The following is a 93,753-nucleotide window of genomic DNA, read 5'->3' on the forward strand; positions in this document are numbered from 1 at the left end:
GAACCTCGGCCGGGTGCTGCTCATCGACGGAGCCGCGGCCGTCGCGGGCGGCGCCGCCTCCGCCTCCTCCGCGACCTCCTACATCGAGTCCGCGGCCGGCGTCGGCGAGGGCGCGCGCACCGGCTTCTCCAACCTCGTCACCGGCGCCCTGTTCGGCCTCGCCCTGTTCCTGACCCCGCTGCTCACCATCGTCCCGCTCCAGGCGGCCGCCCCCGCCCTGGTCGCCGTCGGCTTCCTGATGATGACCCAGGTCAAGCACATCGACTGGGACCGCTACGACATCGCGATCCCCGCCTTCCTCACCATCGCCGTGATGCCGTTCACCTACTCCATCACCAACGGCATCGGCGCCGGCTTCCTCGCCTACGTCGCCATCAGGACCGTCCTCGGCAGGGCCCGGGAGGTGCACTGGCTGCTGTGGGGGACCTCGGCGCTGTTCCTCGTGTACTTCGCCATCGACCCGGTCGAGCAGCTCCTGGGCGCGAAGTAGGGGCGGCGCGAAGCAAGGCGACGGGCCGCCCCCGGGGGGAAGGGGGCGGCCCGTCGCTGGTACAGACGGCTTTCACGCCGCCGAAGTTCATTCCTTCAGCGCCGCTTCCATCATCGCCTTCGCGACCGGTGCCGCGAGGCCGTTGCCGCTGACCTCCGAGCGGGCCGCGTCCGACTGCTCCACGACCACCGCCACCGCGACCTGCTTGCCGCCGGACTTCCCGTACGAGGTGAACCAGGCGTACGGCACCTGGCTGTTGTTCTCGCCGTGCTGTGCCGTGCCCGTCTTGCCGCCCACGGTCGCGCCCGGGATCCGGGCGTTGCTGCCCGTGCCCCGCTCCACCACCGTCCGCATCGCCGACCGCAGCTGTTCGGCGGTCGACGAGGAGAGGATCTCCTTCGTGCCCGCCTCGTCGTCGTAGTCGCGCAGCACATCACCGCCGCTGTCGGTGATCTGCGAAACCATATGCGGCGAGACCAGCTTGCCGCCGTTGGCTATGGCCGCCGACACCATCGCCATCTGCAGGGGCGTGGCGGTGACGTCGAACTGGCCGATGCCGGTCAGGGCCGTCTCCGACGGGTACATGCCGGAGGGGTACACGCTCGTGTAGGCCCGGACCGGCACGTCCTGCTCGTCGTCGTTGAAGCCGAACTTCTCGGCCATCGCCCTGACCTTGTCCTCGCCGAGCTTCACGGCCATCTTCGCGAAGACGTTGTTGCACGAGTACTCCAGCGCCGTGCGGATCGTGGCGTTGGTGCAGGGCGCGTTCGGGTTCTCGTTGGTCAGCTGCCGCGCGGTGCCCGGCAGCGTGTACGGGTCCGGGCTGTCGGTCCGCTCGTCCACCGACGAGTACAACCCCTCCTCCAGCGCCGCCGCGGCCACGACCAGCTTGAACGTCGAGCCGGGCGGCAGTGGCTGGCGCAGCGCGCGGTTGGTCAGCGGCTTGTCCGGGTCCGCGTTCAGCTTCTTCCAGGCGGCCCCCGCCGTGTTGGCGTCGGTGAGCGCCGAGGGGTCGTACGACGGCGTCGACACGACCGCCAGGATCTTCCCGGTCCCCGGGTCGACGGCGACGGCCCCGCCCTTCTTGTCGCCGAGCGCCTCGTAGGCCGCCTTCTGCACGTCCGGGTCGATCGTCGTCACCACGTTGCCCGGGTCGGCCCGCCGGTTGGTGAGCGTGTCCAGCACCGACTTCAGCCGGCTGTCCGTGCCGTTGAGCAGGTCGGTGTAGATGCCCTCCAGCTGGGTCGGCGCGTAGGCCTGCGAGGCGTATCCCGTCACCGCCGCGTACAACTCGCCGTCCGTGTACGTGCGCTTGTACTCGAGGTCGCCCGACTTCGTCGGCGCCGAGCCGGTGACCGCGCGGCCGCCCACGATGATGTTCCCGAGCGGCGCCGAGTACGTCTCGATCGCGTTCCGCCGGTTGTCCTTGTCGTCTGCCAGCGCCCGGCCCTCGTAGAACTGCACCCAGGTCGCCCTGACCAGCAGGGCCAACACCAGCAGCAGCGTGAAGACCGAGGCGCGCCTGATCGTCTTGTTCATACCGAACTGAAGGACGAGCCGCGCGGGGCGGATCGTTCCCGTCCGTCCGGATTCACCTCCGCCCGCCCCGTTTTCTCATCCGCCGCTCAGAAAGCCCGCCTCGTACGCCGCGATCACCGCCTGGGTACGGTCCCGGGTGCCCGTTTTGGCCAGGACCGCCGCGACGTGCGACTTCACCGTGGCCGGGCCGACCCCCATCCGGTGTGCGATCTCCGCGTTGGTCAGTCCCCGCGCCATGTGCCGCAGCACCTGCCCCTCGCGCGCCGTGAGCCTCGCCACCCACGCGGGCGGGACCGGGCGCGCCCGGGCGTGCTCGGTGGCGAGGGCGCGCACCGCCGCGGGGAAGAGCAGGCTGTCGCTGCGCGCCACCAGCCGGACCGCCTGCACGAGCGCGTCGGCGTCCACCCGCTTCAGCAGGAACCCGGCGGCCCCCGCGCGCAGCGCGTCGTACACGTAGGAGTCGTTCTCGAACGTCGTCACGACGACGATCCGGGGCGGCTCGGCCAGCGTCGCCAGGATCTGCTCGGTGGCGCGGATGCCGTCGATCCCCGGCATCCGGACGTCCATGAGGACGACGTCCGGGCGCAGCTCCCGGACGACCGAGACGGCCTCCGCGCCGGTGGCCGCCTCGCCCGCCACCTCCAGGTCGGGCTCGGCGGAGAGGATGGCGCGCAGCGCGGTGCGGACCATGCGCTCGTCGTCGGCCAGGACGACACGGATCGGGGCCGGGCGGCTCATGCGGGTCCCTTCAGGGGCAGCCGTACGCGCAGACGGAAGATCTCGCGGGCGGGGCCGGCGGGGCCGGGGGAGTTGGCGGGGTTGGCGGGGTCGGTTGGTTCGGCAGGATCGGGGGAGTTGGCGGGGTCGGTTGGTTCGGCGGGTTCGACGGGTTCGGTCGTTCGGGCCGTTCTGGCGGCCCCGGTCGTTGCGGTGGTCCCGCCGGTTTCGGTGTCCGCGGCGGTGCTCGTGGTTCCGGCGGTGTCGGCCGGTGTGGCGGCCCCGGCCGTTGCGGCGCTCTCGCTGCTTTCGGCCGGTCCGGCGGGACCGGCTGTTCCGGCGGTACCAGTGGCCCCGGCGATACCGGCGATACAGGCGGCTCCGGCGGTTTCCGTGGTTCCGGCCGTTGCGGCGGTCTCGGCCCTGTCGACCGGTCTGACGGCACCGGCCGTTCCGGCGGTCCCACCGGTTTCGGTCCCAGCTGTTCCGGCGTCCGCGGCGGTCCCCGTGGTTCCTGCGGTGTCGGCCGCTCTGGCGGTGCCGGTGGTCCCGGCCGTTGCGACGGTCCCGGCCGTCCCGGCCGTCATCGTGCCGCCCAGCAGTCTCGCCCGGTCCGCGATACCCCGCAGGCCGTGGCCGCCACCGGGGCGGGAGGGCGTGGGCCCGGTCACCGGATTCTCCACGGTGATCACCAGTTCCCCGTCCGCCACCTCCACCCGTACGTCCACGGCGGCTCCCTCACCGGCGTGTCTGAGAGCGTTGCTCAGCCCCTCCTGCACGATGCGGTAGGCCTCGCGGGACACGAGCGGGGGCAGCGCCCCGGGGTCGGCGGCCACCGTGGCGGTCACCCGCTGTCCGCCCGCCCGCGTCCGGGCCAGCAGGCCGTCCAGGTCGGCGGCGAGGGTGGGCGCCGGGGCCGTGCCGGGTCCGTCGCCCTCGCGCAGCACCCCCAGCACGGCGTCGAGCTCGCCCACCGTACGCCGTGTCGTGTCCTCGATCGCGGCGAGGGCCTCGCGCACGAACTCCGGGTCGGAGTCGAGGACCCGGCGGGCCGCGCCCGCCTGCAGGGTGACCGCGCTCAGGGCGTGCCCGACGGAGTCGTGCAGCTCCCGGGCCAGCCGGTTGCGCACGGCGAGGTCGGCGGCGCGCGCCTCGGCGGCGGCGAGCCGGTCCTCGGGCGTGGGGCCGAGCAGCCGCGGCGCCCAGTGGGCCAGCAGCGCACCGCAGCCGGCCGCGCAGCCCGCCAGGGCCGCGAGCGAGACCAGGCCCACGACCGGGGCGAGGGCCAGCGCCCAGCTGTGGTCGAGGACGTGAGGCAGCCCGAGCCGGGTGCCGCCCAGTCCCGCGAAGACCGGCAGCGCGATCAGCACGGCGGCGAACGGCGGCAGGGCCAGCGACATGCCCGCGATGATCCCGCCGACGCCGAGGTGCAGTGTGAACCAGGCGGCCGTGCGCCCCTTCTCACCGCGGGTGCGGGCCGGCCCGGAGGCGAGCCGGTCCGCGTCGACGCCGCACAGCCAGCGCACGGCGGCGGCCTCCAGCGGCCGGGTCAGCGGGAACAGGGACGTGACCGCGGCGATCGGCAGCCCCACGCCGAACGCGGCGAGCTGGAGCGGGAAGGACCCGAAGACGTTCCGCGACCCGGTGGCGGGGCCGATGATCACCTCGCCGAGCAGGACGTACGGCATGGCGAGCGCGCCGCCGAGGACCAGGTGCACCCAGCGCAGCCGCGCCCGCCGGCCGAACAGGAGCCGGGCGGCTGCCCTCACGCCGCCCGTCGCGCGGCCACGGCCGCACGCTCCGCGAGGAAGTGGGCGCCGAGGGCGGCGACGAGGAAGCCGGCGAGCATCTGCCCAGCGTAGGCGAGACCCATCAGCGGCGTCGGGCGGTCCGCGATGTCCTCCACACCGCCGAGGGAGGCGAGCGACAGCCAGGCTCCCCAGCAGGCCACGGCCCCGGATCCGACCCAGGCGAGACCCAGCGGCACCGGCACGGGCAGCGCCCGGCCCCACCGGAAGGCCAGCGACAGCGCACCGGCGACGGCCGCCAGCAGCAGACACCCGAAGACGGCCTCCAGGACGTGGAAGTCGGCGGTGCGTTCGGCGGCCCGGTCCGCGCCGAGTCCCGCGGTGCCGCCGCAGGCCCACAGCAGGTGCAGGGTCAGCGGCGGCAGGGCGGCGACGACGGCGGCGACGGCGAGGGCGCGATGAGCCGGTCGGAGCGCAACGGCGGGCGGCTCACCGAGGCGGCCGCGCCACAGGTGCCCCCAGCGGTCCCGCGCGTAGAGCGCGAACAGCCCGCCCAGGGCGAGGCCTTGGAGGACGAAACCCGTGTACACGACGGCGAACACCCACCCGTCCAGGAACGCCTCGCGACCCTCCGGCTCCGCGCCACCGCCGAAGGCCCGCACGACCAGTTGCGCGGGGAAGCCCGCCATGATCGGCGCGAGCAGCCCGGTGGCGACCCAGACCGGGAACGCCAGCAGCCACGCGGGCACCCTGAGCCCCCACGGCCGGGTCAGCACCAGCGCCAGCACGATCACCGCGCTGTCCAGCAGCACGGTCAGGGCGTTGATCACGGCCATCGCGATCCGGTCGTCCAGCAGCGCGCTGCCGTCGGGGATCCCGAGGTGACTCCCGGCGATCCAGGCGGCCTTGAGCCCCAGGTACGGCAGACAGGAGACGACGGCGACGGCGCGGAGGAACCGGCGGGGGCGGCTGAGACGGACGGTGCCGCGGGCAGCGGCGGGTGGAGCGATCGACTGCGTCATGCGCCCAGGCTCCCGCGGCGGAGCCCGCGGCCACCTCCTGCGCGACGACGATCCACCTCCGCCGGACGGGGGAGACCGTCCCGCCGGGCTCAACCCTCCAGGACCAGCACCGTCTCGTCGATCTCGGCGCCCCGCGCCTGCGCGAACCCGCTGGCCGAGGCCACCGTACGGAAGCCGCACTTCTCCAGCACCCGCAGCGACCCCGCGTTGTCCGAGGCCGCCCGGGCGTACAGGGGACGCTCGAGCACCTCCGCCAGCAGCGCCCGCAGGGCGGCCGTGGCGAATCCCCTGCCCCAGTACGCGCGGTCGATCCAGTACGTCACCTCGCGCTCGCCCGGTACCCCGTACACCGCCGCGCTGCCGACCACGTCGCCGTCGGCCAGCACCGTGCGCACCACGTCGGAGGAGGAGCGGATCCGGGCCCAGTGGGTGTCGAAGGCGGCCCGGTCGGACGGGTCCGCCGGGGTGAAGGCGGCCATGTGGAGCGCTTCGGGGTCGTTCATCTGCCGGAAGAAGACCGGCAGGTCGCTGTCGTGGACCTCGCGCAGCTCGACGTTCATGCCTCAGAGCCTACGGGTGGCCAGGGTCAGCCGGTCCCGGGCGTCGAACAGCGCGTCCTTCACCAGCTGCTCGTGCGCGGGCGTCAGCCGGGCCACCGGGACCGAGCAGCTGATCGCGTCCCGCGCCGGGGTGCGGTACGGGATCGCCACGCCGAAGCAGCGCAGACCCAGCGTGTTCTCCTCGCGGTCCACGGCGAAGCCCTGTTCGCGCACCTGGCGCAGCTCCTCGATGAGCTTCTCCCGGTCGGTGATCGTGTTCTCGGTCAGCGCGGGCAGCGTCTCCGGCAGCATCTTGCGGACCTGCTCGTCGGAGTACGTGCTCAGCAGGGCCTTGCCGAGGGACGTGGAGTGGGCGGGCAGCCGGCGGCCGACCCGGGTGAAGGGCCGCAGGTAGTGCTGCGACTGCCGGGTGGCGAGGTAGACGACGTTGGTGCCGTCGAGGCGGGCGAGGTGGATCGTCTCCGTGGTGTCGTCCGAGAGCCGGTCCAGCGTCGGCCGGGCCGCCGCCACGACCTCGTCGCCGTCGATGTACGACGTGCCGACCAGCAGGGCGCGCACGCCGATGCCGTAGCGCGTGCCCGTCGCGTCCGTCTCCACCCAGCCGAGCTCGACGAGCGTGCGCAGCAGCATGTAGAGGCTGGACTTGGGGTAGCCGACGGCCTCCTGGACCGCCGCGAGCGAGTGCATACCGGGACGTCCGGCGAAGTATTCGAGCAGTTCAACCGTGCGTACCGCGGACTTGACCTGCGCCCCGCCGCCCGTCTCGCCAGCCGACATCGCCCTTGACCCCTTCGTTCGACGGGAAATAGTCTCGCCAGCATATTCATCATGGGAGACGGTGTTCAGTATATCGAACGCCCCTGGTGGATGACCCAGTACTGCGGCATTACATGTGTGGAGGGACCCGCGGTGGCAGCAGCACCAGTCTGGAGTGTCGACCCCCGAACCGGGAAGCAGCGCGAGCAGGTTGCGGTGGAGGCCACAGCCCAGGAGGTCGACGCCGCCGTCCGTGCCGCGCACGAGGCCCGCGGCTCGCTCGCGGACCGCACCGTCCGCGCGGCCTTCCTGCGCGGCGCCGCCGAGGAGCTGGAGGCGGCCAAGGACGGACTCGTCGAGACCGCCGACGCCGAGACCGCGCTCGGCCCGGTCCGGCTGACCGGCGAACTCGCCCGCACCTGCTACCAGCTGCGGGCCTTCGCCGACATCGTCGACGAGGGCGCCTTCCTCGACGTCGTCATCAACCACCCCGACGACACCGCCACCCCGCCGATCCCGGACCTGCGCCGCTACAAGGTGCCCCTCGGCGTCGTCGCCGTCTACTCGGCCTCCAACTTCCCCTTCGCCTTCTCCGTCGCCGGCGGCGACACCGCGAGCGCCCTCGCGGCCGGCTGCCCCGTCGTCGTCAAGGCCCACCCGGACCACCCGGCCCTGTCCGAGTACGTCGCCAAGGTGCTGCGCCGCGCCGCCGCCCGGCACGACATCCCCGAGGGCGTCGTGGGCCTGGTCCACGGCTTCGAGGCCGGCGTCGAACTGATCAAGCACCCGCTGGTCGCGGCGGCCGGCTTCACCGGCTCGGTGCGCGGCGGCCGGGCGCTGTTCGACGCGGCGGCCGCCCGCCCGGTGCCGATCCCCTTCCACGGCGAGCTGGGCTCGCTGAACCCGGTCGTCGTCACCGAGGCCGCGGCCGCCGAGCGCGCCGAGGCGATCGGCTCGGGCCTCGCCGGTTCCATGACGCTGGGCGTCGGCCAGTTCTGCGTGAAGCCGGGCCTGGTCCTCGCGCCCTCCGGGGCCGCCGGTGACGCCCTGCTCAAGTCGCTGACCGACGCCGTCAGCGACACCGACGCCGGGGTCCTGCTCGACCACCGCATGCGGGACAACTTCGTCGCCGGCGTCGCCGAGCGGGCCGAGCTGCCCGACGTCGAGTCCCCGGTCACGCCCGGCGCGGGCGGCGAGCACACCGTCAGCGCGGGCTTCCTCACCGTGCCCGCGAGCAGGCTGGCCCAGGAGGGCGAGCACGACCTGCTCCTCGAGGAGTGCTTCGGCCCGGTCACCGTGGTGGCCCGCTACGAGGACGAGACCGAGGTCAAGGCCGTGCTGTCCCGGCTGCCGGGCAACCTGACGGCGACGGTGCAGCTGTCCGAGGAGGAGGCCGCGGGCCAGGGCCGTGGCGCGGAGCTGCTGCAGGAGCTGACACCGCTGGCCGGGCGCGTGCTGGTGAACGGATGGCCGACGGGTGTCGCCGTCGCCCCGGCGCAGCACCACGGCGGGCCGTACCCGGCGACGACGTCGACGTCCACGTCGGTGGGCGGGACGGCCATCGAGCGGTGGCTGCGGCCGGTCGTCTACCAGAACGCCCCGGAGGCGCTGCTGCCGGCGGAGCTGCGGGACGACAACCCGCTGGGGCTGCCGCGGCGGTTCAACGGGCGGCTGGAGCGCTGAGCGTCGCAGGGGCGCGGGGGGATCGCGGGGTGCCGGTGCGCCGTGGCTTGTCGCGCCGTTCCCCGCGCCCCTGAAGGGCGCGTCTGGAAGAGTGGGCCGAATGGATCTCGAACTTCCCGAACTGCCGTTCCCGCTGCGTTCCTACGGGCCCGAGGCCCACTGGACCTATGAGGACGGCGTGCTCACCGGGTGGGCCGGGGCGCGGCAGGACCGGTTCGTACCGCCCACCGGGGAAGGCCTGGACCCCGCCTCCGACGCGCCGCGGCTGCTGGGGGCGCCCGAAGGGGACTTCCAGCTGATCGCCAAGGTCACGGTCGGGTTCGGCGCGGCCTTCGACGCCGGGGTGCTCTACGTCCACGTGGGCGAGCGGGCCTGGGCCAAGCTCTGCCTGGAGTACTCCCCGGACGTCCCCACCGTCTGCACGGTGGTCACCCGCGGCCACTCGGACGACGCCAACTCCTTCACCGTGGAGGGCAGTTCGGTCTGGCTCCGGGTGAGTCGCACCGGCCGCGCGTTCGCCTTCCACGCCTCCCGCGACGGCGAGCGCTGGACCTTCGTCCGCCTCTTCACCCTCGGCGACGAGAAGGAGACGGCCGCGGCCCTGGCCGGCTTCATGACCCAGTCGCCGATGGGGGAGGGCTGCGTGGTGACGTACGACCACATCGCGTTCCGGCCGTACTGGCCGGACGACCTGCGCGACGGCAGCTGAGGGCGGAGCGGGAACCGCCTTCCCGGCCGGGCACGTCCTCCGTTCCATGATCAGGGACAGAGTGACCACCGGCCGCGTGATCCGTACGGTGCTGCCCGCCGAGGTGGAGCACGTCGTCGCGCTGCACGCCCGGGCCAGGGCGACGTACTACCCCGGCGGGGTGCCGCAGGACGGCACCGACTGGCTCGCCGCCTGGCGCGGCGTCCTCACCCGGCCGGACGGGCGGGTGCTGTGCGTCGTCGAGGCGGGGCGGATCATCGCCCTGGCCTCCTTCCGCACCCCCGAGGACGCTCCTCCGGACACGGTGCAGCTGTCCCAGTTCCACGTCGACCCCGATCACTGGCGGCGTGGCGTCGGCGGCGCCCTGCACGCCGCCTGCGTCGAGGAGTGGCAGGCCGACCGCAGGCGGACGGCCGTCCTCGACGTGCACGTGGACAACCGGCGGGCGCAGTCCTTCTACCGGCGGCAGGGCTGGGTGCCCGAACCGGCCGGGCCGGGCGATCACCACCTGCGGATGCGGCTCGCCCTGCCCCGGGAATGAACCTCTCTGCTTGAATGTTCACGTAACCGGCGGAGGGAGCCTCCGTACCCCGAGAGCTGGAGAGAGCCGAAGTCATGCGCGTCGAGATCTGGAGCGACATCGCCTGCCCCTGGTGCTACGTGGGCAAGGCCCGCTTCGAGAGGGCGCTGCGGGAGTTCCCGCACCGCGACGAGGTCGAGGTCGTGCACCGCTCCTTCGAGCTGGACCCGGGGCGCGCCAAGGACGACGTCCAGCCCGTGATCGAGATGCTCACCCGGAAGTACGGCATGAGCCCCGCACAGGCCGAGGCCGGCGAGGACAACCTGGGCGCCCAGGCCGCCGCGGAGGGGCTCGACTACCGCACCCGCGGCCGCGACCACGGCAGCACCTTCGACATGCACCGCCTGCTGCACTTCGCCAAGGAGCAGGGCCGCCAGGAGCGGCTGCTCGACCTGCTGTACCGGGCCAACTTCGCCGACGAGCGCTCCGTCTTCAACGACGACGAGCGCCTGGTGGAGCTCGCCGTCGCCGCCGGCCTGGAGGAACAGGGAGCGCGGGCGGTGCTCGCCGACCCCCGCGCCTACGCCGACGAGGTCCGCGCCGATGAGCGGGAGGCCGCGCAGCTCGGCGCCAACGGTGTGCCGTTCTTCGTGCTCGACCGCAAGTACGGCGTCTCCGGCGCCCAGCCCGCCGAGGTCTTCACCCGGGCCCTCACCCAGGCCTACGGCGAGCACCCGCCCCTGCGCACCGTCGACGGCACCGATGCCGACGGCGCCGAGGCCTGCGGCCCGGACGGGTGCGCGGTGCCCCAGCGCTGAACGCGCAGCTCGGAGCGCATCCATAAGGGCTGCTTGGCGTTCTCACGCAGAAAGAGGCAATGGACGGGGAGATTCGGGGGGCGCAGCATGGTCCCATGGAGACCTTCGAGAACCTCGTCCGAGCCGAGTTCGCGCCGCAGCACACCTATCTCAACACCGCGAGCAACGGCCTCCTGCCCGCCCGCACCGTCACCGCCGTGCAGCGGGCGGTGCGGATGCGGGCCGAGGGCGTGCCCCTGGGTCCCCTGTACGAGGACGTGGAGGCGGCCCGCGCCTGCTTCGCCCGGCTGGCCGGGGTGCCCGCCGAGCGCGTCGCGACCGGGGCCTCGGTCACCGAGTACGGCGCCCTGATCGCCGCCTCGCTGCCCGCCGGGGCCGAGGTCCTCACCGCCGAGGGCGACTTCGCCTCCCTGGTGAACCCGTTCCACGAGCGCGGCGACCTCAAGGTGCGGGCCGTGCCGCTGGAACGGCTCGCCGAGTCCGTCCGGCCCGGCACCGCGCTGGTCGCGGTCAGCAGCGCCCAGTCCGCCGACGGCCGGCTCGCGGACCTGCCGGCGGTGCGCGACGCGGCCCGGGCGCACGGGGCGCGCACCTACGTCGACGCCTCCCAGTCCGCGGGCTGGCTGCCGATGGACGGCGACGCCGACGACTTCCTGGTCACCGTCGGCTTCAAGTGGCTCCTGGGGCCGCACGGTGCCGTGTTCTTCGTCGCCCCGCCGGACTTCGGCGGACTCGCACCGCTGCTCGCCGGCTGGGTCGCCGGCGAGGTTCCCTGGGACAGCTGCTACGGCCCGGTCCACGAGCACGCCCACTCGGCGCGGCGGTTCGACGTCAGCCCGTCCCTGTTCAGCCACGCCGGGCTGCGCGCCTCCCTGGAACTCGTCGAGGAGATCGGCGTCGACGTCGTGCACGCCCACGACCTCGCGCTCGCGGACCGCTTCCGGGCCGGGCTCGCCGAACTGGGACACGAGCCGGTGCCCGCGCCGGGCTCGGCCATCGTGTCCGTGCCCGGGCTCGGCCACCGGCAGGGCGAGCTGAGCCGGGCGGGCATCCAGGTGTCCGACCGGGCGGGCAACCTGCGGGCCGCGTTCCACCTCTACAACACGGCGGCGGACGTGGACCGGCTCCTTCACGCCCTGAAGGCGTGAAGGCGTGAGGCATGCGGGCATGAAAAACCGGGTGGGGCCTCCCGTCCCACACGAGGAGGCCCCACCCGGCAGCTCGTTCACACGGTCGGTGCACGGCGACCCGCGCTCACCACACCGGCGTGAAGTCCCGCGCCCCGATGCTGTGTTACTCCGGGGGCAACCCCCGGACCCCCGGCCGGGGGCCGGTCACTTCACCGGCGTGAAGTCCCGCGCCCCGATGAACTCCGGGCGGCGCACCGGTGCCGCGAAGGGCTCCACCGCCGTGTTCTCCACGCTGTTGAACACGATGAACACGTTGCTGCGCGGGAACGGCGTGATGTTGTCGCCGGAGCCGTGCATGCAGTTGCAGTCGAACCACGTGGCCGAACCGGCCTTGCCCGTGAACAACTTGATGCCGTGCTCGCCGGCGAACCGGGTCAGCGCCTCGTCCGAGGGCGTGCCCGCGTCCTGCATCTGCAGCGACTTCTTGTAGTTGTCCTTCGGCGTGGCCCCCGCGCACCCGAGGAACGTCTTGTGCGACCCCGGCATGATCATGAGCCCGCCGTTGGTGTCGTAGTTCTCGGTCAGGGCGATCGAGACCGACACCGTGCGCATCCGCGGCAGACCGTCCTCGGCGTGCCACGTCTCGAAGTCCGAGTGCCAGTAGAAGCCACTGGCGCCGAACCCCGGCTTGACGTTGATCCGCGACTGGTGGACGTAGACGTCCGAGCCGAGGATCTGCCGCGCCCGGCCGACGACCCGCTCGTCGCTGACCAGCTTGGCGAACACCTCGCTGATCTTGTGCACCTCGAAGACCGAGCGGATCTCCTTGGACTTCGGCTCGACGATCGACCGCTCGTCGGCACGGATGTCCGGGTCGTTGACCAGCCGGTTCAGCTCGTCGCGGTAGACGGCGACCTCGTCGTCCGTGATGAGCTCGTCGATGGCGAGGAAACCGTCGCGCTCGAAGGACAGCAGGTCGGCGGGCACGATCGGCCCGGGCGCGTCGGGCGCGCCCCAGACGACCGGGTCCTGGCGCGGCGTGAGCACCTCGGAGGCTCCGCGCGTGGGGTAGAGGTCGGGGATACCGGTGGTGGTGGTCGTGTCGGTCGTGGCGGTCATGGAAACGTCACACCTCCTCGGTGAGCAGCGGGTAGACGCCGTTCTCGTCGTGGTCCTCCCGTCCGGTCACGGGCGGGTTGAACACGCAGAGGCAGCGGAAGTCCTGCTTGACCCGCAGCGTGTGCCTCTCGTGCCCGTCCAGGAGGTACATGGTGCCGGGCGTGATGGTGTGCTTCTGCCCGGTCTCGTGGTCGGTGAGCTCGGCCTCGCCCTCGACGCAGACGACGGCCTCGATGTGGTTCGCGTACCACATCGACGTCTCCGTACCCGCGTACAGGATCGTCTCGTGCAGGGAGAAGCCGACCTTCTCCTTGGCGAGGACGATGCGTTTGCTCTCCCACGTACCGGACGCCGCCTTCACGTGCCGGTCGGTACCTTCGATCTCCTTGAACGAACGGACAATCACGGTGCTGCGATGCCTCCTAGGTGGGTGGTGCTGTGCGGTCAGGCGGTCTCGCGGACGGCGCGGGCCAGCGTGCTGAGGCCCTCGTCCAGTTCCTCGGGCGTGATGGTGAGCGCGGGAAGCAGCTTCACGACCTCGCTCTCCGGGCCGGACGTCTCGATGAGCAGCCCGAGTTCGAAGGCGCGCTTGGCGACCTTGTTCGCGCGGGCCTTGTCGTGGAACTCCATGCCCCAGACCAGGCCGCGGCCCCGGTACTCCTTCACGTCGGCCAGGTTCTCCTCGGTGATGGAGATCAGCGCCTGCTCGACCTGCTCGCCGCGCGTGCGGGTCTGCTTCTCCATCGCGCTGCCGTCGGCCCAGTACGTCTCCAGGGCCGCGGTCGCCGTGACGAAGGCGGGGTTGTTGCCGCGGAAGGTGCCGTTGTGCTCGCCGGGCTCCCACACGTCGAGCTCGGGCTTGAACAGGCAGAGCGACATGGGCAGGCCGTAGCCGCTGATGGACTTGGAGACGGTGACGATGTCCGGCGTGATGCCCGCCTCCTCGAAGGAGAAGAACGCGCCGGTGCGGCCGCAGCCCATCTGGATGTCGTCGACGATCAGCAGCATGTCCTGCCGCTCGCACAGGTCGGCCAGGGCGCGCAGCCACTCGGGCCGGGCCACGTTGATGCCGCCCTCGCCCTGCACGGTCTCGACGATCACGGCGGCCGGCTTGTTCAGGCCGGAGCCCTGGTCCTCCAGGAGCCGCTCGAACCACAGGAAGTCCGGGACCTGGCCGTCGAAGTAGTTGTCGAACGGCATCGGCGTGCCGTGCACCAGCGGGATGCCCGCGCCGGCGCGCTTGAACGCGTTGCCGGTGACGGCCAGCGAGCCGAGCGACATGCCGTGGAAGGCGTTGGTGAACGACACGATCGCCTCGCGGCCCTTCACCTTCCGCGCCAGCTTCAGTGCCGACTCCACGGCGTTGGTGCCGGTCGGGCCCGGGAACATGACCTTGTACGGCAGGTCGCGCGGGCGCAGCAGCAGGTTCTGGAAGGTCTCCAGGAAGCGGCGCTTGGCGGTGGTCGACATGTCGAGCCCGTGCGTGACGCCGTCCCGCTCCAGGTAGTCGATCAGCGCGCGTTTGAGGACGGGGTTGTTGTGCCCGTAGTTCAGTGACCCCGCTCCGGCGAAGAAGTCGAGGTACTCGTGGCCGTCCTCGTCGTACATGCGGCTGCCCACCGCACGGTCGAAGACGGTGGGCCAGCCGCGGCAGTAGCTGCGCACCTCGGACTCCAGGGTCTCGAAGACGCTCAGGTCGGGCTGGGTGATGGTCACGACGAATCGCTCCTCGGTGCGTGGGGAAGTCTGCGAAGTCTGTGCAGTCAGCGAAGTCTGCGAAGTCTGCGGGAGTCGGCGGGAAGTCTCAGTGGGGCAGCGGTCCGATGCGGTACAGGACCTCCGGATCGTGCGGCCCGTCGGGGAACAGGCCCGTGTCGAACAGCACCTCGCGCTCCAGCGGCGCGCCGTGCCGCTCGGCGAAGGACGTGAACAGACGCTCCGAGGCGGCGTTGCCCGGAGTGATGGTCGTCTCCACCGTCGTCACCGCGCGCTCGGCGACGGTCCGCGCGACCAGGCCGTCGAGCAGCGCCGCGGCCAGGCCGCGCCCGCGGTGCGCCTCGTCCACGGCCACCTGCCACACCAGCAGGGTGCGCGGGCTGTCCGGTCGCACGTAACCGGTGATGAAGCCCATCGGTTCGCCGCGCTCGTCACGCGCGACGGCCGACGTGGCGGCGAAGTCGCGGCACCACAGCAGATAGCTGTAGGACGAGTTCACGTCGAGAACCTTCGAGTCCTTCGCCATCCGCCACAGTGCGGCTCCGTCGGCCACCGTGGGTCGGTCGATTTGCGGATCTGCTTGTACGGCGGTCATGCGAATCGAACTTACCCAGCGAAATTCAAAATTGCATCGCCGATCGGGGTTACATATGAGCCCGCTCTGTGTTATCACGCGAGCGCGAGGCTCCGCACGGATGGGTGGCGTTATGTCCGAAATTGACCGGGTAATACCGGGCAAAGTAGTCACGTTGTGTAACGCGTCACAACCATGTAACCCGCACGAGATCCGCCGGAATTACCTCGCGGAAGGTCCTCGAAATCTGCGCGTTTAGGACCTGGGAAACCGGGCAGAAGAATACGGGTAGCTGTTCTCGGAAGAATTCTTAATTGTGTGTCAGCTTACGTGTGGGGCAGTGCGAAAAGCACCCGGAATTCACGCGCCCGTCATTCGGCCGACGCGTTCGCGCCGGGCCACGCCTCCTCGGCGGCCCGCAGCGCGCCCGCCACGTCCACCGTCACGCCGCGCTCGGCCAGCGCCGTCCCGAGCGCCGTCAGGCTCGCCCGCACCGCCCCGGGCGTCGCGTCGGCGCCGTAGTGGTTGACCCGGATCATCTCCTTGGCCAGTGCGCCCCCGCCGGCGGCGACCGGCAGCGCAGGGTCGGCCGCCAGGGCGCGCCCCACCAGCTCCGCGGCCACCACCCCGGCCGGGACGCGCAGGGTCGTGGCCACCGGTGCCGCGTCCCGGGCCTCGTAGACGTACGGCTCCAGCCCGCCACCGAGGGCCACCGCCCCGGCGCGGGTGGCCGCCGCGGCGGACGCGTGCCGCGCCATCACCGCGTCCAGGCCCACCGCCTCGATCCGCTCCACGCACGCCTCCAGCGCGAGCATCTCCAGCTGGGCGGGCGCGTGCGGCAGCGCCCTGCGGCCGCCGTCGATCCACCGCTCCTTCCAGTCGAGGAGCGACAGGTACGACCGCCGCGGCGCGTTCGGGTTCGCCGCCATCCGGGCCCAGGCCCGCTCGCTCACCGACACCGCCGACACCCCGGCCGGACCGCCCATCGCCTTCTGCGCGCCGATCACGCACAGGTCGACGCCCCACGCGTCGGGCAGCACCGGCTCGGCACCGATTGACGCCACCGCGTCCAGGTAGAACAGCGCTCCGTGCGCCCGCACCACCTCGCCGATCCCGGCGACCGGGTTGGTGTTGCCGGTCGCCGCCTCCGCGTGCACCAGGGACACGAAGTCGATCTCCGGGTGCGCGGCGAAGGCCTCCCGGACCTGGGCGGCCGTCACCGCCGTGTGGAAGGGCACCGCCAGGTCGATCACCGTCGCGCCGCAGTCCCCGCAGCCAGTCGCCGAAGGTCTGCCCGTAGGGGCCCGTGATGACGTTCAGGGCCGTCGTGCCCGGACCGGCCGCCGCGCGGATCGCGCCCTCCAGCGGCAGCAGCGCCTCACCCTGCATGATCACGACGTCCTGCTCGGTGCTCAGCAGCCGCGCCACACGGTCCTCGATCGCGGCGAAACGGTCCGCGCCGAGCGGGGCCAGGTCCAGAAACGGGTGCGTCACAGCAATGCTCTCTTCACTCACAGGTCCGACGGCACGAGGGTAACCGGCGGGTACCGCGCCTCCCCTACCCGAGCCCCGCGGGGACCGGCCCCCTTCGAGGCGCCGCCGGCCGCTCACTAAGGTGCGGTGCATGAGCGATCACGCGGTGCTGCACGTGAAGGGACGGGTGCTCGTCGGGCCCGAGGACGTCCGGGACGACCTGTGGGTCGTCGACGGCCGCGTCTCCTACGACCGCCCCGCCGGAGCCCGTGACGTCCGCACGGTCGAGGGCTGGGCCCTGCCCGGCCTCGTCGACGCGCACTGCCACGTCGGGCTGGACCGGCACGGCGCGGTCCCGCGGGACGTCGCCGAGAAGCAGGCGCTGACCGACCGGGACGCGGGCACCCTGCTGATCCGCGACGCGGGCTCGCCCTCGGACACCCGCTGGGTCGACGACCGCGAGGACCTGCCCAAGATCATCCGCGCGGGGCGGCACATCGCCCGCACCCGCCGCTACATCCGCAACTACGCCTGGGAGATCGAGCCCGACGACCTGGTCGCCTACGTCGCCCAGGAGGCCCGCCGCGGCGACGGCTGGGTCAAGCTGGTCGGCGACTGGATCGACCGCGACCTCGGCGACCTGTCGGCCTGCTGGCCGCGCGGCGCGGTCGAAGCGGCGATCGCCGAGGCGCACCGGCTGGGCGCCCGCGTCACCGCGCACTGCTTCGCGGAGAGTTCCCTGCGCGACCTCGTCGAGGCGGGCATCGACTGCGTCGAACACGCGACGGGCCTGACCGAGGACCTCGTCCCGCTGTTCGCCGAGCGGGGCGTCGCCATCGTGCCGACCCTCGTCAACATCGCGACCTTCCCGCAGCTCGCCGACGGCGGCGAGGCCAAGTTCCCGCGCTGGTCGGCCCATATGCGCCGGCTCCACGCCCGCCGCTACGACACTGTGCGCAACGCCTACGACGCCGGCATCCCCGTCTTCGTCGGCACCGACGCCGGCGGCGCGCTCGCCCACGGTCTGGCGGCGGCCGAGGTCGCCGAACTGGTCACCGCGGGCATCCCGCCCGTCGAGGCCCTGGCGGCCGGCACCTGGAAGGCGCGCGCCTGGCTCGGCCGGCCCGGCCTGGACGAGGGCGCCCCGGCCGACCTGGTCGTCTACGACGAGGACCCGCGCGCGGACGTGCGCGTGCTGGCCGCGCCGCGCCGGGTGGTGCTCAACGGGCGTGTGGTGGGCGGGACGTGAGACGCCGCCGGGGAACGCCTGTGCCGGGGGATTCGAATGCACCGGCGATCTCACCCCGTTGGGGTGAAGCGGCGCCGGATCGCTGACGGCCGGCGCGCGGTGGGGCGATTCTTTCCGGGTCCCGAGCCTGTCTCTTCTGGGAGTCCCCACCGTGAACAGCACTTCCTTCCGCATGCCCGCACGCCGTCTGGCGGCCGTCGCCGCGGCGACGGCCCTCGCCGCGGGGCCCGTGGTCCTGGCCGGCGCGAGCCCGGCGCACGCCACCGGCGACCACGGGCGCGCGAGCGCCGCCGTCCTGCGCACCGGCCTCGGCGTCTCCCTGCTGAACAAGTCGGTCAACGTCCCGCTCGCCGTCTCCCTCAACGAGGTCGAGGCCCCGAGGAGCGCCGAGCGGACCACGCTCACGGCCCGGCTGGACGCGGTGGACGGCGGCCGGCCCTTCAGCGTGCTGCGCGCGGACGTGGCCCGGGCGACGGCCACCACCACCGCCACGAAGGCCGAGGGGAGCACGACCCTGGCCCACGCCCGCCTGCACGTCCCGGGCCTGCCGCTGCTGTCCCTGGTCGAGATCGAGCAGGTCACCTCCACGGCCACCTGCGAGGTGGGGAAGAAGCCGGTCGCCGCGACCGACCTGCCCGGCTCGGTCACCGTGCTCGGCAAGCGCGTGACCCTGACCGCCGGCGGCCCGACCGACGTCACGGTGCCGGGCGTCGGCGAAGTGCGCCTGGACCTGTCGAGCACCCGGACGACGGCTCGCTCCGCCGCCGCCACCGCCCTCGAACTCAAGGTCTCCGTCAACCCGCTGAAGCTGAACGTCGCCGAGGTCGACGGCACGATCACCCTGGCCGAGGCCACCTGCAAGACCCCCGCCCCCGCGGCCGGAGCCTCCGCCCCGCCCGCCGGCACCCGGCCCCAGGGCGCCCCCGCCGAGGCGAACCTGGCGGAGACGGGCGGCAGTTCGGCGACGCCGTACCTCGTGGCGGGTGCGGTGGCCCTGCTGGCCGGGGGCGGGGGAGCGGTGCTCCTGGCGCGGCGCCGCGGCTGACGCCCCGCGCGGGCGCGGCATCCCGCCGTGCCGGCGGGGACGTCACCGTGACCGGGGACGACCGTCCGCCGGTGCGCCCCGGCGCCCCGCGGGCCGGGGCGTCAGGCGCGCAGCGCCCGCTCCAGGGCCCGCAGGAAGCCGTCCGTGGTCGCGCGGTCCCGGACCGCAAGGCGCAGCCACTCCTCGTCCAGGCCGGGGAAGGTGTCCCCGCGGCGCACGGCGTAGCCGAGGTCGCGCAGGCGGTGGCGTACCGCCGCCGCGCGCGCCAGGCGGACCAGCAGGAACGGGCCCTGCGCGGGCTCGACCACCCGCAGCCCGGCCGGGGCGAAGCGGGCCAGACCCGCCAGCAGGTGCGCGCGGTCCGCCGCGACCCGGTGCGCCGCGTGCGCCGCCTCGGCCACCGCCCGGGGCGCCACGCACGCCTCGGCCGCCGCCAGCGCCGGCGTCGACACCGGCCACAGCGGCTGCGCCCGCGCCAGCTCCTCCACGGTCTCCGGCGCCGCCAGCACGTACCCGATCCGCAGCCCGGCCAGCCCCCAGGTCTTGGTCAGGCTGCGCAGCACCACGAGGCCGGGCACGTCGGTCCGTCCGGCCAGGGACGCCGGTTCACCCGGTACGGCGTCCATGAACGCCTCGTCCACCACGAGCACCCGCCCGGGGCGGGCGAGGCGGGCGACGGCGTCCGCCGGGTGCAGCACCGACGTCGGGTTGGTGGGGTTGCCGATCACCACGAGGTCCGCGTCCTCGGGGACGGCCGCCGGGTCGAGCCGGAAGCCGTCCTCCTCCCGCAGCAGCACCCGCCCGACCGTGTGCCCCGCGTCCCGCAGCGCCGCCTCCGGCTCGGTGAACTGCGGATGCACCACGACCGGCCGCCGCACCCCCAGCGCCCGGGCCAGCAGCACGAAGGCCTCCGCCGCGCCCGCCGTCAGCAGCACCCGCTCCACCGGCAGGCCGTGCCGCGCCGCCACCGCCGCCCGCGCCGCCCGCCCGTCCGGGTAGGCGGCCAGCCCGGTGAGCGACGCCGCGATGTGCTCCCGCAGCCACACCGGCGGCGTGTCCGCCCGGACGTTCACGGCCAGGTCGATCAGCGAGCCGCCGTCGTCCCGGACCTCCGCGTCCCCGTGGTGGCGCAGGTCGTGCCCGTTCTCAGTGCGCATGCGAGTGCGCGCCATGGTGATGCCCGTGCCCGTGGCCATGACCGTGGTGGTGGTCGTCGTCGTCCGGGTGGAAGTGCGGCTGCTGCGGCATCCCCACCTTGTCCTCGAAGCCCGGCAGCGCGATGCGGTACACGCACGAGTCGCAGTTCATCCGCAGGTCGCCCTTGACGGCCTCCTCGTACCGCTCCCACACCAGGTCGAGCAGTTCCGGCTCGGGACCGATGACGTCGGCCGAGCGCACCTCGACCTCCGGGTGCGCGGCCGCCCAGCCCTCCGTCTGCTGCCGCACCCGGTCCGGCAGGATGCCCGTGAACAGGAAGTAGGGCAGCACCACGATCCGGCGCGCGCCCAGCCGCGCGCACCGGTCGAGCCCGCTCGGCACGTCCGGCGCCGCCAGCGACACGAACGCCGTCTCGACGCCCGCGTAGCCGCGCCCCTCCCACAGCAGCCGCGCCGCCTTGTGCACCTCGGCGTTGGCGTCCGGGTCCGTCGAACCGCGCCCCACCAGCAGCACCGTCACGTCGGAGCGGTCACCGGGGGTGCGCCCGGACCCGGCGTCCAGTGCCTCCTCCAGCCGCCGCTCCAGCACGTTCAGCAGCGCCGGGTGCGGGCCGAGGGGACGCCCGTAGGTGTACGAGATGCCGGGGTGCCGTTCCTTCTCGCGGGCCAGCGCGGCCGGGATGTCGCCCTTGGCGTGCCCGGCCGACACCAGCATCAGCGGCACGGCGGCGAACCGCCGCACGCCCCGCTCCACCAGTGCGGTCACGGCTTCGCCCAGCGGCGGCGGGGACAGCTCGATGAAGCCGCCCGCGACGGGCAGTTCGGGGTGGCGGGCCCCCAGCTCCCGTACGAAGTCGCGGAACGCCTCGGCTCCGGCGTCGTCCCGGGTGCCGTGGCCGGCGATGAGCAGGGCGGGCGGGGTGGTCACAGTTTCTCCTCGGCGGAAGTGGGGTGGTACAGCAGGGCGTTGAGCGCGGCGGCGGCGACCGCCGAACCGCCCTTCTCGGACACGTTGCTCACGGCGGGCAGCCCGCTCTCGCGCAGCGCGGCCTTCGATTCGACGGCGCCGACGAACCCGACGGGCAGGCCGATGACGAGCGCCGGGTCGGCGTCCAGGGTCAGCAGTTCCTCCAGCGCGGTCGGGGCGTTGCCGATCACCCACAGGGCGCCCGGTCCGACCTGCTCGTAGGCGAGCCGGATCGCGTGCGCGGACCGGGTCAGCCCCGGGCCGGCCTCGGCGTCCCTCAGGCGGCAGACGGTCTCGCGGCGGGTGATGCCGGCCCCGACCATCTCCACGTCCACCACGACGGACGCCCCGGCGTGCAGCGCGGCGTGCGCCTTCTCCAGGTCGGTCTCATCCATGACGAGGTCGGTGGCGTAGTCGAGGTCGGCGGCGGAGTGGATGACCCGCTCCACGACCGCCCGGGTCAGCGGCGGGAAGTGCGAGGTGTCCAGCCGGGCGCGCAGCCGCCGGTAGGACTCCACCTCGATGGGATGCACCACGCGGTTCACTCGGCGCCCTCCCGCCCCGTCTGCCAGCGGTAGCCGCGCGGCGTCACCATGCGCCCCGCGACGTCCCGGGTGGCGGTGTTGCCCACGGTCACCACCGTCATCATGTCGACCGTCGCCGGGTCGAGCGCGCCCAGCGTGGTGAGCCGGCTGGACTCGTCCGGCCGCGAGGCGTTCCGCACGACACCGACCGGCGTCCCGGGCGCGCGGTGCTCGGCGAGGATCGCCAGGGCCTTGGGGAGCTGCCAGTCGCGGCCGCGCGAACGGGGGTTGTAGAAGGTGACCACGAGGTCCGCCTCGGCCGCCGCCCGCACCCGGCGCTCGATCACCTCCCAGGGCGTGTGCAGGTCGGACAGGCTGATCGAGACGTGGTCGTGGCCCAGCGGCGCGCCGAGGATCGCGGCCGCCGCCAGGGCCGCCGTCACCCCGGGCACGCCGATCACGTCGATGTCGTCGGTCGCCTCGGCGAGCGCGGGGGAGGCCATGGCGTACACGCCCGCGTCGCCGCTGCCGATCAGCGCGACGGCCTGCCCCTGGCGGGCCTCCGCGACGGCCGTGCGGGCCCGCTCCTCCTCGGCCCCGAGTGCCGACTCCAGCACCCGCGTGCCGGGCCGCAGCAGGTCCCGGATCTGGTCGACGTACTGGTCGAGCCCGACCAGCACGGCGGCGCGCCGCAGTTCGGCCTTCGCGCGCGGCGTCAGCAGGTCCCGGGCGCCCGGGCCGAGCCCGACCACCGCGAGCCGCCCGCGCCCCGGCCGCCGTACGACGGCACAGGTCGCCATCGCCGGGGTGCCGTCGGCGCGGCGCGACTTCCGCTTCGGCACGAGCAGTTCGCCGCCGCGCAGCAGCGCCGAGGCCTCCGCCACGGAGGGCGTGCCGACGGCGGCCAGGGGCGCGTCGGACGGGTTGGGCACCTCGACCCCGGACAGCTCCCCGGCCGGGTACGTCACCAGCGGCACCCCGAGGCGCCGCGCGGCCTCGACGATGCCGGGCTCCCCGGCCTTGGCGTCCACGGTGGTGAGTTCGGCCAGGCTGCGGACCGACAGCCCCGCCTCCCGCAGCGCCGACTCGACCAGCTCCAGCACCTCCTCGGCGGGAACGCCCGAGGAGGCGCCCACGCCGACGACGAGGGACGGGGGCCGCAGCAGCACCTCACGCTCGGCCGCCTCCACGAGCCGGTCGGTCACCCGGATCGCGTACGCCCCCTCGGCCGCGACCGGGAGCGGCGGCAGCGGCCAGGCCACCTCGGCGCGCAGCGCCACCGGCTCACCGTCGAGCAGCGCCCGCGAGACAGCGGCGACATCGCCCTCCACGGGCAGGCCGAGCGTGTCCAGACCGGGCAGGTCCACGGCGTCCGTCGCCGTCGTCACGACGGGCTCGGCGCCCAGCACCTCACCCACCGCGCGGGCGAGTTCGTTGGCGCCGCCGCCGTGCCCGCCGGTCAGCGACACGGCGAACCGCCCGCCCTCGTCGACGCACACCACACCCGGGTCGCTGGTCTTGTCCGCCAGCAGCGGGGCGACGAGCCGCACGACCGCGCCGGTCGCCAGGAAGCACACGAGCTGCTCGCACTCCGCGAACGCCCGCCGCACGGCGTCCCCGACGGGTCCGTCGTACACGCGGATGCGGTCCGGCCACGCCGCGGCCAGCCGGTCGCGCGCCGCCGCCCCCGCCACGGTGGCGGAAATGAGGCCGATCACTGGGCAACTCCCTCACGATCCAGGGGCTCACGGACGCCCCACAACAGGAAAACCGGATTGGTCGCCGCGAGCCGGGTCACGTCCCCCGGCAGCGGCGCGAGCCGGGACGACTGCAACAGCACCCCGTCGCAGGAGAACCCGGCGCCCGTCAGGGCCGCGCGCGCGGCGGGCACCCGGTCGAGCGCGGCCATCGCGACGACCACCGCGCGCCGGGCCCGCCGGGCGCACGCGGCGACGATCGCGGGCAGTTCCCGCCCGCCGCCCCCGACGAACACGGCGTCCGGATCGTCGGCCAGCCCGTCCAGCGCGTCCGGCGCCGCACCGTGCACCACGCGCACGTCCACGCCGTGCGCGGCGGCGTTGGCGCGGATCCGCTCCACCCCGTCGGGCGCCTTCTCCACGGCGACGGCCGCCGCCCCGAGCCGGGCGCACTCCACGGCCACCGAACCGGACCCCGCGCCCACGTCCCACACCAGGTCACCCGGCCGGGGACCCAGCCGGGCCAGGGCCAGCGCCCGCACCTCGAACTTGGTGATCATCGAGTCGCGGTGCGCGAACTCCGCCTCGTCCAACGCCCAGCCGGCCGGCCGCTCCCCGGGCCCCGCGACCGTCCGCACCGGCCCGAGCGCACGGCTGTCGTCCAGGCACAGCACCACGCTCACCGCCGTACCCCAGTCCCGGGCGGCTGCCTCGGCGGGCGTCACCCGCTCCACGCGCTCGGCGGCGGAGCCGAGCCCGGACGCGACGACCAGCACCCGGTCCTCGCCCGCCAGCGCGGCACCCAGCTCGGCCGGACCGGCGCCCGGCCCGGTCAGCACGGCCGTCTTCGCCCGCGCCCGGCACACGTTGACGGCCGTCCGCAGCTCCCGCCCGTGGGCGCTCACCACCGCGGCGTCGTCCCAGGGCAGGCCGATCCGCGCGAAGGCGGCGGCGACGGACGACACCCCGGGCCGCACGTCCAGCCGCTCCGGCCCGAAGCGCTCGGCCAGCACGCGCACGATCCCGAAGAACCCGGGGTCCCCGGAGGCCAGCACGACCACGGGCCGGTCCTTCGCCACGTACGCCCCGATGGTGTCGAGGGCGGGCGCGAGCGGCCCGAGCACGACCCGCTCGGCGCCGTCCGGCAGCCGTACGGCGTCCAGATGCCGCCGCCCGCCCACGACCAGCTCGGCACCGGCGAGGACGTCGTCGCAGGGCGCCGCCCCAGTCCCTGTGCCGACCACCCTGATCACGTACTCGCCCCCCGCTCGCGCAGCGCCCGGCGGGCCTCCGGGTCGGCCTTGCGGTAGCCGTGGAAGTGCCCCGGGTGGTAGAGGTGCGAGCGCGTGCCGTGGGCGTCGAGGGCCGGGCCGACCAGGAACAGGGTGTGCTTCCAGAGCTTGTGCTCCTTGACCGTCTCCTCCAGCGTGCCGATCGTGCACTTCACGACCAGCTCCTCCGGCCAGGTCGCCTGGTACGCCACCACGACCGGGGTCGTCGTCGGGTAGCCGCCCTCCAGCAGCTCCCGCACCAGCTGCCCGCTGCGGGCGGCGGACAGGAAGACGGCCATGGTGGTGCCGTGCTTGGCGAACTCGCGCACTTCCTCCCCCGGCGGCATGGGCGTCTTGCCCCCGCCCAGCCGGGTCAGCACCACGGACTGCGCGACCTCGGGAATGGTCAGCTCGCGCTGGGCCAGCGCCGCCACGGCCGAGAACGACGACACACCGGGCACGATCTCGGTCGCGATGCCGAGCTCGGCGCACCGGTCGAGCTGCTCCTGCGTGCCGCCCCACAGGGCCGGGTCGCCGGAGTGGATGCGGGCCACCTTCAGACCCTCGCCACGGGCCCGTTCGTACACGGCGACGACGTCCTCCAGGGACATGGTCGCCGAGTCGAGGACCTCCGCGTCCTCGCGCGCGTGGTCGAGGACCTCGGCCTGGACCAGGCTGGCCGCCCAGATCACGACGTCGGCCTCGGCGATGGCGCGCGCGGCGCGGAACGTCAGCAGGTCGGCGGCGCCGGGGCCGGCACCGACGAAGGTCACTTTGCCGGCGGGGGCGTCGGCCATGGGGTGGGTCCTCTCGTACAGGGGTTGGACGGTGATGGGTGAGGTGACGGGCGAAACGGGTGCGGTCAGAGCTTCCCGCCGCGGCCGCCGTCGCGCCGGGCGGGCGCGATGAGCGTCGACAGATAGGGCAGGGGAGCGCCGTCGAGCTCGGAGGCCGGGTGGATGGACTCCTCCGACAGCCCCAGCGCCGATCCCCACACCGCGTCCTCGATCCGCCCGGTCTCGCGCAGCGCCTCGGCGACCTCGTGCGCCTGCCGGCCGAACTTGTAGGCCACGACCGTGCCCGGCCCTGCGAGGGCCTCCTTCAGCACGGTCGCCCCCGCGGTGACGGGCACCAGCGTGAGCGGCTCGGTCCCCTCGGTCAGCACGGCACCCGACCGGGCGGCGAGGTCCTGCATGGCGGTGATGCCCGGCACGGTCTCCACGACGGTCCCCGGCACCAGCGCGGCGATGGTCTGCGCGAGATAGGTGAAGGTCGAGTACACGTTGGGGTCCCCGATGGTCGCGAACGCCACGGCGTCGTGCGCCCGCAGCAGTTCGGCGACGCGCGCGCCCGCCGCGTCCCAGGCGGCCTCGCGCCGGCCCCGGTCGCTGCGCTCGTTCAGCGCGAACACGACCCGGACGACCTTCTCCTCGGGCACGTAGTGCAACACGGTCGCCTCGGCCCGCCCGCGCTCGCCCGTGTCCATCACCGGCACGACGACCACGTCCGCCGCGCGCAGGGCGTTGACGCCCTTGACGGTCACCAGCTCCGGATCCCCGGGGCCGACCCCGACTCCGACCAGCCTGCTGCTCATGACGTCCGGCACCTCTCCACGAACCGACGGGCCACACCGGGCTCGGACGCCCAGTGCGTGTGCAGGTAACTCGCGTGCACACCACGCTGTACGAAACCCTCGACCCGCGGCCGAGGGGTGCGCACGCCCCAGGCGGGCTCCGTCCCCGACCCGGGCTCCACCACGGTCCGGTGGAACTCGTGCCCGCGCATCCGCGTCCCGGCCGGCGCGAGCACACTGTCGCCGACCGCGACGGCGTCCCGGTAGCCCAGCGTGAGCCGCTCGCTCATCCGCGCCCCGGCCTCCAGCACCCCGCACATCGGCAGCCCGTCCAGCTCCCGGCACAGGTACAGCAGCCCGGCGCACTCGGCGGCCACGGGAGCACCGCCGTCCGCCAGCTCGGCGACGGCCTTCCGCAGCGGCCCGTTGGCGGACAGCTCGGCGGCGTACACCTCGGGAAACCCGCCCCCGATCACCAACCCGCGGGTACCTTCGGGCAGTTCCTCGTCCCGCAGCGGGTCGAAGGACACGACCTCGGCCCCGGCGGCGGCGAGCAACTCGGCGTGCTCGGCGTAGGAGAAGGTGAAGGCGGGCCCACCGGCGACGGCGACCCTCGGCGTGGGCCGCTCGTCCGGCCGTGCCGGGTGGTGGGTGGCCGAGGCGACGGCCCCGGCCGCGTCCCACGCCGCACACGGCAACGCACCCGCACTCCGCGCCAGCGCCGCCAGCGCCTCCAGATCACACCCGTCGGCGACCTGCGCCCCCATCGCCGCAACGGCCTCCACCGCGGCGGCCTGCCGCTCGGCGACCGGCACAAGACCCAGGTGCCGCGACGGCGTCTCCACCTGCCCGGCCCGCCGCAGCACCCCCAGCACCGGCACCCCGGCCTGTTCCAGCGCCTCCCGCAGCAGCTCCTCGTGCCGGTCGGACCCGACCTTGTTCAGGATCACGCCCCCGACCCGCACCTCCGGGTCCCAGGACGCGAACCCGTGCACCAGCGCCGCCACCGACCGCGACTGCGACGACGCGTCGACGACCAGCACCACCGGCGCCCGCAGCAGCTTCGCGACATGAGCGGTGGAGGCCAGCTCCCCTTCCCCGGCCGCCCCGTCGTACAGCCCCATCACGCCCTCGACGACGGCGAGGTCGCATCCCCGCGCCCCGTGCAGGAACAACGGCCCGACCAGCTCGGGCCCGCACAGGTACGCGTCCAGGTTGCGCCCCACCCGCCCGGTCGCGAGCGCGTGGTAGCCGGGGTCGATGTAGTCCGGTCCGACCTTGTGCGGGGACACGGCGAGCCCCCGCGCGGCGAACGCGGCCATCAGCCCCGTGGCGACGGTGGTCTTGCCGCTGCCCGAGGAGGGCGCGGCGACGACCAGCCGGGGGACGGAGGAACTCACCACTCGATGCCCCTCTGCCCCTTCTGCCCGACGTCCATGGGGTGCTTGACCTTGGACATGTCGGTCACGAGGTCGGCGAAGTCCACGAGCTTCTCCGGCGCGTTCCGCCCGGTGATCACGACATGCTGGGTCCCGGGCCGGTCGCGCAGGACGTCGACGACCTCGTCGGTGTCGACCCACCCCCAGTGCATCGGGTACGCGAACTCGTCGAGCACGTACAGCTTGTACGTCTCGGCCGCCAGGTCCCGCTTGACCTGCTCCCAGCCCTCCCGGGCCTTCTCCTCGTTGTCCATCTGGTCGTCGCGCTGCACCCACGACCAGCCCTCGCCCATCTTGTGCCAGTCGACGGTGCCGCCCTCCCCGGACGCCCCCAGCACCCGCAGCGCGTTCTCCTCGCCGACCTTCCACTTCGCCGACTTGACGAACTGGAACACCCCGATCGGCCACCCCTGGTTCCAGGCCCGCAGCGCGAGCCCGAACGCGGCGGTGGACTTGCCCTTGCCGACGCCCGTGTGCACCACGACCAGCGGCCGGTTGCGCCGCTGACGGGTCGTCAGACCGTCGTCCGGCACCACACTCGGCTGTCCCTGCGGCATTACGCGGCCCTCCTCGTTACGTCCTTCACCAGCCCGGCGATCGAGTCCGCCCGCAACTCGTCCAGCGTCACGGCCGTACCGCCCAGCTCACCCGCGAGCTGCCCGGCGAGCCCCAGCCGCACGGGCCCCGACTCGCAGTCCACGACCACGGAGGCGACCCCGTCGGCCGCGAACAGCCGCGCGGCACGCGCGGCCAGCGCCACGGGCTCCGGACCTCCCGTGGCCCGCCCGTCGGTCACCACCACGACCAGCGGCCGCCGCGCCGGGTCCCGCAGCCGCTCCACGCGCAGCACGTCGTGCGCCCGCAGCAGCCCCGCCGCGAGCGGCGTGCGCCCGCCGGTGGGCAGCGACTCCAGCCGGGCCGCCGCCGCGTCCACCGACGACGTCGGCGGCAGCGCGACGTCCGCGCCCGTGCCCCGGAAGGTCACCAGACCGACCTTGTCGCGCCGCTGGTAGGCGTCCAGCAGCAGCGACAGCACGGCGCCCTTCACGGCGCTCATCCGCTGCCGGGCCGCCATCGACCCGGAGGCGTCCACGACGAACAGCACGAGATTGCCCTCGCGCCCCTCGCGGGTGGCCTGCCGCAGGTCGTCCCGGCGCACCACCAGGCCCGGCCCGGACCGCCCGCGCGCCCGCTGGTGCGGGGCGGCGGCCTGCACGGTCGCCGCCAGGTGCAGCTTGGTGAGCGCGCCCCGCGGCCGTCTGGCCCCGGTGGTCCGCCCGTGCTCGGTCCGCGCCCGCGAACGCCGCCCCGCGGCGCCCTCGCCGATGCCGGGCACGCTCAGCACCTTCGTGCGAAACGGTTCGGAGGGCCGTACGGCCGACTGCTCGCCGCCTCCCGACGGCTGCGGCTGCCCGCCCTCCCCGGCCTCGGGCGAGGCGCCGGTGTCACCGCCCTCGGGGCCCTCGCCGGGGTCCGGCTGGCCGCCGCCCCCGCCGGGCCCGTCCGGCCCGGGGTCCGGATCCGGGTCGTCGTCCTGCGAGCCGCCGAACTCCTCCAGCGTCTCGTCCAGCTTGTCCTCGTCCAGCCCGGGCGCGTCGAAGGGGTTGCGCCGCCGCCGGTGCGGCAGCGCGAGCAGCGCCGCCTGCCGGACGTCCTCCGCGAGCACCTCCGTCCGCCCGGCCCAGGCCGCCAGCGCGGTCGCGGTCCGGGCCATCACGATGTCGGCGCGCATGCCGTCCACCTCGAAGGCCGCGCAGGTCGCCGCGATCTGCCGCAGCGCCCCGTCGCCGAGGCGCACCGACGGCAGCAGCTCGCGCGCCGCCACGATCCTGGCCCGTACGGCGGCCTCCTCCTCGGCCCAGCGGGCCGCGAACGCGGCCGGGTCGTCGTCGTAGGCCAGCCGCCTGCGCACCACCTCCACCCGCTGGTCCGGCTCCCGGGAGGCCGCGACCTCGACGGTCAGCCCGAACCGGTCGAGCAGCTGCGGCCGCAGCTCGCCCTCCTCGGGGTTCATCGTGCCGACGAGCAGGAACCGCGCGGCGTGCCGGACCGAGACGCCCTCGCGCTCGACGTAGGAGGCGCCCATCGCGGCGGCGTCCAGCAGCAGGTCGACCAGGTGGTCGTGGAGCAGGTTGACCTCGTCGACGTAGAGGATGCCGCGGTGCGCGTCCGCGAGCAGGCCCGGCTCGAAGGCCTTCACGCCCTCCGCGAGGGCCCGCTCGATGTCCAGCGCGCCCACCAGCCGGTCCTCGGAGGCGCCGACGGGCAGCTCGACCATGCGGGCGGGCCGTTCGGCACCGCCGCCGGTCTCGTGGGGCCCGTCCGGGCACCCCGGGTCGGGGGAGGCGGGGTCGCAGGAGAAACGGCAGCCGGGGACGACGGAGACCGCCGGAAGCAGTGCCGACAGGGCCCGCACCGCCGTGGACTTGGCGGTGCCCTTCTCGCCGCGCACCAGCACACCGCCGACCGCCGGGGAGACGGCGTTCAGCAGCAGCGCGAGCCGCAGGTCGTCCTGGCCGACGACGGCCGTGAACGGGAACGGGGTGGTCACTTGTCGTCGCCCTCCAAGTCGCCTTCGAGCTCCAGGTAGGTGGCGCGCAGCCGTTCCAGCGTCTCGGCGTCCGGCTCGGCCCACAGCCCGCGCTCCGCGGCCTCCAGCAGCCGCTCGGTGATGCCGCGCAGCGCCCAGGGGTTGGACTTCTTCATGAAGTCCCGGTTCTCCGGGTCGAAGACGTACTCGGCGCTGAGCTTCTCGTACATCCAGTCGTCCACGACCCCGGCCGTGGCGTCGTACCCGAAGAGGTAGTCCACGGTCGCCGCCATCTCGAAGGCGCCCTTGTAGCCGTGCCGCCGCATGGCCGCCATCCAGCGCGGGTTGACCACCCGGGCCCGGAACACGCGGTGCGTCTCCTCGCCCAGCGTCCGGGTCTTCACCTGGTCCGGCGTGGCCGAGTCGCCGACGTACGCCTCCGGACTCGCCCCCGTCAGGTGGCGGACCATGGCGACCATGCCGCCGTGGTACTGGAAGTAGTCGTCGGCGTCGACCAGGTCGTGCTCGCGGGTGTCGACGTTCTTCGCGGCGACCGCGATCCGCTTGAACGCCGTCTCCATGTCCCCGCGCGCGGCCCGCCCGTCGAGCCCGCGGCCGTAGGCGTAACCGCCCCACACCGCGTACACCTCGGCGAGGTCCGCGTCCGAGCGCCAGTTGCGGGCGTCGATCAGCGGCAGCAGACCGGCCCCGTACGCCCCCGGCTTGGAGCCGAAGATGCGGGCGGTGGCGCGGCGCCGGTCGCCGTGCTCGGCGGTGTCCTCGTCGGCGTGCGCCCGGACGTAGTTGGACTCGGCTGGCTCGTCCAGCTCGGCCACCGCCCGCACGGCGTCGTCGATCAGCCCCACCACGTGCGGGAACGCGTCCCGGAAGAAGCCGGAGATGCGGACCGTGACGTCGATGCGCGGCCGGCCCAGCTCCGTCAGGGGGATCACCTCGAACCCGGTCACCCGGCGCGAGGCGTCGTCCCAGACGGGACGGCAGCCCAGCAGCGCCAGGATCTCGGCGATGTCGTCGCCCTGGGTGCGCATGGCGGAGGTGCCCCAGACCGTCAGGCCGACGGACTTGGGGTACTCCCCGGTGTCCTGGAGGTAGCGCTGCACCAGCGAGTCCGCGAGCGACTGCCCGACCTCCCAGCTGAGCCGGGACGGGATCGCCTTGGGGTCGACGGAGTAGAAGTTGCGGCCGGTCGGCAGGACGTTGACCAGGCCGCGGGTGGGAGAGCCGGAGGGACCGGCCGGGACGTACCCGCCGTCCAGGGCCCGCAGGATGTGCCCGATCTCGTCGGTGGTCTTCTCCAGCCGGGGCACGACCTCGGTACAGGCGAACTCCAGCACGGCGGCGGCGTCGGGCAGTTCGGCGCCGAGCACCTCGCGGACCAGCGCGGGAACCGCGGCCGCGTCCCAGCCGCGCTCCTCCATGCCCTCGGCGATCCGCCGGCACAGCTGCTCCAGCAGGTCGATCGCGTCGGCGGCGCTGCGGGACGGGCCGTCGACCAGGTCCGTCAGTTCGGCGGGCACCTTCACCGGGGCGCCCGGCTCGGCCAGCAGTTCCTTCTCCACCAGCCCGAAGTGCTCCGCCAGCGCGGCCCGCAGGCCCGGGAGCGCGTTGGCCTGGCCGCCCCACACCTGCGAGGCGCGCAGCACGGCCAGGACGAGGTTGACGCGCGGCTCGCCGACCGGGCCGCCGCCCAGGATGTGCAGGCCGTCGCGGATCTGCACGTCCTTGATCTCGCACAGGTAGCCGTCGATGTGCATGACGAACTCGTCGAACGCCTCGTCGTCCGGCTGTTCGTCGACGTGCAGGTCGTGGTGGAGCTCGGCCGCCTTCACCAGCGTCCAGATCTGCGCCCGCACGGCCGGGGCCTTGGCCGGGTCCAGGTCGGACACGAGCGCGTACTCGTCGAGGAGCTGCTCCAGCTTGGCCAGGTCGCCGTAGGTGTCGGCGCGGGCCATCGGCGGCACCAGGTGGTCGACGACGGTGGCGTGGCCGCGGCGCTTGGCCTGGGTGCCCTCGCCGGGGTCGTTGACGATGAAGGGGTAGACCAGCGGCAGGTCGCCGAGGACGGCGTCCGGGGCGCAGCCGCCGCTGAGCCCGAGGCCCTTGCCGGGCAGCCACTCCATCGTGCCGTGCTTGCCCATGTGCACGATCGCGTCGGCGCCGAAGCTGTTCTCCAGCCAGCGGTAGGCCGCCATGTAGTGGTGCGAGGGCGGCATGTCCGGGTCGTGGTAGATCGCGATCGGGTTCTCGCCGAAGCCGCGCGGCGGCTGGATCATCACCACGACGTTCCCGAACTGCAGGGACGCCAGCACGATGTCGTCCCCGTCGACGTACAACGAGCCCGGCGGCTCGCCCCACGCCTCGGTCATGGCGTCCCTCAGCTCCGGGTCGAGCTTGCCGAACCAGGCCCGGTAGTCCGCCAGCGGCACCCGCGCGGGCGCCGAGGCGAGCTGCTCCTCCGTCAGCCACTCCACGTCGTGCCCGCCGGCCTCGATCAGCCGGTGGATCAGCTCGTCGCCGTTGTCCGGGTATCCCTCGACGGCGTACCCGGCGTCCCGGAGCGCGTCCAGCACCCGCACGGCCGAGGCGGGCGTGTCCAGCCCGACCGCGTTGCCGACGCGCGAGTGCTTGGTCGGGTACGCGGTGAAGACCAGCGCGAGCCTCTTCTCCGCGTTCTCCTTGTGCTTGAGCCGGGCGTGCCGTACGGCGATGCCGGCGACCCGCGCGGCCCGCTCCGGGTCGGCCACGTACACGGGCACGTCGTCCGGCCCCTGCTCCTTGAAGGAGAACGGCACGGTGATCAGCCGCCCGTCGAACTCCGGGATCGCCACCTGCATCGCGGCGTCCATGGGGGACAGGGCGGCGTCCGACTCCTCCCAGGCCTGCCGCGAGGACGTCAGGCACAGCCCCTGCAGCACGGGGACGTTCATCTCGGCGAGCGCGCCGATGTCCCAGGCCTCCTCGTCGCCGCCGGCCGAGGCCTGCGAGGCGTGCGTGCCGCCGGCGGCCAGCACGGTGGCGACCAGGGCGTCCGCGCGGCCCAGGATCTCGTACAGCCCTTCGTCCGCGCCGCGCAGCGAACCGCAGTAGACGGGCAGGGCGTTGGCGCCGTGGGCCTCGATCGCGTCGCACAGGGTGTCCACGAAGGCGGTGTTGCCGCTCAGTTCGTGGGCCCGGTAGAAGAGCACGCCGACGGTCGGACGGCCCTCGCCGTACGCCCGCTCGCCGTGGACGCCGTACTCGGGCATCTTGCGCGGCGCGGCGAAGCCCTCGCCGGTCAGCAGCACGGTGTCGGACAGGAACCGGGCCAGCTCGGTGAGGTTCTCCGGCCCGCCCTCCACGAGGTACTTCAGCGCCTCGGCGACGACACCGGCCGGCACCGACGACTCGGCCATCAGCTCCGCGTCCGGCACGGCCTCGCCGCCCAGCAGCACGGTCGGGATCCCGGACGCCTTCAGCGCGGCCAGCCCGTCCTCCCAGGCCCGCTTGCCGCCGAGCAGCCGGACGACGGCGAGGTCGGCGCCGTCCAGCAGCGCGGGCAGCTCCTCGCGCACGTCCACGCGGGTCGGATTGCCGATCCGGTACGAGGCACCGGTGGCGGCCCGGGCCGCCAGCAGGTCCGTGTCGGCGGTCGACAACAACAACACAGTGCTCATGCGGGTGCTCCCGGTGGGATGAAGGGCAGTCCTTGCGGCGCGCCGGACTCGATGAGCCGCCACAGCGCGTCGGTGTCCGCGTGCTGTTCGATCAGGTCGCCGAGCCGGTCGAGCTGCTCCTCGCGCAGCGCGGCGAAGGAGGTGTCGGGCGCCGGCACGAAACGGCGGCCCGCGGCGGCCGCCACCTCGCGCAGGAACGCCCGGCGGAAGCCGTCCGACTCCAGCGAGCCGTGCCAGTGCGTGCCCCAGGTCTGGCCGACCCGGCAGCCGTCCAGGAAGGGGGTGCCGCCCCGGACGTCGGCGACCCCGTGGTGGATCTCGTAGCCCTCGACGCGTTCCCCGAGGGCCTCGCCCTCCGGCCGGGTGAGGGTCTTCTCGCGGGCGAACCGCACCCGCACGGGCAGGATGCCGAGCCCGTCGACATGGCCCCGGCGGCTCTCGACGTCGTCCTCGATGTGCTCGCCGAGGAGCTGGAAGCCGCCGCAGACGCCGAGCACGGGCCGCTGCTCGGCGGCCCTGCGGACCAGGGCGCCGGCGAGCCCCCGCTCGCGCAGCCAGTCCAGCGCGCGGACCGTGCCGCGGGTGCCGGGCACGACGACGAGGTCGGCGTCGGCCAGCTCCTCGGGCCGGTCCACGAACCGCACCACGACGCCCGGTTCGGCGGCCAGGGCGTCCACGTCGGTGAAGTTGGACATCAGCGGCACGGCGCACACGGCGACGCGCAGCACGTCCTCCCCGAGCGGCGGCGCGACGACGGACTCCCGCACGGCTCCCCGCAGGGACACCCGCAGCCCGTCCTCCTCGTCGATCCCCAGCCCGTGCCGGAACGGCAGCACGCCGTACGTCTTCCGCCCCGTCAGCCCGTGCAGCATGTCCAGGCCCGGCTCCAGCAGGGAGACGTCCCCGCGGAACTTGTTGACCAGGAACCCGGCGACGCACTCCTGGTCCTCGCGCGACAGCAGCGCCACCGTCCCGAAGAACGAGGCGAAGACACCGCCCCGGTCGATGTCGCCGACGACGAGCACGGGAAGCCCGGCGCCCCGGGCGATGCCCATGTTGACGATGTCGGTCCGCCGCAGGTTGATCTCGGCGGGAGAACCGGCCCCCTCACAGATCACCGCGTCATACGTGCCCCGCAACCGCTCCAGGCAGTCCAGCACCGTGCCGAGCAGCTTCCGCTGCCGCCCGCCGTGGTAGCCGCGCGCGCTCAGCTCACCGACCGGCTTGCCCAGCAGCACGACCTGACTGCTCTGCTCGCCCCCGGGCTTGAGCAGCACGGGGTTCATCAGCGCGGTCGGCTCGACGCGGCAGGCCTGCGCCTGCATGGCCTGTGCCCGCCCGATCTCGGCGCCCTCGCGCGTCACGAACGAGTTGAGGGACATGTTCTGCGCCTTGAACGGCGCGACCTTGACGCCCTGCCGCACCAGCCACCGGCAGATCCCGGCCGTCACGACGCTCTTGCCCGCGTCGGAGGTGGTCCCGGCGACCAGAAGTCCACCGCCCATGTTCACTTCCCCCTCTTCAGAAACCGCGCGCCGGCGCACACGCCGAGCGCCAGCCAGGTGACCCGGCGCGAGAGCCGCACGGCCCGTTCGACGTCACGCCGCACGACGGCACGCCCGTCCGGATTCAGCACGGGCCGGTGCTCCACCCGCCCGCCGTACGAGAGCGTCCCGCCCAGCCGCACCCCGAGCGCGCCGGCGAACGAGGCCTCCACGGGCCCGGCGTTGGGACTCGGATGCCGCGCCGCGCCGGCCCGCCAGGCGCGCACGGCCCCGCGCGGATCCGGCCCGGCCAGGGCGGCGAGCACGGCGGTCAGCCGCGCGCCCGGCCACCCCGCGAGGTCGTCGAGACGCGCGGAGGCCCACCCGTAGCGCCGGTAACGGGCCGACTTGTGCCCGACCATGGCGTCCAGGGTGTTGACGGCCCGGAAGCCCAGCAGCCCCGGCACCCCGCCGACGGCCCCCCACACCAGCGCCCCCACGACCGCGTCGGAGGTGTTCTCGGCGACGGACTCGACCACGGCCCGGGCGATGCCGTCGGCGTCGAGTGACTGCGGGTCCCGTCCGCACAGGTGCGGCAGCCGCGCCCGGGCCGCCTCGACGTCCCCCGCCTCCAGAGCCCGCCCGATGGTCCCGGCCTCCCGGGCGAGCGACGTGCCCCCGACGACGGCCCAGGTGGCGGCGGCGGTGAGTGCGGCGGAGGCGGCGGCGGAGGAGCGCACGGCCCGTTCGGCGACGGCCCCGAGGGCGACGGCGCCTCCCGCGCACACCCCGGCGTGCAGCGCGCCCCACCCGCGGTGGTCCCGCCACAGCACCCGTTCCACGGCGCCCGCGGCCCGCCCGAACGCGGCGACCGGATGCCCCCGGCGGGGGTCGCCGAGCAGCAGGTCACCGATCAGGCCGGCGGCGGCACCGTACGCGAAGACGCGACCGGCACCCATGGGGTCAGCCGCCCAACGGGGCAGGCGGGGGTGGGGTGCTGAACCTCGGTCGGCAGCCGCGCATGGCGATACGTGTCCTCACTCAGGGTGTCCGCGCCCTGGTTCGACGTGACCGGCGGTGAGAGTTCCTGGCTCCCGGGGGACGGCGCCCCCGGTGACAGTGGCGGGACCGCGCCGGACTCGCACCGGCTTCCTCTCCTGCCGCCGTACTGGCCCCGGAAGTCCACCACGGGCGCGAACCGCCGTCAACTTGCCCTTGACCTGCGCGGGGAGAGTGTGGAGAACCCCACACCGCCCCGGCGCGCACACGACGGCCGGGCGGCACGGAACCGAGGTCCCGTGCCGCCCGGCGGACACGATGTGCGGTCGGGCCGTCAGGCCACGATCAGGTAGATGCCGTAGCCGACGGCCGCCGCGCACGCCGCGAAGCACGCGTAGGCGCCCGTCACCGCGAGGCCCGCGGAGCCGCCCTGCGCCACCGCGCGCTCGCGGCGCGACAGGCCGGTGATGCCGAGGGTGAACAGGCCCACGAGGGCCACGGTGACCACGAGACTGACGCCGAAGACGGAACCGAGGGCCGCCCAGTCGATCTTCATCTCTGCTTCTTCCTTGTCGAGCCGGTGGGCGGGGTCAGACCGAGGTGGTGGTCGTGGAGGGCGCCCGCTCGGCGGTCGCCTGGGCCGGGATCGGCGGCACGCCGGCGGTGGTGGCGCCCGCGGGGGGCGGCGTCACCGCGGCCATCGCCGTGGTCACCACGCCGGCCGGCTCCGCCTCGTCCGTGTCGTTGACGTTGGTGTGGTCGACGACCTCGCGCCGGGAGATCTTCCAGATCGCCGCGGAGGAGGTGACGAGGAAGACGGCCACCACGGCGGTGCCCCAGGCGCCGAAGCCGGTGACGTACTCGGCGAGCGCGCCCACCAGGGCGGCCGCCGGCAGGGTCAGGCCCCAGGCGACGAACATCCGGGTCGCCGTCGACCAGCGGACGACGCCGCCCTTGCGGCCGAGGCCCGCGCCCATCACCGCGCCGGACACGGAGTGGGTCGTGGAGAGGGAGAAACCGAGGTGGGAGGAGGCCAGGATGACCGTGGCCGCGCTGGTCTGGGCGGCGAAGCCCTGCTGCGGCCGGAGGTCGGTCAGGCCCTTGCCCATGGTGCGGATGATGCGCCAGCCGCCCAGGTAGGTGCCGAGCGCGATCGCGACGCCCGCGGAGAGGATGACCCACATGGGCGGGTCGGAGTCGGGCGCCACGGCGCCGCCGGCGACCAGCGCCAGGGTGATGACACCCATGGTCTTCTGCGCGTCGTTGGTGCCGTGCGCCAGGGAGACCAGGCCCGCGGAGGCGATCTGCCCGGCCCGGTAGCCCTTCTCGGACGCCTTGCCGTCGGCCTTGCGGCCCAGGGAGTACGTGAGGCGCGTGGCCAGCATCGCCGCGACGCCCGCCACCAGCGGGGCGGCGACCGCCGGGATCAGGACCTTGGTCACCAGCACGTCGCCGTGGACCGCGCCGACGCCCGCCGAGGCGATCGTGGCGCCGATCAGACCGCCCATGAGGGCGTGCGAGGAGCTGGACGGCAGGCCGACCAGCCACGTCAGCAGGTTCCACAGGATCGCGCCGACCAGGGCGGCGAAGATGACTTCGGGACGGATGCCGGCCTCGTCGACGAGGCCTTTGGAGATCGTGTTGGCGACTTCGACGGACAGGAAGGCGCCGACCAGGTTCAGGACCGCGGACATCGCGACCGCGGCCTTCGGCCGCATGGCGCCCGTGGAAATGGTCGTGGCCATCGCGTTCGCGGTGTCGTGGAAACCGTTCGTGAAATCGAACGCGAGTGCGGTTACCACCACAATCGCGAGGATCAGCGAGAAGCTTTCCATTTACCCAGGCAATCGTTCGAGGTCATTGGCTGGACGAACGTAGGTAACCCGAGTGAACGGAAGATGAACTGGGAGGGGCGCCGGGGTGTCCACAACGGGGGTTTGACGTTCCGCCCTGCTGTCAGGCTCCCCGCACCGCCACGGCCTAGGCTCCCCGCGCGGGCCTCTTCAGCCGAACGAGTGACCCGCCGTCGTGTACGCAGTACGGCCCGCGGGCGTCGGCCCGGGCGGTCGGTTTCCGGCCGGAAGCGCCCCTGCGGGGCGGTGCGCGGGCCCGGGCTGGCAGGATCGCGCCCATGGCCGAGCAGCGAGACGACGAGCGGGACACGGGCGGGGCCCGGAACGGCGGACCGGGCGCGGGGGAGCCGGCGCGGCGCGGGAGTGTCCGGCCCGAGGAGGCCCGCGCCTGGGAGGACCTCGTCGCGACGGCCCGCCGCACCGTCGCCGAGGGGCTCGTCGTCGGCACGTCCGGCAACGTCTCGGTACGCGTCGGGGACACCGTCCTGGTCACCCCGTCCGGCGTCCCCTACGACCGTCTCACGCCCGGTGACGTGACCGGCGTCGACCTCGACGGCCGGCAGGTCCTCGGCACGCTCGTCCCCACCAGCGAGCTGCCCATGCACCTCGCCGTCCACCGCACCACCGACGCCCGCGCCGTCGTGCACACCCACGCCGTGCACGCCACGGCCGTGTCCACGCTCGTGACCGAGCTGCCGCTGATCCACTACATGGCCGCCGCCCTCGGCGGACCCGTCCGGGTCGCCCCCTACGCCACCTACGGCACCGACGAGCTCGCCGCGAACATGCTGCGCGCCCTCGCCGGCCGCTCCGGCTGCCTCCTGCAGAACCACGGCACCGTCACCCACGGCGCCACCCTCGACCAGGCCTACGACCGCACGGCGCAGCTGGAGTGGATGTGCCGCCTGTGGCTCACCGCCACGTCGGTGCCGGGACACACCCCGAGCCTGCTGACCGGGCAGCAGCTGGCGGAGGTGCGGGAGCGGCTGCGCGGCTACGGCCAGCGCCGCTGACCCCGGCGCGCGGCGTCACCCCGCGGCCGTCGCCCACTGGTCGCCCGGGGCCTCCGCCGGGACACTGGAGCGGTGCGCACTGTCAGAGCGACGGCCGCTGCCGTCACCGCCGTGCTGGGGGCCGGTGCCGCCGCCGTGGCCGCCGGCCGGCTCGCCAGCGACGCCGCGCTCAAGGCGCCCCCCGGCCGGCCGCTGCCGACCGAGCCCCGGCTCACCGTGCACGGCACCGCCGCCGGGCAGATCACCCTCACCCGGGACCTGGCCGCCCTGCGGCCCGGCCGCTACGGCCTGTCCGGCGACGGCTCCCACGCCGTCGTCGGCCCCGTCCTGGCCGGCGCCCCGCACACCGCCGACACCGTCGTACGGCGTCTGGAGGGTGTCACGCACGGCACCGTGAAACCCGGCGACAAGGCCTGGCTCACCCCGAACGTGCACGTCGGCGACCCGGGCTCCGCCCTCGGCATCGAACACGCCGACGTCGACGTCCCCGGCGAACTCGGCGCCCTGCCCGCCTGGTTCGTGCCCGGCGCCCGGGACACCTGGGTGATCGCCGTGCACGGTCTGGGCACCACGCGCGAACTCGCCCTGAACGTCATGGGGTTCCTGCACCGCAGCCACTTCCCGGTGCTCGCCCTCGCCTACCGCGGCGACCTCGGCGCACCCCGCCCGGCCGACGGCCTGCACCACTTCGGCGAGAGCGAGTGGCGCGACCTCGACGCCGCGATCCGCTACGCCGTGCGCCACGGAGCCCGGCAGGTCGTCCTGCACGGCTGGTCCACCGGCGCCACCATGGCCCTGCGTGCCGCCGAGCGCTCGGGGCTGCGCGAGCGCGTCTCCGGGCTCGTCCTGGACTCACCCGTGCTCAGCTGGGAGGCCACCCTGCGAGCCCTCGCCGCGGCCCGGCGCACGCCGGGCGCGCTGCTGCCCCTCGCCGTGCGCGCCGCCCAGGGCCGCACCGGCCTGGCCGGCGACCGCGGCACGGCACCCGCCCTCCCCGAGGGACTCCGTGTGCCGGCCCTGGTCTTCCACGGCCCGGGCGACACGGTCGCCCCCTGGGGGCTCTCCCGCCGGCTCGCCGGCGCCCGCCCCGACATGGTCTCCCTGCGCACCGTCGGCGACGCCCCCCACGGAGCCATGTGGAACGCCGACCCCCAGGCCTACGAGGAAGCCCTCCGGCGCTTCCTGACCCCTCTCATGTGACCCGCCCTCCCGCGCCCGCCCGCGGCCCGGCCGCACGCACCCCCCGTTCACGCCCCCTTCGCCCCCCTGCAACCACGTCCCGGGCCCTCCCCTCCCGACCGGTCGTGAAGATTCCGTTTAGCGGCGTACCACTGGCCTGTTCCCGGCCCCGGACCACTTCCGGGAACCGGTGCGTTGGCCATCCCCGTCGCCCGCCGTGACATTCCGTTTGGGTTTTCGGACCGTCAACCGGAAGACTGCCCCCGTGACGTCCCGTATCCCGCGCGACTCCAGGCTCCGACTCGTCCGCCCGCGACCCCTGGCCGCCGCCCCCAGAGCGATGAACCAGCGGCGCTCGCGCCGACCCGCCCCGCGCCCCCCGGAGGGCACCCCGGCACCGGCGGAGCTGGCCAGAATGGCACGCTCAGGCCTGGCCGGCGCGGCCCGCGTGGCCCGCTGGGCCGACGCCGCGCTCGGCCCCGGAGGGGACAGCGCCACCGCCGACGGCAAGGCCACCCTCTCCGAGGCGACCGCCGAACGGGCGGCCCGCGATCTCGGCCTGACCCCCGCCCAGGTCAGGGCCGACTGGGACACCGCCCGCCTCGCCGGTCTCGTCGAGGTGCACGGCGACAGCGCCCGCCCCGGCTGGCGGCTGCGCGCCTGGAACCGCGACGACAGCGCCGTCCTGCGCGGCTGGGTCGCCCTCTTCGACGCCTGGTCGCTCGCCTACCCGGAGCCCGAGGAGCACGAGCCCGCCGCCGTCGCCGAGGTCGTCTCGGCCATGCCGCAGGTGCTCTCCTTCCTCCAGCTGTCCGCCGGGCCCGTGCCGGTCGAGCAGCTCCTCGACCTCCTGGAGCAGCGCGTCACCGAACTGCGCACCGCGCGCTGCGAGATCCCCTACGGCCCCCAGCCCGAGCCGGCACCCGAACCGGAGCCCACCGACGCCCCGCTCGCGCCCCTGCTCGACTGGGCCCTGTGCGCCCTCGCCTCCGTCGGCGCCCTCACCTACGGCGACGGCCAGGCCACGCTCACCCCGCTCGGCAGCTGGGCCGTCTGGGTCAAGCTGGAACAGATCTGCGTGGCCGCGCAGAGCCCCGCCGGGAACATCGAGCAGGCCGCCGAGGACATGCTCCGCGGCTGCGCCCAGCTGCGCCCGAACGCGGCCCGCGCCGAATACCGCGCCTGGCTCGCCGCCCGCCCCGTCGGCAGCGCCGTCACCGAGCTCCTCGACGCCGCCCGCGGCGAGGACGCCCTGCTGCGCGGCCTGGCCTTCGAGGCCCTGCGCGTGGTGGGAGCTCCCGCCGAGCCGGACGTCCGCGCGGTGCTGGACGAGCCCACGCTCCGGCCCTACGCCCTGCTGTGGCTGGCCGAGCACGACGGCGCCGACCCGGAGGACGCCCACGAGGTCCTCACCCGCAAGGAGGCGACCTGGCTGTGGGTGGACACCGCCGCCGCCGTCGCCGACCACGGGGAGGCCCCGCTGCTCGTGCGGCACCTGGAGTCCGCCGTGCAGCCGACCGTGCCGATGCTGCTGGACGAGGTGCGGGCCGTGGGGCACCCGCGCACGGTGCAGGTCCTGGTCGCGCTCGCCGCCGCCCACCCCGATCCGGCGCTCGCCAAGGCCGTGCGCCGGGCCGCCTTCCAGGTGCACAAGGGCGGCAGCTAGGCCGGCACCCGCCCCCGAGGGGGAGGGCGGCGACCCGCCCCCGCGGGGGCCGTCAGCCCGCGGTGTCGGGCGCGTACGTGCCGAAGCTCCACACGTTGCCCTCGGCGTCCCGGGCCATGTACTCCCGCGAGCCGTAGTCCTGGTCCGTCGGGGGCATCAGGATCTCCGCGCCGTGCTCGACGGCGCGGCGGTGGTGCGCGTCCACGTCGTCCACCACCACGTACACCCCGGTGGTGCCGGCGCCCTTCATGGCCGCGTCGAACACACCGCCGCGGCCCTTGCTGCCGAGCATCACCGCGCCGTTGCCCTGCACCAGCTCGGCGTGCAGCACCGAGCCGTCCTCGCCCTCGTACACCGACAGCTCCGTGAAGCCGAAGGCCTCCGTGAGCTGCCGGATCGCCGCCTTGGCGTCCGCGTAGAGCAGCGTCGGGTAGATGCTGGGACGCCCGCCGGAGGTGCCTGCCATGCCGATCACTCCCTCGTGCCCGGTCAAGCGGATCCGGTGATCGGGTCCGCTTCCCAGTCTGGCACCCGCCACCGGCAACGCCCCCGCCGCGACCGACCGAACACGCGCACGCAGAAAAAGTGGTTGCACGGCCCCGTTAGACTGTCTCCCATGGCCATTCTCCTCGCGCATTAGACGGCGGGAACGTCCTCAGCCGCCCATCCCGCCCCCGTATCCGCCCTGGAGTCTGTCCGTGATCTCCGCCTCCGGTATCGAGCTGCGCGCCGGTGCCCGTGTCCTCATCGAGAACGCCACGTTCCGGGTCGCCAAGGGCGACCGCATCGGCCTGGTCGGCCGCAACGGCGCGGGGAAGACCACCCTCACCAAGTGCCTGGCCGGCGAGGCACAGCCCGCCGGCGGCACCATCACGCGCTCCGGCGAGGTCGGCTACCTCCCGCAGGACCCGCGCACCGGCGACCTCGACGTCCTCGCCCGCGACCGCATCCTCTCCGCCCGCGGCCTGGACGTCCTGATCCGCAAGATGCGCGAGAACGAACAGCGCATCGCCAACGGCCAGGGCGCCACCCGTGAGAAGGCCCTCAAGCAGTACGAGCGCCAGGAGACGGAGTTCCTCACCAAGGGCGGGTACGCCGCCGAGGCCGAGGCCGCCACCATCGCCGCCGCGCTCAACCTGCCCGACCGCGTGCTCGGCCAGCCCCTGCACACGCTCTCCGGCGGTCAGCGCCGCCGCATCGAGCTGGCCCGCATCCTGTTCTCCGACGCGGACACGCTGCTGCTCGACGAGCCGACCAACCACCTCGACGCCGACTCGATCGTCTGGCTGCGCGACTACCTCAAGACCTACCGCGGCGGCTTCATCGTGATCTCCCACGACGTCGATTTGGTCGAGACGGTCGTGAACAAGGTGTTCTACCTGGACGCCAACCGCGCCCAGATCGACGTCTACAACATGGGCTGGAAGCTGTACCAGCAGCAGCGCGAGGCCGACGAGAAGCGCCGCAAGCGCGAGCGCGCCAACGCCGAGAAGAAGGCCGCCGCCCTGCACTCGCAGGCCGACAAGATGCGCGCCAAGGCCACCAAGACGGTCGCCGCGCAGAACATGGCCCGCCGCGCCGACAAGCTGCTCTCCGGCCTGGAGGCGGTGCGCCAGTCCGACAAGGTCGCCAAGCTCCGCTTCCCCGAGCCCGCGCCCTGCGGCAAGACCCCGCTGATGGCCGAGGGCCTGTCGAAGTCCTACGGCTCGCTGGAGATCTTCACCGACGTCGACCTGGCCATCGACAAGGGCAGCCGCGTGGTCATCCTCGGCCTCAACGGCGCCGGCAAGACCACCCTGCTGCGACTGCTGGGCGGCGTCGAGCAGCCCGACACGGGCATGGTCGTCCCCGGGCACGGCCTGAAGCTCGGGTACTACGCCCAGGAGCACGAGACCCTCGACCCGGACCGCACGGTCCTGGAGAACATGCGCTCGGCCGCGCCCGACATGGACCTGGTCGAGGTCCGCAAGGTGCTCGGCTCGTTCCTGTTCTCCGGCGACGACGTCGACAAGCCGGCCGGGGTCCTCTCCGGCGGCGAGAAGACCCGCCTCGCCCTCGCCACCCTGGTGGTGTCCTCGGCGAACGTGCTGCTGCTCGACGAGCCGACCAACAACCTCGACCCGGCCAGCCGCGAGGAGATCCTCGGGGCGCTGCGCACCTACAAGGGCGCCGTCGTCCTGGTCACGCACGACGAGGGCGCGGTCGAGGCGCTCCAGCCGGAGCGCATCATCCTGCTGCCGGACGGCGTCGAGGACCTGTGGGGCGCCGACTACGCGGATCTCGTCGCCCTCGCCTGATCCCGGCGCGCGCTTGCACCACTGGGTGGTGTCAGTGCCGCTTGATCGAATGCGTGATCAACGGCGTATGGATCATTCGGCCCATCGGTGATCCATCATCTGTGTGAGATCTCCTCGTACCGAGGTGTGTCCTACATCGATTTCGCGGCCGAGCCCCTGATCCTTCCGGGCTCGGCCGCCGCGTCTTTCTGACCTGGCACTTCCCGGGGCGATTCGTTCGGCCGCCGGGACGGCACTCTTCGGAATTCCACATTCCGAATGTGGGGATGTGCTCCCGTCGTCACAACCTTGTCTCACGGACCTTGCCGAATGGGTGGCCATCAGGGCCCGGAGGGGTGATCATGAGGAGACCAGAGCGCACTTCCCATGAGGAGGCACGGGTGGCCGAGACTCTGAAGAAGGGCAGCCGGGTGACCGGCGCCGCGCGCGACAAGCTCGCGGCAGACCTGAAGAAGAAGTACGACGCCGGTGCGAGCATCCGGGCGTTGGCCGAGGAGACCGGCCGCTCGTATGGCTTTGTGCACCGCATGCTCAGTGAGTCGGGCGTCACGCTGCGAGGGCGTGGCGGGGCGACACGGGGCAAGAAGGCCACGGCCTGACCCCGGGTGGCCCCTCGGCTCCGATGGTGGCCACCCGGTCACTGGCCTGACCGACCGGGTGGTTACTGTGCAGTCACTTAGCTGTGCCGTGCTCCGGCCCACCAGCCGGCGTACGGCACGGAAGACGACCGCACGCATCGGAGGCGTCCCATGGCTTCGCCCGACCAGGACCTCGTTCCCGTACTCGACAAGGACGGCGTACGGCTCACCGTCGACGACGCGATCGCCACGGTGACGCTGACCAACCCGGCCAAGCGCAACGCGCAGAGCCCGGCTCTGTGGCGGGCGCTGACCGAGGCCGGACGGCTGCTGCCGGGCTCCGTCCGCGTCGTGGTCCTGCGGGGCGAGGGCAAGTCCTTCTCGGCCGGACTCGACCGGCAGGCGTTCACGCCCGAGGGCTTCGACGGGGAACCGTCGTTCATCGACCTCGCGCGTGGCGGCGACGCCGAGTTGGACGCGACCATCGCCGAATACCAGGAGGCGTTCACCTGGTGGCGGCGCAGCGACATCGTCTCCGTCGCCGCCGTCCAGGGACATGCCATCGGGGCGGGCTTCCAGCTCGCCCTCGCCTGCGACCTGCGCGTCGTCGCCGACGACGTGCAGTTCGCCATGCGCGAGACCAGCCTCGGACTCGTGCCCGACCTGACGGGCACGCACCCGCTGGTGGGGCTCGTCGGATACGCCCGCGCGCTGGAGATCTGCGTGACCGGGCGCTTCGTCACGGCCGAGGAGGCCGTGCACACCGGGCTCGCCAACGTGGCCGTGCCCGCCGAGCAGCTCGACGACACGGTCCGCGACCTCACCGCGGCCGTCCTCGCCGCGCCCCGCGACGCCGTCATCGAGACCAAGGCCCTGCTGCGCGGCGCCCAGGACCGCACGTACGAGGAGCAGCGCCGCGCGGAGCGCCAGTCCCAGGCCCGCAGGCTGCGGGACCTCGCGGGCGTCGGCGACTGAGGACGGCCGGCCCCGGGCGCGCTCAGCCGAGCGCGCTCACCACGACCGCCACCGTCGGGTGGTCCGGCAGCGCCTCCGACACCGCCGAGCGGACCGCGCGGGCCACGTCACCCGCCCGGTGGTCCGCGGCCACCGCCACCTCCAGCCGGACGTGGCGGTGCGTCAGCGCGGCCTCGGCCGGCAGCTCCTCGATGCGCACCGGGTGACCCAGCGTGCCGGTCACCCCGAGCACGCCCGGAACCCCCAGCGCGGCGGCGGCCACCCGGCCCTCGTCGCCGCCCTCCACCCGTTCGGCCCGCGGCGGTTCGGCGGACGGTGCCTCGGGCTCCGCGTCCTGGCCCTCCTCCAGCAGACCGGTCACCTTCAGGTCCACCTCCGTCACCGCCAGGCCGACCAGCCGCGTCGCCGCGTCCGCCAGCGCCGCCCGCAGCAGCGCGGCCGTCTCGGGCAGCGGCCGCGAGGCCGTGGCCGCGAACTCCGCCGTGACCCGCAACGGCCCCGGCGGCAGGGCGCTCGGCGGCGCCGGCACGGCCGGCTCCCGCGTGTCCCGGGGGTCCGCCAGCGCGATCCGGAGCGCGTCGAGGCGCACCCCCGGGGCGCCCCGCGCCGCGCGCCCCAGCACCGCCTCCGCCGCCCGTTCGGTGATCCAGGCGCCGTCCCGCGCCTCACCCAGCGGCAGAAGCCTGCCCAGACCCAGCTGATGTCTCACTGCTCGCGTCCATTGGTCGGCCGTCATTCCTCCAGCCTGCCGCATCAGGGGCGCGCTCCCGCGTAACCGTGCTTACCGTGGTCGCAGGACGACGACCGAAAAGGACGTACGGCGATGACTGACATGACCGAGAACCGGGGCGGGGAGAGCGAGTCGGCGGCGGCGCGCAGGAGTCCGCTCACCAAGCGCGGCGGGGGAGACCCGGGCTCGCGGGGCCGGACGACCATCGCGGACGGCGTCGTGGAGAAGATCGCCGGGCTGGCCGCACGCGACGTGGACGGTGTGCACGCCATGGGCAGCGGACTGTCCCGCACCTTCGGAGCCGTGCGCGACCGGGTGCCCGGCGGCCAGAAGGCGGGCGTGACCCGGGGTGTGAAGGCCGAGGTGGGCGAGGTGCAGGCCGCCCTCGACCTGGAGATCGTCGTCGACTACGGCGTGTCGATCGCCGACGTGGCCCGGGACGTGCGGGAGAACGTCATCACGGCCGTCGAGCGGATGACCGGCCTGGAGGTCGTCGAGGTCAACATCGCGGTGAGCGACGTGAAGCTGCCGGACGAGGAGGAAGAGGAACCGGAGCGCCGGATCCAGTGAGACACGGGCCAGGGCACGGCACAGCGGATGAGGAGCTGAGGAGCGCATGAGCATGGGCGTGGCCGGGATGATCGCCGGCATGGCGCTGGCCTTCGCCGGATACTTCGGCGGATTCGGGGCGTTTTTGCTGGTCGCGGCGCTGGGCGCCGTAGGCTTCGTCGTCGGCCGGTTCCTGGAGGGGGACATGGACTTCGGCGACTTCTTCCGCAGCCGTGACGAACGGCGGCGGTGACGCCCGTGAGCACGGGGGCCGGTGAGCTCGACCGAGCACGGACCGTCGTCCCGCCGGGTGAGCGCGGCGCGACCGGCATCGCCGACCGGGTGGTGGCGAAGATCGCCTCGCAGGCGGCCCGGGAGGCCGTCGGGACGCTGCCGCCCGGCGTCGCCGGGCCGTCGGCCGGTGTCACCGTCCACCACGACGTCGTCCACGTGCGGGTGCACGTGGAGCTCGACTACCCCTGCGACATCGGCGAGCGCTGCCGCCGCGTGCGCCGCCGGGTCGTCGAGCGGGTGGGCGCCCTGGTGGGCATGCACGTGCCGGAGGTCGTCGTGCACGTGGAGGGGCTGCACCTGGCCGGAGCACCGGGAGCCGGACAGCGGAGGACGCGATGAGCCCACCCCAGAGCACCGGGCCCGAGGGCGCCGAGCCCGACGGCACCGAGCCCGAGGCCACGACCCAGCATCTGCCCCTCCTGCGCAAGCCGCAGGCGGAAGACGGCACCACACCCGACCGGTCCGCCCCGAGGGCCGGGGACGAGGGCCGCCGCGCGGGCCGCTTCTGGTCGGCGCGCCGCGTTCCCGCGGGCGTCGCCGCGCTGCTCCTGCTGGGCCTCGCGGGGCTGTTCCTCTACGACGTCGTCTCGGTGCGCGCGGGCCGGCCCGGCATGGCCTGGCGCCGGGACCTGACCCGGCAGCTCGCCGAACGGCCGCTGGACGACACGTGGGTACTCGCCGGGGCCGGGGTCGCCGCCGCGCTCGGCCTCTGGCTGGTCGTCCTGGCCGCCACCCCGGGCCTGCGGCACGTGCTGCCGATGCGCCGCACCCACGCCGGGGTCCGCGCGGGGCTGGACCGGGACGCCGCCGCCGGCGCCCTGCGCGACCGGGCCATGGAGGTGGCCGGTGTGCAGTCGGCCCGGGTCAGGGTGCGCCGGCGCCGGGCGAACGTCCGCGCCCTGGCGCACTTCCGGGAACTGGACGAGGTACGGACCGACCTGGACGCCGTGCTCGGCGACGCCGTGCGCGGCCTGGGACTGTCCCGGCCGCCCTCGCTGTCGGTGCGGGTACGGCGCCCGGGCCGGAAGGGATGAGGACGATGATCAGGGGCGTGAACCGGGTGTTCCTCGGCCTGCTGGGCCTGGTGCTGCTGGTGCTGGGCGGCTCGGTGCTGGCCGTCGGCCTCGGCGCGCCGGCGCCCTCCTGGTGGATCCACGACGGCGAGCACGACGTGCTGCTCAGCGACGCCGAGCGCACCCGCTGGCGGGACTCCGGCTGGTGGTGGCCGGTCGTCATCGCCGCGCTCGCGGTGCTGCTGCTGCTCGCCCTGTGGTGGCTGGTCGCGGTGGTGCGCAGGCGCCGGCTCGCCGAGGTCCTGGTCGACACCGGCGACGGCGAGGGCGCCCTGCTGCGCGGCCGCGCCCTGGAGCACGTCCTCACCGAGGAGGCGGCCCGGATCGACGGCGTCGACCGGTCGCGGGCCCATCTGACGGGCCGCCGCACCGCCCCGGAGGCCCACGTCCGCCTCGCACTGGAGCCGCACGTGGACCCGGGAGCCGCCCTGACCGACTTCACGAGCGGCGCCCTCGCCCACGCCAGGGCGTCGGCGGGGCTCGCCTCCCTCCCGGCGGAGGTGCGGCTGCGGGGGGTCAGACACGGCGCCGAACGGGTCAGCTGAGCGGCGCCGTCCGCTCAGAACCCGTGCCGGGCACCGCCGTCCACCGGCACCATGACCCCGGTCAGATAGGACGCGGCCGGCGACAGCAGGAACGCGGCCACCCGCCCGAACTCCTGGGGCGTCCCGTACCGCCGCAGCGGGATCCGCGACTCCGAGGCCGCCCGGGTCGCCTCGGGATCGGCCGACAGCGAGTCCAGCTCGCGCACCCGGTCGGTGTCGATCCGGCCGGGCAGCACACCGACCACCCGGATGCCGCGCGGACCGAGCTCGTCGGAGAGCGACTTGGCGAACCCGGCCAGCCCCGGCCGCAGCCCGTTGGAGATGGTCAGGCCGGGAATCGGCTCGTACACCGAGCCGGACAGCACGAAACCGATGACGCCCCCGGCCTCCAGCTCGGCCGCCGCGGCGCGCGCCAGCCGCACGGCGCCGAGGAACACCGACTCGAACGCCGCCTGCCACTGCTCGTCGGTGTTGTCGGCGACGAACCCGGCCGGCGGCCCGCCCACACTGACCAGGACACCGTCGAAGCGCCCGAAGTGCTCCCGCGCGGCCCCGATCAGCCGGGACGCCGCCTCGGGGTCGGCGTTGTCGACGCCCACCCCCACCGCGTTCGGGCCCAGCGCGGCGGCCGCGTCGGCGGCGCTCTCGTCGTCCCGCCCCGAGACGACGACCTTCGCCCCGTCCGCGACGAGTTCACGCGCGGAGGCGTTGCCGAGGCCCCGCGTGGCCCCGGTCACGACGTACACCCGGTCCTTCAGTCCAAGATCCATGGCCCCTATCCTGCCCCGTTGGCCCCGAACAGGGCGAGGGCGGTGTTCACCAGGCCGATGTGGCTGAACGCCTGCGGGAAGTTGCCGAGCTGCCGGCCGGCCACCGGGTCGTACTCCTCGGACAGCAGACCCACGTCGTTGGCCAGAGCCACCAGCCGTTCGAACAGCTCGCGCGCCTCCTTGGTGCGGCCCGTCATGAACAGGGCGTCCGCGAGCCAGAACGAGCACACCAGGAAGGTGCCCTCGCTGCCGGGCAGCCCGTCGACGTCCGCCGGGACGTCCGAGTCGGTGGTGCTGTAACGCCGCAGCAGGCCGCCGTGGTCCAGCTCCTCGCGGACGGCTTCGATCGTGCCGAGCACCCGGGGGTCGTCCGGCGGCAGGAAGCCGACGCGCGGGATGAGCAGCAGCGCGGCGTCCAGCTCCCGCGAGCCGTAGGACTGCGTGAAGGTGTTGCGCTCGGCGTCGTAGCCCTTCTCGCACACCTCGCGGTGCACCTCGTCGCGCAGCGCGCGCCAGCCGTCCAGGTCGCCGTGCAGCTCCGGATGCCGCTCCAGGGTGCGCACGGCGCGGTCGGCGGCCACCCACACCATCACCTTGGAGTGCACGAACTGGCGCCGGCCGCCGCGTACCTCCCACAGTCCCTCGTCGGGCTGCTGCCAGTTCGTGCGCAGGAAGTCCATCAGGGCCGTCTGCAGCGCCCACACGTCCGGCTGGGGCGACAGGCCCGACTCGCGGGCCAGCGACAGGGAGTCCATCACCTCGCCGTAGACGTCCAGCTGGAGCTGGTTCACGGCGTCGTTGCCGATGCGGACGGGCGTGGACTCGTCGAAGCCGGACAGCCAGGGCAGCTCGAACTCGGGCAGCCGCCGCTCACCCGCCAGGCCGTACATGATCTGCAGGTCGGCCGGGTCGCCCGCGACCGCGCGCAGCAGCCAGTTCCGCCAGGCCTCGGCCTCCTCCTGGTAGCCCGCCGCGAGCAGCGCGCCCAGGGTGAGGGTGGAGTCGCGCAGCCAGCAGAACCGGTAGTCCCAGTTGCGCACACCGCCCGGCTCCTCGGGCAGCGAGGTGGTGGCTGCGGCGACGATGCCGCCGGTCGGGGCGTAGGTGAGGGCCTTCAGGGTGATCAGGGAGCGGACGACCTCGTCCCGGTACGGCCCGTCGTAGCGGCAGCGCGAGGCCCAGGCCTGCCAGTCCTCCACGCTGTGGCGCAGCGCCTCGAAGGGGTCGACGAGCGGGGGGCGCGGCTCGTGGGAGGGGTGCCAGGTCAGCACGAACGCGACCTTCTCCCCCTTCTTCACGGTGAACTCCGCGTGCGTGCCGAAGTCCTCGCCCCAGCTGGTCACTTCCGGCTCGCTGCGCAGCCAGGTGGAGTCCGGGCCGGCGACGGCGACCCGGTGGCCGTCCGAGCGGCGCATCCACGGGACGATCGAGCCGTAGTCGAAGCGCAGTTTGAGCACGCTGTGCAGCGTGACCTCGCCGTCCAGGCCCTCGACGATGCGCACGAGATCGGGTGCCTCGTCGCGCTGGGGCATCAGGTCGGTGACCCGGACCGCCCCTTGTTCGGTCTCCCATTCGGTGTCCAGGACGAGGGTGTCGCGGCGGTAGGCGCGCCGGGTGCACCGGTCCGCCCCCACGGGGGCGATGCGCCAGTGGCCGTTGTCCTCGTCACCGAGCAGTTTCGCGAAACAGGCGGCCGAGTCGAAGCGGGGCAGGCACAGCCAGTCCACCGATCCGTCCGTGCCGACCAGGGCCGCGGTCTGTTCGTCTCCGATGATCGCGTAGTCCTCGATGCGGGGGTGCACGCAGTGCGGGTTCCCGGCAAGTCGGCGCGGCAATCAGGGTGGGGCCGACGGGAGTGACATTCCGCCGGCGGCCGGGTCGGACGGCCCGGTCAGACCGCCGCCGGTTCCGCCTCGCTGGAGTCCCGCTTCCCGGCCGCCGCCTGCGCCCGCTCCCGGGCCTCACGGCGGGCCAGGATCACCCAGCCGACCGGGACCGCCGCCGCGAACAGCCACCACTGGACGGCGTACGCGTAGTTCAGCGCCGCGTCCTCCTTGCCCGGGTTCCCCAGCAGCTCCGGGGTGGCGCCCTTGGGCTCGGGCGCCGTCAGGGCGATGTAGCCGCCGAGCACCTCGGCGCCCAGGCGGCGCGCCTCCAGCTCGCTGTTGATCAGCATGATCTGCCGGTCCGGCAGGTCCTTGAGGTTCTTGATGCCGCTGGCCGCGGTCGTCTCGCTGGGCATCAGCCGCCCCTGGACGGTGACCTCGCCGGCGGGCGGTGCGGGGACCTCCGGGAACGCGGTCTGGGTCGGGCCGGAGGGGACCCAGCCCCGGTTGACCAGCAGCACCTTGCCGTCGTCCAGGACGAACGGGGTGAGGACGTGGTAGCCGACCTCGTCGTCGGAGCTGGTGCGGCGGCGGACGACGACCTCGTCCTCGGCTTCGAAGCGGCCCTTGGCGGTCACGGTCCGGTACCGCTCGGCGCTGGTCACGGTGTGCCCGGGCGCGGTCAGCTTCTCCACCGGCACCGGATCGGCGGCCAGCGCGTCGCTGACCAGCTGGTTCCGGGCGGTGCGCTCCTCGTAGCGGTGCATCTGCCAGATACCCAGCCTGATCATCGTGGGGATGAGGAGCAGGGCGATCAGCGTGAGGATCACCCACTGCCGGGACATCAGGAAGCGGTACACCCCACGACCGTACAACTCGGTCGTGGGGTGCATTCAGGTGGGTACGGGTTCAGACCTTGTCGACGATCCCCGCCTTTCCCTCCGCGCGGGCGCAGTGGGCGCCGCAGTACCAGTGGCCCTCGACCTCCACGCCCTGCCCGATGATCTGCACCCGGCAGTGCTCGCAGATGGGGGCCATGCGGTGGATCGCGCAGGCGAAGCAGTCGAAGACGTGCACCGCGCCCTGCGCGTGCACCTCGAAGGTCATTCCGTACTGATTGCCACAAACCTCACAGGTCGCCATGGGCCACAGGGTGGGCCGTGACCCCGGCCCGGGCGAGCGGCCGCCGGGCGAGTCGCCCGGCAATCACCCGTCCGTACGGTCGGCCCGCGCCCCGCCCCCGGTCACCCCTCGGTGGCCGGCTCCACGTCCGCGAGGAGCTGCCCGAAGGCCGCCTCGTCCACCACCGGCGTGCCGAACTGGCGGGCCTTGACCACCTTGGACGTGCCCGAGTCCGGGTCGTTGGTGACGAGCAGGCTCGTCAGCCGGGACAGGCTCGTGGCCACGTGCAGCCCGGCCTCGGTCGCGCGGTCCTCCAGCAGCTCCCGCTCGGTCGAGGTGTCACCCGAGAAGGCGACCCGCATGCCCTGCTTGAGCCGCCCGCCCGGCTCGTAGCGCCCCGGGTTGGGGTAGGGGCAGGCGGGGCGCTTGCGCGAGGGGCGCCAACTGGTCGGCCGGTAACCGCCGTAGCCCGCCTGCTGCCCGATGCGGGGCGTGGCGGGACGGTCCGACCACTCCGTCAGCGGCCGGCACTCGTGCAGCGGCAGCCGCAGGTTGTTCGCCGCCGCGGCCCGCAGGCTGGGGCGGAACGCCTCCGCCAGCACGCGCGCGTCGTCCAGCGCGTGGTGGGCCCGCCGCTGCACGACGCCGAAGTGCGCCGCGAGGGACTCCAGCTTGTGGTTGGGCAGCGGCAGGCCGAGCTCCTTGGCGAGCGCGATGGTGCACAGCCGCTGCCGCACCGGCGCCTCGCGCTGCGCGCGCGCGTACTCGCGGGCGATCATCTGCCAGTCGAAGACGGCGTTGTGCGCGACGAGGACCCGTCCCGTCAGCCGGGCGGCGAACTCCTCGGCGACGTCCTGGAACAGCGGCGCCCCCTCCAGCGCCTCGCTCGTCAGCCCGTGGATCCACACCGGGCCCGGGTCGCGCTCCGGGTTGACCGTCGTGTACCAGTGGTCCTCGACCTCGCCGCGCGCGTCCAGCCGGTAGACGGCCGCGGAGATGATGCGGTCGTCCCGGGCCAGGCCCGTGGTCTCCACGTCAACGACCGCGTATCCCTGGGGATAGGCGGCCGGCCACACCGTGGCGGAGAACGCTGCGGTCGTCAGGTCATCGAGCATGGTTCACGAGGATACGGGCCGGGACTGACACCGCCGTCCGCCAGGGGCGCGCCCGCGTCCTTCCCGACGCCCCCTCAGACGGCTTGTCCGGTCTGTCCGTTCGCGGGGCGTACGTCTGCTCGACGGGGGCCGGTTTGGTGGAGATCGCCAAGAAGCAAGCGCGTACCGTCGTTCATACTTGTCGGTAACAACGTCTGGTGGGGCCACGACGGCGGTCCTACGGTGCTTGCATGCCGAACCTGCCCGATGTCGTGCTGTGGTCGATCCCCGCCTTCGTGCTGCTCACCGTGGTCGAGATGGTGAGCTACCGTCTCCACCCCGACGAGGACGCCGCGGGGTACGAGGCGAAGGACGCCGCGACGAGCGTCGGCATGGGGCTCGGCAGCCTCGTCTTCGACTTCCTGTGGAAGATCCCGATCCTGGCGATCTACACGGCGCTGTACGAACTCACGCCCCTGCGCGTGCCCGTGCTGTGGTGGACGATCCCGCTGATGCTGCTCGGGCAGGACTTCTTCTACTACTGGTCCCACCGCGGTCACCACGTCATCCGCATCCTGTGGGCCTGTCACGTCGTCCACCACTCCAGCCGGAAGTTCAATCTCACCACCGCGCTGCGCCAGCCCTGGACGTCCCTGACCGTGTGGCCGTTCTACGTGCCGCTCATCCTCGCCGGCGTGCACCCGGCCGCCCTCGCGTTCTGCTCCTCGGCGAACCTCGTCTACCAGTTCTGGATCCACACCGAGCGGATCGGCAAGATGCCCCGCTGGTTCGAGTTCGTCTTCAACACGCCCTCGCACCACCGCGTGCACCACGCCTCCCAGGGCGGCTACCTGGACCGCAACTTCGGCGGCATCCTCATCGTCTGGGACCGGCTGTTCGGCTCGTTCGTCGCGGAGACCGAGCGGCCCCGGTACGGGCTGACCAAGAACATCGACACCTACAACCTGCTGAAGGTGGCGACCCACGAGTACGTCTCGATCGCCAAGGACCTGAAGGCGGCACGCAGTTGGAGCGAGCGCGCGGGTCGGGTGTTCCGCGGGCCGGGGTGGGGACCGGCACGGGCGGCGGCGCCGGCCGACGGCTCCGCGACGGCTTTCCCGGCGGCCGGGACCGCGCACGAACAGGGTCCCGCCGTCGGGACGGCGCCCGCCGGGAAGACCCCGACGGCGTGAACCCCCCGCGCCTCGTCCTGGCCGCCTTCGCGCTGACCGCCGCAGTCGACCTGGCCTTCCTGGCCGCCGGTCTCGGCACCGGGCACACCGTCACCAAGCCCCTGCTGATGCCGCTGCTGGCACTCTGGGCCGCCCTGCGCCGGGCGCCCCGGCCGCTCCTGGCCGCCCTGCTGTTCGGCTGGGGCGGGGACGTCCTGCTGCTCTTCGACGCCGAGCCGGCCTTCCTCGCCGGCATGGCCTCCTTCGCCGCGGGACACCTCTGCTGGCTCCTGCTCTTCCACCGGCACGGCAGCCGGTACGCCGTCCCCCGCGCGCGTGCGGGCCTGCTGGCCCTCGGATACGCCGTCGCCCTCCTCGCGACCGTCACGCTGCTGTGGCCGGACCTGCCGCCGCAACTGCGCGTGCCCGTCGCCGGGTACAGCCTCCTGCTCACGGCCATGGCGTACGGGGCCGGCACCCGGCTCGGCCTCTACACCGGCACGGGCGGGGCGCTCTTCCTGCTGTCCGACACGCTCATCGCCACCGGCGTCGCCGACTGGCCGCAGCCGCCCCGGCCCGACTTCTGGGTCATGCTCACCTACATCGCCGCGCAAGTCCTCCTGGCCGGCGGCGCGCTCGGGGCGCTCAACGCGCGCCGCGCACCGGCCGCGACGTACGGCGAGATGCGCGTGGTCTGAAGGGGGCCGGCGGGGTGCCGTGCTACCAGCGGATGGGGACCGGCAGTGCCGTCATCAGCCCGGAGACCGCGACCACCAGGCCCAGCGCGACGACCTCCGCCCGGGCCGGCGTGCAGGCGGTCAGCGGATCGGCCGCCCGGCGCAACCGCCGCCGGGCCCACAGGGCGAGCACGGCGACGGCGGCCACGAGCAGCACCTTGGCGAGCAGGGCGCGTCCGTACGCCGTCGCCGTCAGCTGCTCCAGGATCGTCTCGGGCGGCATCCGCCGCAGCGAACTGCACACGCCCGTCGCGGTGATGGCGGCCAGCAGTACGGCCGCCACGCGCGCGTAGAGGCCGAGCAGGGCCGCGCCCGCCGCGTCGCGCCGCAGCCGCAGCACGCGCAGGGCGTGCAGCAGACCGCCCACCCACAGGGCCGCGCAGGTCAGGTGCACGAGCGTCAGGCCGGAGCCGGTCAGCGGCGTGGGCTCGGTGGTGGGATGGGCGCGCAGCGCCTCGGCGACGATCACGGCCGCCAGCGGCAGCACCTGGGTGGCCGGGCGCCGGGACACCGCGCACAGGCCCGCCACGAGGAACGCGTTGACCTCCAGCAGGGCCAGCTTGCCGTCCCGGGTGGCGTACAGGCCGCCGACGTCGATGTCGGCCGGGCCGCCCGGCACCAGATTGCCCGTGGCGACGACCGAGGCGAGTGCGAGGGCGGCCAGGAACCCGGCGGCGGCCGCCCAGGGCGACCAGCTGCGGGGCGCCGGCGGGGGAGCGGTGCGCGCCCCCGGCACGGACCGCGCCAGCCGGTTCACGAACACCTCGCCGACGGGTATGCACAGCGCCGCGAACAGCACCGTGCGCAGCAGGGCTATGCCCCCGGCCCCGGGCGCCCCGGCCTCCCCGGTGCCGTGCAGCGCGGCGGACGGCCCGAGCAGCGGAACGAGCGCGGCCAGTGCCACGAGCACCAGGACGGCGACGGCCCGCCCGGCACCGACGCGCCCCCTCGTACCGGCCACCCCGGGTGCAGATCTTGTCAAGGTCACCCCAGGATCTTCACCAAACTCCACAGGGCCGGGCAAGTCGGAAGGGCGTCCGCCGGGCGGCCCCGGGGACGAAGCGGGCCGGGCGGGTGTCCCCGCCCGGCCCGGATCGCCCTCACATCCGCTCTACCTGGTCACCGCGTCCAGCGCGTCCGCGATGCCCCAGCCGTAGAAGCCGTTGCGGTTCTTCGGGCCCTCGCACACCGCGTCGACCTTGCCGTCGGCGTCGATGTCGTACGGGTCCGTGCACGCCTTGGCGTCGGCCTGCGCGTACAGCAGCGCCTTGACCAGGGCCGGGGAGGCGTACGGGTGCGTCGACTTGATGAGCGCGGCGACGCCCGCGACGTGCGGGGAGGCCATCGACGTACCGGCCATGTAACCCCACTTGCCGCCCGGCAGCGTGCCCAGGATCAGCCCGCTCGTGGCCGGCGGCTCCGGCTTCTGGTAGGCCGTGGAGTCGCCGCCCGGCGCGGCGATGTCGGCCACGCCCAGGCCGTAGTTGGAGAAGGACGACTTGATGCCCTTCGCACCCGTCGCCGCGACCGTGACGACACCCGGCAGCTGGGTCGGTATGTCGAGGCACTCCGAGGGGTCGACGACCCGCTCGCCCGGCGTGGTGTCGTTCGGGGAGGACGGGTCGGTGATCTCGTCGGAGGCCAGGTCGTAGTTCTCGTTGCCGGCCGCCGCGACGTTGACCGCGCCCTTGCGCTCGGCGTACTGCGCAGCCCGCTTGACGGCCTCCACGAGCGCCTTCTGGTCCGGGTCGTTCTTGCAGTTGAAGTACCAGGGGTCCGTGTAATAGCTGTTGTTCGTCACGTCGACCCCGTGCTCGGCCGCCCACACGAAGCCGCAGACCACGGCCTCCGTGTAGAAGAAGCCGGCCGTGGTGGACACCTTGATGCCGGAGACCTTCACGCCGGGCGCGACACCCGTCATGCCGACGCCGTTCTTGGCGGCCGCGATCTCACCGGCGACGTGCGTCCCGTGCGGGCTCTCCTCGGCGCTCGGCCGCCAGGCCCCCTCGGACGTGTCCGGCTTGCCCGTCACGCAGTTGACCGACGCCTTGCGGTCGAAGTTGGGCGCGATGTCGGGGTGGGTGTCGTCCACGCCGGTGTCGATCACCGCGACGGTGACCTTGTCGCTGCCCAGCGACTTCTCGTGCGCCTTGTCCGCCTTGATGGCGGGCAGGTCCCACTGCAGGGACTCCAGCGGGTCCTGCCCGGCGGCCGCCTCGGCCCGCGCGACCTCGGCCGCGCTCAGCACCTTCGGCGCGCCCAGGTCGCCCGTCGACGCCGAGGGCAGCGGCGCGGTGCGGGTGGCGCCGGCCGACTGCACGCCGCGCACCGTGCGGATGGTCCTGGCGAAGTCGGGGTTCGAGGAGTGGACGACGATGACGCCGATCTGGTCGTACGACGTCACGATCGTGCCGCCGGCCTTGCCGATGGCCTTCTTCACGTAGGCCGAGGTGCCGTGCCCGGGCTTGACGTTGACGACGTAGCTGAGCGGGGTCGCGTCGGCCGAGACCGCCGCGGGGGTGTCCTCGGCGGCCGTGGCCGAGGCGTTCGGCAGGAACGCGAGGGCCGTGGCCACGGCCATTCCGGCCGGGATGGCGACGGCGCGGCGGTAGCGCGCGTGCGGCGCAGTCATGGTGTCTCCAGTTCGTTCGCGGTACGAGGAGGCCGTGCGGGAGGCCCGTGGGGCGCGGGTCACCTGACCGCGCGCAGCGCGTTGACGATGCCGTGGCCGTAGAAGCCGTTGACGCGCTTGCCGCCCTCGCACACCGCGTCCTGCGTGCCGTCGCCGTCCTGGTCGTAGGACGTGGGGCAGGCCGTCTCGTCGGCCTGCGCCTTCAGCAGCGCCTGGAGCTGGGCCGGCGAGGCCCAGGGGTGCTTGGACTTCAGCAGCGCGGCGACCCCGGCGGCGTGCGGGGAGGCCATCGAGGTGCCCTGCAGGAAGGCCCACGCGCCGTTCGGCATGGTGGACAGGATGCGGCCGTCCTTGGAGGGCGTGTCCGGGATCTGGTAGCGGCGGTCGCCGCCCGGCGCGGCGACGTCGACGACGCCCTTGCCGTACGTCGAGTAGTACGACTTGACGTTCTGGACGCCGGTCGCGCTCACCGTGACGACGCCCGGCAGCTGGGTCGGGATGTCGAAGCACTCGTGCGGGTCGATGGTGCGCTCGACGGGCGTGGTGTCGTTCGGGCTGGAGTCGTCGACGATCGCGTCCGCGTCCAGGTCGTGGTTGGAGTTGCCCGCCGCGGCGACGTGCAGCGTGCCCTTCTTCTGGGCGTACAGCTGCGCCCGGTTGACCGCGGTGACGACGGCGCGCTGGTCCGGGTCGTCCATGCAGTTGTACAGCCACGGGTCGACGTAGTAGCTGTTGTTCGTGATCTCGACGCCGTGGTCGGCGGCGAACACGAACGCGCAGACGACGCTCTCCGGGTAGAAGAGGCCGTTCGCCCGGTCGGTCACGTTGATGCTGGACACCTTCACACCGGGAGCGACGCCGGCGACGCCGGTCCCGTTGCGGGCGGCGGCTATGGAACCGGCGACGTGCGTGCCGTGGTAGTCCTCGGGCGTGTACGGCCGCCAGGCGCCCTCGCTGGTGTCGGCCTTGCCGCCGGCGCAGTTGGCGGACTGGGAGGCGGAGAAGTTCGGGGCGATGTCGGGGTGGGTGTCGTCCACGCCGGTGTCGATCACCGCGACCGTCACCTTGCGGCTGCCCGGGTTGATCTTCGCGGCCTTGTCGGCGCCGATCGCGCGCAGGTCCCACTGGTCCGCTTCGAGGGGCTCGCTCTCGGGCGTCCGCGCGGAGGCGGCCCCGACCCGCTCGGCCTGGGCGGCCGTCAGGTACCGGGCGGCGCCCTCCTCCTTCGTCCCCGCGGCGGCCAGCGGCGCCGTGCGCGTCGCACCGGCGGAGTGGACTCCGCGCACCGCGCGGACGGTCTTGGCGAAGTCGGGGTTCGAGGAGTGGACGACGATGACGCCGATCCGCTCGTACGTCGCCACGACGGAGCCGCCGGCCTTCCCGATCGCCTTCTTCACCGACGCGATCGTGTGCCGGTCCACCTTGGTGTTGACGACGTACGCCAGCTGCGGCGCGTCCGCCGTCCGGGTGGCCCGCTCCGCCTGCGGGGCCGCCGAGGCGGCGGCGGGCAGGAAGCCGAGCGAGGCCGTCAGCGACAGTACGACGGGCACGGCGAGGGCGAGCCGGCGTCTGGAAAGCAAGTGAGACATGGGGTCTCCACATCCTCCGGAAACGAAACCGGCCCGAGGCACAGGTGGTGCTCGGGCAGGTACATGACGAGGTGGTGCAGGGTGAAGCTATCCCGGCCACTCGCTGGCCAGCAACGTTTTGTCGGAACGACTTCGGAAAGAACGCGACGCGGTTGAACCGCTCCTCGCGTGCCGCCGTGACGTTGAACAAGGAGCGCGAGGACACTCGCCTCCGTCCCCGTACCCACCGCTTCCGTCATTGCGAGGAGACTCCGTGGCCACCGACGCACCGCCCCCCTCGAAAGAGCAACACAAACTCCCCTCACCCGAGGAGTTCACCGAGGTGCAGGAGAGCGCGGAGTTCGGTGAACTGCGCCGCTCCTACCGCTCCTTCGCCTTCCCGCTGACCGTCGCCTTCATCGCCTGGTACCTGCTGTACGTGCTGCTGTCGAACTACGCCGGCGGCTTCATGGGCACCAAGCTGTTCGGCAACATCAACGTCGCCTTCGTCTTCGGCGTCGCCCAGTTCGTCACCACGTTCCTCATCGCCTGGTGGTACTCGAAGCACGCCGCCGCGAAGCTCGACCCCAAGGCCGAGGCCATCAAGTCCCGGATGGAGGGCGGCGCATGAGCACCGCACAGCAGACCCTGCTCGCCGCGAACGAGGCCAGCGAGCACCGCCCGCTGATCATCACCCTGTTCGCGCTGTTCGTCCTGGCCACCCTCGGCATCACCATCTGGGCCGGGCGCCAGACCAAGGACGCCGCCGACTTCTACGCCGGCGGCCGCCAGTTCAGCGCCTTCCAGAACGGCCTCGCCGTCTCCGGCGACTACATGTCCGCGGCGTCCTTCCTGGGCATCGCCGGCGCCATCGCCATCTTCGGCTACGACGGCTTCCTGTACTCCATCGGCTTCCTGGTCGCCTGGCTGGTCGCCCTGCTCCTGGTGGCCGAGCCGCTGCGGAACTCCGGCCGCTACACCATGGGCGACGTCCTCGCCTACCGCATGCGCCAGCGCCCGGTCCGCACCGCCGCCGGCACCTCCACGATCGTCGTGTCGATCTTCTACCTGCTGGCCCAGATGGCCGGCGCGGGCGTCCTCGTCTCGCTGCTGCTCGGCATCACCTCCGACGCGGGCAAGATCCTCATCGTCGCCCTGGTCGGCATCCTGATGATCGTCTACGTCTCCATCGGCGGCATGAAGGGCACCACCTGGGTCCAGATGATCAAAGCCGTGCTGCTCATCGGCGGCACCCTCCTGATCACCTTCCTGGTGCTGCTGAAGTTCGACTTCAACATCTCCGACCTGCTCGGCACCGCCGCCGAGAACAGCGGCAAGGGCGCCGCCTTCCTGGAGCCCGGCCTGCAGTACGGCGCGACCGGCACCTCCAAGCTGGACTTCATCTCCCTGGGCATCGCCCTGGTGCTCGGCACCGCAGGCCTGCCGCACATCCTCATCCGCTTCTACACCGTGCCCAACGCCAAGGCCGCCCGGAAGTCCGTGAACTGGGCCATCGGCATCATCGGCGCCTTCTACCTGATGACCATCGCCCTCGGCTTCGGCGCCGCCGCGCTGATCTCCCAGGACGAGATCATCGCCTCCAACCCGTCCGGCAACACGGCCGCACCACTGCTCGCCCTGCACCTCGGCGGCGTCGACTCGGCCTGGGGCGCGATCCTGCTCGCCACGATCTCGGCGGTCGCCTTCGCGACGATCCTCGCCGTGGTCGCCGGCCTCACCCTCGCCTCGTCGTCGTCCTTCGCGCACGACATCTACGCCAACGTCATCCGCAAGGGGCAGGCCTCCGGCGCCGAGGAGGTCCGCGCGGCCCGCTGGGCGACCGTCGCCATCGGCGTCGTCTCCATCGGCCTGGGCGCCCTGGCCCGCGACCTGAACGTGGCCGGGCTGGTCGCCCTCGCCTTCGCGGTCGCGGCCTCCGCCAACCTGCCCACGATCCTCTACAGCCTGTTCTGGAAGCGGTTCACCACCCAGGGCGCCCTGTGGTCGATCTACGGCGGTCTGATCGTCGCCGTCGGCCTGGTGCTGTTCTCGCCGGTCGTCTCCGGCGACCCCAAGGCGATGTTCCCGGACGTGGACTTCGCCTGGTTCCCGCTGAAGAACCCGGGCATCATCTCCATCCCGTTCGGCTTCCTCATGGGCTGGCTCGGCACGGTCCTGTCGAAGGAGGAGCCCGACGCCAAGAAGTACGCGGAGCTGGAGGTCAGGTCCCTGACCGGCACCGGCGCCCACTGAGCACGACTCCTCACCCGCGGCCGCGTCGTAGGAACCTCCAGGTCCCTGCGGCGCGGCCGCGTTCCACGTCGTGGGATCGGGCCTTGTGGCGTTGTCGGTGGGGTCACGTAGGCTCACAGGTGTCGGAGGACCAGTGCTCCGGGCACGATCCGCGTCGAGGGAGGGGGCCCACGTGCTCATCGACACCTACGGCCGAGTGGCCACCGACCTACGGGTCTCGCTGACCGACCGCTGCAACCTGCGCTGCACGTACTGCATGCCCGAGGAGGGCCTGCAGTGGCTGGCGAAGCCGGACCTGCTCACCGACGACGAGATCGTCCGCCTGATCGGCATCGCGGTCACCTCCCTCGGCATCGAGGAGGTCCGCTTCACCGGCGGCGAGCCCCTGCTGCGCCCCGGCCTGGTCGGCATCGTCGAGCGCGTGGCCGCCCTGGAGCCCCGCCCGCAGATGTCGCTGACCACCAACGGCATCGGCCTCAAGCGCACCGCGGCGGCCCTGAAGGCGGCGGGCCTGGACCGGGTCAACGTCTCCCTGGACACGCTCCGGCCGGACGTCTTCAAGACCCTCACCCGCCGCGACCGCCACAAGGACGTCATCGAGGGCCTGCACGCCGCCCGCGACGCCGGCCTGACCCCGGTCAAGGTCAACTCGGTCCTCATGCCGGGGCTCAACGAGGACGAGGCCCCCGACCTCCTCGCCTGGGCCGTGGAGCACGGTTACGAGCTGCGGTTCATCGAGCAGATGCCCCTGGACGCCCAGCACGGCTGGAAGCGCGACGGCATGATCACGGCGGGCGACATCCTGGCCTCGCTGCGCACGCGCTTCGCGCTGACACCCGAGGGCGAGGAGAAGCGCGGCTCGGCCCCGGCGGAGCGCTGGCTGGTCGACGGCGGCCCCCATGTGGTCGGCGTGATCGCCTCCGTCACGCGCCCCTTCTGCGCGGCCTGCGACCGCACCCGCCTCACGGCCGACGGGCAGATACGCACGTGCCTGTTCGCCCGGGAGGAGACGGACCTGCGCGCCGCGCTGCGCTCGGGCGCCCCGGACGAGGAGATCGCCCGCATCTGGCGCCTGGCGATGTGGGGCAAGAAGGCGGGCGCCGGCCTCGACGACCCGGCGTTCGTGCAGCCGGACCGCCCCATGTCGGCGATCGGCGGCTGAGGACCTAGGCGGTCTCTTCCCACTCCTGGAGGAGGACCACGTCCTTCAGGAATCCCCGCACCCCGAGGAACTGCGACAGGTACTCGCGGTGCTCCTCACAGGCCAGCCACGTCTTGCGGCGCTCCGGCGTGTGGATCTTCGGGTTGTTCCACGCCAGCACCCACACCGCGTCGGCGCGGCAGCCCTTCGCGGAACAGACGGGCGTCTCGTCACTCACAGGTTCATCTCACCACTGCACAGAAAAGGCGACGCCGAGCAGCCACGGGGGGAGCTGCCCGGCGTCGGTCCGTCGCTCCGACGGGGGATGCGGAGCGCGTACGAAGTATGTCACGGGTAACCCCGGACCCGGCACCGGAACAACATGATTGATCTGAGCTTTTCCTGAGCTTGGCGGGAAGGTGACTTCCGTTTGTGAGCACGTCCCGCCCGCCCCGCGGCGCCCCTACCGCTCCGACGACTCGCTCCGCGCCCCCGGCACCGTCCCCGACACGGCGTCTTCCGCGGCGGATTCCGCCCGGCCGTCCCCCGGCCCCGGTGGCGCGATCATCGGCCGCACGGGCGGCGCCACGAACGTCGACGGCAGGGACGGCGCGTTCTCGCGCCCGGCGTTCGCGATCACCACCGCGATGTACGGCAGCACCAGCCCCAGCACCAACGCCACGACGGCCACGTGCCGTTCGACGTTCCACAGGACCGCCGCGAGGATCACCGAGACCGTACGGACGGACATCGAGATCACGTACCTGCGCTGCCGCCCGCGCACGTCCTCCTGCAGCCCCGCCCGGGCGCCGGTGATCCGGAAAACCTGGACGTCGCCACCGCCATGCCGCTTCCGCATCGCATTCCACCATCCGCCCGTATCGGACCGTCCCCGCCCCAGAGCCGCCCCGGGCCGGTGGGGGGAACCGACCAGGACAGATCCCACGTTACGCCGCGTCCGCGTCCGCTACGAGACCGGGGGGCTCCGGCCGGTGCGAGCGGTCCGCACCGTACGTCGTACGGCGTCGTCGGCATGCGGCGCGGGGCGGCTGGCCCGACACTGGCGGTAGTGCTCACGTCGAGCCGTACGAGGAGGCAGGGATGGGCTGGTTGTGGGCGATCATCGTGGGACTGGTACTCGGCCTGATCGCGAAGGCGATCATTCCGGGCAAGCAGCACGTGCCGTTGTGGCTGACCGTCATCCTGGGCATGATCGGCGCCATCGCCGGCAACGCCATCGCCCGGGCGGCCGGTGTCGACGCCACGGCCGGCATCGACTGGTGGCGGCACGTCTTCCAGCTGGTGATGGCGGTCATCCTCGTCGGTCTGGGCGACCGCGCCTGGACGGCGGCCAGGGGGAGCAGACGCAGCGCCTGACGCCGCCCACGGCAAGGGGGGCGGCCCCGGTACCCTCCGGCACCGCGGACCGCCCCCTTGCCGCGCGCGTCAGCCGCCGGTGACCTCGACCGCGGCCAGGTTCTTCTTGCCCCGGCGCAGCACCAGCCAGCGGCCGTGCAGCAGGTCCTCCCTGGCGGGGACGGCGTCCTCGCCGGCGACCTTGACGTTGTTGACGTACGCGCCGCCCTCCTTGACCGTGCGGCGCGCGGCCGACTTGCTGGCGACCAGCCCGACCTCGGCGAACAGGTCCACGGCCGGGGCGAGTTCGGCCACCTGGATGTGCGGCACCTCGGACAGGGCCGCGGCCAGCGTCCGCTCGTCCAGCTCCGCCAGCTCGCCCTGCCCGAACAGGGCCTTGGACGCGGCGATGACGGCGGCCGTCTGGTCGGCGCCGTGCACCAGCGTCGTCAGCTCCTCGGCCAGCGCCCGCTGTGCCGCCCGGGCCTGCGGACGCTCCTCCGTCTGCTTCTCCAGCTCCTCCAGCTCCGCACGGGAGCGGAAGGACAGGATGCGCATGTACCGGGTGATGTCCCGGTCGTCCACGTTCAGCCAGAACTGGTAGAACGCGTACGGCGTCGTCATCTCCGGGTCGAGCCAGACGGCGCCGCCCTCGGTCTTGCCGAACTTGGTGCCGTCCGCCTTGGTCATCAGCGGCGTCGCCAGCGCGTGCACGGTCGCGTCCGGCTCCAGGCGGTGGATCAAGTCCAGGCCCGCCGTGAGGTTGCCCCACTGGTCGCTGCCGCCCTGCTGGAGCGTGCAGCCGTAGCGGCGGTAGAGCTGGAGGAAGTCCATGCCCTGCAGGAGCTGGTAGCTGAACTCCGTGTAGCTGATGCCCTCGGAGGACTCCAGGCGGCGGGCCACGGAGTCCTTCGTCAGCATCTTGTTGACGCGGAAGTGCTTGCCGATGTCCCGGAGGAACTCGATCGCGGAGAGGTTCTGCGTCCAGTCGAGGTTGTTGACCATGACGGCCGCGTTCTCACCCTCGAAGTCGAGGAACGGCTCGATCTGGGCGCGCAGCCGGTCGACCCAGCCGCCGACGGTCTCCGGGTCGTTCAGCGTGCGCTCGGCGGTCGGGCGGGGGTCGCCGATCAGGCCCGTGGCACCGCCGACCAGCGCCAGCGGCCGGTGACCGGCCTGCTGCAGCCGGCGCACGGTGAGCACCTGCACCAGGTGCCCCACGTGCAGCGACGGCGCCGTCGGGTCGAAGCCGCAATAGAACGTGACGGGACCGTCCGCGAGCGCCTTGCGCAAAGCGTCCTCGTCGGTGGACAGAGCGAACAGCCCGCGCCACTTCAGCTCGTCGACGATGTCCGTCACGGTTCTCGTATCTCCTTGATTGGCCTCGTGGTGGGTACGAGGTTATACGCCCTGGCTGACCGAGCTCATATTGAAGTCCGGCACCCGCAGCGCCGGCATCGCGGCCCTGGTGAACCAGTCGCTCCACTCCCGCGGCAGCGTCTTCTCGGTCCGCCCGGCCTCCGTGGCCCGCCCCAGCAGGTCCACCGGCGACTCGTTGAACCGGAAGTTGTTCACCTCGCCCGTCACCTCGCCGTTCTCGACCAGGTAGACGCCGTCCCGGGTCAGGCCCGTCAGCAGCAGCGTCGCCGGATCGACCTCGCGGATGTACCACAGGCAGGTCAGCAGCAGCCCCCGCTCGGTGTTCGCGACCATCTCGTCCAGGGAGCGGTCCTCGCCCCCGTCCAGGATCAGGTTCTCGATGCCCGGCGCCACGGGGAGCCCGGTCAGGCCCGCGCTGTGGCGGCTGGTCGTCAGGTGCCGCAGCTCGCCCTCGCGCATCCACTCGGTGGCCGCGAGCGGCAGTCCGTTGTCGAACACCGACTGGTCGCCCCCGGAGGAGTGCACGATCACGAACGGAGCCGTCTCCAGGCCGGGCTCGTGCGGGTCGCTGCGCAGGGTCAGCGGCAGATCGGTGAGCTTCTCGCCGACCCGCGTGCCCCCGCCGGGCTTGGAGAAGACCGTGCGCCCCTCGACCGCGTCCCGGCCCGAGGCCGACCACATCTGGTAGATCAGCAGATCCGCCACGGCCGTCGGCGGCAGCAGCGTCTCGTAGCGTCCCGCGGGCAGCTCCACGCGCCGCTCGGCCCAGCCGAGGCGCACGGCCAGCTCGGCGTCCATGGCGGCCGGATCGACGTCCTTGAAGTCGCGCGTGGAGCGCCCGGCCCACGCGGACCGGGTCCGGTCGGGCGACTTGGCGTTCAGCTCCAGCGTCCCGTTCGGCTGGTCGTGCCGCAGCCGCAGCCCCGTGGAGGTGCCCACGTACGACGACACCAGCTCGTGGTGGGCGAAGCCGTACAGCTCGCGCCCGCCCGCCCGCGCGCGAGCGAAGGCCTCGCCGAGCGCCGGCGCGAAACCGGCGAACACGGCCGAGGAGGTCTCGGCGGGCGCCTCCGTGAACTCCGGCGACCGCTCCACGCCCGTGACCAGCGGCTGCGCGTCCTCGGCCGGGCCGGCGCCGCGCGCGGCGGCCTCCGCGGCCCGCACCAGGGGCTCCAGCTCGTCGGCGGTCACGGCGGACCGGGACACGACCCCCGAGGCCGTGCCCTCCTTGCCGTCGACGGTGGCGACGACGGTCAGGGTGCGCCCGCGCGTGACGCCGTTGGTGGTCAGGGCGTTGCCCGCCCAGCGCAGGTTGGCGGAGGAGTGCTCGTCCGCGATGACGACACAGCCGTCCGCCCGGGACAGTTCGAGGGCGCGCTCGACGACCTCGTGGGGTTTGCTGGTGCGCGCGCTCATCGACCGGCCTCCTGCGTGGTGTTGAGGATGTTGACGCCCTTGAACAGGGCCGAGGGACAGCCGTGCGACACGGCGGCGACCTGGCCCGGCTGGGCCTTGCCGCAGTTGAAGGCGCCGCCCAGCACATAGGTCTGGGGGCCGCCCACCGCGGCCATCGAGCCCCAGAAGTCGGTGGTGGTCGCCTGGTAGGCCACGTCGCGCAGCTGCCCGGCCAGGCGCCCGTTCTCGATGCGGTAGAAGCGCTGCCCGGTGAACTGGAAGTTGTAGCGCTGCATGTCGATCGACCAGGACCGGTCCCCGACGACGTAGATGCCGCGCTCCACGCCCCCGATCAGGTCCTCGGTCGACATCCCCGCCGGGTCCGGCCGCAGCGACACGTTGGCCATGCGCTGGACCGGCACGTGGCCGGGGGAGTCGGCGAAGGCGCAGCCGTTGGACCGCTCGAACCCGGTGAGCCTCGCGATGCGCCGGTCCAGCTGGTAGCCGACGAGCGTGCCGTTCTTGACCAGGTCCCAGGACTGGCCCTCGACGCCCTCGTCGTCGTAGCCGATGGTGGCCAGGCCGTGCTCGGCGGTGCGGTCGCCGGTGACGTTCATCAGCTCCGAGCCGTAGCGCAGCTTGCCCAGCTGGTCGAAGGTGGCGAAGGAGGTGCCGGCGTACGCGGCCTCGTAGCCGAGCGCCCGGTCGAGCTCGGTGGCGTGGCCGATGGACTCGTGGATGGTCAGCCACAGGTTGGACGGGTCGACCACCAGGTCGTACAGACCCGGCTCGACGCTCGGCGCGCGCATCTTCTCGGCGAGCAGCTCCGGGATCCGCTCCAGCTCGCCCTCCCAGTCCCAGCCGGTGCCGCGCAGGTACTCCCAGCCGCGTCCGACGGGCGGCGCGAGGGTGCGCATCGAGTCGAACTCACCGCTGGACTCGTCCACCGCGACGGCGTTGAACACCGGGTGCAGCCGTACCCGCTGCTGGGTGGTGACGGTCCCGGCCGTGTCGGCGTAGAACTTGTTCTCGTGGACGGTGAGCAGCGAGGCGTCGACGTGGTCGACCCCGCGCGCCGCGAGCAGCCGCGCGCTCCAGTCCGCGATCAGCCCGGCCTTCTCCTCGTCGGGCACGGTGAACGGATCGACCTCGTACGAGGAGATCCACGTCTTGTCGGCGTGCACCGGCTCGTCGGCCAGCTCCACCCGCTCGTCGGAACCCGCCGCCCTGATCACCTGCGCGGACAGCTTCGCCATGGCCACCGCCTGCCCGGCGACCCTGGCGGCGGCGTCCATGCTCAGGTCGACACCGGACGCGAAGCCCCAGGTGCCGCCGTGCACCACCCGCACCGCGTAGCCGAGGTCGGTGGTGTCCGACGACCCGGCGGGCTTGGCGTCCCGGAACCGCCAGGAGGCGCTGCGCACCCGCTCGAACCGGAAGTCCGCGTGCTCGGCGCCCAGCGCACGCGCGCGTGCGAGGGCCGCGTCGGCGAGGGCGCGTAGGGGGAGGGCCGTGAAGGCCTCGTCGATGGTATGAGGCACCGCCGTCTCTTTCTGTCGAGGTGACCGTGGTTGCCGTTCTCGGTGTCTTCGTGACTGCTCCGATCATGTCGCCCATCCCGCGCGCGGGCCACGGCTTTCCGCGCCGATGACCACGGTCTTCTGTAGGGACCCGACAGTGCGGCCCCTGTGCCACTGTCGGTGCCCGATTGTCCGCGGGTGTTCCGGGACCGATAGGTTTTCGGGGAAGCCGCCTGTCATCGCCGCCTGCCCGCCAGGCGCCCGGGCGGGGTACCAGACCGCTACCGAAAGGGTGATCCGTTGAGCCGCTCGGTTCTCGTCACCGGAGGCAACCGGGGCATCGGCCTCGCCATCGCCCGCGCTTTCGCCGATGCCGGCGACAAGGTCGCCATCACGTACCGCTCGGGTGAGCCGCCGGCCGCCCTGACGGAGTTGGGCTGCCTCGCCGTCAAGTGCGACATCACCGACGCCGAGCAGGTGGAGCAGGCCTACAAGGAGGTCGAGGAGGCCCACGGCCCCGTCGAGATCCTCGTCGCCAACGCCGGCATCACCAAGGACCAGCTCCTGATGCGGATGTCCGAGGAGGACTTCACCTCGGTCGTCGACACGAACCTCACCGGCACCTTCCGTGTCGTCAAGCGCGCCAACCGCGGCATGCTGCGCGCCAAGAAGGGCCGCGTCGTGCTGATCTCGTCGGTCGTCGGGCTGCTCGGCTCCGCGGGCCAGGCCAACTACGCCGCCTCCAAGGCCGCCCTGGTCGGCTTCGCGCGGTCCCTCGCCCGGGAGCTGGGCTCGCGCAACATCACCTTCAACGTCGTCGCACCCGGCTTCGTCGACACCGACATGACCAAGGTGCTCACCGACGAGCAGCGCGCCGGCATCGTGGCGCAGGTGCCGCTCGGCCGGTACGCCCAGCCGGAGGAGATCGCCGCGGCCGTGCGGTTCCTCGCCTCGGACGACGCCTCGTACATCACTGGAGCCGTCATCCCGGTTGACGGCGGACTGGGAATGGGTCACTGATCACCATGAGCGGAATTCTCGAGGGCAAGCGCGTCCTGATCACCGGTGTGCTGACGGAGGCCTCCATCGCCTTCCACACCGCCCGGCTGGCCCAGGAGCAGGGCGCCGAGGTCATCCTCACGGCGTTCCCGCGGCCCACGCTGACCGAGCGCGTCGCCAGGAAGCTGCCCAAGCCCGTCAAGGTCATCGAGCTCGACGTGACCAACGACGAGCACCTCGGGCGCCTGGCCGACGTCGTCGGCGAGGAGCTCGGCGGCCTCGACGGTGTCGTGCACTCCATCGGCTTCGCCCCGCAGGACGCCCTCGGCGGCAACTTCCTGAACACGCCGTTCGAGTCGGTCGCCACCGCCATGCACGTCTCGGCGTACTCCCTGAAGTCGCTGACCATGGCCTGCCTGCCGCTGATGCAGAACGGCGGCTCGGTCGTCGGCCTGACCTTCGACGCGCAGTTCGCCTGGCCGCAGTACGACTGGATGGGCCCGGCCAAGGCGGCCCTGGAGGCCACCAGCCGCTACATGGCCCGTGACCTGGGCAAGCAGAACATCCGCTGCAACCTGGTCTCGGCCGGTCCGCTCGGTTCCATGGCCGCCAAGTCCATCCCGGGCTTCAGCGAGCTGGCGTCCGTGTGGGACTCCCGCTCCCCGCTGGAGTGGGACCTGAAGGACCCGGAGCCGGCCGGCCGCGGCGTCGTCGCCCTGCTGAGCGACTGGTTCCCGAAGACCACCGGCGAGATCATCCACGTGGACGGCGGTCTGCACGCCATCGGCGCCTGACCCCCCGCACGCCCCCGACGCCCCGTTCCCCCGCCCGCGCGGGGAGCGGGGCGTCACCCGTTCGGCTCAGCAGCCCGGGCGGGCCGGTTCGCAACTGGGCAGTCTGGAGTACGCGTTCACCACGTGAGCCCCTCCCCAGCACGGCCGAGGAGGTCCCCTTGTGCGCTTGTCCCGCCGAACGGTCTCACTGTCCCTCGCCGTCGCTCTGGTGATGACCCTGGCGTCCGAGGCGGTGCCCGATGCGCGGGTGCCCGCGGCCGAGCGCGAGTCCGCGGAACCGTTCGGTGCCGCCTGCCGCATCCGGGTCACCGGCTCCACGGTGACCGCCCACTGCCACAACCCCTATCCGGAGACCGACCGCGTGAGCCTGCACGTCGAGTGCGCCCGCTGGTGGGACCTCGACACCGACAGCGCGCCGGTGGCGACCGCGCCCGCACAGACCGTGCGGCTGACCGGACGCTGCTGGAAGGAGGTCGACGAGGTGTGGATCAGTCACCGGAAGGGGAGCTGACCCCGCCCAGGCGGCACAGGAACGGATAGCGGGCCGCCTGGGCCGCCGCCTGCTCCGCGTCGCCCGCGCGGATCGCGTCGAGCAGCCGTCCGTGCTCCATGTACGTCTCCGGCGTCAGCTCCTCGCCGACGTCCTCGCGCAGCCAGTCCCGCAGCACCTCGCCCAGGTCCGCGTACATGGCCGTCATCACGTCGTTGTGCGAGGCGGACACCACGGCCAGGTGGAACGTCGCGTCCGCGGTCACGAACGCCTCCGCGTCCCCGGACTCCCAGGCCTCCTCCCGCCGCAGCAGCAGCGTGTCGAGCTGCTTGAGGTCCTTCTCGGTACGCCGCTCGGCGGCCAGCCGAGCGGCCGCCGACTCCAGCGTGGAGCGCAGCTCGGCGACGTGCCGGGGGTCGGCGTCGGCGAACCGCCGCTGCATCACACCCGCCAGCTCGCTCGTCGCCACGACGTACGTGCCGGAGCCCTGGCGGATGTCCAGCAGGCCGTTGTGCGAGAGGGCGCGGACGGCCTCCCGGACGGTGTTGCGGGCGACACCCAGCTGCTCGACCAGCTCCGGCTCGGTCGGGATGCGGGAGCCGACCGGCCACTCGCCCGAGGTGATCTGGGCCCGCAGCGCGGCGATGACCTGCTCGGACAGGGCCGAACGTCGGGGATGGCTCAGAGGCATGGCTCACCTTCGCACGAGCGGCGGCCCGGAGGGCGTCCGGGGGCCGGACCGGAGTGGACAGTCAATCATCCCATGATTCTATGATGGGCCTCATGGCTCGTGAGGAAACCCGGACGAAGACGCGGACGACAACCCGGACGACCACACCCCCGGCCGTGCGCGGCTCCGCCGCGCCGGGCCCCGGGGAACCGGGCGGCGCGTCCCCGCGCGCGTGGACGATGCGGCTGCTGGTCGCGGGCATCGTGCTGTCCGCGCTCAACCTCCGCCCGGCCATCACCAGCCTCGGCGCCCTCCTGGAGGAGGTGCGCGACGGGCTCGGCATGAGCGGCAGCGTGGCGGGGCTGCTCACCTCCGTGCCGCCGCTGTGCTTCGCCGTCTTCGGCGTCATGGCCCCGCGGCTCGCCCGCCGCTTCGGCGCGGGAGCGGTGGTGTGCGCCGGAATGGCCGCCATCGCCACCGGCCTGCTGCTGCGGCCGTACACCGGGAGCACGGCCGGTTTCCTGGCCGCCAGCGCGCTCGCCCTCATGGGCATCGCGGTCAGCAACGTCCTGATGCCGGTCATCGTCAAGCACTGGTTTCCCGACCGCGTCGGCTCCATGACCGGCCTGTACTCGATGGCCCTCGCCCTGGGCACGGCCCTCGCGGCGGCGGTCACCGTGCCCCTGACCGACGCGCTCGGCGGGAGCTGGCAGTCGGGCCTGGCCCTGTGGGCGGCGCTGGCCGTGGCGGCGGTCGTGCCGTGGCTGCCGTTCGCCCGCGGCCGGCACGGCACCGGGCCCGTGCCGGACGGTGACGGGTCCCGGCCCGGCGCTCCCGGGTCCGTGCCGCGGGGCCCCGGGGAAGCGCCGGAGACCGACGCCACCGCGGCGCACGGCCCCACCGCGCCGGAAGCCGCCCGTGACGCGGCTCCGTCGCTGCGGATCACCCGCAGCCGCACCGCCTGGGCGCTGGCCGTCTTCTTCGGGCTCCAGGCCACCGCCGCCTACATCACCATGGGCTGGATGGCGCAGATCTTCCGGGACGCCGGTGTCCCCGCCGGCACCGCGGGGCTGCTGCTGGCGGTCACCATGGTCATGGGCGTGCCCCTGGCCTTCGTCATACCCCGCCTGGCCACGAGGCTGCCGCACCAGGGCCCGATCGTCCTCGCCCTGGGCGTCTGCGGCCTCGCCGGCTACGCCGGGCTGTACCTCGCGCCCGCCGCCGGCGCCTGGGCCTGGGCCCTGCTGCTGGGCATCGCCAACTGCGCCTTCCCGCTCGCCCTGACCCTGGTCGGCATGCGGGCGAGGACGGGCCCGGGCGTGGCCCAGCTGTCGGCGTTCGCCCAGAGCACCGGCTACCTGATCTCCATTCCCGGACCGCTCCTGGTCGGCGTCCTCTACCAGCACAGCGGAGGCTGGGGCCTGCCGATCGCGCTGATGAGCGCCCTGATGGTCCCGCAGATGGTGGTGGGCTTCCTGGCGGGCCGGGACCGCACGGTCGAGGACGAGGCGGGCCGCTGAGCCACGGGGGCCCGGCCCACCCCCGGGGCGCGCGGCGCGCGCGGCGGGTGCGACACTTGCCCCATGCCAGTGCTCGACCCCAATCCCCAGCACGGTCAGAAGAAGATGCTGCTCGTGTTCGGCGCCTTCTTCGCGATCTTCATCGTCATCGCGATCATCGCGACCATCGCCTCGCCCTGATCCCGGACGCCCGCACGGCCCGTGGTGGGGCTAGCCCCCCTGCCCCCTAGGGGGTGAGGCTCAGGGTCAAGTGGGTGGATCACCGGATGGGCCGGTGCCCGCGCATTCCGTAGCTTCGAGATGTGACCACGCCAGGCGGTCACGGACCACTCGGAGAGCGGAGGCAGACATGTCGGCTCCTGTGCACACCCGGCCCCATCCGGCGACCCGGGCCGGTGCCGACAGCCGACTGCCCTGGTGGGCCCTCGCCCTGCCCGCGCTCGCCTTCACCGCCCTGCTCCTGCTGATCCTGCACCCGTCCGACGCCCACGCGGCCACGGGCGACCCCGCGATCACCCACCTCGTCGAGCGGATCCAGCAGCTGACAGCCCACTGAGCACAGCCGGAGCCGGTGGTCAACTCCCTGCGCCCTGTGGCGTGTTTCATGCGAAGCTGGATCTCATGAGCGTCGCAGAACCCCGCAGGATTGTCCTCTTCCGCCATGCGAAAGCCGACTGGCCGCAGGTGACCGATCACGAGCGTCCGCTCGCCGACCGGGGCCGTATGGAGGCGGCGGAGGCCGGGCGCCGGCTCGCCGACACCGGCATCCCCTTCGATCTGGCCCTGTGCTCCACCGCGGTCCGCACCCGGGAGACCTGGAAGCTCGCCGTCCAGGAGTTTCCGCAGCGGCCGAAAACCGTCTACGAGGAGCGGATCTACGAGGCCTCGCCGGGTGAGCTGATCGCCCTGCTCAACGAGGCCCAGGACGACGTGCAGAACCTCCTCGTGATCGGCCACAACCCGGGGATCCAGGGGCTCGCCGAGGTCCTGGCGGGCTCGGCCGAGGACGACGCGCGCGAGCGGATGGCCCGCCGCGGCTTCCCGGCCGCCGCCTTCGCCGTGCTGTCGTTCACGGGCTCGTGGAAGAGCCTGGAGCCGGGCGTGGCCACCCTGCGGGACTACTGGGCGCCGGCCGAGTGACCCGCTCCGCGTGACGGGCCCGGCGCCACACGCGCCCGCCGGGGTCTCCCGGCGGGCGCGGGGGCGGTTCAGACCGTGTCGACGGTGTCCGCCGCCTCGACCTCTTCGCGGGTGATGCCCAGCAGGTACAGCACCGTGTCCAGGAAGGGGAAGTTCACCGCGGCGTGCGCGGCCTCGCGCACCACCGGCTTGGCGTTGAAGGCCACGCCGAGACCGGCCGCGTTCAGCATGTCCAGGTCGTTCGCGCCGTCACCGATCGCCACCGTCTGCGACAGCGGCACGCCCGCCTCGGCGGCGAACCGGCGCAGCAGTCGCGCCTTGCCCGCGCGGTCGACGATCTCGCCGGTGACCTTGCCCGTCAGTCTGCCGTCGACGATCTCCAGCGTGTTGGCCTGGGCGAAGTCCAGCCCGAGCCGCTCCTTCAGATCGTCCGTGACCTGGGTGAAACCGCCCGAGACGACGCCCACTTGGTAGCCCAGCCGCTTCAGTGTGCGGATCAGGGTGCGCGCGCCGGGCGTCAGCCGCACCTCGCTGCGCACCTTGTCCACGACGGAGGCGTCCAGCCCTTCCAGCAGCGCCACGCGCGCGTGCAGGGACTGCTCGAAGTCCAGCTCCCCGCGCATCGCGGCCGCCGTCACCTCGGCGACCTTGTCCTCGCAGCCGGCGTGCGCGGCGAACAGCTCGATGACCTCGTCCTGGATGAGCGTCGAGTCGACGTCCATGACGACCAGGCGCTGCGCGCGCCGGTAGAGGCCGGCGGCGACCACCGCCACGTCGACGCCGAGCTTCGCCGCGTCGGTGACCAGGGCGGTGCGCAGCGGCTCGGTCTCCACGCCGGAGACGGCGAACTCGACCGCGGTCACGGGGTACTTGGCGAGCCGGAAGATACGGTCGATGTTGCCGCCGGTCCTCGTGATCCGCGCGGCGATCGCCGCGGTGGCCTCCGCGGTGAGCGGGTGCCCGAGCACGGTGACCAGGGAGCGGCCCAGGCCGCGCGGCCGGTTGTCGCCGAGGCCGGAGATGATCTCCGCCTGCATCTTCATCGACTCGGCCCAGCTGTGGACGGTCGCCCGCAGCCCGCCCTCCAGGCCGGCGGGCGGCTCGGTCACGAGCGCGCACAGCACCATGCGGCCACGGGTGACGACCTGCTCGATGTCGACGACGTCGACGGAGTAGGCGGCGAGGGTGTCGAAGAGGCCGGCCGTGATGCCGGGCCTGTCCTTGCCGAAGATCTTGACCAGCAGGGTGGGGACGTCGGCAGGGACGTCGGCAGGGACGTCGGCAGGGACATCGGAGGACGAGGTCTGCGAAGCGCTCATGGTGGTTCCACCGTATCCGGCGGGCGGCCCGCACCGCCCCCGAGGTCCGCCTGGCGGACAGGGAACAGTGGGTGTCGGGAGGGTGGCGTGAACCTTGCGCACGGGGCCGAGGGACGGCTGGCGGGGCCGCGGGCGCAGGCCGGCCGGGCCCAGGGGCTCACCGACCTCCGCGCGGTTTCCGCGGCGGTGGGGGAGGCGGCGGCGGGGGAGGCGGCCCGTCGTCCGGCCGGGCGGGCGGACCGTTCCCGTTCCTGGGCCCGGGGGACTGGCGGGGTCCGCGCGGAGGAGGCGCGACGGGCCGCACGACCGTGGGCGCGCCGTAGATGTCCCCGTCCCCCGGGCCGCCGGAGTCGTCGTCACCCGGCCTGGCGTCCTCCGGCTCCCGCAGGTCGTCCGGGACCCGCAGGTACGGGTTGGTGGCCGGGTTCGGCGGACGGTACGGCACACCCGGCGCGTAAGGCCCGGCTTCCCGGCCGTACGACGCCCGCCCCCTCCCGGCAGAGCCAGGACCGCCGGACTCTCCGGGCCCGGCCCCCGGAGACGTCCCCGCCCCGGGCGGCGGTGTGTCCGTGGCGGACCCGGGGGGCGTGGCGCCGGCCGGATCCGACCGCCCCGCCGTTTCGCGACGGACTCCCGGCCCGGGCGGCGGGGCGTCCGTGCCGTACGTGGAGGGTGTGGTGGCCGCGCCCTGCTCCCTCCCTCCCGCTCCCGGCCCGGGGGGTCGGTCCTCCGTGCCGTACCGGGGCGGTGCGGTGGCCGCGCCCGGATCTCTCCGCCCCCCTCCCTCGGGTACGGCTCCCGGCCCGGGCGGTGGGACCTCGGCGCGGTACCCGAGGGGCGTGGTGGCCGCCCCCGCGTCCCGCCGTCCCGTTCCCTCGCGTGCGGGTCCCGGCCCGGGCGGCCGGGCCTCCGCGCCGTACCCGGGCGGTGCGGTGGCCGCCCCCGCCCCCGCCGTCCGGCCCGCCCCCGTCTCGCGCCACCCGGCGTTGTCGTCGTGCCCCTGCCGCCACCCCGTGCTGGTGCCGCCCAGCCCCGGGTGCCCGGCACTCCCGGCGCCCCCGTCGTACGCCCCCACGGAACCGCCCGCCCCGGCGCCCGCCGCGTACGAGCCCCCCGGCCCGCCCAGCGCAAGGACCGCGGCCGAGCGGCCCGCCACCCCGCAGCCCCACGCCAGCACCGCCCCCGCACCCCCGGCCCCCGCGCCCCACACCGCGCCCAGCAGCAGGGCCGGGCCGAGGTGGCCGTGCAGGTCGATGCCCGCGCCGAAGGCGTCGAAGCCGAGGACGGACAGGGACGCGGTCACGGACACCTCCGTCAGCCAGGCCAGCAGCGGCAGGGCGAGCGCCGTCACCACGCCGAGCCGCAGCGCGCACCGGCCCGCGAACGCGAGAGCACCCGGGCTTCCCGGGGCGTTCCGCGCCACCGGCGTCCGGACCGCCGTCAGTACCCCGGCCAGCAGCATCATCAGCGCCGCCGCCACGGCCAGCAGCCACACCCGCCCGTCCAGCTCGGCCAGCCGCCCCAGCGTCACCGGCCGGTCCGTGCCGGAGGCGAGCAGGTCGTCCAGGGGGTCCGGCAGGTAGCGGGTCAGCTCGCCCGTGGCCCGGCCGTCCCACGGCACGAACAGGCCGAGCGGGACACCCAGCCACACCCCGTTCGGCGCCCCGAGCAGCGCCGCCCCGGCGATACGGCGCGGGTGGCCGTCGCCGGTCGCCGCGTACGCCGCTGCCGCGAGCCCCGCCGCCACCGCCACCAGCACCACGGTCACCAGCGCGGACACCGCCGGCCGCACGACCCGGTGCACGGCCTCCCAGCCCGGCGGCAGCGGTGTGCGGCGGGACGCCAGCAGGGCGATGAGGAGGATCCCGGCCGACCACCCGAGGCCGCCGAGCAGCGTCGGCGCCGTGTCCACCGTGAAGCCGACCGCCGCCCGCGCGCCGACCAGCTCACCGAGCCGGTCCGGCAGCAGCCCTCCGAGGTCCCCGAGGCCCGGGACCTCGACGCTCCCGCCCCCGCCGGGCACGTCGTCAAGCCCCAGCGACCCCCCGTCGATCGTGATGACATCGTGTCCCGCCCACGCCAGCCCGCCCAGCATCGCCACGAACAGCGCGACCACCGTGCCCGCGCGCGCGAGGAGTTCGGCCGGTGGGACCACAACTCCCGCCGCCCGCAGGGACCGCAGGAAGAACCACGACAGCAGCACCGCCCCGACCAGGCTCACCCCCAGTGGCGTGATCTCGATGGCCGTGTCCGCCTCCGCGCCCGTCAGGCCGAACGCCGACACGTCACCGGACGGCGTGACCGACCCACCCGCCGCGAGGGCCACCACCGCCGCGGTCATCGGCCCCAGCGAACCCGCCGCGTCCGCGTCCAGCAGCCGCAGGCCCAGCGCCGCGACGCCCGCCATCCCGATCAGCGCCCAGCTCACGGCGGCGACGGCGGACATCAGCACGTCCCCCCACGGCACGCGCGCACCGCTGCTCGCCGGCTCCACACCCGTCGCAGCACCCATGGCAGACCCCCCGATCCGCTCCGCGGCGGGAACACCGCGCATGTCCCCCTCGCGTCGAAATACCACTCTCCGGCCCGTTTTCAACCCCGTCAACGGAATCGGCGGAAGCGCGTGCGTGCCCGCTTCGCAAGGCCCGACTTTCGGTCAGGGGGCCGCTCCTGAAATAGTTCCCCCCGATGTTCGACATCCCTAGACTCCCCATGTCGGGGGATAACTCGGGGGACAACTCAGTGGGGCATGGAGTGCCGGAACTCGTACTGGAATCAAACGGACGTACCTGGACGCTCGATCCGTCCAGGGCATACACCCTCGGACGTGATCCGCAGGGGGACGTCGTCTTCGACGACGCCAGGGTCTCCTGGCGTCACGCCACGGTCAGCTTCAACGGCCGCAGTTGGGTCATCGAGGACCACGGCAGCACCAACGGCACGTTCGTGCAGGGGCAGCGCATTCACCAGATGGAGCTCGGCCCCGGCTCGGCGGTCAACCTGGGCAACGCGACCGACGGCCCGCGCCTGAACCTGTCCGGCGCCGCGGCCTCCGTCGCCACGCCGCAGGCCCAGCCCCAGCAGCAGCCGTACGCGGCGCAGGGCGCCGGCGCCGGCTGGGGGCAGCAGGCTCCCGCCCAGCAGCCGCCGCAGCAGCAGGGCCCGCAGGCCGGCTGGCAGCAGCCGCAGCAGCCGGCGGCGCACATCCCGCAGCAGCAGGGCCCCGGCGGTGTCGCGGGGGCACCGCCGGTCTACGGCGACCGCAGCCCGACCACGTTCCACCAGTTCTCCCTCGGCCGCGTGATGCGCATCGGCCGTGCCCTGGAGAACGAGCTGGTCGTCTCCGACCTGCAGGTCTCGCGGCACCACGCCGAGTTCCACGCCACGCCCGACGGGCGCATGGAGATCCGCGACCTCGGCTCGCACAACGGCACGTACGTCAACGGCCAGCCGATCCCCAAGGGCGGCTCGCAGCTGCTCGGCCCGACCGACGTGGTCGGTGTCGGCCACTCGACGTTCCGGATCGTCGGCGACCGGCTGGAGGAGTTCGTCGACACCGGCGAGGTGTCCTTCTCCGCCCGCCACCTGACCGTCACGGTCGACGGCGGCAAGCAGATCCTGAAGGACGTCTCCTTCGGCGTCCCGGAGAAGTCGCTGATCGCGGTCATCGGCCCGTCCGGCTCCGGCAAGTCCACCCTGCTCAAGGCGCTCACCGGCTACCGGCCCGCCAACCAGGGCGAGGTCCTCTACGACAACCGGAACCTCTACAAGCAGTTCGCCGAGCTGCGCCAGCGCATCGGTCTGGTCCCGCAGGACGACATCCTGCACAAGGAGCTGACCGTCAAGAAGGCCCTCAAGTACGCGGCCAAGCTGCGCTTCCCCGCCGACACCACGGCGGCCGAGCGCGAGGCCCGGATCGACGAGGTGCTGCGCGAGCTCAAGCTCGACATCCACAAGGACAAGAAGGTCACCTCCCTCTCCGGCGGCCAGCGCAAGCGCGTCTCGGTCGCCCTGGAGCTGCTGACCAAGCCGTCGCTGATCTTCCTGGACGAGCCGACCTCGGGCCTCGACCCGGGCATGGACCGCGACGTCATGCAGTTGCTGCGCGGTCTCGCCGACGACGGCCGCACGGTCCTCGTCGTCACCCACTCCGTGGCGGAGCTGGCCCTGTGCGACAAGCTCCTGGTGATGGCGCCCGGCGGTTCGGTGGCCTACTTCGGCCCGCCGGAGGAGGCGCTGAACTTCTTCGGCTACGACACCTGGGCCGACGTCTTCTCCGCCTTCGAGAACTACCGCGACTACGACTGGGCGGGCCGCTGGAAGGGCTCGCAGCACTACCAGATGTACGCCGCGGACCTGGACGCGGTGGCGCCGCAGTCCGTACAGGTTCCGCAGATGCAGGCGATGAAGCCGCCGAAGCCGCAGGGCTGGATGTCCCAGTTCGTCACGCTCGTCCGGCGTTATGTCTCGGTGATCGCGTCCGACAAGGGCTTCCTGGCGCTGATGGTGATCCTGCCGGCCGTGCTCGGCGCGGTGAGCCTGCTCATCGACGCGGACAGGGGCCTGCTGCCGAACCCGGCCAACCCGCAGACCGGCCGGATCATCCCGAACGGCACGGCCACCACGGTCCTGCTGATCCTCGCGGTCGGCGCCTGCTTCGCCGGCGCCGCCAACTCGGTCCGCGAGCTGATCAAGGAACGGGTCATCTACGAGCGGGAGCGCGCCACCGGCCTGTCCCGCTCGGCGTACCTGATGTCGAAGGTGTTCGTGCTCGGCATGATCACCGTGCTGCAGGGCCTGCTGGTCGGCGTCATCGGTTTCTCCAGCCGGGAGATCCCGGAGGAGGGGCTGATCCTCGGCGGCGCCACCCTCGTCGAGCTCTCCATCCCGATCATGGCGCTGGGCTTCACGTCGATGATGTTCGGCCTGATCATCTCGTCGCTGGTGAAGACCGCCGAGAAGACCATGCCGCTGCTGGTGATGTTCGCGATCATCCAGGTCGTCTTCACCGGCTGCCTGTTCACGCTGCACGGCTCGATCGGCGTCAACCAGTTCTCGTTCCTGATGCCGTCGCGCTGGGCGGTCGCGGCCGCCGGCGCCACGCTGGACTTCAACAAGATCAGCCCGCCGGAGACGGCCGGGGACACCGACCCGCTGTGGGAGCACACGGTCGGGGCCTGGGTCATGGACATGAGCGCGCTGCTGGCGCTCGGCGTGATCTGCGGCTTCTTCGTGGCCCGCTTCCTGCGCCGCCACGAGCCCGAGGTCATGCGCAAGTAGTCGCCTGCGCACCGCGTCCGAAGGGCGGCACCCCGTCAGGAGGGTGCCGCCCTTCGGCGTTCGTTCAGCGAAGCAGAGAGGTCCGCGCCAGCCTCAGTACGCGCTGTTGACGTTGTCCATCGAGCCGTACTTGTCGGCCGCGTAGTTGCAGGCGGCGGTGATGTTGGCTACCGGGTCGTAGATGTCCCAGGAGGTGCCGGGGACGTGCCAGTGCTTGAAGGTCGGGGGGATGACCTGGAGCAGGCCCTTCGACGGGATGCCGTTGATGGCGTTGATGTCCCAGTTGTTGATCGCCCGCGGGTTGCCCGAGGACTCCCGGATGATGTTCCGCTTGATGCCCTCGTAGGAGCCGGGGATGCCGTGCTTCTTCATGACGTCGAGCGACTCGCGGATCCAGCCGTCCAGGTTGTTCGGGTAGCTCTTCTTGGCGGCCTTCTTCGCCTCGGCGCGCTTGGCGGCGCGGCTCGCGGCCTCCTTGGCCTGGCGCTCGGCCTCGGCCTTCTTCTTCGCCGCCTCGGCGGCGGCCTTCTTCTTGGCGGCGGCAGCGGCCTCGGCCTTCTTCTTGGCCGCTATCTGCTCCGCCTTCACGCTGGCACCGGCCATCTGGTCGGTGACGCTCGCCTTGACGTCCTTGATCTGCTCGTTGCTGAACGCCACCGCAGCCGGCTGAGCGGCCTCGGTCGTGGTCGTCGTCGACGCCCCGCTCGGCACCGCGGAGAACCCGATGGCGGCGGCACCGAGGGTGGCGACACCGGCCATGGCGATCTTGTGGTGACGGGTCAGGCTACGACTCTGAACACGGCTGAAGATGTTCTTGGGCATGCTGAGTGGACCTCTTCGAATAGCGCGGGAGTCGCTCGGCGTCCGGCGTTGGACTCGGTGTGTTTCCGACACGAACGCCGCGGGGCAGAGCCCACGGCGCTGAGCGACGACAGCCATTCTTAGCGGCCGCAAAATGACGTGGCAAAGGTGTGACGTACGAAAGAAGATAGTGGATCAGGGAGGGGCAAAAGCGGGCAGATTGGACTATCCGCGCCGCTCAATAGGGGCGACTTTGTCTCCTATGCACTTTCGTACGTGACGTGCGCCCTATGCGCGGGCTCACATGGGGCGCCACGCCTTCTCACCGCCCGTTGCACGAGCGATGCTCTGGGTGAGGCCCTCTCAGGGCAGCACGAGGTGCACGTCGCCGAACTCGTGCCACAGGTAGCGGCCTTGCAGCGCCGCCTCGTACCCCCGCTGGACCGCCTCCCGCCCCGCGACCGCCTCCAGCATCAGCAGATGCGAGGCCTCCGGCTCGTGCAGCCCGGTCAGCAGCCCGTCCACCACCCGCACCCCCCGCTCCGGCGTGACGACCAGATCCGTCCACCCCGCACGCGCGCGTACCGCCCCGTCGGCACCGACCGCCGACTCCACGGCCCGCACCGCCGTCGTCCCGACCGCCACCACCCGGCCCCCGCCGGCCCTCGCCGCGTTGATCAGCCGCGCCGACGCCTCCGGCACCGCGTACCGCTCCGGACAGGGCGGCTCGTGCGCCTCCGCCGACGCCACCCCCGCGTGCAGCACGACCGGCGCGAACTGCACCCCCCGGCTCACCAGCTCCGCGACCAGCCGGGCCGTGAAGGGCCGGGCCGCGCTCGGCATCTCCGCACTGCCCGCGCCGTCCGGGGAAGGCAGCGCGAACACCGTCTGGTAGACGGACAGCGGCTGGTCCCGTTCCGTGTAGGCGTAGCGGATGGGCCGCCCGTGCTCGCGCAGCAGCCCCGGTATCCCCGGCCCGGAGACCCGCGCCCACCACAGCCGCTCACTCCGCCCGTCCAGGGGCTCCTCCAGCACCAGCCGCGCACCCCCGGGCAGGAACACCTCCGTCCCCGCGGGGCTCCCCGCCCGTCGCCCGCCCCCACCCTCGCGCGGAGCGTCGCGCGCCACCTCTTCCCCCCGCGCGCGCGTGGTGCCCCGCCCGTCGGGCTCCCGCAGCTCCACCGCCCAGCGGCCGTCGTCCCCACGGGTGGAGAAGTGCACCACCACGCGCGCGTGCCCAGCCCACCCGTCGACGGCCGCCGCCAGCGTGGCCGAGGTGTTGACCACGAGCAGGTCCCCGGCCCGCAGCAGCCGCGGCAGCTCCGCGAACGTGTGATGGGCCACCTCGGCACCCCGCGACACCAGCAGCCGCACGGCGTCCCGGTCCAGACCGGGCCCTCGCTGCTCGGCCGGCAGCCGGGCTGACAGCTCCTCGGGCACCCGCAGCGCGAGCGTCATACGACGCCGTCCACCAGGGCCGCGGCCGCGTACCGCCCGCTCGCCGGCCGCTCGTCCAGCAGCCGCAGGAACCCCGGCACGACCGTCTCCGGCGCGGGCCGCGGCTCCCGGTCCTCCGGCACGGCCGCCGCGTAGAGGTCCGTGGCCATGTCCCCGGGGTCCACGGCCCAGACCCGCAGCCCCGGCTCCTCCACGGCGAGCACCGCCGCCAGCTGGTCCAGGGCCGCCTTGGACGCCCCGTAGCCGCCCCAGGTCTCGTACGCCTCCGCCGCGGCGTCCGAACTGACCGTGACGACCGTGCCCGCCTCGGAGGCCCGCAACAGCGCCAGCCCCTCCTGGACCAGGCCGAGCGCGGCCACCACATTCACCTCCAGCGCCCGCCGCAGCCCCGGAAGGGGCAGCTCCTCCAGCCGCACCAGCGGCTCGATGCCCAGCGCGCTCGCGTTGTGCACCAGCAGATCGAGGCCACCCAGCCGCCACGCCGCCTCGACCAGGGCCGCCCGGTGGGCGGCGTCCGTGACGTCCCCCGGCACGGCGGTCACCCGCGTACCGTGCCCGGAGACGGACTCCGCCGTCTCCGCCAGGGCCCCGGCACCCCTCGCGTCGAGCACCAGATCCCAGCCCCGCCCGGCCAGGGCCTCGGCGAGCGCCCGGCCCAGACCCTTCGACGCCCCGGTGATGATGGCAACCGGCATGATCAACTCCCTCGTCGTGACCGAAGTGCCCTCACGGTAGGAACGGGCCCGCCCGGACCGCCTCCGCCCCGGGCCGCAAGCCCCCGGGTCCCTTCGCCCTACACCACCGGCCCACCGTCCCCGGACCTAGGTCAACCGCCGGAAACGTCCGGGCCGCCCCCGGTCCTACGCCACCCCGCCCGGCGCCTCCGCCCCGCGACCTAGGTCCACGGACCGGGCACCCGCGGCCACCGGTCCGATCCGCGCTGTCACAGCCCGCCGGTACCGTGAGGACATGAGCCACGGCCCCCGGTCCGGCCTCGCCGCGGTGAGTTCCGCGTTGCTGGCCATGAGCAGGCACCTCGAGGTGCGCGACGTCCTCAAGACGATCGTCGCCTCGGCCCGCGAGCTGCTCGACGCGCAGTACGCCGCGCTCGGCGTGCCGGACGACCACGGCGGCTTCGCCCAGTTCGTCGTCGACGGCGTCAGCGAGGAGCAGTGGAAGGCCATCGGCCCCCTCCCGCGCCAGCACGGCATCCTCGCCGCGATGCTGCACGAGGCCAGGTCCGAGCGCCTCGCCGACGTCCGCAAGGACCCCCGCTTCGGGGGCTGGCCCAAGGCCCACCCCGACCTGGTCGACTTCCTGGGCCTGCCCATCCGGGACGGCGACGAGGTGATCGGGGCCCTGTTCCTCGCGAACAAGAACTGCACCAAGCCCGAGGGCAGCTGCGGCTTCACCCGGGACGACGAGGAACTGCTCGGCATCCTCGCCCAGCACGCCGCGATCGCCCTCACCAACGCCCGCCTCTACGAGCGCAGCCGCGAACTGACCATCGCCGAGGAACGCTCCCGCCTGGCCCACGAACTGCACGACGCGGTCAGCCAGAAGCTGTTCTCGCTGCGTCTGACGGCCCAGGCGGCCGCCCGGCTGGTGGACCGCGATCCCTCCCGCGCCAAGGGCGAACTGCAGCAGGTGGCCGCCCTGGCCGCCGAGGCGGCCGACGAACTGCGCGCGGCCGTGGTCGAGCTGCGCCCGGCCGCCCTCGACGAGGACGGCCTGGTCGCCACGCTGCGCACGCAGATCCAGGTCCTCGACCGCGCCCACAGCGCCCGCGTGACCTTCACCGGCCACGGCGTCAGGGCCCTGCCCGCCTCCCAGGAGGAGGCCGTCCTGCGCGTCGCCCAGGAAGCCCTGCACAACGCCCTGCGCCACTCCGGCGCCAACCACGTCGACGTGACCCTGGAACGCCGCGGCGGCGGCGCCGTCCTGCGGGTCACGGACGACGGCAGCGGCTTCGACCCGCAGGCCGTCCGCCGCGCGGGGCGCCACCTCGGCCTGGTCTCGATGCGGGACCGGGCGAGCGGCGCCGGCGGCTCGCTGACAGTGGAATCGGCGCCCGGCAAGGGCACCACGATCGAGATGGAGGTCCCCGGTGGCTGACGCGATCAAGGTCCTGCTCGTCGACGACCACCAGGTCGTCCGCCGGGGCCTGCGCACGTTCCTGGAGGTGCAGGACGACATCGAGGTCGTCGGCGAGGCGGCCGACGGCGCCGAAGGGGTCGACCGCGCCGAGGAGTTGCGGCCCGACGTCATCCTCATGGACGTCAAGATGCCGGGCATGGACGGCGTCGACGCCCTGCGCAGACTCCGCGAGCTGGACAACCCCGCGCGCGTGCTGGTCGTCACGAGCTTCACCGAGCAGCGCACGGTGGTCCCGGCCCTGCGCGCGGGCGCCGCCGGGTACGTGTACAAGGACGTCGATCCCGACGCCCTCGCCGGTGCCATCCGCTCGGTGCACGCCGGGCACATCCTGCTCCAGCCGGAGGTCGCCGGCGCCCTGCTCTCCCAGGAGGAGGCCAACTCCGGACCCGGCCGCGGCAGTTCACTCACCGAGCGGGAGCGCGAGGTGCTCGGCCTGATAGCGGACGGCCGCTCCAACCGGGAGATCGCCCGCGCGCTCGTCCTCTCCGAGAAGACCGTCAAGACCCACGTCTCGAACATCCTCATGAAACTCGACCTGGCCGACCGGACCCAGGCCGCCCTGTGGGCCGTTCGCCATGGCGTGACCGGCTGACACGCTCACCCCACGGCAACACGGAAGGTTGCGTTCCGGACAGAGATTCATACTGTCGTGGGAACGTCCCCCATTCGGCGCATCCTCGATGATCCTCCGCCGTTCTCCAGTGCGTGCTGCGGCGCCTGCCGCGGCAATCGCAAGGAGGGCTCAGAAGTGAAGAACCTGAAGAAGGCAGCGGCCGTGACGATGGTGACCGGTGGCCTGCTGGCCGCGGGCGCGGGCGTCGCCTCCGCCACCAGCGCGCACGCCGACGGCCAGGCCGCGGGCTCCCCGGGCGTCGGCTCGGGCAACGTGATCCAGGCCCCGGTGCACGTCCCGGTCAACGTCTCCGGCAACAGCGTGAACGTCGTGGGCGTCCTGAACCCGGCCTTCGGCAACCTGGCCGTCAACCACTGACGCCCCGCCTCCGTCTCCGAGCCGGAGGTGACACCGGCCTCCCGGACCCACCCGGGAGGCCGGCCTGCTCGACTACGAACATGCGCACCGCCCAGCCGCGGGCTCCTGTCCCCTTCAGCCGCGCCCATCCGTTCCGGCCGGCCGCGGGCTCCTGTCTCGCTCAGCCGCGCCAGCCGTTCCTGGTCAGCCGCCGGCCCCGTCCCGTTCAGCCGGCCTAGCCGCTCCGGCCAGCGGCGGGCACCCGCTCAGCTGACCCAGCCTCCGGCCAGCGGCGGGCACCCGTCCCGCTCAGCTGCGGGCATGCGTGCCGCTCGGGGCGGCACGGGTGGGCGCAGCGGCACCCCGCTCCGCCGGGCTGCGCGACGCCCCGCCCCCGGCTTCGATGCCCAGCACCTGCACCGCCCCGGGCCCGGCATACCGCACCCCGCTCCGCCGGGCTGCGCGACGCCCCGCCCTCAGCTTCGATGCCGAGCACCTGCACCGCCCCGGGGCCGGGATACCGCACCCCGCTCCGCCGGGCTGCGCGACGCCCCGCCCCTGGCTTCGATGCCGAGCACCCGCACAACCCGGGGCCGGGTCACCGCACCCCCCGCTCCCGCTCCTCCACAACGGAGTTGTACGCCGCGACCTGCGCCCGCCGAGCCGTCCGCTCCACCGGCCGCAGCGCCTCCCGCCGCGCGGAGATCTCGGCCGCGCTCACCGCACCCCCGTACCCGCTCTCCGTGGCCACCCCGATCAACGCCCCCACCCGCTGCGCCAGCTCCAGCACCCGCACCGCCCGCGGCGGATACCCGGGCGCCAGCACCTCCCGCCCCCGCTCGGCACGGGCCCGGTACGCGTCGACCGCCGCCTCCGCCACCGGCCCCGACCCGGCCACGTCCAGCCGGGTCAGCACCTCGGTGGCGTCCCGCAGGGCCTCCGCGAGCTCCCGCTCCGCCTCGCCCAGCGACGGCACGTCCGCCGGCGGCGCCTCCCGCACGGGCAGCACATGCCACACCACCTCGACCTGCACACCCTCGGGCCCGGCCTCGTAGACGTCCGGCACCAGCCCGAGTGCGGTCCCGTGACAGACCACCGCCTCCTCGGCCTCCAGCGCCCGCGCGTTGAACTCCGGCGGCCCGCTCAGCCCCAGCGGATGCCCCGGCGCCGGCAGCGCCACCCGCAGCCCGGTCGCGCCCAGGGTCCGCAACCGCCCCAGCGCGAGTGTCAGGCCGACCTGGCCCGGCTCACCGGGCAGTCCCTCCACCCGGTGCACCGTGTCCTCGCCGACGATGGCGAGCACGGCGTCATCCGGCGAGACAAGTCCGGCCAAAAGGGCATTTCCCCAAGCTGCGAGACGTCCAGCGCGCGGTTCCGTGAGCATGCTCCCACCCTAGGACCCCCCAAGGACCGGACCGAGGGAATGCCCCGGTCGGCCGGTGGCGTAGATTTCATGGAGGGCTGCGCCCACCGGCGCGGCGGACCGAGCCACAGGCGTACGCGACAGCCGAGACCGGCCACACTGCAAGGGGAGACAACGCGCTCATGAGCGATGTTCTGGAGCTTCAGGACGTATCCGTGGTCCGCGAGGGCCGGGCTCTGGTGGACCAGGTCTCCTGGTCGGTCAAGGAGGGCGAGCGCTGGGTCATCCTCGGCCCGAACGGCGCCGGCAAGACCACCCTCCTGAACCTCGCTTCCACCTACCTCTACCCCAGCTCGGGAACCACCACCATCCTCGGCGAGACCCTCGGCCGGCCCGGCACCGACGTCTTCGAACTGCGCCCCCGCATCGGCATGGCCGGCATCGCCATGACCGAGAAGCTCCCCAAGCGCCAGACGGTCCTGCAGACGGTCCTCACCGCCGCTTACGGCATGACCGCCACCTGGCACGAGGACTACGAGGAGATCGACGAGCAGCGTGCCCGCGCCTTCCTCGACCGCCTCGGCATGAGCGAGTACCTCGACCGCAAGTTCGGCACGCTCTCCGAGGGCGAGCGCAAGCGCACCCTCATCGCCCGCGCCCTGATGACCGACCCCGAGCTGCTCCTGCTCGACGAGCCCGCCGCCGGCCTCGACCTCGGCGGCCGCGAGGACCTCGTCCGCCGCCTCGGCCGCCTCGCCCGCGACCCCATCGCCCCCTCGATGCTCATGGTCACCCACCACGTCGAGGAGATCCCGCCCGGCTTCACCCACGTGCTCATGATCCGGCAGGGCAAGGTCCTCGCCGCCGGCCCGCTGGAACTCGAACTCACCTCCCGCAACCTCTCCCTGTGCTTCGGCCTCCCGCTCGTCGTCGAACAGGTGGGCGAGCGCTGGACCGCCCAGGGCCTCCCGCTGTCCTGACCCGGCCCCCCACACCGCAAGTCCCCGAGCGAGAACGGCATTTCACACACCGGGCGCCCTGTCGGCGACCCGGTCGCCGGTCCTACCATGACCACGTGGACATCGACGCATGGCTGTGGTGGCTGATCGGCGCGACGGCGCTCGGTATCGCGCTCGTGATCACCGCGATGCCGGAACTGGGCATGCTCGCGGTGGGAGCCATCGCCGCGGCGGTGGTCACCGGCGTCTTCGGCGGCGGAGCCGTCGCCCAGGTCGCCGCCTTCGCCGTGATCTCGACCGCGGGCATCGCCGCCGTACGGCCCATCGCGAACCGGCACCGCTCCCAGCGCCCCCAACTCGTTACCGGCGTGGACGCGTTGAAAGGCAGACAAGCCGTCGTCCTGGAACGCGTCGACGCCTCCGGCGGCCGGATCAAGCTGGCCGGCGAGGTCTGGTCCGCCCGCGCCCTCGACACCGGCCGTACGTACGAGGTGGGCCAGGAAGTGGACGTCGTGGACATCGAGGGAGCCACCGCGATCGTCATGTGACCTCGCACGACGTAACTGGAGTGAACTCCTCGCCAGCTACGCGACGGTCTGTCAGACTCGACCAGCAAGATCTTCGACAACCATAAGATCTGCCGAAGACGCCGCAGCGGAGAAGGGACACGGGGAACGACGATGGAACCGGTCATCATCGTCCTGATCATTCTGGTGGTGTTGGTCTTCATCGCCCTGATCAAGACGATCCAAGTCATCCCACAGGCCAGCGCGGCCATCGTCGAGCGCTTCGGCCGCTACACGCGGACGCTCAACGCGGGCCTCAACATCGTCGTCCCGTTCATCGACACCATCCGCAACCGCATCGACCTGCGCGAACAGGTCGTCCCGTTCCCGCCCCAGCCGGTGATCACCCAGGACAACCTGGTCGTCAACATCGACACCGTCATCTACTACCAGGTGACCGACGCCCGCGCCGCCACCTACGAAGTCGCCAGCTACATCCAGGCGATCGAGCAGCTCACCGTCACCACGCTGCGCAACATCATCGGCGGCATGGACCTGGAGCGGACCCTGACCTCCCGCGAGGAGATCAACGCCGCCCTGCGCGGCGTCCTCGACGAGGCCACCGGCAAGTGGGGCATCCGCGTCAACCGCGTCGAGCTCAAGGCCATCGAACCGCCCACCTCCATCCAGGACTCGATGGAGAAGCAGATGCGCGCCGACCGCGACAAGCGCGCCGCGATCCTCCAGGCCGAAGGTGTCCGGCAGTCCGAGATCCTGCGCGCCGAGGGCGAGAAGCAGTCCCAGATCCTGCGCGCCGAAGGTGAGGCCAAGGCGGCAGCCCTGCGCGCCGAGGGCGAGGCCCAGGCCGTCCGCACGGTCTTCGAGGCCATCCACGCCGGCGACCCGGACCAGAAGCTCCTCTCCTACCAGTACCTCCAGATGCTCCCGAAGATCGCCGAGGGCGACGCCAACAAGCTCTGGATCGTCCCCAGCGAGATCGGCGACGCCCTCAAGGGCCTCTCCGGCGCCATGGGCAACTTCGGCGGCATCGGCGGCGGTTCCGGCGGCAACGGCGGCGCCGCGGCGGGCCAGGTCCCCGCCCAGGAACGCCGGGAGAAGCCGTCCATCGACTGACCGGCACACACATGCGCGGGGCCCGCTTCCCAGGAAGCGGGCCCCGCGCATGTGACCGCTAGGCGGCCGGCTGGGCCAGCCACTCCGGCAGCGCGTCGAAGTCGTCCCGCCCCAGCGCCAGCAGCATCGCGTCGGCCGGAGTCGGCTCGAACGGCTGCCGCAGCAGCGGCATCCCCGCCTCGTCCGGAGTCCGGTTCGCCTTACGGTGGTTGTCCTCCGCGCACGAGGCCACCGTGTTCAGCCACGTGTCCTGCCCACCCTGCGACCGCGGCACCACGTGGTCCACGGTCGTCGCCCGCCTCCCGCAGTACGCGCACCTGTGCCGGTCCCGGACCAGCACACCCCGCCTCGACCACGGCGCTCGTCTTCGGAACGGCACCCGTACGTACTGGCACAGCCTGATCACCCGGGGCGCGGGTATGTCCACCGCAGCTCCCCGCATGCGCAGTTCGGGGTGGGCCTGCTCGACGACGGCCTTGTCCTGAAGCACCAGAACGACGGCTCGGTTCAGCGTCACCGTCGACAACGGCTCGAAGCTCGCGTTGAGTACCAGCGTGTCCCGCATACCAGCCCACCTCCCGTGTGCACCGGCCCACCCCCTGGCGGGCTGGGATCAACTCTGGCCGGGCACGCCGGGATGGACAACGCAATATCTGCTGCTCCCACGGGGGGTGCCCCCCGCGACCCCCGGCAACAAAAATGCCCGCTCCTGATCAATTCCAAGACCAGGAGCGGGCAAACGTTCCATGAACTCCGGGATCGCCCGGACGACCGGCTCAGCCCTCGGCGGGCACCTCGTACTCGCCGATCAGCTGGGCCCGGCCGATCGTGTGGAACCGCAGGTTGAAGCCCACGACGGCCGGCGACGCGTCCGCGTCCGGGCCGAGCTTCTCCTGGTCCACGGCGTACACGGTGAACACGTACCGGTGCGGCCCGTCCCCGGGCGGCGGCGCGGCCCCGCCGAAGTCCCGGCTGCCGTAGTCGTTACGGGCGTGAACAGCGCCCTCCGGCAGCCCCTCGAACTTGCCGCTGCCCGCACCCGCCGGCAGCTCCGTCACCGAAGCCGGGATGTCGAACAGCACCCAGTGCCAGAACCCGCTGCCCGTCGGGGCGTCGGGGTCGTAGCAGGTCACGGCGAAGCTCTTGGTCTCCGGCGGGAAACCCTCCCACCGCAGCTGCGGCGAGGTGTTGCCGGCCGCGTGGACCTGAGCGTCCTTGAGCGTCGCCCCCTCCTGGACGTCCTCACTCGTCACCGTGAACGAGGGAACGGGCGGATGGAAGTCGTGGGGGAGCGGCCGCCGCTTGAGCTCGGTCACCTCGGTACCTCCTGATCGGTTCGTGCAGTCGACCCCGAGCCTAGGCCCTCACCTAGAACCAGTTGCGCTTGCTGCCCACTTCGGAGAGCCACTGGTTGAGGTACGCCGTCCAGTCCGTGCCCTGGTAGTCGTTGAGCCCCACCTGGAACGACCGGAACGTGTCGCTGCCCTCGCTGAACAGCCCCGGCTTCTTGTCCATCTCCAGCACCACGTCCATGGCGTGCTCGTCGGCCACGAAGCTCAGCTCCACCTGGTGCAGCCCCCGGTACTGCTGGGGCGGGAAGAACTCGATCTCCTGGTAGAACGGCAGCTTCTGCCGCGTCCCCCGGATGACGCCCCGCTCCATGTCCGCGTTCTTGAACCGGAAGCCCAGCTGGATGAACGCGTCGAGGATCGCCTTCTGCGCCGGCAGCGGATGCACGTTGACCGCGTCCAGGTCACTGGAGTCCACCGCCCGCGCGATCTCCAGCTCCGTCGACACCCCGATGTTCATGCCGCGCAGCGCCTGACCGTCGATCATCGTGATCGGGGTCTCCCACGGGATCTCCAGCCCGAACTGCACCGCGTGCACCGCGTTCGCCTGCAGCTCGAACGCACCGCCCAGCCGCGACTTCGTGAACTCGATGTCCTGCTTGTACTCCTGGTCGCCGCTCTCCACCTCGACCTTGGCCTGCAGCCCGACCGAGAGCCCCTCGATCTGCTGGTTCACGGACCCGCCCTGGATCCGCACCTCACCCTGGACGACACCGCCCGGCACGACGTTGACCTCGTGCAGCACCGTCTCGACCGAAGCCCCGCCGGCCCCCAGGCTCGCGAGCAGCTTCTTGAACGCCATGTCTCTCCCTCTCGCCCACTACGGGTGGATCCCTGATCCCTGTAAACGCGATCCGGCCGTGGCCGGTTCCACTCCCTCACCCTGGCAAGACCGGTGAGCCGCGGCCACCCCGCCGCACCCCGCGTCTCCAGTACCCTCGGACGGCATGATCGCGACCCCCGACCGTACGCCCCTGCCCAGGGAGTTCTTCGACCGGCCCGTCCTCGAGGTCGCCCCCGATCTCCTCGGCCGCATTCTGGTCCGCTCCACCCCGGACGGTCCGATCGCCCTCCGCCTCACCGAGGTCGAGGCCTACGACGGCGCGGACGATCCCGGCTCCCACGCCTATCGCGGCCGCACGCCCCGCAACGAGGTGATGTTCGGTCCGCCCGGACACGTGTACGTCTACTTCACCTACGGCATGTGGTTCTGCATGAACCTCGTGTGCGGTCCCGAGGGAAAGGCGAGCGCGGTCCTGCTGCGCGCGGGCGAGATCATCGAGGGCGCCGAGCTGGCCCGCACCCGTCGACTCTCAGCCCGGAACGACAAGGAACTGGCCAAAGGCCCGGCCCGCCTGGCCTCGGCCCTGGACGTGGACCGCTCCCTCGACGGCACGGACGCGTGCGCCTCCGGGACCACCCCCCTCCGGATACTGACCGGCACGCCCGTGCCCTCCGACCAGGTACTCAACGGTCCCCGCACCGGTGTCGGCGGTGAAGGGGCCGTGCATCCCTGGCGCTTCTGGGTCGCCAACGACCCCACCGTCAGCCCTTATCGGGCCCATGTCCCGAGGCGCCGCCGAAGTTGACTCGTCCAGCCGAGATGCGTAATGTAGCCCGAGCCGCTTGAACCGGGTACGGCGTTCGCCAGCAGCCGGAAGCGGCCAAACCACTACCTAGCGACTCCCCTCAGCAGGGGCGAATTCGGCGTGCCCGCATGCCCGAATTCGACGCCGACGGACTCGATTATGAGTTGGACGGCGAATCGGCTAACGTAGTGAATGTCGAAAGGCCGACGGACGAAAGTCCTGGCCGGAAGGCAAATCCCGCCGACAGGGAATCGGATCGGAAAAGGATCTGATAGAGTCGGAAACGCAAGACCGAAGGGAAGCGCCCGGAGGAAAGCCCGAGAGGGTGAGTACAAAGGAAGCGGCCGTTCCTTG

At 73.1% G+C, this 93,753-nt stretch carries 88 protein-coding genes, 3 pseudogenes and 1 riboswitch (1 of these 92 only partly in view); of the genes and pseudogenes, 40 read left to right on the forward strand and 51 right to left on the reverse strand.

From position 1 onward, the window contains the following. Positions 1-490: the final stretch of an NCS2 family permease gene (locus AC07DA_RS20565; RefSeq protein ID WP_479129603.1), read on the forward strand. It extends 968 nt beyond the left edge of the window; only the last 490 of its 1,458 coding nucleotides appear in the window; the start codon falls outside the window, past its left edge; its stop codon occupies positions 488-490. A gap of 87 nt (positions 491-577) precedes the next feature. On the opposite strand, the gene AC07DA_RS20570 is transcribed toward AC07DA_RS20565, so the two are convergent. The 6 genes and pseudogenes from AC07DA_RS20570 to AC07DA_RS20595 form a co-directional block, all read right to left on the reverse strand. Continuing rightward, positions 578-2,029: a peptidoglycan D,D-transpeptidase FtsI family protein gene (locus AC07DA_RS20570; protein WP_479129604.1), complete on the reverse strand. Its 1,452-nt coding sequence runs from the start codon at positions 2,027-2,029 to the stop codon at positions 578-580. Between the two features lie 75 nt (positions 2,030-2,104). Then, positions 2,105-2,767, reverse strand: a complete 663-nt coding sequence (locus AC07DA_RS20575; RefSeq protein ID WP_479129605.1) for a response regulator — start codon at positions 2,765-2,767, stop codon at positions 2,105-2,107. Between the two features lie 554 nt (positions 2,768-3,321). Next, positions 3,322-4,515: pseudogene (locus AC07DA_RS20580) on the reverse strand (sensor histidine kinase); the annotation flags it as partial. Then, positions 4,512-5,516, reverse strand: coding sequence for a hypothetical protein (locus AC07DA_RS20585; protein ID WP_479129606.1), 1,005 nt, complete (start codon positions 5,514-5,516; stop codon positions 4,512-4,514). The pseudogene AC07DA_RS20580 and the gene AC07DA_RS20585, both read right to left, overlap by 4 nt. 89 nt (positions 5,517-5,605) lie before the next feature. Continuing rightward, positions 5,606-6,076, reverse strand: coding sequence for a GNAT family N-acetyltransferase (locus AC07DA_RS20590; RefSeq protein WP_479129607.1), 471 nt, complete (start codon positions 6,074-6,076; stop codon positions 5,606-5,608). A 3-nt stretch (positions 6,077-6,079) separates the two neighbouring features. Continuing rightward, entirely contained in the window at positions 6,080-6,853 is a 774-nt protein-coding gene (locus AC07DA_RS20595; RefSeq protein WP_479129608.1) for an IclR family transcriptional regulator, read from the reverse strand. 132 nt (positions 6,854-6,985) lie between these two features. Here AC07DA_RS20595 and AC07DA_RS20600 point away from each other — a divergent pair, with 132 nt between their 5' ends. From AC07DA_RS20600 to AC07DA_RS20620, 5 genes are all read left to right on the forward strand, one after another. Then, positions 6,986-8,515, forward strand: coding sequence for an aldehyde dehydrogenase (NADP(+)) (locus AC07DA_RS20600; RefSeq protein WP_479129609.1), 1,530 nt, complete (start codon positions 6,986-6,988; stop codon positions 8,513-8,515). A gap of 100 nt (positions 8,516-8,615) precedes the next feature. Then, the gene (locus AC07DA_RS20605) at positions 8,616-9,224 is read left to right on the forward strand and encodes a DUF1349 domain-containing protein (protein WP_479129610.1); all 609 of its coding nucleotides are present in this window, start codon (positions 8,616-8,618) and stop codon (positions 9,222-9,224) included. A gap of 46 nt (positions 9,225-9,270) precedes the next feature. Beyond that, complete coding sequence (locus tag AC07DA_RS20610; RefSeq protein WP_479129611.1) at positions 9,271-9,765, forward strand: N-acetyltransferase family protein; 495 nt, start codon at positions 9,271-9,273, stop codon at positions 9,763-9,765. Positions 9,766-9,839: 74 nt separating this feature from the next. Further along, a complete protein-coding gene (locus tag AC07DA_RS20615) occupies positions 9,840-10,562 on the forward strand; it encodes a DsbA family oxidoreductase (RefSeq protein ID WP_479129612.1) in 723 nt (240 codons plus the stop codon). Between the two features lie 95 nt (positions 10,563-10,657). Beyond that, positions 10,658-11,710 carry an aminotransferase class V-fold PLP-dependent enzyme gene (locus AC07DA_RS20620; protein ID WP_479129613.1) on the forward strand — a complete coding sequence of 351 codons (1,053 nt, stop codon included), beginning with the start codon at positions 10,658-10,660 and terminating at the stop codon, positions 11,708-11,710. A 186-nt stretch (positions 11,711-11,896) separates the two neighbouring features. Here AC07DA_RS20620 and thpD read toward each other — a convergent pair whose 3' ends face one another. The 5 genes and pseudogenes from thpD to AC07DA_RS20645 all read right to left on the reverse strand — a co-directional run bounded on the left by thpD (position 11,897) and on the right by AC07DA_RS20645 (position 16,595). Next, positions 11,897-12,811: an ectoine hydroxylase gene (gene thpD, locus AC07DA_RS20625; protein WP_479129614.1), complete on the reverse strand. Its 915-nt coding sequence runs from the start codon at positions 12,809-12,811 to the stop codon at positions 11,897-11,899. Positions 12,812-12,818: 7 nt separating this feature from the next. Then, on the reverse strand, positions 12,819-13,217 hold the full coding sequence (locus AC07DA_RS20630) for an ectoine synthase (RefSeq protein WP_033310882.1): 399 nt from the start codon (positions 13,215-13,217) through the stop codon (positions 12,819-12,821). Positions 13,218-13,255: 38 nt separating this feature from the next. Next, the gene (gene ectB / locus AC07DA_RS20635; protein WP_479129615.1) at positions 13,256-14,527 is read right to left on the reverse strand and encodes a diaminobutyrate--2-oxoglutarate transaminase; all 1,272 of its coding nucleotides are present in this window, start codon (positions 14,525-14,527) and stop codon (positions 13,256-13,258) included. 88 nt (positions 14,528-14,615) lie between these two features. Then, positions 14,616-15,122: a diaminobutyrate acetyltransferase gene (ectA, locus tag AC07DA_RS20640; protein ID WP_479129616.1), complete on the reverse strand. Its 507-nt coding sequence runs from the start codon at positions 15,120-15,122 to the stop codon at positions 14,616-14,618. Positions 15,123-15,472: 350 nt separating this feature from the next. Beyond that, a pseudogene (locus tag AC07DA_RS20645) lies at positions 15,473-16,595 on the reverse strand (pyridoxal-phosphate-dependent aminotransferase family protein). A gap of 130 nt (positions 16,596-16,725) precedes the next feature. Here AC07DA_RS20645 and AC07DA_RS20650 point away from each other — a divergent pair. Beyond that, positions 16,726-17,823, forward strand: a complete 1,098-nt coding sequence (locus AC07DA_RS20650) for an amidohydrolase family protein (RefSeq protein WP_479129617.1) — start codon at positions 16,726-16,728, stop codon at positions 17,821-17,823. 151 nt (positions 17,824-17,974) lie between these two features. Beyond that, complete coding sequence (locus AC07DA_RS20655; protein ID WP_479129618.1) at positions 17,975-18,868, forward strand: SCO1860 family LAETG-anchored protein; 894 nt, start codon at positions 17,975-17,977, stop codon at positions 18,866-18,868. A gap of 101 nt (positions 18,869-18,969) precedes the next feature. Here the strand turns inward: AC07DA_RS20655 and cobC are convergent, their stop codons facing one another. The 15 genes from cobC to AC07DA_RS20730 all read right to left on the reverse strand — a co-directional run bounded on the left by cobC (position 18,970) and on the right by AC07DA_RS20730 (position 38,018). Next, entirely contained in the window at positions 18,970-20,025 is a 1,056-nt protein-coding gene (gene cobC / locus AC07DA_RS20660) for an Rv2231c family pyridoxal phosphate-dependent protein CobC (RefSeq protein ID WP_479129619.1), read from the reverse strand. Next, positions 20,015-20,953 carry a sirohydrochlorin chelatase gene (locus tag AC07DA_RS20665; protein ID WP_479129620.1) on the reverse strand — a complete coding sequence of 313 codons (939 nt, stop codon included), beginning with the start codon at positions 20,951-20,953 and terminating at the stop codon, positions 20,015-20,017. Before AC07DA_RS20665 ends, cobC begins: the two co-directional genes overlap by 11 nt. Next, entirely contained in the window at positions 20,950-21,537 is a 588-nt protein-coding gene (locus AC07DA_RS20670) for a precorrin-8X methylmutase (RefSeq protein WP_479129621.1), read from the reverse strand. The genes AC07DA_RS20665 and AC07DA_RS20670 overlap by 4 nt, the downstream gene beginning before the upstream one ends. Continuing rightward, the gene (cobJ, locus tag AC07DA_RS20675) at positions 21,534-23,234 is read right to left on the reverse strand and encodes a precorrin-3B C(17)-methyltransferase (protein ID WP_479129622.1); all 1,701 of its coding nucleotides are present in this window, start codon (positions 23,232-23,234) and stop codon (positions 21,534-21,536) included. Before cobJ ends, AC07DA_RS20670 begins: the two co-directional genes overlap by 4 nt. Next, a complete protein-coding gene (cbiE, locus tag AC07DA_RS20680; RefSeq protein ID WP_479129623.1) occupies positions 23,231-24,466 on the reverse strand; it encodes a precorrin-6y C5,15-methyltransferase (decarboxylating) subunit CbiE in 1,236 nt (411 codons plus the stop codon). The genes cobJ and cbiE overlap by 4 nt, the downstream gene beginning before the upstream one ends. Next, positions 24,463-25,281 carry a precorrin-4 C(11)-methyltransferase gene (gene cobM / locus AC07DA_RS20685; protein ID WP_479129624.1) on the reverse strand — a complete coding sequence of 273 codons (819 nt, stop codon included), beginning with the start codon at positions 25,279-25,281 and terminating at the stop codon, positions 24,463-24,465. Before cobM ends, cbiE begins: the two co-directional genes overlap by 4 nt. A gap of 65 nt (positions 25,282-25,346) precedes the next feature. Next, on the reverse strand, positions 25,347-26,078 hold the full coding sequence (gene cobI / locus AC07DA_RS20690) for a precorrin-2 C(20)-methyltransferase (RefSeq protein WP_479129625.1): 732 nt from the start codon (positions 26,076-26,078) through the stop codon (positions 25,347-25,349). Beyond that, complete coding sequence (locus AC07DA_RS20695; protein WP_479129626.1) at positions 26,075-27,457, reverse strand: cobyrinate a,c-diamide synthase; 1,383 nt, start codon at positions 27,455-27,457, stop codon at positions 26,075-26,077. Before AC07DA_RS20695 ends, cobI begins: the two co-directional genes overlap by 4 nt. Further along, the gene (cobO, locus tag AC07DA_RS20700) at positions 27,454-28,053 is read right to left on the reverse strand and encodes a cob(I)yrinic acid a,c-diamide adenosyltransferase (protein WP_479129627.1); all 600 of its coding nucleotides are present in this window, start codon (positions 28,051-28,053) and stop codon (positions 27,454-27,456) included. The genes AC07DA_RS20695 and cobO overlap by 4 nt, the downstream gene beginning before the upstream one ends. Beyond that, complete coding sequence (locus AC07DA_RS20705; RefSeq protein ID WP_479129628.1) at positions 28,053-30,047, reverse strand: putative cobaltochelatase; 1,995 nt, start codon at positions 30,045-30,047, stop codon at positions 28,053-28,055. The genes cobO and AC07DA_RS20705 overlap by 1 nt, the downstream gene beginning before the upstream one ends. Beyond that, on the reverse strand, positions 30,044-33,700 hold the full coding sequence (cobN, locus tag AC07DA_RS20710) for a cobaltochelatase subunit CobN (RefSeq protein ID WP_479129629.1): 3,657 nt from the start codon (positions 33,698-33,700) through the stop codon (positions 30,044-30,046). Before cobN ends, AC07DA_RS20705 begins: the two co-directional genes overlap by 4 nt. Beyond that, positions 33,697-35,205 carry a cobyric acid synthase gene (locus AC07DA_RS20715; RefSeq protein WP_479129630.1) on the reverse strand — a complete coding sequence of 503 codons (1,509 nt, stop codon included), beginning with the start codon at positions 35,203-35,205 and terminating at the stop codon, positions 33,697-33,699. Before AC07DA_RS20715 ends, cobN begins: the two co-directional genes overlap by 4 nt. A 2-nt stretch (positions 35,206-35,207) precedes the next feature. After that, positions 35,208-36,143: a cobalamin biosynthesis protein gene (locus AC07DA_RS20720; RefSeq protein WP_479129631.1), complete on the reverse strand. Its 936-nt coding sequence runs from the start codon at positions 36,141-36,143 to the stop codon at positions 35,208-35,210. A 122-nt stretch (positions 36,144-36,265) separates the two neighbouring features. Then, a riboswitch (cobalamin riboswitch) is annotated at positions 36,266-36,339 on the reverse strand. Positions 36,340-36,517: 178 nt separating this feature from the next. Further along, positions 36,518-36,739: a hypothetical protein gene (locus tag AC07DA_RS20725; RefSeq protein WP_059422310.1), complete on the reverse strand. Its 222-nt coding sequence runs from the start codon at positions 36,737-36,739 to the stop codon at positions 36,518-36,520. Positions 36,740-36,773: 34 nt separating this feature from the next. Then, on the reverse strand, positions 36,774-38,018 hold the full coding sequence (locus tag AC07DA_RS20730; protein WP_479129632.1) for an inorganic phosphate transporter: 1,245 nt from the start codon (positions 38,016-38,018) through the stop codon (positions 36,774-36,776). Positions 38,019-38,314: 296 nt separating this feature from the next. Between AC07DA_RS20730 and AC07DA_RS20735 the strand changes: the two genes are divergently transcribed. The 3 genes from AC07DA_RS20735 (at position 38,315) to AC07DA_RS20745 (ending at position 41,894) form a co-directional block, all read left to right on the forward strand. Then, complete coding sequence (locus tag AC07DA_RS20735; protein WP_479129633.1) at positions 38,315-39,049, forward strand: class II aldolase/adducin family protein; 735 nt, start codon at positions 38,315-38,317, stop codon at positions 39,047-39,049. A 72-nt stretch (positions 39,050-39,121) separates the two neighbouring features. Continuing rightward, positions 39,122-40,249 carry an alpha/beta hydrolase gene (locus AC07DA_RS20740; RefSeq protein WP_479129634.1) on the forward strand — a complete coding sequence of 376 codons (1,128 nt, stop codon included), beginning with the start codon at positions 39,122-39,124 and terminating at the stop codon, positions 40,247-40,249. A 244-nt stretch (positions 40,250-40,493) separates the two neighbouring features. Continuing rightward, positions 40,494-41,894, forward strand: coding sequence for a hypothetical protein (locus AC07DA_RS20745; RefSeq protein WP_479129635.1), 1,401 nt, complete (start codon positions 40,494-40,496; stop codon positions 41,892-41,894). 52 nt (positions 41,895-41,946) lie between these two features. Here AC07DA_RS20745 and AC07DA_RS20750 read toward each other — a convergent pair whose 3' ends face one another. Then, positions 41,947-42,360 carry a VOC family protein gene (locus tag AC07DA_RS20750; RefSeq protein ID WP_479129636.1) on the reverse strand — a complete coding sequence of 138 codons (414 nt, stop codon included), beginning with the start codon at positions 42,358-42,360 and terminating at the stop codon, positions 41,947-41,949. Between the two features lie 232 nt (positions 42,361-42,592). On the opposite strand from AC07DA_RS20750, the gene AC07DA_RS20755 reads away from it, so the two are divergent. From AC07DA_RS20755 to AC07DA_RS20765, 3 genes are all read left to right on the forward strand, one after another. Then, complete coding sequence (locus AC07DA_RS20755; protein ID WP_479129637.1) at positions 42,593-44,191, forward strand: ABC-F family ATP-binding cassette domain-containing protein; 1,599 nt, start codon at positions 42,593-42,595, stop codon at positions 44,189-44,191. 380 nt (positions 44,192-44,571) lie between these two features. After that, complete coding sequence (locus tag AC07DA_RS20760; RefSeq protein WP_010037790.1) at positions 44,572-44,790, forward strand: helix-turn-helix domain-containing protein; 219 nt, start codon at positions 44,572-44,574, stop codon at positions 44,788-44,790. A gap of 150 nt (positions 44,791-44,940) precedes the next feature. Continuing rightward, a complete protein-coding gene (locus tag AC07DA_RS20765; RefSeq protein WP_479129638.1) occupies positions 44,941-45,744 on the forward strand; it encodes an enoyl-CoA hydratase/isomerase family protein in 804 nt (267 codons plus the stop codon). Between the two features lie 22 nt (positions 45,745-45,766). Here AC07DA_RS20765 and AC07DA_RS20770 read toward each other — a convergent pair whose 3' ends face one another. Beyond that, complete coding sequence (locus AC07DA_RS20770; protein WP_479129639.1) at positions 45,767-46,480, reverse strand: nucleopolyhedrovirus P10 family protein; 714 nt, start codon at positions 46,478-46,480, stop codon at positions 45,767-45,769. 87 nt (positions 46,481-46,567) lie between these two features. Here AC07DA_RS20770 and AC07DA_RS20775 point away from each other — a divergent pair, with 87 nt between their 5' ends. From AC07DA_RS20775 to amaP, 5 genes are read left to right on the forward strand one after another with little or no spacing between them, the layout of a single operon-like run. After that, on the forward strand, positions 46,568-47,044 hold the full coding sequence (locus tag AC07DA_RS20775; protein ID WP_479129640.1) for an Asp23/Gls24 family envelope stress response protein: 477 nt from the start codon (positions 46,568-46,570) through the stop codon (positions 47,042-47,044). A gap of 46 nt (positions 47,045-47,090) precedes the next feature. Further along, positions 47,091-47,276, forward strand: a complete 186-nt coding sequence (locus AC07DA_RS20780) for a hypothetical protein (protein WP_311683857.1) — start codon at positions 47,091-47,093, stop codon at positions 47,274-47,276. Further along, positions 47,273-47,656: an Asp23/Gls24 family envelope stress response protein gene (locus AC07DA_RS20785; RefSeq protein ID WP_479129641.1), complete on the forward strand. Its 384-nt coding sequence runs from the start codon at positions 47,273-47,275 to the stop codon at positions 47,654-47,656. Before AC07DA_RS20780 ends, AC07DA_RS20785 begins: the two co-directional genes overlap by 4 nt. Next, positions 47,653-48,351 (forward strand): DUF6286 domain-containing protein, encoded by a 699-nt coding sequence (locus tag AC07DA_RS20790; protein WP_479129642.1) that lies wholly within the window; start codon positions 47,653-47,655, stop codon positions 48,349-48,351. The genes AC07DA_RS20785 and AC07DA_RS20790 overlap by 4 nt, the downstream gene beginning before the upstream one ends. 5 nt (positions 48,352-48,356) lie before the next feature. Beyond that, positions 48,357-48,935 carry an alkaline shock response membrane anchor protein AmaP gene (gene amaP, locus AC07DA_RS20795; RefSeq protein WP_479129643.1) on the forward strand — a complete coding sequence of 193 codons (579 nt, stop codon included), beginning with the start codon at positions 48,357-48,359 and terminating at the stop codon, positions 48,933-48,935. A gap of 14 nt (positions 48,936-48,949) precedes the next feature. On the opposite strand, the gene AC07DA_RS20800 is transcribed toward amaP, so the two are convergent. From AC07DA_RS20800 to AC07DA_RS20820, 5 genes are all read right to left on the reverse strand, one after another. Next, positions 48,950-49,705 (reverse strand): SDR family oxidoreductase, encoded by a 756-nt coding sequence (locus AC07DA_RS20800; RefSeq protein WP_479129644.1) that lies wholly within the window; start codon positions 49,703-49,705, stop codon positions 48,950-48,952. A 5-nt stretch (positions 49,706-49,710) separates the two neighbouring features. Beyond that, positions 49,711-51,507 carry a glycoside hydrolase family 15 protein gene (locus tag AC07DA_RS20805; protein WP_479129645.1) on the reverse strand — a complete coding sequence of 599 codons (1,797 nt, stop codon included), beginning with the start codon at positions 51,505-51,507 and terminating at the stop codon, positions 49,711-49,713. An 89-nt stretch (positions 51,508-51,596) separates the two neighbouring features. Continuing rightward, positions 51,597-52,391 (reverse strand): SURF1 family cytochrome oxidase biogenesis protein, encoded by a 795-nt coding sequence (locus tag AC07DA_RS20810; RefSeq protein ID WP_479129646.1) that lies wholly within the window; start codon positions 52,389-52,391, stop codon positions 51,597-51,599. Between the two features lie 49 nt (positions 52,392-52,440). Next, complete coding sequence (locus AC07DA_RS20815; protein ID WP_094056481.1) at positions 52,441-52,674, reverse strand: hypothetical protein; 234 nt, start codon at positions 52,672-52,674, stop codon at positions 52,441-52,443. A gap of 101 nt (positions 52,675-52,775) precedes the next feature. Next, a complete protein-coding gene (locus tag AC07DA_RS20820; protein ID WP_479129647.1) occupies positions 52,776-53,768 on the reverse strand; it encodes a DEDDh family exonuclease in 993 nt (330 codons plus the stop codon). A 230-nt stretch (positions 53,769-53,998) separates the two neighbouring features. On the opposite strand from AC07DA_RS20820, the gene AC07DA_RS20825 reads away from it, so the two are divergent. Both AC07DA_RS20825 and AC07DA_RS20830 read left to right on the forward strand, forming a co-directional pair. Further along, positions 53,999-54,940: a sterol desaturase family protein gene (locus AC07DA_RS20825; protein WP_479129648.1), complete on the forward strand. Its 942-nt coding sequence runs from the start codon at positions 53,999-54,001 to the stop codon at positions 54,938-54,940. Then, positions 54,937-55,617, forward strand: a complete 681-nt coding sequence (locus AC07DA_RS20830; RefSeq protein WP_479129649.1) for a lysoplasmalogenase — start codon at positions 54,937-54,939, stop codon at positions 55,615-55,617. Before AC07DA_RS20825 ends, AC07DA_RS20830 begins: the two co-directional genes overlap by 4 nt. Before the next feature lie 22 nt (positions 55,618-55,639). Here AC07DA_RS20830 and AC07DA_RS20835 read toward each other — a convergent pair whose 3' ends face one another. From AC07DA_RS20835 to AC07DA_RS20845, 3 genes are all read right to left on the reverse strand, one after another. After that, complete coding sequence (locus AC07DA_RS20835) at positions 55,640-56,644, reverse strand: CopD family protein (protein ID WP_479129650.1); 1,005 nt, start codon at positions 56,642-56,644, stop codon at positions 55,640-55,642. 123 nt (positions 56,645-56,767) lie between these two features. After that, the gene (locus AC07DA_RS20840; protein WP_479129651.1) at positions 56,768-58,288 is read right to left on the reverse strand and encodes a S8 family peptidase; all 1,521 of its coding nucleotides are present in this window, start codon (positions 58,286-58,288) and stop codon (positions 56,768-56,770) included. A 59-nt stretch (positions 58,289-58,347) separates the two neighbouring features. Beyond that, on the reverse strand, positions 58,348-59,877 hold the full coding sequence (locus AC07DA_RS20845; protein WP_479129652.1) for a S8 family serine peptidase: 1,530 nt from the start codon (positions 59,875-59,877) through the stop codon (positions 58,348-58,350). 253 nt (positions 59,878-60,130) lie between these two features. On the opposite strand from AC07DA_RS20845, the gene AC07DA_RS20850 reads away from it, so the two are divergent. From AC07DA_RS20850 to moaA, 3 genes are all read left to right on the forward strand, one after another. Continuing rightward, a complete protein-coding gene (locus tag AC07DA_RS20850; protein ID WP_479129653.1) occupies positions 60,131-60,487 on the forward strand; it encodes a DUF485 domain-containing protein in 357 nt (118 codons plus the stop codon). Beyond that, the gene (locus tag AC07DA_RS20855) at positions 60,484-62,109 is read left to right on the forward strand and encodes a solute symporter family protein (protein ID WP_479129654.1); all 1,626 of its coding nucleotides are present in this window, start codon (positions 60,484-60,486) and stop codon (positions 62,107-62,109) included. Before AC07DA_RS20850 ends, AC07DA_RS20855 begins: the two co-directional genes overlap by 4 nt. 172 nt (positions 62,110-62,281) lie before the next feature. Further along, a complete protein-coding gene (gene moaA / locus AC07DA_RS20860) occupies positions 62,282-63,271 on the forward strand; it encodes a GTP 3',8-cyclase MoaA (RefSeq protein WP_479129655.1) in 990 nt (329 codons plus the stop codon). 4 nt (positions 63,272-63,275) lie between these two features. Here the strand turns inward: moaA and AC07DA_RS20865 are convergent, their stop codons facing one another. Further along, complete coding sequence (locus AC07DA_RS20865) at positions 63,276-63,488, reverse strand: hypothetical protein (protein WP_479129656.1); 213 nt, start codon at positions 63,486-63,488, stop codon at positions 63,276-63,278. A 225-nt stretch (positions 63,489-63,713) separates the two neighbouring features. Next, a complete protein-coding gene (locus AC07DA_RS20870) occupies positions 63,714-64,109 on the reverse strand; it encodes a DUF3099 domain-containing protein (RefSeq protein WP_479129657.1) in 396 nt (131 codons plus the stop codon). Positions 64,110-64,351: 242 nt separating this feature from the next. On the opposite strand from AC07DA_RS20870, the gene AC07DA_RS20875 reads away from it, so the two are divergent. After that, positions 64,352-64,627: a GlsB/YeaQ/YmgE family stress response membrane protein gene (locus AC07DA_RS20875; RefSeq protein WP_479129658.1), complete on the forward strand. Its 276-nt coding sequence runs from the start codon at positions 64,352-64,354 to the stop codon at positions 64,625-64,627. Positions 64,628-64,696: 69 nt separating this feature from the next. On the opposite strand, the gene tyrS is transcribed toward AC07DA_RS20875, so the two are convergent. Genes tyrS through AC07DA_RS20890 form a run of 3 tightly spaced genes read right to left on the reverse strand, consistent with a single transcriptional unit; the run spans position 64,697 to position 68,922 of the window. After that, positions 64,697-65,965, reverse strand: coding sequence for a tyrosine--tRNA ligase (gene tyrS / locus AC07DA_RS20880; protein ID WP_479129659.1), 1,269 nt, complete (start codon positions 65,963-65,965; stop codon positions 64,697-64,699). 42 nt (positions 65,966-66,007) lie between these two features. Then, complete coding sequence (locus tag AC07DA_RS20885; RefSeq protein ID WP_479129660.1) at positions 66,008-67,402, reverse strand: metallopeptidase TldD-related protein; 1,395 nt, start codon at positions 67,400-67,402, stop codon at positions 66,008-66,010. Further along, entirely contained in the window at positions 67,399-68,922 is a 1,524-nt protein-coding gene (locus AC07DA_RS20890) for a TldD/PmbA family protein (RefSeq protein WP_479129661.1), read from the reverse strand. Before AC07DA_RS20890 ends, AC07DA_RS20885 begins: the two co-directional genes overlap by 4 nt. 279 nt (positions 68,923-69,201) lie before the next feature. On the opposite strand from AC07DA_RS20890, the gene fabG reads away from it, so the two are divergent. The 3 genes from fabG (at position 69,202) to AC07DA_RS20905 (ending at position 71,205) form a co-directional block, all read left to right on the forward strand. Further along, positions 69,202-69,921: a 3-oxoacyl-[acyl-carrier-protein] reductase gene (gene fabG / locus AC07DA_RS20895; RefSeq protein WP_479129662.1), complete on the forward strand. Its 720-nt coding sequence runs from the start codon at positions 69,202-69,204 to the stop codon at positions 69,919-69,921. A 5-nt stretch (positions 69,922-69,926) separates the two neighbouring features. Beyond that, positions 69,927-70,694, forward strand: coding sequence for an enoyl-ACP reductase FabI (fabI, locus tag AC07DA_RS20900; protein WP_479129663.1), 768 nt, complete (start codon positions 69,927-69,929; stop codon positions 70,692-70,694). A gap of 160 nt (positions 70,695-70,854) precedes the next feature. After that, a complete protein-coding gene (locus AC07DA_RS20905; protein WP_479129664.1) occupies positions 70,855-71,205 on the forward strand; it encodes a hypothetical protein in 351 nt (116 codons plus the stop codon). On the opposite strand, the gene AC07DA_RS20910 is transcribed toward AC07DA_RS20905, so the two are convergent. After that, positions 71,183-71,875, reverse strand: coding sequence for a FadR/GntR family transcriptional regulator (locus tag AC07DA_RS20910; RefSeq protein WP_479129665.1), 693 nt, complete (start codon positions 71,873-71,875; stop codon positions 71,183-71,185). The two genes, AC07DA_RS20905 and AC07DA_RS20910, sit on opposite strands and share 23 nt — an antisense overlap. 92 nt (positions 71,876-71,967) lie before the next feature. Here AC07DA_RS20910 and AC07DA_RS20915 point away from each other — a divergent pair, with 92 nt between their 5' ends. The 4 genes from AC07DA_RS20915 to AC07DA_RS20930 all read left to right on the forward strand — a co-directional run bounded on the left by AC07DA_RS20915 (position 71,968) and on the right by AC07DA_RS20930 (position 74,514). Then, the gene (locus AC07DA_RS20915) at positions 71,968-73,374 is read left to right on the forward strand and encodes a CynX/NimT family MFS transporter (protein ID WP_479129666.1); all 1,407 of its coding nucleotides are present in this window, start codon (positions 71,968-71,970) and stop codon (positions 73,372-73,374) included. A 63-nt stretch (positions 73,375-73,437) separates the two neighbouring features. Beyond that, positions 73,438-73,554 (forward strand): SGM_5486 family transporter-associated protein, encoded by a 117-nt coding sequence (locus AC07DA_RS20920; RefSeq protein ID WP_479129667.1) that lies wholly within the window; start codon positions 73,438-73,440, stop codon positions 73,552-73,554. A gap of 169 nt (positions 73,555-73,723) precedes the next feature. Further along, on the forward strand, positions 73,724-73,930 hold the full coding sequence (locus tag AC07DA_RS20925; protein WP_479129668.1) for a hypothetical protein: 207 nt from the start codon (positions 73,724-73,726) through the stop codon (positions 73,928-73,930). A gap of 65 nt (positions 73,931-73,995) precedes the next feature. Beyond that, positions 73,996-74,514 carry a SixA phosphatase family protein gene (locus AC07DA_RS20930; RefSeq protein WP_479129669.1) on the forward strand — a complete coding sequence of 173 codons (519 nt, stop codon included), beginning with the start codon at positions 73,996-73,998 and terminating at the stop codon, positions 74,512-74,514. A gap of 68 nt (positions 74,515-74,582) precedes the next feature. Here the strand turns inward: AC07DA_RS20930 and serB are convergent, their stop codons facing one another. Both serB and AC07DA_RS20940 read right to left on the reverse strand, forming a co-directional pair. Next, positions 74,583-75,833, reverse strand: a complete 1,251-nt coding sequence (serB, locus tag AC07DA_RS20935; RefSeq protein WP_479129670.1) for a phosphoserine phosphatase SerB — start codon at positions 75,831-75,833, stop codon at positions 74,583-74,585. Positions 75,834-75,990: 157 nt separating this feature from the next. Continuing rightward, positions 75,991-78,345, reverse strand: coding sequence for a streptophobe family protein (locus AC07DA_RS20940; protein WP_479129671.1), 2,355 nt, complete (start codon positions 78,343-78,345; stop codon positions 75,991-75,993). Positions 78,346-78,587: 242 nt separating this feature from the next. Here AC07DA_RS20940 and AC07DA_RS20945 point away from each other — a divergent pair, with 242 nt between their 5' ends. After that, a complete protein-coding gene (locus AC07DA_RS20945; protein WP_479129672.1) occupies positions 78,588-81,113 on the forward strand; it encodes an ABC transporter ATP-binding protein/permease in 2,526 nt (841 codons plus the stop codon). A 93-nt stretch (positions 81,114-81,206) separates the two neighbouring features. Here the strand turns inward: AC07DA_RS20945 and AC07DA_RS20950 are convergent, their stop codons facing one another. From AC07DA_RS20950 to AC07DA_RS20960, 3 genes are all read right to left on the reverse strand, one after another. Next, positions 81,207-81,935 carry a transglycosylase SLT domain-containing protein gene (locus tag AC07DA_RS20950; protein ID WP_479129673.1) on the reverse strand — a complete coding sequence of 243 codons (729 nt, stop codon included), beginning with the start codon at positions 81,933-81,935 and terminating at the stop codon, positions 81,207-81,209. Positions 81,936-82,277: 342 nt separating this feature from the next. Then, entirely contained in the window at positions 82,278-83,372 is a 1,095-nt protein-coding gene (locus AC07DA_RS20955) for an S-adenosylmethionine:tRNA ribosyltransferase-isomerase (protein ID WP_479129674.1), read from the reverse strand. Then, positions 83,369-84,067, reverse strand: a complete 699-nt coding sequence (locus AC07DA_RS20960) for an SDR family NAD(P)-dependent oxidoreductase (RefSeq protein WP_479129675.1) — start codon at positions 84,065-84,067, stop codon at positions 83,369-83,371. The genes AC07DA_RS20955 and AC07DA_RS20960 overlap by 4 nt, the downstream gene beginning before the upstream one ends. 274 nt (positions 84,068-84,341) lie before the next feature. On the opposite strand from AC07DA_RS20960, the gene AC07DA_RS20965 reads away from it, so the two are divergent. The 3 genes from AC07DA_RS20965 to AC07DA_RS20975 all read left to right on the forward strand — a co-directional run bounded on the left by AC07DA_RS20965 (position 84,342) and on the right by AC07DA_RS20975 (position 86,520). Then, positions 84,342-85,487 carry a GAF domain-containing sensor histidine kinase gene (locus AC07DA_RS20965; RefSeq protein ID WP_479129676.1) on the forward strand — a complete coding sequence of 382 codons (1,146 nt, stop codon included), beginning with the start codon at positions 84,342-84,344 and terminating at the stop codon, positions 85,485-85,487. Continuing rightward, on the forward strand, positions 85,480-86,121 hold the full coding sequence (locus AC07DA_RS20970) for a response regulator (protein WP_479129677.1): 642 nt from the start codon (positions 85,480-85,482) through the stop codon (positions 86,119-86,121). The genes AC07DA_RS20965 and AC07DA_RS20970 overlap by 8 nt, the downstream gene beginning before the upstream one ends. 156 nt (positions 86,122-86,277) lie before the next feature. Further along, positions 86,278-86,520: a chaplin gene (locus AC07DA_RS20975; protein ID WP_383332129.1), complete on the forward strand. Its 243-nt coding sequence runs from the start codon at positions 86,278-86,280 to the stop codon at positions 86,518-86,520. 577 nt (positions 86,521-87,097) lie between these two features. Here AC07DA_RS20975 and AC07DA_RS20980 read toward each other — a convergent pair. After that, positions 87,098-87,883, reverse strand: a complete 786-nt coding sequence (locus tag AC07DA_RS20980; protein WP_479129678.1) for a hypothetical protein — start codon at positions 87,881-87,883, stop codon at positions 87,098-87,100. 161 nt (positions 87,884-88,044) lie between these two features. Between AC07DA_RS20980 and AC07DA_RS20985 the strand changes: the two are divergent. The 3 genes and pseudogenes from AC07DA_RS20985 to AC07DA_RS20995 all read left to right on the forward strand — a co-directional run. Beyond that, a pseudogene (locus AC07DA_RS20985) lies at positions 88,045-88,575 on the forward strand (ABC transporter ATP-binding protein); the annotation flags it as partial. A 362-nt stretch (positions 88,576-88,937) separates the two neighbouring features. Next, positions 88,938-89,369 (forward strand): NfeD family protein, encoded by a 432-nt coding sequence (locus tag AC07DA_RS20990; protein ID WP_479129679.1) that lies wholly within the window; start codon positions 88,938-88,940, stop codon positions 89,367-89,369. Between the two features lie 132 nt (positions 89,370-89,501). Beyond that, a complete protein-coding gene (locus AC07DA_RS20995) occupies positions 89,502-90,461 on the forward strand; it encodes an SPFH domain-containing protein (RefSeq protein ID WP_479129680.1) in 960 nt (319 codons plus the stop codon). 58 nt (positions 90,462-90,519) lie between these two features. Here the strand turns inward: AC07DA_RS20995 and AC07DA_RS21000 are convergent, their stop codons facing one another. The 3 genes from AC07DA_RS21000 to AC07DA_RS21010 all read right to left on the reverse strand — a co-directional run bounded on the left by AC07DA_RS21000 (position 90,520) and on the right by AC07DA_RS21010 (position 92,612). Continuing rightward, positions 90,520-91,026 carry an HNH endonuclease gene (locus tag AC07DA_RS21000; protein WP_479129681.1) on the reverse strand — a complete coding sequence of 169 codons (507 nt, stop codon included), beginning with the start codon at positions 91,024-91,026 and terminating at the stop codon, positions 90,520-90,522. Between the two features lie 211 nt (positions 91,027-91,237). Continuing rightward, positions 91,238-91,777 (reverse strand): YbhB/YbcL family Raf kinase inhibitor-like protein, encoded by a 540-nt coding sequence (locus AC07DA_RS21005; RefSeq protein ID WP_479129682.1) that lies wholly within the window; start codon positions 91,775-91,777, stop codon positions 91,238-91,240. 52 nt (positions 91,778-91,829) lie between these two features. Then, positions 91,830-92,612 (reverse strand): sporulation protein, encoded by a 783-nt coding sequence (locus tag AC07DA_RS21010; protein WP_479129683.1) that lies wholly within the window; start codon positions 92,610-92,612, stop codon positions 91,830-91,832. Between the two features lie 145 nt (positions 92,613-92,757). Here AC07DA_RS21010 and AC07DA_RS21015 point away from each other — a divergent pair, with 145 nt between their 5' ends. Further along, positions 92,758-93,399 carry a DNA-3-methyladenine glycosylase gene (locus AC07DA_RS21015; protein ID WP_479129684.1) on the forward strand — a complete coding sequence of 214 codons (642 nt, stop codon included), beginning with the start codon at positions 92,758-92,760 and terminating at the stop codon, positions 93,397-93,399. The last annotated feature ends 354 nt before the right edge of the window (positions 93,400-93,753 follow it).

The organism is Streptomyces sp. NPDC044921 (assembly GCF_056432865.1).

Bases quoted from the DNA above. Each gene is read 5' to 3' on its own strand.
- AC07DA_RS20765 (WP_479129638.1), top strand. From the start codon at position 44,941: ATGGCTTCGCCCGACCAGGACCTCGTTCCCGTACTCGACAAGGACGGC.
- AC07DA_RS20925 (WP_479129668.1), top strand. From the start codon at position 73,724: ATGTCGGCTCCTGTGCACACCCGGCCCCATCCGGCGACCCGGGCCGGT.
- AC07DA_RS20950 (WP_479129673.1), bottom strand. From the start codon at position 81,935: ATGCCCAAGAACATCTTCAGCCGTGTTCAGAGTCGTAGCCTGACCCGT.
- AC07DA_RS20885 (WP_479129660.1), bottom strand. From the start codon at position 67,402: ATGAGCGCGCGCACCAGCAAACCCCACGAGGTCGTCGAGCGCGCCCTC.
- cobN (WP_479129629.1), bottom strand. From the start codon at position 33,700: ATGAGCACTGTGTTGTTGTTGTCGACCGCCGACACGGACCTGCTGGCG.
- AC07DA_RS20780 (WP_311683857.1), top strand. From the start codon at position 47,091: ATGAGCATGGGCGTGGCCGGGATGATCGCCGGCATGGCGCTGGCCTTC.
- AC07DA_RS20840 (WP_479129651.1), bottom strand. From the start codon at position 58,288: ATGACTGCGCCGCACGCGCGCTACCGCCGCGCCGTCGCCATCCCGGCC.
- AC07DA_RS20790 (WP_479129642.1), top strand. From the start codon at position 47,653: ATGAGCCCACCCCAGAGCACCGGGCCCGAGGGCGCCGAGCCCGACGGC.
- AC07DA_RS20615 (WP_479129612.1), top strand. From the start codon at position 9,840: ATGCGCGTCGAGATCTGGAGCGACATCGCCTGCCCCTGGTGCTACGTG.
- cobO (WP_479129627.1), bottom strand. From the start codon at position 28,053: ATGCCGCAGGGACAGCCGAGTGTGGTGCCGGACGACGGTCTGACGACC.
- AC07DA_RS20825 (WP_479129648.1), top strand. From the start codon at position 53,999: ATGCCGAACCTGCCCGATGTCGTGCTGTGGTCGATCCCCGCCTTCGTG.
- cobI (WP_479129625.1), bottom strand. From the start codon at position 26,078: ATGAGCAGCAGGCTGGTCGGAGTCGGGGTCGGCCCCGGGGATCCGGAG.
- AC07DA_RS20845 (WP_479129652.1), bottom strand. From the start codon at position 59,877: ATGTCTCACTTGCTTTCCAGACGCCGGCTCGCCCTCGCCGTGCCCGTC.
- AC07DA_RS20730 (WP_479129632.1), bottom strand. From the start codon at position 38,018: ATGGAAAGCTTCTCGCTGATCCTCGCGATTGTGGTGGTAACCGCACTC.
- AC07DA_RS20595 (WP_479129608.1), bottom strand. From the start codon at position 6,853: ATGTCGGCTGGCGAGACGGGCGGCGGGGCGCAGGTCAAGTCCGCGGTA.
- AC07DA_RS20725 (WP_059422310.1), bottom strand. From the start codon at position 36,739: ATGAAGATCGACTGGGCGGCCCTCGGTTCCGTCTTCGGCGTCAGTCTC.
- AC07DA_RS20910 (WP_479129665.1), bottom strand. From the start codon at position 71,875: ATGCCTCTGAGCCATCCCCGACGTTCGGCCCTGTCCGAGCAGGTCATC.
- AC07DA_RS20930 (WP_479129669.1), top strand. From the start codon at position 73,996: ATGAGCGTCGCAGAACCCCGCAGGATTGTCCTCTTCCGCCATGCGAAA.
- AC07DA_RS20750 (WP_479129636.1), bottom strand. From the start codon at position 42,360: ATGGCAGGCACCTCCGGCGGGCGTCCCAGCATCTACCCGACGCTGCTC.
- AC07DA_RS20650 (WP_479129617.1), top strand. From the start codon at position 16,726: ATGAGCGATCACGCGGTGCTGCACGTGAAGGGACGGGTGCTCGTCGGG.
- AC07DA_RS20955 (WP_479129674.1), bottom strand. From the start codon at position 83,372: ATGACGCTCGCGCTGCGGGTGCCCGAGGAGCTGTCAGCCCGGCTGCCG.
- AC07DA_RS21010 (WP_479129683.1), bottom strand. From the start codon at position 92,612: ATGGCGTTCAAGAAGCTGCTCGCGAGCCTGGGGGCCGGCGGGGCTTCG.
- AC07DA_RS20920 (WP_479129667.1), top strand. From the start codon at position 73,438: ATGCCAGTGCTCGACCCCAATCCCCAGCACGGTCAGAAGAAGATGCTG.
- AC07DA_RS20770 (WP_479129639.1), bottom strand. From the start codon at position 46,480: ATGACGGCCGACCAATGGACGCGAGCAGTGAGACATCAGCTGGGTCTG.
- AC07DA_RS20620 (WP_479129613.1), top strand. From the start codon at position 10,658: ATGGAGACCTTCGAGAACCTCGTCCGAGCCGAGTTCGCGCCGCAGCAC.
- AC07DA_RS20590 (WP_479129607.1), bottom strand. From the start codon at position 6,076: ATGAACGTCGAGCTGCGCGAGGTCCACGACAGCGACCTGCCGGTCTTC.
- AC07DA_RS20820 (WP_479129647.1), bottom strand. From the start codon at position 53,768: ATGCTCGATGACCTGACGACCGCAGCGTTCTCCGCCACGGTGTGGCCG.
- AC07DA_RS20575 (WP_479129605.1), bottom strand. From the start codon at position 2,767: ATGAGCCGCCCGGCCCCGATCCGTGTCGTCCTGGCCGACGACGAGCGC.
- ectA (WP_479129616.1), bottom strand. From the start codon at position 15,122: ATGACCGCCGTACAAGCAGATCCGCAAATCGACCGACCCACGGTGGCC.
- AC07DA_RS20720 (WP_479129631.1), bottom strand. From the start codon at position 36,143: ATGGGTGCCGGTCGCGTCTTCGCGTACGGTGCCGCCGCCGGCCTGATC.
- amaP (WP_479129643.1), top strand. From the start codon at position 48,357: ATGATCAGGGGCGTGAACCGGGTGTTCCTCGGCCTGCTGGGCCTGGTG.
- AC07DA_RS20965 (WP_479129676.1), top strand. From the start codon at position 84,342: ATGAGCCACGGCCCCCGGTCCGGCCTCGCCGCGGTGAGTTCCGCGTTG.
- cobC (WP_479129619.1), bottom strand. From the start codon at position 20,025: ATGCGCACTGAGAACGGGCACGACCTGCGCCACCACGGGGACGCGGAG.
- AC07DA_RS20570 (WP_479129604.1), bottom strand. From the start codon at position 2,029: ATGAACAAGACGATCAGGCGCGCCTCGGTCTTCACGCTGCTGCTGGTG.
- serB (WP_479129670.1), bottom strand. From the start codon at position 75,833: ATGAGCGCTTCGCAGACCTCGTCCTCCGATGTCCCTGCCGACGTCCCT.
- AC07DA_RS20915 (WP_479129666.1), top strand. From the start codon at position 71,968: ATGGCTCGTGAGGAAACCCGGACGAAGACGCGGACGACAACCCGGACG.
- AC07DA_RS20960 (WP_479129675.1), bottom strand. From the start codon at position 84,067: ATGCCGGTTGCCATCATCACCGGGGCGTCGAAGGGTCTGGGCCGGGCG.
- AC07DA_RS20605 (WP_479129610.1), top strand. From the start codon at position 8,616: ATGGATCTCGAACTTCCCGAACTGCCGTTCCCGCTGCGTTCCTACGGG.
- AC07DA_RS21000 (WP_479129681.1), bottom strand. From the start codon at position 91,026: ATGCGGGACACGCTGGTACTCAACGCGAGCTTCGAGCCGTTGTCGACG.
- AC07DA_RS20980 (WP_479129678.1), bottom strand. From the start codon at position 87,883: ATGCTCACGGAACCGCGCGCTGGACGTCTCGCAGCTTGGGGAAATGCC.
- AC07DA_RS20870 (WP_479129657.1), bottom strand. From the start codon at position 64,109: ATGCGGAAGCGGCATGGCGGTGGCGACGTCCAGGTTTTCCGGATCACC.
- thpD (WP_479129614.1), bottom strand. From the start codon at position 12,811: ATGACCGCCACGACCGACACGACCACCACCACCGGTATCCCCGACCTC.
- AC07DA_RS20875 (WP_479129658.1), top strand. From the start codon at position 64,352: ATGGGCTGGTTGTGGGCGATCATCGTGGGACTGGTACTCGGCCTGATC.
- AC07DA_RS20995 (WP_479129680.1), top strand. From the start codon at position 89,502: ATGGAACCGGTCATCATCGTCCTGATCATTCTGGTGGTGTTGGTCTTC.
- AC07DA_RS20855 (WP_479129654.1), top strand. From the start codon at position 60,484: ATGAGCACCGCACAGCAGACCCTGCTCGCCGCGAACGAGGCCAGCGAG.
- cobM (WP_479129624.1), bottom strand. From the start codon at position 25,281: ATGGCCGACGCCCCCGCCGGCAAAGTGACCTTCGTCGGTGCCGGCCCC.
- AC07DA_RS20815 (WP_094056481.1), bottom strand. From the start codon at position 52,674: ATGGCGACCTGTGAGGTTTGTGGCAATCAGTACGGAATGACCTTCGAG.
- AC07DA_RS20775 (WP_479129640.1), top strand. From the start codon at position 46,568: ATGACTGACATGACCGAGAACCGGGGCGGGGAGAGCGAGTCGGCGGCG.
- AC07DA_RS21015 (WP_479129684.1), top strand. From the start codon at position 92,758: ATGATCGCGACCCCCGACCGTACGCCCCTGCCCAGGGAGTTCTTCGAC.
- AC07DA_RS20715 (WP_479129630.1), bottom strand. From the start codon at position 35,205: ATGGGCGGTGGACTTCTGGTCGCCGGGACCACCTCCGACGCGGGCAAG.
- fabI (WP_479129663.1), top strand. From the start codon at position 69,927: ATGAGCGGAATTCTCGAGGGCAAGCGCGTCCTGATCACCGGTGTGCTG.
- AC07DA_RS20800 (WP_479129644.1), bottom strand. From the start codon at position 49,705: ATGGATCTTGGACTGAAGGACCGGGTGTACGTCGTGACCGGGGCCACG.
- AC07DA_RS20585 (WP_479129606.1), bottom strand. From the start codon at position 5,516: ATGACGCAGTCGATCGCTCCACCCGCCGCTGCCCGCGGCACCGTCCGT.
- AC07DA_RS20940 (WP_479129671.1), bottom strand. From the start codon at position 78,345: ATGGGTGCTGCGACGGGTGTGGAGCCGGCGAGCAGCGGTGCGCGCGTG.
- AC07DA_RS20735 (WP_479129633.1), top strand. From the start codon at position 38,315: ATGGCCGAGCAGCGAGACGACGAGCGGGACACGGGCGGGGCCCGGAAC.
- AC07DA_RS20610 (WP_479129611.1), top strand. From the start codon at position 9,271: ATGATCAGGGACAGAGTGACCACCGGCCGCGTGATCCGTACGGTGCTG.